This is a genomic window from Roseovarius ramblicola (assembly GCF_042430665.1).
GTDB classification, from domain to species: Bacteria; Pseudomonadota; Alphaproteobacteria; order Rhodobacterales; family Rhodobacteraceae; genus Roseovarius; species Roseovarius ramblicola.
In genome coordinates this window covers 109585-219807 of the sequence record NZ_JBHMEC010000015.1, presented here as the reverse complement: position 1 = coordinate 219807, position 110223 = coordinate 109585, and the positions used below count along the sequence as shown (strand labels likewise).

The 110223-nt window shown below is 67.4% G+C and carries 111 protein-coding genes, 1 other RNA gene, 3 pseudogenes and 1 riboswitch (2 of these 116 cut by a window edge); of the genes and pseudogenes, 64 read left to right on the top strand and 51 right to left on the bottom strand.

The genetic code is table 11. The features are described 5' to 3' along the window. The 4 genes from hflK to ACFFU4_RS09675 form a co-directional block, all read left to right on the top strand. Positions 1 to 694: the 3' portion of an FtsH protease activity modulator HflK gene (gene hflK, locus ACFFU4_RS09690; RefSeq protein ID WP_377069507.1), read on the top strand. The gene continues 470 nt to the left of window position 1, outside the view; 694 of the gene's 1164 nt are visible here — the last part of the coding sequence; its start codon lies off the left edge, out of view; it ends in the stop codon at positions 692 to 694. 4 nt (positions 695 to 698) lie between these two features. Then, a complete protein-coding gene (gene hflC / locus ACFFU4_RS09685; RefSeq protein WP_377069505.1) occupies positions 699 to 1577 on the top strand; it encodes a protease modulator HflC in 879 nt (292 codons plus the stop codon). After that, complete coding sequence (locus ACFFU4_RS09680; RefSeq protein WP_377069503.1) at positions 1574 to 1771, top strand: DUF2065 domain-containing protein; 198 nt, start codon at positions 1574 to 1576, stop codon at positions 1769 to 1771. The genes hflC and ACFFU4_RS09680 overlap by 4 nt, the downstream gene beginning before the upstream one ends. Positions 1772 to 1981: 210 nt before the next feature. Continuing rightward, entirely contained in the window at positions 1982 to 3382 is a 1401-nt protein-coding gene (locus ACFFU4_RS09675; protein ID WP_377069722.1) for a DegQ family serine endoprotease, read from the top strand. A gap of 91 nt (positions 3383 to 3473) precedes the next feature. Here the strand turns inward: ACFFU4_RS09675 and ACFFU4_RS09670 are convergent, their stop codons facing one another. After that, positions 3474 to 3878: a VOC family protein gene (locus tag ACFFU4_RS09670; protein WP_377069501.1), complete on the bottom strand. Its 405-nt coding sequence runs from the start codon at positions 3876 to 3878 to the stop codon at positions 3474 to 3476. Further along, entirely contained in the window at positions 3875 to 4903 is a 1029-nt protein-coding gene (locus ACFFU4_RS09665) for an NAD(P)/FAD-dependent oxidoreductase (RefSeq protein WP_377069499.1), read from the bottom strand. Before ACFFU4_RS09665 ends, ACFFU4_RS09670 begins: the two co-directional genes overlap by 4 nt. 53 nt (positions 4904 to 4956) lie before the next feature. On the opposite strand from ACFFU4_RS09665, the gene mnmC2 reads away from it, so the two are divergent. The 5 genes from mnmC2 to ACFFU4_RS09640 all read left to right on the top strand — a co-directional run bounded on the left by mnmC2 (position 4957) and on the right by ACFFU4_RS09640 (position 10755). Further along, positions 4957 to 5634 carry a tRNA (5-methylaminomethyl-2-thiouridine)(34)-methyltransferase MnmC2 gene (gene mnmC2, locus ACFFU4_RS09660; protein WP_377069497.1) on the top strand — a complete coding sequence of 226 codons (678 nt, stop codon included), beginning with the start codon at positions 4957 to 4959 and terminating at the stop codon, positions 5632 to 5634. Next, the gene (locus tag ACFFU4_RS09655) at positions 5631 to 6497 is read left to right on the top strand and encodes a DMT family transporter (RefSeq protein ID WP_377069495.1); all 867 of its coding nucleotides are present in this window, start codon (positions 5631 to 5633) and stop codon (positions 6495 to 6497) included. The genes mnmC2 and ACFFU4_RS09655 overlap by 4 nt, the downstream gene beginning before the upstream one ends. A 240-nt stretch (positions 6498 to 6737) precedes the next feature. Next, positions 6738 to 8417, top strand: coding sequence for a 30S ribosomal protein S1 (gene rpsA, locus ACFFU4_RS09650; protein ID WP_377069493.1), 1680 nt, complete (start codon positions 6738 to 6740; stop codon positions 8415 to 8417). Positions 8418 to 8587: 170 nt separating this feature from the next. Further along, a complete protein-coding gene (locus tag ACFFU4_RS09645) occupies positions 8588 to 9988 on the top strand; it encodes a selenium-binding protein SBP56-related protein (protein WP_377069491.1) in 1401 nt (466 codons plus the stop codon). A gap of 107 nt (positions 9989 to 10095) precedes the next feature. Then, positions 10096 to 10755: a hypothetical protein gene (locus ACFFU4_RS09640; RefSeq protein ID WP_377069489.1), complete on the top strand. Its 660-nt coding sequence runs from the start codon at positions 10096 to 10098 to the stop codon at positions 10753 to 10755. 6 nt (positions 10756 to 10761) lie between these two features. Here the strand turns inward: ACFFU4_RS09640 and ACFFU4_RS09635 are convergent, their stop codons facing one another. Next, a complete protein-coding gene (locus tag ACFFU4_RS09635) occupies positions 10762 to 11088 on the bottom strand; it encodes an HNH endonuclease family protein (RefSeq protein ID WP_377069487.1) in 327 nt (108 codons plus the stop codon). A gap of 35 nt (positions 11089 to 11123) precedes the next feature. On the opposite strand from ACFFU4_RS09635, the gene ACFFU4_RS09630 reads away from it, so the two are divergent. After that, complete coding sequence (locus ACFFU4_RS09630; protein ID WP_377069485.1) at positions 11124 to 12299, top strand: TIGR03862 family flavoprotein; 1176 nt, start codon at positions 11124 to 11126, stop codon at positions 12297 to 12299. On the opposite strand, the gene ACFFU4_RS09625 is transcribed toward ACFFU4_RS09630, so the two are convergent. The 5 genes from ACFFU4_RS09625 to leuS form a co-directional block, all read right to left on the bottom strand. Beyond that, positions 12275 to 12862 carry a glutathione S-transferase family protein gene (locus ACFFU4_RS09625; RefSeq protein WP_377069483.1) on the bottom strand — a complete coding sequence of 196 codons (588 nt, stop codon included), beginning with the start codon at positions 12860 to 12862 and terminating at the stop codon, positions 12275 to 12277. The two genes, ACFFU4_RS09630 and ACFFU4_RS09625, sit on opposite strands and share 25 nt — an antisense overlap. A gap of 208 nt (positions 12863 to 13070) precedes the next feature. Then, positions 13071 to 13385: a hypothetical protein gene (locus tag ACFFU4_RS09620; protein WP_377069481.1), complete on the bottom strand. Its 315-nt coding sequence runs from the start codon at positions 13383 to 13385 to the stop codon at positions 13071 to 13073. Between the two features lie 203 nt (positions 13386 to 13588). Then, the gene (holA, locus tag ACFFU4_RS09615) at positions 13589 to 14614 is read right to left on the bottom strand and encodes a DNA polymerase III subunit delta (RefSeq protein ID WP_377069479.1); all 1026 of its coding nucleotides are present in this window, start codon (positions 14612 to 14614) and stop codon (positions 13589 to 13591) included. Then, positions 14611 to 15102 (bottom strand): LPS assembly lipoprotein LptE, encoded by a 492-nt coding sequence (gene lptE / locus ACFFU4_RS09610; protein ID WP_377069477.1) that lies wholly within the window; start codon positions 15100 to 15102, stop codon positions 14611 to 14613. The genes holA and lptE overlap by 4 nt, the downstream gene beginning before the upstream one ends. Further along, positions 15089 to 17785, bottom strand: a complete 2697-nt coding sequence (leuS, locus tag ACFFU4_RS09605; RefSeq protein ID WP_377069475.1) for a leucine--tRNA ligase — start codon at positions 17783 to 17785, stop codon at positions 15089 to 15091. The genes lptE and leuS overlap by 14 nt, the downstream gene beginning before the upstream one ends. 151 nt (positions 17786 to 17936) lie before the next feature. Between leuS and ACFFU4_RS09600 the strand changes: the two genes are divergently transcribed. Further along, the gene (locus ACFFU4_RS09600; RefSeq protein WP_377069473.1) at positions 17937 to 19181 is read left to right on the top strand and encodes a glycosyltransferase; all 1245 of its coding nucleotides are present in this window, start codon (positions 17937 to 17939) and stop codon (positions 19179 to 19181) included. A gap of 145 nt (positions 19182 to 19326) precedes the next feature. Beyond that, the gene (locus tag ACFFU4_RS09595; RefSeq protein WP_377069471.1) at positions 19327 to 19956 is read left to right on the top strand and encodes a LysE family translocator; all 630 of its coding nucleotides are present in this window, start codon (positions 19327 to 19329) and stop codon (positions 19954 to 19956) included. Positions 19957 to 20053: 97 nt separating this feature from the next. Here ACFFU4_RS09595 and ACFFU4_RS09590 read toward each other — a convergent pair whose 3' ends face one another. Beyond that, positions 20054 to 20488: a MerR family transcriptional regulator gene (locus ACFFU4_RS09590; protein WP_377069469.1), complete on the bottom strand. Its 435-nt coding sequence runs from the start codon at positions 20486 to 20488 to the stop codon at positions 20054 to 20056. 74 nt (positions 20489 to 20562) lie between these two features. Between ACFFU4_RS09590 and ACFFU4_RS09585 the strand changes: the two genes are divergently transcribed. Then, the gene (locus ACFFU4_RS09585; RefSeq protein WP_377069467.1) at positions 20563 to 21186 is read left to right on the top strand and encodes a cation efflux transmembrane domain-containing protein; all 624 of its coding nucleotides are present in this window, start codon (positions 20563 to 20565) and stop codon (positions 21184 to 21186) included. On the opposite strand, the gene ACFFU4_RS09580 is transcribed toward ACFFU4_RS09585, so the two are convergent. After that, positions 21180 to 21659 carry a DUF3576 domain-containing protein gene (locus ACFFU4_RS09580; protein ID WP_377069465.1) on the bottom strand — a complete coding sequence of 160 codons (480 nt, stop codon included), beginning with the start codon at positions 21657 to 21659 and terminating at the stop codon, positions 21180 to 21182. The genes ACFFU4_RS09585 and ACFFU4_RS09580 overlap by 7 nt on opposite strands. A gap of 119 nt (positions 21660 to 21778) precedes the next feature. Between ACFFU4_RS09580 and ACFFU4_RS09575 the strand changes: the two genes are divergently transcribed. The 5 genes from ACFFU4_RS09575 to ACFFU4_RS09555 all read left to right on the top strand — a co-directional run bounded on the left by ACFFU4_RS09575 (position 21779) and on the right by ACFFU4_RS09555 (position 24536). Then, the gene (locus tag ACFFU4_RS09575; RefSeq protein ID WP_377069463.1) at positions 21779 to 22432 is read left to right on the top strand and encodes a YggS family pyridoxal phosphate-dependent enzyme; all 654 of its coding nucleotides are present in this window, start codon (positions 21779 to 21781) and stop codon (positions 22430 to 22432) included. Positions 22433 to 22778: 346 nt separating this feature from the next. Continuing rightward, entirely contained in the window at positions 22779 to 23321 is a 543-nt protein-coding gene (locus ACFFU4_RS09570) for a Chromate resistance protein ChrB (RefSeq protein ID WP_377069461.1), read from the top strand. Next, positions 23281 to 23517, top strand: a complete 237-nt coding sequence (locus ACFFU4_RS09565) for a DUF1127 domain-containing protein (RefSeq protein WP_377069459.1) — start codon at positions 23281 to 23283, stop codon at positions 23515 to 23517. The genes ACFFU4_RS09570 and ACFFU4_RS09565 overlap by 41 nt, the downstream gene beginning before the upstream one ends. Positions 23518 to 23565: 48 nt before the next feature. After that, on the top strand, positions 23566 to 24315 hold the full coding sequence (locus ACFFU4_RS09560; RefSeq protein WP_377069457.1) for a COG4280 domain-containing protein: 750 nt from the start codon (positions 23566 to 23568) through the stop codon (positions 24313 to 24315). Then, on the top strand, positions 24312 to 24536 hold the full coding sequence (locus ACFFU4_RS09555) for a hypothetical protein (RefSeq protein ID WP_377069455.1): 225 nt from the start codon (positions 24312 to 24314) through the stop codon (positions 24534 to 24536). The genes ACFFU4_RS09560 and ACFFU4_RS09555 overlap by 4 nt, the downstream gene beginning before the upstream one ends. A gap of 198 nt (positions 24537 to 24734) precedes the next feature. On the opposite strand, the gene ACFFU4_RS09550 is transcribed toward ACFFU4_RS09555, so the two are convergent. After that, positions 24735 to 25727, bottom strand: a complete 993-nt coding sequence (locus ACFFU4_RS09550) for an asparaginase (RefSeq protein WP_377069453.1) — start codon at positions 25725 to 25727, stop codon at positions 24735 to 24737. A 200-nt stretch (positions 25728 to 25927) separates the two neighbouring features. Here ACFFU4_RS09550 and ACFFU4_RS09545 point away from each other — a divergent pair, with 200 nt between their 5' ends. Next, positions 25928 to 26455 carry an invasion associated locus B family protein gene (locus ACFFU4_RS09545; RefSeq protein ID WP_377069451.1) on the top strand — a complete coding sequence of 176 codons (528 nt, stop codon included), beginning with the start codon at positions 25928 to 25930 and terminating at the stop codon, positions 26453 to 26455. A gap of 131 nt (positions 26456 to 26586) precedes the next feature. On the opposite strand, the gene ACFFU4_RS09540 is transcribed toward ACFFU4_RS09545, so the two are convergent. Further along, positions 26587 to 28209: a DUF4139 domain-containing protein gene (locus ACFFU4_RS09540; protein ID WP_377069449.1), complete on the bottom strand. Its 1623-nt coding sequence runs from the start codon at positions 28207 to 28209 to the stop codon at positions 26587 to 26589. 90 nt (positions 28210 to 28299) lie between these two features. Next, entirely contained in the window at positions 28300 to 29124 is an 825-nt protein-coding gene (locus ACFFU4_RS09535) for an LOG family protein (protein ID WP_377069447.1), read from the bottom strand. A gap of 80 nt (positions 29125 to 29204) precedes the next feature. On the opposite strand from ACFFU4_RS09535, the gene ACFFU4_RS09530 reads away from it, so the two are divergent. From ACFFU4_RS09530 to ACFFU4_RS09515, 4 genes are all read left to right on the top strand, one after another. Further along, a complete protein-coding gene (locus ACFFU4_RS09530) occupies positions 29205 to 30158 on the top strand; it encodes a serine/threonine dehydratase (protein WP_377069445.1) in 954 nt (317 codons plus the stop codon). 9 nt (positions 30159 to 30167) lie between these two features. Continuing rightward, positions 30168 to 30644 carry an SsrA-binding protein SmpB gene (gene smpB, locus ACFFU4_RS09525; RefSeq protein ID WP_377069443.1) on the top strand — a complete coding sequence of 159 codons (477 nt, stop codon included), beginning with the start codon at positions 30168 to 30170 and terminating at the stop codon, positions 30642 to 30644. A 106-nt stretch (positions 30645 to 30750) separates the two neighbouring features. Further along, positions 30751 to 31605 (top strand): 3-mercaptopyruvate sulfurtransferase, encoded by an 855-nt coding sequence (gene sseA, locus ACFFU4_RS09520; RefSeq protein ID WP_377069441.1) that lies wholly within the window; start codon positions 30751 to 30753, stop codon positions 31603 to 31605. Continuing rightward, complete coding sequence (locus tag ACFFU4_RS09515; protein ID WP_377069439.1) at positions 31606 to 32790, top strand: amino acid aminotransferase; 1185 nt, start codon at positions 31606 to 31608, stop codon at positions 32788 to 32790. Between the two features lie 38 nt (positions 32791 to 32828). On the opposite strand, the gene ACFFU4_RS09510 is transcribed toward ACFFU4_RS09515, so the two are convergent. The 3 genes from ACFFU4_RS09510 to ACFFU4_RS09500 form a co-directional block, all read right to left on the bottom strand. Further along, complete coding sequence (locus ACFFU4_RS09510) at positions 32829 to 33317, bottom strand: fasciclin domain-containing protein (protein WP_377069437.1); 489 nt, start codon at positions 33315 to 33317, stop codon at positions 32829 to 32831. 220 nt (positions 33318 to 33537) lie between these two features. Continuing rightward, positions 33538 to 33942, bottom strand: coding sequence for a Cu(I)-responsive transcriptional regulator (gene cueR, locus ACFFU4_RS09505; protein ID WP_377069435.1), 405 nt, complete (start codon positions 33940 to 33942; stop codon positions 33538 to 33540). A gap of 17 nt (positions 33943 to 33959) precedes the next feature. Continuing rightward, positions 33960 to 36476, bottom strand: a complete 2517-nt coding sequence (locus ACFFU4_RS09500) for a heavy metal translocating P-type ATPase (RefSeq protein ID WP_377069433.1) — start codon at positions 36474 to 36476, stop codon at positions 33960 to 33962. A gap of 125 nt (positions 36477 to 36601) precedes the next feature. Continuing rightward, positions 36602 to 36802, top strand: a riboswitch (cobalamin riboswitch). Positions 36803 to 36894: 92 nt separating this feature from the next. Here ACFFU4_RS09500 and ACFFU4_RS09495 point away from each other — a divergent pair. Next, a complete protein-coding gene (locus tag ACFFU4_RS09495; protein WP_377069431.1) occupies positions 36895 to 37182 on the top strand; it encodes a hypothetical protein in 288 nt (95 codons plus the stop codon). A 220-nt stretch (positions 37183 to 37402) separates the two neighbouring features. On the opposite strand, the gene ACFFU4_RS09490 is transcribed toward ACFFU4_RS09495, so the two are convergent. Next, complete coding sequence (locus tag ACFFU4_RS09490; protein WP_377069429.1) at positions 37403 to 37666, bottom strand: DUF1127 domain-containing protein; 264 nt, start codon at positions 37664 to 37666, stop codon at positions 37403 to 37405. A 256-nt stretch (positions 37667 to 37922) separates the two neighbouring features. Here ACFFU4_RS09490 and ACFFU4_RS09485 point away from each other — a divergent pair, with 256 nt between their 5' ends. Beyond that, entirely contained in the window at positions 37923 to 38417 is a 495-nt protein-coding gene (locus ACFFU4_RS09485; protein ID WP_377069427.1) for a L,D-transpeptidase family protein, read from the top strand. Between the two features lie 412 nt (positions 38418 to 38829). Beyond that, positions 38830 to 39081 (top strand): EF-hand domain-containing protein, encoded by a 252-nt coding sequence (locus tag ACFFU4_RS09480; RefSeq protein ID WP_377069425.1) that lies wholly within the window; start codon positions 38830 to 38832, stop codon positions 39079 to 39081. A gap of 30 nt (positions 39082 to 39111) precedes the next feature. On the opposite strand, the gene serB is transcribed toward ACFFU4_RS09480, so the two are convergent. Next, positions 39112 to 39999, bottom strand: a complete 888-nt coding sequence (gene serB, locus ACFFU4_RS09475) for a phosphoserine phosphatase SerB (protein WP_377069423.1) — start codon at positions 39997 to 39999, stop codon at positions 39112 to 39114. Between the two features lie 187 nt (positions 40000 to 40186). Here serB and ACFFU4_RS09470 point away from each other — a divergent pair. Beyond that, positions 40187 to 40393 (top strand): annotated as a pseudogene (locus tag ACFFU4_RS09470) (hypothetical protein); the annotation flags it as partial. A gap of 110 nt (positions 40394 to 40503) precedes the next feature. Here the strand turns inward: ACFFU4_RS09470 and ACFFU4_RS09465 are convergent. From ACFFU4_RS09465 to ACFFU4_RS09440, 6 genes and pseudogenes are all read right to left on the bottom strand, one after another. Continuing rightward, complete coding sequence (locus ACFFU4_RS09465) at positions 40504 to 42546, bottom strand: ASKHA domain-containing protein (protein ID WP_377069421.1); 2043 nt, start codon at positions 42544 to 42546, stop codon at positions 40504 to 40506. Between the two features lie 104 nt (positions 42547 to 42650). Beyond that, positions 42651 to 43346: a hypothetical protein gene (locus ACFFU4_RS09460; protein ID WP_377069419.1), complete on the bottom strand. Its 696-nt coding sequence runs from the start codon at positions 43344 to 43346 to the stop codon at positions 42651 to 42653. Positions 43347 to 43388: 42 nt separating this feature from the next. Next, positions 43389 to 44549, bottom strand: a complete 1161-nt coding sequence (locus ACFFU4_RS09455; RefSeq protein WP_377069417.1) for a CaiB/BaiF CoA transferase family protein — start codon at positions 44547 to 44549, stop codon at positions 43389 to 43391. A 123-nt stretch (positions 44550 to 44672) separates the two neighbouring features. After that, positions 44673 to 45938 (bottom strand): ABC transporter permease, encoded by a 1266-nt coding sequence (locus ACFFU4_RS09450; RefSeq protein ID WP_377069415.1) that lies wholly within the window; start codon positions 45936 to 45938, stop codon positions 44673 to 44675. Next, positions 45935 to 46744: pseudogene (locus ACFFU4_RS09445) on the bottom strand (taurine ABC transporter ATP-binding protein). Before ACFFU4_RS09445 ends, ACFFU4_RS09450 begins: the two are co-directional and overlap by 4 nt. Before the next feature lie 84 nt (positions 46745 to 46828). Then, positions 46829 to 47824: a taurine ABC transporter substrate-binding protein gene (locus tag ACFFU4_RS09440; protein ID WP_377069413.1), complete on the bottom strand. Its 996-nt coding sequence runs from the start codon at positions 47822 to 47824 to the stop codon at positions 46829 to 46831. Between the two features lie 439 nt (positions 47825 to 48263). Here ACFFU4_RS09440 and ACFFU4_RS09435 point away from each other — a divergent pair, with 439 nt between their 5' ends. Beyond that, positions 48264 to 49661, top strand: a complete 1398-nt coding sequence (locus ACFFU4_RS09435; protein ID WP_377069411.1) for an aminotransferase family protein — start codon at positions 48264 to 48266, stop codon at positions 49659 to 49661. Between the two features lie 103 nt (positions 49662 to 49764). On the opposite strand, the gene ACFFU4_RS09430 is transcribed toward ACFFU4_RS09435, so the two are convergent. After that, positions 49765 to 50937, bottom strand: a complete 1173-nt coding sequence (locus ACFFU4_RS09430) for a type III PLP-dependent enzyme (protein WP_377069409.1) — start codon at positions 50935 to 50937, stop codon at positions 49765 to 49767. Between the two features lie 438 nt (positions 50938 to 51375). Beyond that, positions 51376 to 52140, bottom strand: a complete 765-nt coding sequence (locus ACFFU4_RS09425; RefSeq protein WP_377069407.1) for a DUF1013 domain-containing protein — start codon at positions 52138 to 52140, stop codon at positions 51376 to 51378. A 134-nt stretch (positions 52141 to 52274) separates the two neighbouring features. On the opposite strand from ACFFU4_RS09425, the gene ACFFU4_RS09420 reads away from it, so the two are divergent. Beyond that, on the top strand, positions 52275 to 52904 hold the full coding sequence (locus ACFFU4_RS09420; protein WP_377069405.1) for a ribonuclease T2 family protein: 630 nt from the start codon (positions 52275 to 52277) through the stop codon (positions 52902 to 52904). A gap of 63 nt (positions 52905 to 52967) precedes the next feature. Here the strand turns inward: ACFFU4_RS09420 and ACFFU4_RS09415 are convergent, their stop codons facing one another. Continuing rightward, the gene (locus ACFFU4_RS09415) at positions 52968 to 53951 is read right to left on the bottom strand and encodes an NAD(P)H-quinone oxidoreductase (protein WP_377069403.1); all 984 of its coding nucleotides are present in this window, start codon (positions 53949 to 53951) and stop codon (positions 52968 to 52970) included. 13 nt (positions 53952 to 53964) lie between these two features. After that, positions 53965 to 54654, bottom strand: coding sequence for a COQ9 family protein (locus tag ACFFU4_RS09410; protein WP_377069401.1), 690 nt, complete (start codon positions 54652 to 54654; stop codon positions 53965 to 53967). Between the two features lie 105 nt (positions 54655 to 54759). Here ACFFU4_RS09410 and rpsU point away from each other — a divergent pair, with 105 nt between their 5' ends. The 9 genes from rpsU (at position 54760) to ACFFU4_RS09365 (ending at position 62611) form a co-directional block, all read left to right on the top strand. Then, complete coding sequence (gene rpsU / locus ACFFU4_RS09405) at positions 54760 to 54966, top strand: 30S ribosomal protein S21 (RefSeq protein WP_005614280.1); 207 nt, start codon at positions 54760 to 54762, stop codon at positions 54964 to 54966. Positions 54967 to 55164: 198 nt separating this feature from the next. Then, positions 55165 to 55542: a fluoride efflux transporter CrcB gene (gene crcB / locus ACFFU4_RS09400; protein WP_377069394.1), complete on the top strand. Its 378-nt coding sequence runs from the start codon at positions 55165 to 55167 to the stop codon at positions 55540 to 55542. Next, positions 55539 to 56582 carry an RluA family pseudouridine synthase gene (locus ACFFU4_RS09395; protein ID WP_377069392.1) on the top strand — a complete coding sequence of 348 codons (1044 nt, stop codon included), beginning with the start codon at positions 55539 to 55541 and terminating at the stop codon, positions 56580 to 56582. Before crcB ends, ACFFU4_RS09395 begins: the two co-directional genes overlap by 4 nt. Beyond that, complete coding sequence (locus ACFFU4_RS09390) at positions 56579 to 57262, top strand: HAD-IA family hydrolase (RefSeq protein ID WP_377069390.1); 684 nt, start codon at positions 56579 to 56581, stop codon at positions 57260 to 57262. The genes ACFFU4_RS09395 and ACFFU4_RS09390 overlap by 4 nt, the downstream gene beginning before the upstream one ends. Then, positions 57259 to 57972, top strand: coding sequence for an ATP12 family chaperone protein (locus ACFFU4_RS09385; RefSeq protein ID WP_377069388.1), 714 nt, complete (start codon positions 57259 to 57261; stop codon positions 57970 to 57972). The genes ACFFU4_RS09390 and ACFFU4_RS09385 overlap by 4 nt, the downstream gene beginning before the upstream one ends. Positions 57973 to 58180: 208 nt before the next feature. Next, the gene (locus ACFFU4_RS09380) at positions 58181 to 59200 is read left to right on the top strand and encodes an amino acid ABC transporter substrate-binding protein (RefSeq protein WP_377069386.1); all 1020 of its coding nucleotides are present in this window, start codon (positions 58181 to 58183) and stop codon (positions 59198 to 59200) included. A gap of 121 nt (positions 59201 to 59321) precedes the next feature. Beyond that, the gene (locus ACFFU4_RS09375; RefSeq protein WP_377069384.1) at positions 59322 to 60536 is read left to right on the top strand and encodes an amino acid ABC transporter permease; all 1215 of its coding nucleotides are present in this window, start codon (positions 59322 to 59324) and stop codon (positions 60534 to 60536) included. A 3-nt stretch (positions 60537 to 60539) separates the two neighbouring features. Next, entirely contained in the window at positions 60540 to 61829 is a 1290-nt protein-coding gene (locus tag ACFFU4_RS09370; RefSeq protein ID WP_377069382.1) for an amino acid ABC transporter permease, read from the top strand. Positions 61830 to 61843: 14 nt separating this feature from the next. Continuing rightward, on the top strand, positions 61844 to 62611 hold the full coding sequence (locus ACFFU4_RS09365; RefSeq protein ID WP_377069380.1) for an amino acid ABC transporter ATP-binding protein: 768 nt from the start codon (positions 61844 to 61846) through the stop codon (positions 62609 to 62611). Between the two features lie 164 nt (positions 62612 to 62775). On the opposite strand, the gene ACFFU4_RS09360 is transcribed toward ACFFU4_RS09365, so the two are convergent. Genes ACFFU4_RS09360 through argB form a run of 4 tightly spaced genes read right to left on the bottom strand, consistent with a single transcriptional unit; the run spans position 62776 to position 65935 of the window. After that, positions 62776 to 63891, bottom strand: a complete 1116-nt coding sequence (locus ACFFU4_RS09360; RefSeq protein ID WP_377069378.1) for an acetoin utilization protein AcuC — start codon at positions 63889 to 63891, stop codon at positions 62776 to 62778. Then, positions 63888 to 64385, bottom strand: a complete 498-nt coding sequence (locus tag ACFFU4_RS09355; protein ID WP_377069376.1) for a SixA phosphatase family protein — start codon at positions 64383 to 64385, stop codon at positions 63888 to 63890. Before ACFFU4_RS09355 ends, ACFFU4_RS09360 begins: the two co-directional genes overlap by 4 nt. Continuing rightward, the gene (locus ACFFU4_RS09350; protein WP_377069374.1) at positions 64382 to 65032 is read right to left on the bottom strand and encodes a ferredoxin; all 651 of its coding nucleotides are present in this window, start codon (positions 65030 to 65032) and stop codon (positions 64382 to 64384) included. The genes ACFFU4_RS09355 and ACFFU4_RS09350 overlap by 4 nt, the downstream gene beginning before the upstream one ends. Before the next feature lie 9 nt (positions 65033 to 65041). Beyond that, positions 65042 to 65935 (bottom strand): acetylglutamate kinase, encoded by an 894-nt coding sequence (gene argB / locus ACFFU4_RS09345; RefSeq protein WP_377069372.1) that lies wholly within the window; start codon positions 65933 to 65935, stop codon positions 65042 to 65044. A 113-nt stretch (positions 65936 to 66048) separates the two neighbouring features. Here argB and ACFFU4_RS09340 point away from each other — a divergent pair, with 113 nt between their 5' ends. Continuing rightward, positions 66049 to 66780, top strand: coding sequence for an SDR family NAD(P)-dependent oxidoreductase (locus tag ACFFU4_RS09340; RefSeq protein WP_377069370.1), 732 nt, complete (start codon positions 66049 to 66051; stop codon positions 66778 to 66780). Positions 66781 to 67059: 279 nt separating this feature from the next. On the opposite strand, the gene yihA is transcribed toward ACFFU4_RS09340, so the two are convergent. The 5 genes from yihA to ttcA all read right to left on the bottom strand — a co-directional run bounded on the left by yihA (position 67060) and on the right by ttcA (position 72008). Beyond that, on the bottom strand, positions 67060 to 67722 hold the full coding sequence (gene yihA / locus ACFFU4_RS09335; RefSeq protein WP_377069368.1) for a ribosome biogenesis GTP-binding protein YihA/YsxC: 663 nt from the start codon (positions 67720 to 67722) through the stop codon (positions 67060 to 67062). Then, a complete protein-coding gene (locus ACFFU4_RS09330; RefSeq protein WP_377069366.1) occupies positions 67722 to 68474 on the bottom strand; it encodes an MOSC domain-containing protein in 753 nt (250 codons plus the stop codon). The genes yihA and ACFFU4_RS09330 overlap by 1 nt, the downstream gene beginning before the upstream one ends. Next, positions 68471 to 70306 (bottom strand): membrane protein insertase YidC, encoded by a 1836-nt coding sequence (yidC, locus tag ACFFU4_RS09325; RefSeq protein ID WP_377069721.1) that lies wholly within the window; start codon positions 70304 to 70306, stop codon positions 68471 to 68473. The genes ACFFU4_RS09330 and yidC overlap by 4 nt, the downstream gene beginning before the upstream one ends. Before the next feature lie 147 nt (positions 70307 to 70453). Further along, positions 70454 to 71098: a hypothetical protein gene (locus ACFFU4_RS09320; protein ID WP_377069365.1), complete on the bottom strand. Its 645-nt coding sequence runs from the start codon at positions 71096 to 71098 to the stop codon at positions 70454 to 70456. Between the two features lie 40 nt (positions 71099 to 71138). Beyond that, positions 71139 to 72008, bottom strand: a complete 870-nt coding sequence (gene ttcA, locus ACFFU4_RS09315) for a tRNA 2-thiocytidine(32) synthetase TtcA (RefSeq protein ID WP_377069363.1) — start codon at positions 72006 to 72008, stop codon at positions 71139 to 71141. Positions 72009 to 72250: 242 nt separating this feature from the next. Between ttcA and ACFFU4_RS09310 the strand changes: the two genes are divergently transcribed. From ACFFU4_RS09310 to ACFFU4_RS09290, 5 genes are all read left to right on the top strand, one after another. Beyond that, complete coding sequence (locus ACFFU4_RS09310; protein WP_377069360.1) at positions 72251 to 72751, top strand: type III secretion system chaperone family protein; 501 nt, start codon at positions 72251 to 72253, stop codon at positions 72749 to 72751. Between the two features lie 36 nt (positions 72752 to 72787). Further along, positions 72788 to 73603 carry a pyrroline-5-carboxylate reductase gene (gene proC, locus ACFFU4_RS09305; RefSeq protein WP_377069358.1) on the top strand — a complete coding sequence of 272 codons (816 nt, stop codon included), beginning with the start codon at positions 72788 to 72790 and terminating at the stop codon, positions 73601 to 73603. After that, positions 73596 to 73934: a tRNA-binding protein gene (locus ACFFU4_RS09300; protein WP_377069356.1), complete on the top strand. Its 339-nt coding sequence runs from the start codon at positions 73596 to 73598 to the stop codon at positions 73932 to 73934. The genes proC and ACFFU4_RS09300 overlap by 8 nt, the downstream gene beginning before the upstream one ends. Continuing rightward, a complete protein-coding gene (locus ACFFU4_RS09295) occupies positions 73931 to 74887 on the top strand; it encodes a 2-hydroxyacid dehydrogenase (protein WP_377069354.1) in 957 nt (318 codons plus the stop codon). The genes ACFFU4_RS09300 and ACFFU4_RS09295 overlap by 4 nt, the downstream gene beginning before the upstream one ends. Positions 74888 to 74993: 106 nt before the next feature. Then, a complete protein-coding gene (locus ACFFU4_RS09290; protein ID WP_377069352.1) occupies positions 74994 to 76115 on the top strand; it encodes a beta-ketoacyl-ACP synthase III in 1122 nt (373 codons plus the stop codon). Between the two features lie 12 nt (positions 76116 to 76127). Here ACFFU4_RS09290 and ACFFU4_RS09285 read toward each other — a convergent pair whose 3' ends face one another. The 7 genes and pseudogenes from ACFFU4_RS09285 to ACFFU4_RS09255 form a co-directional block, all read right to left on the bottom strand. Next, positions 76128 to 76457 carry a DUF1294 domain-containing protein gene (locus ACFFU4_RS09285; RefSeq protein ID WP_377069350.1) on the bottom strand — a complete coding sequence of 110 codons (330 nt, stop codon included), beginning with the start codon at positions 76455 to 76457 and terminating at the stop codon, positions 76128 to 76130. A 49-nt stretch (positions 76458 to 76506) separates the two neighbouring features. Continuing rightward, positions 76507 to 77100: a recombination mediator RecR gene (recR, locus tag ACFFU4_RS09280; RefSeq protein WP_377069348.1), complete on the bottom strand. Its 594-nt coding sequence runs from the start codon at positions 77098 to 77100 to the stop codon at positions 76507 to 76509. A gap of 70 nt (positions 77101 to 77170) precedes the next feature. Then, complete coding sequence (locus tag ACFFU4_RS09275) at positions 77171 to 77515, bottom strand: YbaB/EbfC family nucleoid-associated protein (RefSeq protein ID WP_377069347.1); 345 nt, start codon at positions 77513 to 77515, stop codon at positions 77171 to 77173. A 103-nt stretch (positions 77516 to 77618) separates the two neighbouring features. Then, positions 77619 to 79442 carry a DNA polymerase III subunit gamma/tau gene (locus ACFFU4_RS09270; protein ID WP_377069345.1) on the bottom strand — a complete coding sequence of 608 codons (1824 nt, stop codon included), beginning with the start codon at positions 79440 to 79442 and terminating at the stop codon, positions 77619 to 77621. A gap of 138 nt (positions 79443 to 79580) precedes the next feature. Continuing rightward, on the bottom strand, positions 79581 to 80105 hold the full coding sequence (locus ACFFU4_RS09265; protein ID WP_377069343.1) for a BLUF domain-containing protein: 525 nt from the start codon (positions 80103 to 80105) through the stop codon (positions 79581 to 79583). Positions 80106 to 80350: 245 nt separating this feature from the next. After that, positions 80351 to 80447: signal recognition particle sRNA small type (gene ffs, locus ACFFU4_RS09260), an RNA gene on the bottom strand. A gap of 121 nt (positions 80448 to 80568) precedes the next feature. After that, positions 80569 to 82308 (bottom strand): annotated as a pseudogene (locus tag ACFFU4_RS09255) (bifunctional 2',3'-cyclic-nucleotide 2'-phosphodiesterase/3'-nucleotidase); the annotation flags it as partial. A gap of 298 nt (positions 82309 to 82606) precedes the next feature. On the opposite strand from ACFFU4_RS09255, the gene nudC reads away from it, so the two are divergent. Together nudC and ACFFU4_RS09245 are read left to right on the top strand one after the other, a co-directional pair. Further along, positions 82607 to 83578 carry an NAD(+) diphosphatase gene (nudC, locus tag ACFFU4_RS09250; protein WP_377069341.1) on the top strand — a complete coding sequence of 324 codons (972 nt, stop codon included), beginning with the start codon at positions 82607 to 82609 and terminating at the stop codon, positions 83576 to 83578. Between the two features lie 51 nt (positions 83579 to 83629). Next, a complete protein-coding gene (locus ACFFU4_RS09245; RefSeq protein WP_377069339.1) occupies positions 83630 to 84097 on the top strand; it encodes an SRPBCC family protein in 468 nt (155 codons plus the stop codon). 10 nt (positions 84098 to 84107) lie between these two features. On the opposite strand, the gene ACFFU4_RS09240 is transcribed toward ACFFU4_RS09245, so the two are convergent. Further along, the gene (locus tag ACFFU4_RS09240; protein ID WP_377069337.1) at positions 84108 to 84950 is read right to left on the bottom strand and encodes a prephenate dehydratase; all 843 of its coding nucleotides are present in this window, start codon (positions 84948 to 84950) and stop codon (positions 84108 to 84110) included. Between the two features lie 135 nt (positions 84951 to 85085). Here ACFFU4_RS09240 and ACFFU4_RS09235 point away from each other — a divergent pair, with 135 nt between their 5' ends. From ACFFU4_RS09235 to ACFFU4_RS09215, 5 genes are all read left to right on the top strand, one after another. Continuing rightward, positions 85086 to 86240 carry a c-type cytochrome gene (locus ACFFU4_RS09235; protein WP_377069335.1) on the top strand — a complete coding sequence of 385 codons (1155 nt, stop codon included), beginning with the start codon at positions 85086 to 85088 and terminating at the stop codon, positions 86238 to 86240. A gap of 220 nt (positions 86241 to 86460) precedes the next feature. Then, positions 86461 to 88326: an extracellular solute-binding protein gene (locus ACFFU4_RS09230; protein WP_377069720.1), complete on the top strand. Its 1866-nt coding sequence runs from the start codon at positions 86461 to 86463 to the stop codon at positions 88324 to 88326. Positions 88327 to 88344: 18 nt separating this feature from the next. Next, the gene (locus ACFFU4_RS09225) at positions 88345 to 89433 is read left to right on the top strand and encodes a microcin C ABC transporter permease YejB (protein ID WP_377069333.1); all 1089 of its coding nucleotides are present in this window, start codon (positions 88345 to 88347) and stop codon (positions 89431 to 89433) included. A 94-nt stretch (positions 89434 to 89527) separates the two neighbouring features. Further along, a complete protein-coding gene (locus tag ACFFU4_RS09220; RefSeq protein WP_377069719.1) occupies positions 89528 to 90634 on the top strand; it encodes an ABC transporter permease in 1107 nt (368 codons plus the stop codon). Next, complete coding sequence (locus ACFFU4_RS09215; protein WP_377069331.1) at positions 90631 to 92235, top strand: ABC transporter ATP-binding protein; 1605 nt, start codon at positions 90631 to 90633, stop codon at positions 92233 to 92235. The genes ACFFU4_RS09220 and ACFFU4_RS09215 overlap by 4 nt, the downstream gene beginning before the upstream one ends. Before the next feature lie 19 nt (positions 92236 to 92254). Here the strand turns inward: ACFFU4_RS09215 and hemN are convergent, their stop codons facing one another. Next, positions 92255 to 93610 carry an oxygen-independent coproporphyrinogen III oxidase gene (hemN, locus tag ACFFU4_RS09210; protein WP_377069329.1) on the bottom strand — a complete coding sequence of 452 codons (1356 nt, stop codon included), beginning with the start codon at positions 93608 to 93610 and terminating at the stop codon, positions 92255 to 92257. 55 nt (positions 93611 to 93665) lie between these two features. On the opposite strand from hemN, the gene fnrL reads away from it, so the two are divergent. Continuing rightward, entirely contained in the window at positions 93666 to 94427 is a 762-nt protein-coding gene (fnrL, locus tag ACFFU4_RS09205; RefSeq protein WP_377069718.1) for a transcriptional regulator FnrL, read from the top strand. Further along, a complete protein-coding gene (locus ACFFU4_RS09200; RefSeq protein WP_377069327.1) occupies positions 94420 to 95340 on the top strand; it encodes a PhzF family protein in 921 nt (306 codons plus the stop codon). The genes fnrL and ACFFU4_RS09200 overlap by 8 nt, the downstream gene beginning before the upstream one ends. A gap of 13 nt (positions 95341 to 95353) precedes the next feature. On the opposite strand, the gene ACFFU4_RS09195 is transcribed toward ACFFU4_RS09200, so the two are convergent. Continuing rightward, positions 95354 to 96193: a universal stress protein gene (locus ACFFU4_RS09195; RefSeq protein WP_377069325.1), complete on the bottom strand. Its 840-nt coding sequence runs from the start codon at positions 96191 to 96193 to the stop codon at positions 95354 to 95356. 198 nt (positions 96194 to 96391) lie between these two features. Between ACFFU4_RS09195 and ccoN the strand changes: the two genes are divergently transcribed. The 4 genes from ccoN to ccoP are packed head-to-tail and all read left to right on the top strand — an operon-like array spanning position 96392 to position 99816. Next, a complete protein-coding gene (gene ccoN, locus ACFFU4_RS09190) occupies positions 96392 to 97996 on the top strand; it encodes a cytochrome-c oxidase, cbb3-type subunit I (RefSeq protein ID WP_377069323.1) in 1605 nt (534 codons plus the stop codon). A 14-nt stretch (positions 97997 to 98010) separates the two neighbouring features. Continuing rightward, positions 98011 to 98736, top strand: a complete 726-nt coding sequence (ccoO, locus tag ACFFU4_RS09185) for a cytochrome-c oxidase, cbb3-type subunit II (RefSeq protein ID WP_377069321.1) — start codon at positions 98011 to 98013, stop codon at positions 98734 to 98736. Between the two features lie 12 nt (positions 98737 to 98748). After that, entirely contained in the window at positions 98749 to 98943 is a 195-nt protein-coding gene (locus ACFFU4_RS09180) for a cbb3-type cytochrome c oxidase subunit 3 (protein ID WP_377069319.1), read from the top strand. A gap of 3 nt (positions 98944 to 98946) precedes the next feature. Continuing rightward, a complete protein-coding gene (gene ccoP / locus ACFFU4_RS09175) occupies positions 98947 to 99816 on the top strand; it encodes a cytochrome-c oxidase, cbb3-type subunit III (RefSeq protein WP_377069317.1) in 870 nt (289 codons plus the stop codon). Positions 99817 to 99974: 158 nt separating this feature from the next. On the opposite strand, the gene ACFFU4_RS09170 is transcribed toward ccoP, so the two are convergent. Then, on the bottom strand, positions 99975 to 100142 hold the full coding sequence (locus tag ACFFU4_RS09170) for a hypothetical protein (RefSeq protein ID WP_377069315.1): 168 nt from the start codon (positions 100140 to 100142) through the stop codon (positions 99975 to 99977). 102 nt (positions 100143 to 100244) lie between these two features. On the opposite strand from ACFFU4_RS09170, the gene ACFFU4_RS09165 reads away from it, so the two are divergent. From ACFFU4_RS09165 to ccoS, 5 genes are all read left to right on the top strand, one after another. Next, positions 100245 to 101162, top strand: coding sequence for a LysR family transcriptional regulator (locus ACFFU4_RS09165; protein ID WP_377069313.1), 918 nt, complete (start codon positions 100245 to 100247; stop codon positions 101160 to 101162). Positions 101163 to 101257: 95 nt separating this feature from the next. Continuing rightward, complete coding sequence (gene ccoG / locus ACFFU4_RS09160; protein WP_377069311.1) at positions 101258 to 102694, top strand: cytochrome c oxidase accessory protein CcoG; 1437 nt, start codon at positions 101258 to 101260, stop codon at positions 102692 to 102694. Then, positions 102694 to 103155 (top strand): FixH family protein, encoded by a 462-nt coding sequence (locus ACFFU4_RS09155; protein WP_377069309.1) that lies wholly within the window; start codon positions 102694 to 102696, stop codon positions 103153 to 103155. The genes ccoG and ACFFU4_RS09155 overlap by 1 nt, the downstream gene beginning before the upstream one ends. A gap of 3 nt (positions 103156 to 103158) precedes the next feature. Then, positions 103159 to 105342: a heavy metal translocating P-type ATPase gene (locus ACFFU4_RS09150; RefSeq protein WP_377069307.1), complete on the top strand. Its 2184-nt coding sequence runs from the start codon at positions 103159 to 103161 to the stop codon at positions 105340 to 105342. A 3-nt stretch (positions 105343 to 105345) separates the two neighbouring features. Beyond that, positions 105346 to 105504: a cbb3-type cytochrome oxidase assembly protein CcoS gene (ccoS, locus tag ACFFU4_RS09145; protein ID WP_377069305.1), complete on the top strand. Its 159-nt coding sequence runs from the start codon at positions 105346 to 105348 to the stop codon at positions 105502 to 105504. 520 nt (positions 105505 to 106024) lie between these two features. Here the strand turns inward: ccoS and ACFFU4_RS09140 are convergent. Next, on the bottom strand, positions 106025 to 106744 hold the full coding sequence (locus ACFFU4_RS09140; protein ID WP_377069303.1) for an SDR family oxidoreductase: 720 nt from the start codon (positions 106742 to 106744) through the stop codon (positions 106025 to 106027). Next, positions 106741 to 108270: an ATP-dependent DNA helicase gene (locus tag ACFFU4_RS09135; RefSeq protein ID WP_377069301.1), complete on the bottom strand. Its 1530-nt coding sequence runs from the start codon at positions 108268 to 108270 to the stop codon at positions 106741 to 106743. The genes ACFFU4_RS09140 and ACFFU4_RS09135 overlap by 4 nt, the downstream gene beginning before the upstream one ends. 195 nt (positions 108271 to 108465) lie before the next feature. Here ACFFU4_RS09135 and ACFFU4_RS09130 point away from each other — a divergent pair, with 195 nt between their 5' ends. Next, positions 108466 to 109275, top strand: coding sequence for a division plane positioning ATPase MipZ (locus ACFFU4_RS09130; protein ID WP_377069299.1), 810 nt, complete (start codon positions 108466 to 108468; stop codon positions 109273 to 109275). 27 nt (positions 109276 to 109302) lie between these two features. Here ACFFU4_RS09130 and ACFFU4_RS09125 read toward each other — a convergent pair whose 3' ends face one another. After that, a complete protein-coding gene (locus ACFFU4_RS09125) occupies positions 109303 to 109992 on the bottom strand; it encodes a winged helix-turn-helix transcriptional regulator (RefSeq protein WP_377069297.1) in 690 nt (229 codons plus the stop codon). 143 nt (positions 109993 to 110135) lie between these two features. Between ACFFU4_RS09125 and ACFFU4_RS09120 the strand changes: the two genes are divergently transcribed. Continuing rightward, positions 110136 to 110223: the 5' end (the start) of a GFA family protein gene (locus tag ACFFU4_RS09120; RefSeq protein WP_377069295.1), read on the top strand. 341 nt of this gene lie beyond the right edge of the window; the window shows 88 of its 429 coding nt (coding positions 1-88); its start codon is at positions 110136 to 110138; its stop codon lies beyond the right edge, outside the window.

Genomic DNA, 110223 nt, shown 5'->3' with positions numbered 1-110223 from the left:
GACCACCGATGCCAACATCGTGGACATCAATTTCCAGGTGGTCTGGAACATCTCGGACCCGTCGAAGCTGTTGTTCAACATCCGCGACCCGCAACTGACGGTGCAGGCGGTGTCGGAATCGGTGATGCGCGAGATCATCGCCGCGTCCAACCTCGCGCCGATCCTCAACCGCGACCGCGGGATCATCGCCGACACGGCGGTGCGCGACATCCAGGCGACGCTCGACGAGTACGAGAGCGGCATCCGCATCGTGCGGGTCAACCTCGACAAGGCCGACCCCCCGCGCGAGGTGATCGACGCGTTCCGCGAGGTGCAGGCCGCCGAACAGGAGCGCGACCGCCTGCAACGTCAGGCCGACGCCTACGCCAACCGGGTGCTCGCGGAAGCGCGCGGTCAGGCGGCGCAGATCCTCGCCGATTCCGAGGGCTACCGCGCCCGCGTGGTCAACGAGGCGCGCGGTGACGCGAGCCGCTTCACCTCGGTCCTGACCGAGTATTCAAAGGCCCCCGAGGTCACGCGCAAACGTCTCTATCTCGAACGGATGGAGCAGGTGCTGGGCGATATCGACAAGACGATCCTCGACCAGTCGATCGTCGGCACCGGCGATGGCAGCGGGGTGGTGCCCTACCTGCCGCTGAACGAGCTGCGCCGCAGCGGCGGAACCGGTGGCACCACGACAAGCGAAGGGAACTGAGACCATGGGAAAGCTGAAATTCCTCATCCCCATCCTCGTGGTGGCCGCGTTCCTCGGGCTGTCGTCGATCTTCGTGGTGGACGAGCGCGAGAAGGCGCTGGTGCTGCAATTCGGTCAGATCAAGGCGATCAAGCAGGAGCCGGGGCTGTCGTTCAAGATCCCGTTCATCCAGGAGGTCGTGCGTTATGACGACCGCATCCTGTCGCTCGATACCGACACGATCGAGGTGACGCCGTCCGATGATCGCCGACTGGTGGTCGATGCCTTCGCCCGCTACCGCATCCGCGACGTGGTGCAGTTCCGGCAGGCGGTGGGTATCGGCGGGCTGCCCGTGGCCGAGGACCGGCTCTCGTCGGTTCTCAACGCACAGATACGCGAGGTGCTGGGGGCCGACCAGGTGACGTCCGACACCATCCTGTCGGAGGATCGCCGCAGCCTGATGGGCCGCATCCAGCAGAACGCGCAGGCCAGCGCCGCGGGCCTCGGGCTCGACGTGGTGGACGTGCGGCTCAAGCAGACCAACCTGCCGGATCAGAACCTCGACGCCACCTTCGCGCGGATGCGCGCCGAGCGGGAACGCGAGGCCGCCGACGAGATCGCGCGCGGTAACGAGGCGGCGCAGCGGGTGCGTGCACAGGCCGACCGGACCGTGACCGAGACGCTGTCGGACGCCGAGCGCGAGGCGCAGGTGATCCGCGGCGAGGCCGACGCGGAGCGCAACGCGGTCTACGCCGAGGCATTCGGCGCGGACCCCGAGTTCTTTGCCTTCTACCGCTCGCTCGAAGCCTATGAAAAGGCGCTCAAGGGCAAGAATTCCTCGATGGTGATGACGCCGGACAGCGAGTTCTTCGACTACCTGCGCTCGGGCCGCATCTCGGAATGATCGAGACCGCGCTTCTGGCCCTCGGGCTGGTGCTGATCGTGGAGGGGCTGGTCTATGCGCTGGCCCCTTCGCTCATTGACCGGATGCTGGTGGCGCTGGCGGCATTCCCGCCCGAGGCGCGGCGGCTGATGGGGATGCTGGCGCTGGTCTGCGGGCTGTTGCTCGTGTGGGCGGCGAAGACGCTGGGGGCTTGATTTCGCGCGCGGCGCGGGGTCACATCGGAGTGATTGGATGTGACACTCTTTGCGAATGGCGTGACCGCACCTACATCTGACCCATCATACCATGAGCCGCGCCCGACGCGCGGGGATATGAAGACAGCAACCATAGGAGATTTTGGTTTGACCGCTTCAAACAAAACCGCAACGCAAACCGTGCCGGGGGCCGTGCGGGCCGTCTGGCTCATGGCGCTCACGGTGGCCTTGCTGCTGGCGCAGGCACTCGCGGCGCGCGCGCTGCCGCAGAGCTTTGCCGACCTTGCCGACGAGATCAGCCCCGCCGTGGTCAACATCACCACCTCGACCGTGGTCGAGCAGGACACCGGGCCGATGCCGATGGTGCCCGAGGGCTCGCCCTTCGAGGATTTCTTCGAGCGCTTCCGCGAGCAGATGCCCGAGACCGACCGGCCGCGCCGGTCCTCGGCGCTGGGCTCGGGTTTCGTGATTTCCGAGGATGGTTACGTGGTCACCAACAACCACGTCATCGACAAGGCCGACGAGATCGACATCGAGTTCTTCTCGGGCGAGAAGCTGTCGGCCACGGTGGTGGGCACCGACCCCAAGACCGATATCGCACTGCTGAAGGTAAACCCCGAAAAACCGCTGCCGTTCGTCAGCTTCGGCGACAGCGACACCGCCCGCGTGGGCGATTGGGTGCTGGCGATGGGCAACCCGCTGGGCCAGGGATTTTCGCTGTCGGCGGGGATCGTTTCGGCCCGCAACCGGGCGCTCTCGGGCACCTATGACGACTACATCCAGACCGACGCGGCGATCAACCGGGGCAACTCGGGCGGGCCGCTGTTCAACATGGAAGGCGACGTCGTGGGCGTGAACACCGCGATCCTCAGCCCCACTGGCGGCTCCATCGGGATCGGCTTCTCGATGGCATCGAACGTGGTCAAGCGCGTCGTCGATCAGCTCAAGGAATACGGCGAGACGCGCCGCGGCTGGCTGGGCGTGCGCATCCAGGACGTGACCGGGGACGTGGCCGAGGCGATGGGCCTTGACAGCGTGGCCGGCGCGCTGGTGACGGATGTGCCGGACGGCCCCGCCGCCGATGCCGGGATGCAGGCGGGCGACGTGATCGTGAGCTTTGACGGCAAGGAGGTCGAGGATACCCGCGGTCTCGTGCGGCAGGTGGGCAACACCGCCGTGGGCAAGACCGTGCGCGTCGTGGTCTACCGCGACGGCCAGACCCGGACGCTGAAGGTGACGCTGGGCCGCCGCGAGGTGGCCGAGGGTTCGATCCCCGTGGCACAGCCGGGCGGCGCGCCCGAGGCACCGCAGGAAAAGTCCATGATGGGCCTCACGCTCAAGCCGCTCGATGACGAGCTGCGCGCGCAGCTCGAACTGGACGAGGATGCGAACGGGCTGGTGATCACCGAGGTGGACGAGCTGTCGGAGGCCTACGAGAAGGGCCTGCGCGCGGGCGACGTCATCACCGAGGCGGGCCAGCAGAAGGTGACGAGCATCCCCGAGCTCGACGCGCGCATCGCCGGCGCACGCGAGGCGGGGCGCAAGTCGCTGCTGCTTCTGGTGCGCCGCGCGGGCGAGCCGCGCTTCACGGCCCTGAACATCGAGGAATAGGCGGGACTGGTCCCGCGCCGCAGAAGGGCCCCGCCTCGCGGGGCCCTTTGTCGTTTCGGGGATGTCGTTTCGGGGATCCCTCCGGCGCGGCTCACCCGGCGCGGTTGGAGATTTCCAGCAGATTGCCGTCCGGGTCGCGCAGGTAAAGCGAGACGATCGGCCCTCCGGCCCCGCTGCGCGGCACCGGGCCATCCTCCACCCGAACGCCCCGCGCGGCGAGATGCGCCTGCCACTGTTCGAGCGGCGTATCGCTGAGAAAGCACAGATCGGCGGAGCCGGGCACCGGCCTTGCCGCGTGCGGCGCGAACTCGGCCCCGGCCTGATGCAGGTTGATCTTCTGCGCGCCAAAGCGCAGCGCGTGGCGCGCGCTGCCATCCGCGGCGCGAAACACCTGCGGCTCCATTCCCAGCACATCGCCATAGAACGCCACCGTCGCCGCGACATCGGCAACGGTCAGCACGAGGTGGTCGAGGCCGGTGACGCGCGGGCCGGTCATCGCTCTGCCTCCGGGCGGAACCCTGCGGGGATGCGGTCGACCCCGTCGAGCACCAAATCGGCCATCACCTCGGCCACCTTGGGCGCCATGCCGAACCCGATCTTGAACCCGCCATTGGCGATGAACGCACCCGCGTGCAGCGGGTGCGGCCCCAGCACCGGCGCGCGGCTTCGGGCGCGGGGCCGGATCCCGGCCCAGCGCAGGCTCACCGGCGCGCCCGCCAGCGCGGGCAGGGCGGCGCGCGCCCGCGCGATCACGTCGTCGAGCTGCGCGTCGGTGGCGGCGGGGTCGTCATAGGCGCGCTCCGAGGTCGATCCGATGGCGGTGGTGCCGTCGGCATGGGGCACGACATGCACGCCGCCGGCGAATATCTGCGGCGCGTCGCGCGCGTCGAAATCCAGCAGCGCGGCCTGTCCCTTGACGCCGTTGCCCGCTGCGTGGCCCGTGGCCGCGCTCCACTCCTCCAGCCCGGCCACCCCCGTGGCCCAGACCACGCGGCCCCCGGCGCGGCCCTCGCGCAGCACCTCGGCGCCATTGCTACGCAGCGCCGCCACCAGCGCCGCGCAGGCGCGGCGCGGATGCAGCCGCGCGCTCAGCGTGTCGCGGATGACGTGACCGGTGGGGCTCTCGGGGCACCACGCGCCGCCTGCCGACTCCACCCGCCACGCGGCCTTGCCCTGCCACAGCGCCGCCGCGCTCTCTTCCCGCGCGCGGGCCAGCGCCAGCCCGGCCGCGTCCATCACCGGCTGTATCCGGCCCAGCCGCGCATAGCCCGGCGCGCCGCCGCCCGCCTGCGCCACCCCGTCCCAGAACCCCTCGGCCATGATCAGGCTTTCGAACTGAAACGCCTTCTTGTCGTTCCAGGTCTCCGGCACATGCGGGGCCAGCGCGCCGACGATCCCGCCCGACGCCCCCGCGCCGGGACCGTTCGGGTCGATCACCCGCACCCACGCCCCGCGCCGGGCGCAGACCCACGCCACCGACAGCCCGAATATCCCCGCCCCCATCACCGTCACATCGGTCATTGCACATCTCCCCGCGCCCCGGCATCCTGCCCGGCGTTCTAGAGGATGGATCCATGCAGGACCAGCAGGCCGGGATCGACTGGCGCGACGGTGATGTGCCGGTCTCGGCGCGGTTCAACGATCCGTATTTCAGCCTGGAAGACGGGCTGGCGGAGACGCGGCACGTCTTTCTCGCGGGTAACGACCTGCCGGGGCGGTTCCGCGACGGGGTCCATATCGCCGAGCTTGGCTTCGGCACCGGGCTCAACCTGCTGGCCGCGCTCGATGCCTGGCGGACGGCGGGCATCGCGGGGCGGCTCGTCTACACCTCGTTCGAGGCGTACCCGATGGCCCCGCATGATATGCGCCGCGCGCAATCCCGGTTTGCCGATCTCGCACCACTCGCCGCCGAACTGGGCCCGCACTGGACGGGGGGCGCGCAGCGGATCGCGCTGCCCGATCTCGACTTCACGCTTGTCACGGGCGATGCGCGCGAGACGCTAAAGGCTTGGCCGAACAAGGCAAATGCCTGGTTTCTCGACGGGTTTTCACCCGCCAGGAACCCCGAGATGTGGCAACCCGATCTCATGAACGAGGTGGCGCGCCACACCGCGCCGCGCGGCACGGCGGCCACCTACACCGCCGCCGGGTTCGTGCGGCGGGGCTTGGAGGCGGCGGGATTTTCTGTCAGCCGTATGCCGGGATACGGGCGCAAGCGCCACATGACCCGCGCAATACTGGACACGTCATGACCGATCAGAACACCCGCCTCGGCATCTGGATGATGGTGCTCACCACCTTCATCTTCGCGGTGCAGGACGGCATTTCGCGGCATCTCGCGGGGGAATACAACGTGTTCATGGTCGTGATGATCCGCTACTGGTTCTTCGCCGCCTTCGTGATGACCGTGGCGGCGCGCAAGGCCGGCGGGCTGCTGGCCGCCGCCGGCACCGCGCAGCCGCTGATGCAGGGCTTTCGCGCGCTGCTGCTGGTGGCCGAAATCTGCGTGATGATCTACGGCTTCACGCTGCTGGGACTGGTCGAGAGCCACGCGGTCTTTGCCGCCTACCCGCTGCTCATCGCCGCGCTGTCGGGCCCGGTGCTGGGCGAGCGCGTGGGCTGGCGGCGCTGGGTGGCCATCGCCGTGGGCTTTGTCGGGGTGGTCATCATCCTGGAGCCGGGATTCGGTGTGTTCCAGCCCGCCGCGATCATTCCCTTCATCGCGGCGCTGATGTTCGCGCTCTACGGGCTGCTCACGCGGTTCGTGGCAAGGCTCGACAATGCGGCCACCTCGTTCTTCTGGACCGGCACCGTGGGGGCGGTCGCGATGACGGCGGTCGGCGCGTGGTTCTGGGAGCCGATGACCGGCCCCGACTGGGCATGGATGGGGGCGCTCTGCATCACCGGGGCGGCGGGGCATTACACGCTCATCAAGTGCTACGAGGTCGCCGAGGCGAGCGCGGTGCAGCCCTTCGCCTACCTGCAACTGGTGTTCGCCAGCACCATCGGCATCGCGGTCTTCTCCGAGACCATCCGCCTCAACGTGGCGCTGGGCGCGGCGCTGATCGTGGGCGCGGGGCTTTTCACCCTGTGGCGGCAGCGGCGGGCGGGCTGACGCGCACGGGCGATCTTGCCGCTTGATTTACGCCCCCGCGCCCGCTATGACGCCCGTTGTCAACAAGGCGGAATCGCCGCAGGACCAAAGAGAGCGAGCAGGGTCGGCTTCCCCGGCCCTCTTTGTTTTGCGGCCCGCCTGACCAACGAACCCCGTTCCACCGCAGGTGGACATCACCCAAAGACCGGCGGAGACAACCGCGCGGCCGGAAAATGCAGTTGTAAAGGACACACACGCCACATGGCTCAGAACGCATCGATGGAGGAATTCGAGGCCCTCCTTAACGAAAACCTCGAAATGGACACCCCCGACGAGGGCTCTGTCGTCAAGGGCAAGGTCATCGCCATCGAGGCGGGACAGGCCATCATCGACGTCGGCTACAAGATGGAAGGCCGCGTCGATCTCAAGGAATTCGCGAATCCCGGCGAGCAGCCCGACATCAGTGTCGGCGACGAGGTCGAAGTCTACCTCCGCGCCGCCGAGAACGCCCGCGGCGAAGCCGTGATCAGCCACGAGATGGCCCGCCGCGAAGCGGCCTGGGACCGTCTCGAAAAGGCCTATGCCGACGAAGAGCGCGTCGAGGGCGCGATCTTTGGCCGCGTCAAGGGTGGCTTTACCGTCGATCTGGGCGGTGCCGTGGCGTTCCTGCCCGGCTCTCAGGTCGATGTGCGCCCGGTGCGCGACGCCGGCCCGCTGATGGGCCTCAAGCAGCCGTTCCAGATCCTCAAGATGGATCGCCGCCGCGGCAATATCGTCGTGTCGCGCCGCGCCATCCTGGAAGAGAGCCGCGCCGAACAGCGCGCCGAGGTCATCGCCAACCTCACCGAGGGGCAGGCGGTTGACGGCGTGGTCAAGAACATCACCGAATACGGCGCCTTCGTCGATCTCGGCGGTGTCGATGGCCTCTTGCACGTCACCGACATGGCCTGGCGCCGGGTCAACCACCCGTCGGAGATCCTGTCGATCGGCGAGACCGTCAAGGTCCAGGTCATCAAGATCAACAAGGAGACCCACCGCATCAGCCTCGGCATGAAGCAGTTGCAGGAGGATCCGTGGGATCTGGTGTCGGCCAAGTATCCGCTCGGCTCGACCCACACCGGCCGCGTCACCAACATCACCGATTACGGCGCCTTCGTGGAGCTGGAGCCGGGGGTCGAGGGGCTGGTCCACGTCTCGGAAATGTCCTGGACCAAGAAGAACGTGCACCCCGGCAAGATCGTCTCCACAAGCCAGGAGGTCGAGGTCATGGTGCTGGAAATCGACCCGGCCAAGCGCCGCGTCAGCCTCGGGCTCAAGCAGACCATGCGCAACCCGTGGGAAGTGTTCGCCGAGCAATACCCGCCGGGCACCGAGGTCGAGGGCGAGGTCAAGAACATCACCGAATTCGGCCTCTTCGTCGGCATGGAAGGCGATATCGACGGCATGGTTCACCTCAGCGACCTGAGCTGGGACGAGCGTGGCGAGGATGCGATCCAGAGCTACAAGAAGGGCGATGTCGTGCAGGCGGTCGTCTCTGACGTGGATGTCGAGAAAGAGCGTATCTCGCTGTCGATCAAGGCGCTGGGCGGCGACAAGTTCTCCGAGGCCGTGGGCGGCGTCAAGCGCGGCTCGATCGTCACCGTCACCGTGACGGCGATCGAGGATGGCGGTATCGAGGTGGAATACGAGGGCATGAAGAGCTTCATCCGCCGCTCGGACCTCAGCCGCGACCGCTCCGAGCAGCGCCCCGAGCGGTTCTCGGTCGGCGACAAGGTCGATGCCCGCGTCACCAATATCGACAGCAAGACCCGCCGTCTGGGCCTGTCGATCAAGGCGCGCGAGATCGCCGAGGAGAAAGAGGCCGTCCAGCAGTTCGGCTCGTCCGACTCGGGCGCGTCGCTGGGCGACATCCTGGGCGCGGCGCTCAAGGGCGACAAGTAAGCCACGACGCCGCACTTGCACACGGACGGCCCCGCCTTGCGCGGGGCCGTTTGCGTTTGGCGGACTCCGTCAAAGGATTTGTCGCACGCGGAGATTCGTGAGAGGCTGAAAGATGCGCGGATTAATCCACGTATTGCACAAGAAACGCGCTTTCAGGGAGGATACCGCACATGAACCTCAGACCCGATCCCACGTTCCACGCCACCCCGAAACTGGCGATGGAGGCCCCCGCCGAGACGCTGGCCTTCACCCTGATGCTCAGCCCCGACGGCAGCCAGCCCGACGGCCTCGCCGTGGTGGATGTGGACCCCAAGTCCAAATCCTATGGCCAGATCGTCCATCAGGTGATCATGCCCAACATTGGCGACGAGTTTCACCATTTCGGCTGGAACGCCTGTTCCTCGTCGCTGTCGCCGCTCTCCGGCCACGCCTTCCTCGAACGGCGCTACCTGATCATCCCCGGCATCCGCTCCAGCCGCATCTACATCATCGACGTCAAGGACCCGCTGAAGGCGAAGATTCACAAGATCATCGAACCCGAGGAGGTGTTTGCCAAGACCGGCTATTCGCGGCCCCACACCATCCATTGCGGCCCCGAGGGCATCTATGTCAGCACCCTCGGCGGCGGTGGGCCGGACGGCACCGACGGCCCGCCGGGCATCTTCATCATGGATTGCGAGACCTTCGATATCCTCGGCCGCTACGAGATGGATCGCGGCGCGCAGGACAAGCATTACGATTTCTGGTGGAACCTGCCGCGCGATTACATGGTCAGTTCCGAATGGGGCCTGCCGCCGCAATTCGAGAACGGCATCGTGGCCGAGGACCTGCTCTCCAACAAGTACGGCCACGCGATCCATTTCTGGAAACTGCGCGAGCGCCGCAACGTGCAGACCATCGACCTCGGCGAGAATCACCAGATGGCGCTGGAGATCCGGCCCGCGCACGACCCGTCCAGGGATTACGGTTTTTGCGGCGTGGTGGTGGACACCACCAATCTCGAAGGCTCGATCTGGACATGGTGGCGCAAGGAAGACGGCACGTTTGACGCCAGGAAAACCGTCACCATCCCGCCGCGCCCCGCCGCCGCCGATGACCTGCCCGAATTGCTCAAGGGGTTCGAGGCAGTGCCGCCGCTGGTTACCGATATCGACCTCAGCCTGGACGACAAATACCTCTATGTCGCCTGCTGGGGCACCGGCGAGATGCATCAATACGATGTCTCCGACCCGATGAACCCCACGCTTGCCGGCAAGGTCGAGCTGGGCGGCATCGCCCGCGGCACCGCGCATCCCAATGGCAGCGATTTCGCCTACGGCCCGCAGATGGTGGAGATCAGCCGCGACGGCAAGCGCGTCTACTGGACCAACTCGCTCTATTCCACATGGGACGATCAGTTCTACCCCGATGACGAGGGCGGCCAGATGGTGATGGCCCATGTCGGCGAAAATGGCGGGCTGACCCTCGACCCGGATTTCTGCGTCGATTTCCCCAAGGGCTACCGCGCCCACCAGATCCGGCTGGAGGGGGGCGACTGTTCCACCGACAGTTTCTGCTATCCCTCCGTCTGAAGCATGTTGCACAAAAGTGGGAACCGGTTTTGTGCCCCTCGAACATGCGGCATCAAGGAAAAAGAGAGGGGCGCGCGATTGCGAATGAACGCGGCCCGCTCTGACGCATGGCGGATCTGAACACGACGGCGGCCCTGTGGTGGGCCGTCGTCGCCTCGGGGCTCTACCACGGCATCAATCCCGGCATGGGCTGGCCGCTCGCCGTCTCGGCGGCGCTGATGGAGCGCGCGCGCGGCAGCCTGTGGAAGGCATTGCTGGCGCTCGCCGGCGGGCACCTTCTGGCGATGACCGCGATCCTGTTTCCGTTCTCGGCGCTGGCCTCGCTGGTGACGTGGCAGCGCGAAATCCGGATCGGCGCGGCCTGCCTCGTCATCGGCCTCGGGCTTTACCTGCTGGTCAACCGGCGCCACCCCCGGTTCCTGGCGCGGGTGCCGCCGTCGCGGCTGGTGCTGTGGTCGTTTCTCGCGGCCACGGCGCACGGCGCGGGGCTGATGCTGGTGCCGATCTATCTCGGCATCTGCGATCTGGCGCAGGAGGGCGCGGGCCACGCCGCCGCCGCCACACTGATGCGCGGCACGCTCGCCACCGCCACGATCGTCGCACTGGTCCACACCCTCGCCATGACGGCGGCGGGCGGGGCGCTGGCATTCGGCGTATACCGCTGGCTGGGGCTGAAATTCCTGTCGCGAAGCTGGTTCAACCTCGACCTGCTCTGGGCCCTGAGCCTCGTCCTCGTCGGCACCCTGGCGCTGTGGCACGCGCTCTGAGCCACGTCACCGCTTGCGCCGCGCCCCCGGCGTCTTGGAGTGAAACCCCGGCGGGCGCTTGCGCACCCATGCGATGAACCTCGCCAGACGCGGATGCGCCCGTAACGCCTCGACGGTATTGAACGCCCGCGCCAATTCCGCTTCCGTCAGCGTGGCGTGGATCTCGTTATGGCAGATCTGGTGCAGCCGCACCACCGGCCCGCCCTTGCCGCCCCTGAGCTTCGGCACGAGGTGGTGAAGGCTCTGCCGCGCCTCCGGCGGGATCGGTCGGCGGCACAGCGGGCAGATCGGGTCGGTTGGTTTCTCTTGATCCATCGCGGCGCTCCGGGTCATAGCATGGCGCAACGTGGTGCGAGGGCAAGGGGCAAGTGATGGAAGCGCTGGTCATCGGGGCCGGACCCGCAGGGCTGATGGCGGCGCGCGAGATGGCCCGCGCCGGGCTGCGCGTGACGCTGGCGGAGGGCAGGCCCTCGGCGGGGCGCAAGCTCCTGATGGCCGGGAAATCGGGGCTGAACCTGACAAAGGACGAGCCGTTCGAGGATTTCCTCGCGGCCTATGGCCCCCGCGCCGACCACCTGCGCCCGATGCTCGAAGCGTTCGGGCCGGACGCGGTGCAGGGTTGGGCGCAAGAGCACGGGCAGACGCTTTTCACCGGCTCCACCGGCCGCGTCTTTCCCCGCGCGATGAAGGCATCGCCGCTCCTGCGCAGCGTGCTGGCCGAGTTGCGCGGCCTGCGTGTCGATCTCCGCACCCGCTGGCGCTGGACCGGGTGGGCGGGCGACGCCGTATGCTTTGACACCCCCGACGGGCCGCAACGCCTGCGCCCCGCCGTCACCGTGCTCGCCTGCGGCGGCGCAAGCTGGGCGCGGCTCGGCTCGGACGGGGCCTGGAGCGGCGCCTTCGATCCCGCCGACCTCGCCCCGTTCCGCCCCGCCAACATGGGCTTTCTGGTGGACTGGTCGCCGCACATGGCCCCGCATTTCGGCCGCCCGGTCAAGGGCATCGAATTGCAGGCCGGTGCGGCACGCTCGCGCGGCGAATGCGTGATCTCCGCCACCGGGCTGGAGGGCGGCGGCGTCTACGAGGTGAGCAGTGCCCTGCGCGACGGCGCGCCCCTCACGCTCGACCTCGCGCCGGACCTGTCGCCCGGGGATGTTGCCACCCGGCTGGCCCGCGCGCGCCCCCGCGACAGCCTGAAAAACCGGCTGCGCAAGGCGCTGCGCCTCGACCCCGCGAAACTCACGCTCGCGATGGAATTTGCCCGCGACGCCCCCGACCTGCCCGCGGCACTCAAGGCGCTTCCCGTGCCGCTCCTCGGCCCCCGCCCGATGGACGAGGCGATCTCCACCGCCGGCGGCCTGCGCCTCGACGCGCTCGACGCGGGCCTCATGCTGCGCGCCCGCCCCGGCACCTTCGCCGCCGGCGAGATGCTCGACTGGGAGGCCCCCACCGGCGGCTACCTGCTGACCGCCTGCCTCGCCACCGGGCTCTGGGCCGGCCGCCACGCCGCGCGATATGCTCAGGGCAGGGCGGCTGCGCGCTGAAAGGCCGGGCGTGCCGTGACCGCCTCAAGATAGGCCGCCAGCCGCGCGGGCGGTGCGGGAAACCCGGCCTTGCCCGCCCAGATCAGGCAATGCCCCAGCAGGATATCGGCGATTGTCATGGTCTCGCCCTGCACGAACGGTCCGGCGAGCGCCTCTTCCAGCCGCCTGATGTTGCGCTCGTATTCCCACTTGAGCGAGTCCTTGACCGCCGCCACCCGATGCGCCTCGGGCAGCACGAAGGAATGCCGCGCCGCCGTCCACAAGAGCGCGTCCACCTCGTCGAGGATGCGATGCGTGAGCGCGTCCTGCGCGGCGCGCTCGTGGCTGCCGGGGGCATGGGTCAACTGCCCGTGCCGGTCAGCGAGAAAGGTCATGATCGCGGTGGAATCGGTCAGCACCGTCTCGCCGTCGCGCAGCGCCGGGATCTTGCCCGTGGGGTTCACCTCCAGCGCCTCCTTCGAGCGCGGCGCGACCGGCAGGTGATTGTACTCGATCCCCATCTCTTCCAGCAGCCACAGCACCCGGAAGGCCCGGCTCGCCCGCGATCCGATGACGTCATACATGGTGGTGCCCCGCTCGATCCCTCGTCGCGGCACCATCGCGCAATGGAGGGGCGGTGGCAACGCCATACCGGGGAAATGAGGGTCCAGTCAGGAAGGGCGGGTTTGGCCTGTACCTGCCGTTCGGATGCTGGCACCGGCGCGGCTCACCCAACGTCCTCTCGTGGTCAAAAGGCTCCGCTGCAGGGTGGGGGCCAACCCACCACGCCCGTCACCCGCCAAGGCCATAGGCAAGCAAGTCCTTGGCGAACTGCATCAGGCGGCCATTGTTCGCCACATGGTCGAGCACAGCGGTGCCAACGGCGCCACCGCCGACCTTGGCCGCCGACATCACCACCGCATCCCCGACCTTGCCGCAATAGGCGACAACCGCGTTCAGCGCCGCCAGCATCCGCTCCGCTATGCCGCGCAACACGCCCTTGTCCGGCGCGTCCCGCTCCAACTCTTCGCGCGCCTCGTCGAGACCGTCCCAGATGATGGTGATCTGCCAAGCCTTCAGGCTGTCCCGGTCCCTGATATCCGACACATCCACCGTCACCCCGAACCCTGCCCCGCCCGTCGCCCCAAGTCCAGCGCGCGCCCCGTTAACCCCGCCCCGGCCCACATCCGCACCGACGCAATACCGACAGGATACCGACGCGATACCGCCCCGATATTTCTCGCCATTCCAACGCGTTAACCCTGATTCGCGCGCCCCGTAGGGTGGGGTTCACCCCACCGCCCGCCCGCTCACCGCGCCGCCAGCATCGCCAGCCGGATGAGCGCCCGCTCCACCAGCGCCATGTCGGGTGCCCGCTGCCCCGCCGAGCGCAGCGTCAGGTCGGTCTCGGTGAGGATCGACAGCGCCTGTTCCAGCCTTGCCGCGCCCCAGTTCTGCGCCTGCCGCTGCATCCGGTCGCGGCGGGGCCCGAAGACCGGCGGGCGCAGGCGGGCGATGCCCTTCGCGGCCCCGCCGGGATCGGCGGCGGCGGTGTAGAGCGCGCGGAAATGCCGTGCCGCCCCGATGCACAGCCCCACCGGCTGCACCCCCTGCGCCTTCAATCGCCGCAGCACCGGGCCGATATCCCCGGCGTGGCCCTCGGCCACCACGTCGAGGATGTCGTCGAGATCGGCCTCGGTCGAGGCGGGGGCGCAGGCCGCTATATCCTGTGCCGAAAGCGGGCTGTCGTCGCCGATCTTGTAGAGCGCCAGCTTCTCCATCGTCTGCCGGAAATCGCCGGGGTCGAGCGCGCCGGCGAGTGCTGCGAGATCGGCCATCACCGGGCCGGGAATGTCGCGCAGCCCGGCGCGGGTGAGTTCGGCCTCGATCTCCTCGCGCGAGGGCGGATCGTCATAAATGCCGACGGCATAGGCGTTTTTATGCGCCTCGAACGCCTTGCGCAGCCTCGACGTGGCCTTGAGCTGCCCGGCGGTAACGACGATCTGCGCATCGCCCTCGGCCCAGTCGGCGAGCGCGGCGAGCACCGGCTCGGCCACGCTGTCATTCGCGTCCTCCACCAGCACCGCGCGCGGCCCCGGAAAGAAGCCCTGCGCTTTGACCGCATCGCCGAGCGCGGCGCGGTCCTTGCGCAGATCGGCGGCGGCGAGGCGGCTCAGGCGCATCTCCTCCTCGGCTCCGGGCCCCAGAAGCGCGGCGATCATCTCCTGCCGTTTGAGCGCCACCCGCATGGCATCGGGGCCGTAAATCAGCAGCCCCGTGCGCTGCGGCTCGGGCCGGGCGAAATAGCGGGCGGCCTCGCGCGTGCCGAGCTTCATCCTGACAGGTCAGACGCCGCGGCGGCAAGGCGGGTGAGCATCTGATCGGCGAGCATCTGCATCAGCCGCACCTCGGCGTCGCGCTCGGCGGCCTGTGTGGCGACCGGCGTACCGAAGGTGGAATATCCAGTGAAATTCGTGACTTCGCCCCTGTCCACCACCTCGTCCGTGTGCAGGTCGGTGAGCGTGTAGCGCACCCGCCCGATAAGGTTGGCCCGCGCCGCGACATCGCGGCGGTCGATGGCGATGTCATCCTCCCGCAGGTCGATCGCCGGGCGCAGCTCGTAGCGGGGTGATGCGGGCCGCCCCAGCCGCGTCTCGATCTCGCGGGTCAGCAGAAAGCCCGCCCGGTTGTCGGGCGCGGTAACGCGGACCTGCCCCATCAGCGCATCGCCGCCGCCGCCCGGCCCGTAAACCGGCGCAAAGCCGCAGCCCGCCAGCACGGCGAAGCCCGAGAGCAGGAACAGGCGGCGGTCAGATGACGACATTCACGATCCGTCCGGGGACGACGATGATCTTTCTGGGCGCGGCCCCCTCCAGCGCCCTTTGCACAGCATCATGCGCCAGCGCCGCCTTTTCAACCTCGGATTTCGCCATGTCGCGCGGCACCGCGATCTCGGCGCGCCGCTTGCCGTTGATCTGGATCGGCAGCGTCACGGTGTCGTCGATCAGCATGGCCGGGTCGGCCTCGGGCCAGGCGGCGGTGGCGACAAGCCCCTCACCGCCCAGCATCGCCCAGACATCCTCGGCCAGATGCGGCGTCATTGGCGCCATGAGCTGCGCCAGCGTGCGCGCGGCCTGCCGCTTCGCCGCCTGTCCCGCCGCCGATTTCGCCAGCGTCGCGGTGAAGGCATAAAGCCGCGCGATGGCGGCGTTGAAGCCAAAGGATTCGAGGCCCTTGGTGACCTCGTCGATGGTCTTGTGCATCTCCCGCAGGAGCGCGGTATCGGCTTCGGGGGCGGGCTCCTTGGGCGTTTCCGCGATCTCGGCGGCCAGCCGCCAGACGCGGGCGAGGTGGCGATGCGCGGCCTCGGCACCCGAGGCGGTCCATTCCACGTCGCGCTCGGGCGGGCTGTCGCTGAGCACGAACCAGCGCGCGGTATCGGCCCCGTATTGCGCGATGATGGTCGAGGGATCGACCACGTTCTTCTTGGATTTCGACATCTTGGCGGAGGGGATGATTTGGACGCGCCTCCCGGCCTCGTCCTCCATCAGCCAGAGGCTTTCCAATTGCCTCACATCTGCTGACTCTCCACAGTTGGCGACAACAACCGAACGCTTGATGGCTTTCTTCTCCCCAAAAGAATCCGTGAACTCAATTACATCTTCTGGGAAAAGGAATTCCGTTCTCAACGGCTGAGCAGTCAGCGGCTCGTCTCCTTGAGCACCCGGACTGCTATTGTCCAAATCTTGATAAATCTCGTGCGTCACCATGCCCTGCGTGAACAGCGCATCGAACGGCTCGATCGCCTTCTCGGGGAGGTGCCCGCAAATCTTCATCGCCCGGGCGAAGAAGCGGGAATAGAGCAGATGCAGGATCGCGTGCTCGATGCCGCCGATATACTGATCCACGTTCATCCAGTATTCCGCCTCGGCCATGTCGGTGGGCGTCGTCGCACGGGGTGCGGTGAAACGGGCGTAATACCAGCTCGAATCAACAAACGTATCCATCGTGTCGGTCTCGCGCCGCGCGGGTGCGCCGCAGGCGGGGCAGGCGCATTTCGCCCATGTCGGGTGCCGGTCGAGCGGGTTGCCGGGGATGGAAAAGTCAATCGGCGTGCCGCCCTCGTCATAGGGCAGTTGCACGGGCAGGTTCTCTTTCCTTTCCGGCACCACGCCGCAGGCGTCGCAATGCACCACCGGGATCGGGCAGCCCCAGTAGCGTTGACGGCTGAGGCCCCAGTCGCGCAGGCGGTACTTGACCTGCGCGGTGCCCAGACCCTGCGCCTCGAACCAGTCGATGGTGGCGTCGATCCCCTCCTGGCTGGTCGCCTCGCCCACGCCCGCGAAATGGTCGATATAGACCACCTTCTCGGACTTGGCGGGCACCAGCGCCTCGGTTTCGACCTCGCGCTCGTCGCCCGGCATGTAGAATGCGTTGCGCACGTCCAGTCCATATTTGCGCGCGAAATCCAGATCGCGCTGGTCATGCGCCGGACAGCCGAACACCGCGCCCGTGCCGTAATCCATCATGACGAAATTGCCGACCCAGACCGGCAATTCACGATCGGACCAGACCGGGTGGCGCACCGTGATGCCGGTGTCGATCCCCTTCTTCTCGGCCTTTTCCATCGCCGCTTCGGTGGTGTCCATCTTGCGCGTCTCGGCAATGAACGCGGCCAGTTCCGGGTTGCTCCCGGCCAGCGCGCGCGAAACCGGATGCTCGGGCGAGATGGCGATGAAGCTCGCGCCGCGCATGGTGTCCGGGCGGGTCGAGTAGCACAGGATCGGATCGCCGCCACCGGTGCGCTGGAACGGGATCTCGATGCCCCGCGACCGCCCGATCCAGTTTTCCTGCATCGTGCGCACCTTGGCGGGCCAGTCGTCGAGCCGGTCGAGCGCCTCCAGCAATTCGCCCGCGAAATCCGAGATGCGGAAGAACCATTGCGTCAGTTCGCGCCGCTCCACCTCGGCCCCCGAGCGCCAGCCGCGCCCGTTCTCCACCTGCTCGTTGGCGAGCACGGTCATGTCCACAGGGTCCCAGTTCACCACCGCGTTCTTGCGATAGACGAGGCCCTTTTCCAGGAAATCCAGGAACAGCGCCTGCTGCTGGCCGTAATATTCGGGGTCGCAGGTGGCAAACACGCGGCTCCAGTCGATGCTGAGGCCCAGCGGCTTCATCTGCTCGCGCATGGTGGCGATGTTGCCGTAGGTCCAGTCCCTGGGGTGGCCGCCGCTGGCCATCGCGGCATTCTCGGCGGGCATCCCGAAGGCGTCCCAGCCCATCGGGTGCAGCACGTTGTGCCCGCCCGCGATCTTGTAGCGGGCCACCACGTCGCCCATCGTGTAATTGCGCACATGGCCCATGTGGATGCGCCCCGAGGGATAGGGGAACATCTCCAGCACATAGTATTTCGGGCGGCTTTCGTCGCGGCGGGCGCGGAAAATCCCGGCCTCCTCCCACGCCTCTCGCCAACGTTTCTCGATCTCGGCGGGTGAATAGCGCGACATGCCTGGCGCCCCTCTCGTTGCGGTCCCGTTCGGGCTGCGGTGATAGGCGCTTGTCGGCCATTGGTCCAGTGTCGGAGCGCAAAAATGCGGGGCTTGGCCCGCCGCCCGTTGCTCGGATATAAGCGCGGGCACGCAGCAGGGCAGGCGGGCCGTGAACATCCTATTCATCCACCAGAATTTTCCGGGTCAATACAAGCACCTCGCGCCCCGGCTGGCGCGGATGGGGCATCACTGCGTGGCGCTGACGCTGCGGGTCACGCAGGCGCGGACATGGCAGGGGGTGCGGATCCTTCCCTACAGCCTGCCGAAACGGGCGGGGCAGGCCGTGCACCCCTGGCTGGTGGATTTCGACACCAAGGTAACGCGCGGCGAGGCGTGCTGGCGCGCGGCGGTGCGATTGCGCGATCGCGGCTATGCGCCCGACCTGATCCTCGCCCATCCCGGCTGGGGCGAATCGCTCTTTCTGCGCGATGTCTGGCCCGACGCGCGGCTGGCGCTCTATTGCGAGCTTTTCCACCTCGCGGGCTGGCCGCATCTCGGCTTCGATCCCGAATTCGCGAGCCGCACGCCCGAGGCCGATTCGCTGCGCATCCGCATGAAAAACCTCAACAACATGCTGCATTTCGACGCGGCTCACGCCGGTATCAGCCCGACGCGCTTTCAGGCCGATACGTTTCCCGCGCGGTTCCGCGAGCGCATCACGGTGAGCCATGACGGCATCGACACCGTTGCCGCCTGCCCGGTGCCCGACGTGCGGCTCGAGGTGGAGGGGGCGGACAGGCTGAGCCGCGACGACGAGGTCATCACCTTCGTCAACCGCAACCTCGAGCCGTATCGCGGCTATCACATCTTCATGCGTGCGCTGCCACGCCTGCTGCGCGAGCGGCCCCGCGCCCGCGTCCTGATCGTCGGCGGCGACGAGGTGAGTTATGGCGAGCGTCCGCCCAAGGGGCAGACGTGGAAGCAGATCTTCATCGACGAGGTGCGCGGGCAGATTTCCGACGACGACTGGGCGCGCGTGCATTTCCTCGGGCGCATCCCCTATGGCCGCTTCCTGCGGCTGTTGCAGGTGAGCCGCGTGCATGTCTACCTCACATACCCCTTCGTCCTGAGCTGGTCGCTTCTGGAGGCGATGAGCTGCGGCGCGGCGGTGGTCGCGGGCGATACCGCGCCGGTGCGCGAGGTCATCAGCCATGACGAGACCGGGCGGCTGGTGGATTTCTTCGACGGCGCGGCGCTGGTGGACGCGGTCTGCGCCCTGCTCGACGACGAGGCCGCGCGGCAACGGCTGGGTCAGGCGGCGCGCGACCTGATCCGCGCGCGCTACGACCTCCGGACGATCTGCCTGCCGCGTCAGGTGGCGTGGGTCGACGAGGTGGCGGCAGGGGGCGCGTGAGGCGTCCGACACCCGCCAGAGCGGCCATTGGTGCCGCGATACGGGAATGGCGGCTGTTTGGGATTTTGCTGCCGGTTGGATATCTGTTTCTGGTTGATATTTCGGAAACTGCGCGTAGCCTTGCTGGCGAAATGGAGACCTGCTGATGACACTTGAAATTTGGTCAATTTACGCTGCCACCGTGCTTGCGTTGATGAGCACACCTGGGCCGAGCCAGCTTCTCATGTTGTCTAACAGCGGCGCTCATGGATTCAGGCGATCGCTCCTTACAGCGGCAGGTGATCTTTCGGCAAACGCATTGCAGATGCTTGCCGCAGGTTTGGGCTTGGCAGTGATAATCGCGGCTTCGGGCACGGCGCTCACCCTTATCAAATGGGCCGGGGTGGCCTATCTGATCTGGCTTGGTATCCGTATGATTGGAAAGGCAAAGCCCGGCGATCCTGATTTGGATGACGTGAAAGGAAACGTATCGCTTGGAAGCCTTTGGATGCAAGGCTTCCTGACATCGGCAGCGAACCCCAAGGCAGTCGTTTTCTTCGCGGCCCTTTTCCCACAGTTCATTTCGGCTGACGGCCCCTTCTGGCCGCAGTTTTTGATCTTGTCCGTGACCTACATCGTCATGGATGGAGCATTTCTCTCGGCTTACGGGGTTGGTGCGAGCTGGGTTGCCGCGCGCTTCAAAGGTACTGCAAAGGTCTGGATCGAGCGCGTCGGCGGCAGTTTCATGGTCGTGGCGGCGATCCTGCTAGGCTTCAAGTCGATTTCGAAACAATAGGCCGTTTGGCCTCGGACCGGGCTTACTCTGCGCGCTCCACGAATGTCCTGTTCTCCCCCAATGGGAAACCCAAGTTCATGCATGCAAAAGCCGTGCCTCACCCATCCTCTGTCGCGTGATCGTACTCGCACAGCGCATGATCGCCCAGCGAGGCCAGCACGTAGCAATCCCGTGACGGCCCGTCGCCGGTGCAGCGCTCGGTGATGCGGCTCAGTTCCGCCTCGAGCGCGCGCAGCCGACGGATCTTGCGGCGCGTGGCGTCAAGCTGGTCCTGCGCGATCCGCGTCGCCGCCTCGCAGGTGCGGTCGGGATGCTCCTGCAACTCGATCAGGGCGGAAATCGCCCCGAGCGAAAACCCCAGATCGCGGGCGTGGCGGATGAAGCGCAGCCGCTCCAGCTCCGCCTGCCCGTAACGCCGCTGATTTCCGGCGCTGCGCCGGGGCGCGTCGAGCAGCCCGCGCTCCTCGTAATAGCGGATGGTGGGCACCTTGACGCCGGTTTGCCGGGCCAGGTCGCCGATCGGGAAAAACATCGCAAACCCCCTTGAAGCTCTAGTGGCTAGAGAAATTACATTAAGGGCAGTCAAGATGCAAAGGAGGTCCCGGAATGGCGGGATGCTGTGACCACGACGTGCAGTTCGACGGCGTGTCGGACGCCTACAAACGGCGGCTGTGGCTGGTGATCGCGATCAACGCGGCGATGTTCGCGGTCGAGATGGGGGCCGGCCAGGCGGCGCAATCGCAGGCGCTCAAGGCCGATGCGCTCGATTTCCTGGGCGATGCGCTCACCTACGGGCTGTCGCTGGCGGTGATCGGCATGGCCGTGCGGGTGCGCGCGACGGCGGCGCTGGCGAAGGGGCTGAGCCTGCTCGCGATGGGGGCCTGGGTTCTGGGCACCACGCTCTACCAAATCGTCTATCTCGGCGTGCCGCAGGCCGGGATCATGGGCGGCATCGGCTTTCTCGCGCTGGCGGCCAACGTGACGAGCGTGCTCCTGCTGGTGGCCTGGAAGGACGGCGATTCCAACGTGCGCTCGGTCTGGCTGTGCTCGCGCAACGACGCCATCGGCAACGTGGCGGTGATGCTGGCGGCGCTGGGCGTCTGGGGCAGCGGCACCGGCTGGCCCGACGTGATCGTGGCCGCGGCGATGGCCGCGCTGTTCGTCAACTCGGCGGTGCAGATCATCCGGCAGGCGCAGGGCGAACGGCGCGCCGCCGCCGCGGCTCAGTAACGGCCCGCCTCGATGCGAAGCTGCCGGGCGCGGTTGAGGATCGCATCCTCGACCGCGCGCTGCGTGGCGGCATCGACCGCGCCCCGCCGCGTCTGGAGCGAGACCTTGAGCGCGCGGGCATCGAGCGCCGGGTCGCTGATAAGCACGGTGGCGCGATAGGCGGTGCCGCCCCCCGGCGGGGTGCCATAGCCGGTGGAGATCACGCCGGTGAACGGGTCGGCCGCCTCGACCGGCAGGAAATCGAGCACGTCGAGCGAGGCGGTCCACAGGAACCGGTTGACCTTGACGGTATCGCGGCTGCCGCGGAAGGCATCGAGCAGCGAGCCGTCCTTCGGGTCGGGCCGCGCCTCGCGCCCGCCCTTGACGCGCGTCGCCTCGGGGTCGAGCCGGGCGTTCTGGAACGCGCCGCACCCGGCAAGGAGCACAAGGCTCGCCGCGGCGAGGCCGACAAATCTGATACGCGACTGGGTCATGGCACCGTCCGGGTCTGTTTCCCCCCATGTATCCAAGCCGCCGCGCCGGGGCAAGCCCGTTGCACCCGTCGCGCGCCCGTGGCACTGAGACGGCACGGGTGAACAGCGGGAGAATGCCGGTGAGCCTCAGCGAGATCAGAGAACGGATCGCCCGCGCCGAGGCCGGGGCGGGGCGCGCGCCGGGCAGCGTGGCGCTCGTCGCGGTGTCCAAGGTGCAGCCGCCGGACCGGGTCGCGGCGGTGCTCGATCAGGGCCACCGCCTGTTCGGCGAGAACCGGGTGCAGGAGGCGGCAGAGCGCTGGCCGCCGTTCCAGGAGCGCTACGCAGGCATCGCGCTGCACCTCGTCGGGCCCTTGCAGACCAACAAGGCGCGGCAGGCGATGGAGATGTTCGACGCGATCCATTCGCTCGACCGGCCGAAACTCGCGCGCACGCTGGCACGGCTGGCGCAGGAGACCGGTCGCTGCCCCGATCTCTTCGTGCAGGTCAATACCGGCGAGGAGCCGCAGAAGGCGGGCGTGCTGCCCGCCGATGCCGACGCCTTCGTGGCCGAGTGCCGGTCGCTCGACCTCGCCGTCGGGGGGCTCATGTGCATACCGCCGGCGGAGGAAGAGCCAAGCCTGCATTTCGCGCTGCTGGCAAAGATCGCGGCGCGCAACGGGCTGGACGGGCTCTCGATGGGGATGAGCGGCGATTTCGAGCGCGCCATCGCGCTCGGGGCCACCCATGTGCGCGTGGGCTCGGCCATTTTCGGCGAGCGCGATTACGGGTAGAGCATGTCGCTCAAGAGTGGCAACCGGTTTTGCGCCCGTCAAACATGCGAAACCGGGCAGTTGACGCGTGGCGAATGACCGCGATGCGCTCCGGCGTTCCGAACCTGGCAAAAGACACCCGCCGGAAGCGGGCGATCGCATCCCGGCCCTGCATCCTTGGGTGAAACGGTCAGATGACGGGAGCGGACCCTGAGCGGACCCTGAGCGGACCCACCGCCCCCGGCTCGACTCCGGGACGAAGCGGCCTGTCGCTGCAACGCAGAGAATGACTGCCTGTGAATGACGTCAAGCGCAAGCGATAGGCGTTTCCATTGACATGTAACGACTGTTACGTTATAAGCGTGCCATGAAAAACATTTCCTGGTTACTGCTCACCTACAAGGTGCCCCCTGAACCCGCCGCAAAACGCGTGGCCCTTTGGCGCAAGCTGAAGGGCATGGGGGCCATCTATCTTCAGAACGGGGTCTGTCTGCTGCCCAAAACAGACGATCACGTGCGCCGTCTCAAGATGTTGGAAAATGATATTGAGGAGGCGCAAGGCGAGTCCGTCATCCTCGAAACCGTCGCTCTCGATCCCGGTCAGGAAGCCAAGGTTCTGGCGCGCTTTAAGGCGGAGCGCGACGACGCCTATGAAGAGTTCATCGACAAGTGCGACGATTTCGAGGCTGAGGTCGCCAAGGAAGTGGCCGCCAACCACTTCACCTACGCCGAACTTGAAGAGAACGACGTCGATCTCAAGAAGCTTCAGGGTTGGCTGACAAAAATCCAGAAACTCGACTTCTACGGGGCCGACCGCGCCGCCGAGGCACAGGAGCGGCTGAAAGGCTGCGTCACCGTGCTGGACGACTATGCGCGCAAGGTTTTCGACGCCCACGATGAAAACAAGTGAGGCCAAGGCAATGAATTTTCTGACAGTTCAAGGGCCACCCCCTTGGAGCCGATTCGCTCCTAACCTGTCGCGGTCAACCGGACCAACGGCTCTCGCCCGCTGGCTCGACCGGCAGCGCCAGCGCGCCCACCTGTCCCGGCTTGACGCGCATCTGCTCGACGACATCGCCGTGAGCCGCGTCGATGCAGCCAGGTAGGCAAGGCGATGGGACTGAACCGCGCAAGAGCCAGAAAGGAGAGCAACAATGCTTGAATGGTCCACCGCAGGCCCCGCCGTCGGGGCAGCCTTTCTGGCCTCGATTGTCGAAGTTGTCGAGGCGTTCACCATCGTGCTGGTGGTCGCCACCCTGCGCGGCTGGAAACCCGCTGTGCTTGGCACGGGGGCCGCGCTGTTCGTTTTGGCTGCGACTGTCGTGATCCTGGGGCCGCTGCTGGATCAGGTGCCGCTCCACCTGCTGCAACTGGTGATCGGGGTGCTTTTGCTGCTCTTCGGCATCGGCTGGCTGCGCAAGGCCGCGCTTCGAGCGGGCGGCGTCATTCCGCTGCACGACGAGGATGCGATCTTTGCAAGGGAAACGGCGGGGCTGACCGCCGAGGTTGAACGCCAACGGACATCGCAGGACTGGATCGCTGGGATCGCCGCGTTCAAGGCGGTGCTGCTCGAAGGGTTGGAGGTCATCTTCATTGTCATTGCGGTTGGAGCAGGGCGCGGGATGCTTTGGCCTGCCAGTTTGGGCGCCCTTGCGGCCTGCCTGCTGGTGCTTCTGGTCGGGGCCATTGCCCATCGCCCGCTGGCACGGGTGCCGGAAAACACCCTCAAGTTCGGCGTTGGCGTCATGCTGTCGGCCTTTGGCGTGTTCTGGACCGGCGAAGGTCTGGGCGTGGACTGGCCGGGGCATGACCTTGCCCTGTTTGTCTTCGCGGCGCTGTTTCTTGTTGCAGGGCTCATGGCGGCCCGCATGGTCCGACAACCGATCAAGGAGGTGACCCCATGAACATCCTGAAAGACGTGTTCTCAGAGCTGTTCAGCATGTTCGTAGCCGACGCCCGGCTTACTGCGGCCATTCTGGCGACGGTCGCGCTCGCTGCGATACTGATCAACGCGACCAGTCTGCCACCCCTCGCAGGCGGCTTGCTCCTGCTGCTGGGCTGCATCGCTGTCCTGTTCCTCAGCGTCAGACGGGAAGCCAGGCGACGAGCAGCAGAATATCGGTAGTCTGGCTTCTCACCCGGCCTTCGCTCCAATCTCCACGAAAGGGGCGCAACAGCGCAAGACCGGGAGCCTCGTGTCAGGCGGGGCGCACGCGCTGTCGCGCTCCGTCGGCTGTCGGGCCGTCCCGCGCCGGTCGCGACCTGCCCCCGCGCGGCGAATCGCCGGACCGCGAACGCCCGCTCGGGGCCGGCCCCGCCTGCCTCAGGCCAGCGCCGCCGCGGGGCGGATCGCCCCGGTCTCGATGCCGCGCCAGTTGATGATCGGTGCGTTGCACAGCCGGCGCGCGGCGCGGTGGCCGGGGTCGAGCACACCCAGCCGCACGAGGATCGCGGCGATGGCGCATTCCGCCCCGCGCGTACCGCCATCGGCGATCTTGAGCGCCACACCGAGCCCCCTCTGCGGCAGGATCGCGATGAAGAACGCCTCCGCCCCGGTCTTGAGCGCCACCGGCTCGGAACAGGCGCGCATCAGCTCGGTGCAGGCGCGCCCCTCGCCCGCCACCAGATCGGGATGGGCGACCATCGCCTGCCACAGGCGGCGCGCGGCGCGTTCCTCTGCCGTGTCCTCGCCTGCGCCCGCATACCACGCCATCGCCCGCGCCATGGCGCGCAGCGTGGTGGCCGGGTTGGGGGCCGAGCAGCCGTCGATTCCGTGATACGGCGAGGGCGCATCGGTGACGGTCTCGAACGCCTCCATCACCGCGCGCTGCACCGGGTGATCGAGGTCGATATAATCGGGTCCGCCGCCGAGGTGCCGGCCGAGCGTCAGGAACCCGGCATGCTTGCCCGAACAGTTGTTGTGGACCTGGCAGGGCGCGGTGCCCGAACACAGCAGCGCGTCATGCGCCGGCTTGTCCCACGGCATGTGCGCGCCACAGCGGAAATCATCGTCGCCAAGGCCCATCCCGGCGATCCAGCGGCCCACCCTGTCGGTGTGGATGGCCGCCCCGTTATGCGACGCGCAGGCCAGCGCAAGCTGCTCGGGCCCCAGCCCCGCCGAATCCGCCGCCCCCGAGGCCACCAGCGGCAAAGCCTGGATCATCTTGGCCGAGGAGCGCGGCAGCACCACCTCGTCGGGGTTGCCCCAGGCCTCGACGATGCCGCCGCCGGCATCGCAGATCACGGCGTGGCCCAGATGCACGCTCTCGGGGCGCGGGCCGCGCCAGATTTCGGCCAGGGAAACGGGATGGGTCATGCGTGGTCTCCGGTGTTGCCGCGCGGGCGGAGCGGGGCCGGGCTGTCCGCGGAAACCCGCCGAATTCCGACTTTCACTTTCCGCGCGTTTCGCGCTAGTCTCTCGTCATCGAAAGCGGATCGGTCGCACACCACAACAGGCCTGTAAAGGGCGGCGACCGGTCGGATGGATTGAGGCTGGGACGGCTTGGAGGCTGGAACATGATGACAGGACTGGCACGCGCCCTCGCCCTTGCACTGGCATGCGGGGCGGCGACGGCGGCAACGGCGCAGGACACAAGCACCAACCAGGTGGCCACCAACACGGCATGGAGCGTGTTCGAGGATACCGACCCCCGCGAATGCTGGGCGGTCTCGGCCCCCACCGAGACGGTCAACACCCGCGACGACCGCGTGGTGGCGGTGCGGCGCGGCGATATCCTGCTGATGACCTTCTTTCGCCCCGCCGCCGAGGTGCAGGGGCAGATCACCTTCACCGGCGGCTATCCCTTCGCCAAGGGCTCGACCGTCAACATGAAGGTCGGCGACGATGAATTCGAGCTGTTCACCGAGGGCGAATGGGCCTGGCCCGCCACCACCGACGACGACGCCAAAATCCTCGCGGCTATGAAGCGCGGGATCGACGCGGTGCTCACCGCCCGCTCCACCCGCGGCACCCAGACCAAGGACACGTTCTCGCTGCTGGGCTATACCGCCGCGGTCGAGGAGGCCGAAAAGCGCTGCCAGTGAGAGGACGCTCCGGCCTGCGGCGAGCGCGCGTTTCAGCGCGCCCCGGACACCACGACACCACGGCGCAGCGCGGGTAACCCCAACGAAACCCCGCATCGCCAGGCTCGCACCCCGGTCCCGCGCGCGCCGCCTCAGCGCAGCACCTTGCCCTCGGGCCAGCTCATCCGCGTCTCCAGGGTGATCGCCCGCGTCGCCCCGGCGTCCAGATCGAACCGCCAGGCAAGGACGCCGCGCCGGTCCTCAAAGCCGATCTCGTCGGGGTCGGGCCGCGCGTCCCATGTGATGTCGAGCGCGTCCTGCTCCGACACCGGCACCCGGTCGAGGACGGTCAGCGGCCAGCTCTCGCCGGTGAGGTTCTCGACGATGATCTCCACCGTTTCGCGGCGCTCGCTCGCGCGGGTGATGAGGCCGCGATCGCCCTCGGCGCGGGTCCGGACCACGCGCCGGAGCGTGATTCCCTCGATCGGCCCGAACGACAGCGTCATCTCCGCCCCCGCCGCGGCAAACGACAGCCAGTGCTGCCCGACATAGCGCCCGTCGAGATAGAACCGCGCCTCCGGCGTCGGCAGGATCACCTCGTCCCCCGGCAGCCGCACCCGCGCCATCAGATAGGCGGTGTCGTCCATCAGCGGCACGGCGCGCGCGCCGATATCGGCCTCTGCCTCGACAGACGGCAGCATGAGCCGCACCCGGTCCGCCCCGGTGGCGACGCTGACCGGCGCGGGATAGGCATAGCGCACCGACAGCCCGTCAAACTCCGGGCGCGCCATGTCGGCTTCGGCCTCGGCGGCGGGCGCGGCCATTTCCATCAGCGCCCCCTCGGCCCGCACCTTCGGCATGGGCCGGATCTCGTCAGGATCGCCAAGCCGGGGAATCCACGGATGAATCTCGCCCGGCTCGCCCTGCTGCGCGGGGCGCCGGGTCGAGAGCGTGAGCGCGATGTCGCGCCAGTTCTCGCCGGTCTGCTGCCGCAGATAAGCGCCGCGCTCGATCCGCACCCGCTCCCCGGCGCGCGACAGGTGCAGATCGTAGAGCGGCTGCCACCCGGCCTGCGGCACCGTGTAGGTGATGGTGAGACGCCCGCGCAGCGGCCCTTCGGCCTGCATGGCGACGGCGAGCAGGGCGCGCGCGTCGGTCTCGGGCACCAGCGCCTCCAGCGCCTGCCGCGCGCGCGACAGCTCCTCCATCAGGTCCTTGAGCGCGCGTTCGGCGGCTTCGGCGCGGCGCTCGGCCCCGGCCTCGGCGCGGCGCGCCTCCAGCGTCTCGCGCCCGATCATCGCCACCATCTCGCCCAGCGCGGCGGGCTCCTGCGCCGCCAGCCCCTCGGCGGTGCCGATCCCGTCGAGAAAGCGCAGCCGCGCCCGCGCGGCATCGGCCTCCAGCCGGATATCGGCCACCTCGGCGCGGCGCGTCCGCAGCGCCTCTTCCAGCCGTTCGACCTCGGCCCGCGCCGATAGCACCTCGGCGCTCTCGCCGGTGTCGCGCGGCGGCACGTAATCCTCGCGCGTGCGCACGCCGCCCAGCCGCGCACCCTCCAGCGTCACGCGCACCGATTCCAGCGGCGTGTCGCGCGGCAGGTCCGTCAGGATCAGCTCGTGCTGCCCGGCGGGGGCCGAGAATTCGGCCTCGCGGGTCACGGTCGCGCCCTCGGGATAGACGGTCGCGGCGCTGACCCGGCTCGTCACGGGCAGGTCCCCGGCCGATGCGGTGGCGGCAACAAGGATGAGCGACAGGGCAAGTGAGACGGCGCGCATGGGAAACCTCCTGATGACCTGTCCGAACTTTCCGCGTTTCCGGCGCGCGGTGCAAGCCGTCAGGACGGCGTCGGCACCGGGCCGCCCCCGTCAGGCCCCGGCATCGCCGTCCCAGCCCTCGATCAGCGCCATCGCCTCGTCCGCCGTCTCGACAAAGCGAAAGAGGTCGAGATCCGCGTCGCTGATGGTGCCCGCCTCGGCCAGCGCATCCCAGTTGATGATCCGCCGCCAGAAATCCTCGCCGAACAGCAGGAACGGCACCCGCTGCATCCGGTCGGTCTGAATGAGCGTCAGCGCCTCGAAGGTCTCGTCGAGCGTGCCGAACCCGCCGGGAAACACACAGATGGCCCGCGCCCGCATCAGGAAGTGCATCTTGCGGATGGCGAAATAGTGAAAGTTGAAGCACATCCCCGGCGTCACGTACTCGTTGGGCGCCTGCTCGTGCGGCAGCACGATGTTGAAGCCGATGGATGCGCCTCCCGCATCCGTCGCGCCGCGGTTTCCGGCCTCCATCACGCCGGGACCGCCGCCGGTGGCGATGACGTATTCGCGCCCGTAGGTGGCCATGGATTTCTCGGTCATCAGCCGGGCGAACCTGCGCGCCTCGTCGTAATAGCGCGACAGGTTGGCCAGTTCGGGCGTGCGCGCGGTCTCCTCCTGCGACGGCTCGGGGATGCGCGAGCCGCCGAACAGGACGACGGTGCTCTTGATGCCGCGCTCGTTGAGGATCATCTCGGGCTTGAGCAATTCCAGTTGCAGCCGCACGGGGCGCAGCTCATCCCGGCACAGGAAATCGTCATCGGCAAATGCCAGCCGGTAGGCGGGGGCGCGCGTCTGCGGCGTGTCGGGCACCTGCGCGGCGGTGGAGCGGTCCGCATGCGCATCGCGGAACAGGCTGTGGCGGTCGTCGTTCATCGCGGGCGATCCTCGCTTGGGTCCGGGCTCTCATGGGTATAGCCTTTGGCCGGTCAAGGAAAGTCAAAGAGGGACGAGCGATGGACTGGCAGGCGGCGATTTCAGAGGCTGGCGCGCGGATCGCGGATCATGTGCGGCGCACGCCGGTGGCCACCGTACGGTGGGGGGCGCCAACCTCGCGGTTCGGTGCGCGAACCGTGCGGTTCAAGTTCGAGCAGATGCAGCATACCGGCAGCTTCAAGGCGCGCGGCGCGTTCAATACGCTGCTGCAGGCGCAGGTGCCCGAGGCCGGGATCGTCGCCGCCTCGGGCGGCAATCACGGCGCGGCGGTGGCCCGTGCGGCGGCCGCCCTCGGGCACCGCGCGCGCATCTACGTGCCGCAGATCGCCGGGCCCGCCAAGATCGCGTTGATCCGTGCGCAGGGTGCGGATTTGCAAGTGGTTCCAGGTGCTTACGCCGAGGCAGCCGCGCGCGCCGCCGAGTGGCAGGTCGCGACCGGTGCGATGCAGGTGCACCCCTACGACGCCCCCGCGACGGTCGCCGGTCAGGGCACGGTCATGGCCGAATGGGAGGATCAGGGCCTCGACGCCGACACCGTGCTCATCGCCGTGGGCGGCGGCGGCCTCGTCGCCGGGGCGCTCGGCTGGCTTCAGGGCCGCCGCAAGGTGGTCGCCGTCGAACCCGAAACCGCCTGCGCCCTGCACGCCGCGCTGGCCGCCGGCGCGCCGGCGGACGTGAATGTTTCCGGTATTGCTGTCAATGCCTTAGGCGCAAAACGGATCGGCGATATCTGCTTCGGGCTGGCACAGAAACAGGGCGTCGAGAGCGTGCTTGTCAGCGACACCGCCATCGCCGGGGCGCAGGCCGCGCTCTGGCGCGAGATGCGCCAACTGGTCGAACCGGCAGGGGCCGCGGCGCTGGCGGCACTGATGTCGGGGGCCTATGTCCCGGCAGAGGGCGAGCGGGTGGCGGTGCTCGTGTGCGGCGGCAACGTGGCCCCCGACCCGCTGGACAGCATGGACAGCCCCGGATAGGACGCGCGCATGGCCAAGCCCAAGGACAACCCCAATTACAAGGTCGTCGCCGAAAACCGGCGCGCGCGGTTCGACTATGCCATCGAGGACGATCTCGAATGCGGCATCATCCTCGAAGGCTCGGAGGTCAAGTCGCTGCGGCAGGGCAACGCCAACATCGCCGAGAGCTATGCCACTGTGGATAATGGAGAATTGTGGCTGGTCAATTCCTATGTCGCACCCTACGAGCAGGCTAGGACATTCGGCCACGAGGAGCGGCGGCGCCGCAAGCTCCTGGTCTCGCGCAAGGAACTGGCGCGGCTTTGGAACGAGACACAGCGCAAGGGAATGACGCTGGTGCCCCTGGTGCTGTATTTCAACCATCGCGGCATCGCCAAGATCAAGATCGGCATCGCCAAGGGCAAGAAGACCCACGACAAGCGCGAGACCGCCGCCAAGCGTGACTGGAACCGGCAGAAACAGCGGCTGTTGAAGGAGCACGGGTAAAGGCGCGGGAAGCGGCCCCTTTTCAGGGCCCTGCGCCCGCACGCGGCCTTGCCCTTTGGCCCCCCGGAATGTAGTCAGATCACGTTCCACAGCCCGGGGGGCGCAGATGTCCGACGATCCCAAGACCCTTGTCTCGACCGACTGGCTGGCGGCGCATCTGAAGGACCCGGACCTGCGGGTTCTCGACGCCACCGCCTTCCTGCCCGGCACCGGGCGCAACGCGCGTGCCGAATACGAGGCCGCGCATATTCCCGGCGCGCGGTTCTTCGATATCGACGAGATCAGCGATGCGCGCTCCGACCTGCCGCACATGGTGCCCCCGGCAGAGAAATTCATGTCCCGGATGCGCGCCATGGGCGTGGGCGACGGGCATCAGGTGGTGGTGTATGACACGCATGGCCTGTTCTCGGCGGCGCGGGTGTGGTGGCTGTTTCGGCTGATGGGGCATGACGACGTCGCGGTGCTCGACGGTGGATTCCCCAAATGGCAGGCCGAGGGCCGCGAGATCGAGGACATGGCCCCGGTGATCCGCGACCGGCACATGACGGTGCGGCGGCAGAATCACATGGTGCGCGACGTCACGCAGGTCTCGGCCGCGACCAAGCTGGGCGATCACGAGATCCTCGACGCAAGGCCCGAGGGCCGATTTCGCGGCGAGGAGCCGGAGCCCCGCCCCGGCCTGCGCGGCGGGCATATTCCGGGATCGAAGAGCGTGCCGGTCTCGGCGCTGCTCAACCCCGACAAGACGATGAAATCGCCCGAGGATCTGCGTGCCGTGCTCGACGCTGCGGGCGTTGACTTCGGCAAGCCCGCGATCACCACCTGCGGCTCGGGGCTGACGGCGGCGATCATCAACCTGGCGCTGGAACGGATCGGCAAGGCCGACCACGCGCTTTACGACGGATCATGGGCGGAATGGGGCGCGTATCCGACGCTGCCCGTCGCCACGGGAGACAACTGAATGTTCGAACATCTCAAGGAAAAGCCGGCCGACAAGATCATCGCTCTGGGGCAGGCGTTTCGCGAGGACCCGCGCGAGACCAAGATCGACCTCGGCGTCGGCGTCTACAAGAACCCGGAGGGCGTGACCCCGGTCATGCGCGCGGTCAAGGCGGCCGAGAAGCGGCTCTGGGAGGAGGAGACGACCAAGAGCTATACCGCGCTGGCGGGCGATCCGGCCTTTACCGGGGCGATGGCCGACCTCGTGCTGGGCGATGCCGTCCCGCGTGAGAATGTGGCCACGCTGGCCACGCCGGGCGGCACCGGCGCGGTACGTCAGGCGTTCGACCTCGTGCGCATGGCCAACCCGGGCGCGCGTGTGTTCGTGTCCGACCCGACATGGCCTAACCACCTGAGTATCCTCGCCTATCTCGGGGTGGAGGTGGTGAATTACCGCTATTTCGACAGCGCCACCTGCGCGGTGGATTTCGACGGGATGATGGCCGATCTGGAGGGCGTGCGCGCGGGCGACGTGGTGCTCCTGCACGGCTGCTGCCACAACCCCACAGGGGCGAACCTCACCATGCCCGAATGGCGCGCGGTGGTCGAGCGGCTGAACGCGGCGGGTGCGCTGCCGATGATCGACATCGCCTATCAGGGGTTCGGCGACGGGCTGGAGGCGGACGCGGCGGCGGTGCGCTATGTGGCCGCCAACTGTCCCGAGGTGCTGATCGCGGCGAGCTGTTCCAAGAATTTCGGCATCTACCGCGAGCGCACCGGCATCCTGATGGCGGTGATGCAGGAGGCGGGGCTGCGCACGCTGACACAGGCCAACCTCGCCTATCTCAACCGGCAGACCTATTCCTTTCCGCCCGATCACGGCGCGCGGCTGGTGAGCATGGTGCTGACCGACGATACCCTGCGCGCCGACTGGCAGGCGGAGCTCGAGGATGTGCGTCAGGGGATGCTGAAACTGCGCGAGCAATTGGCGGCGGAATTACAGCGGCTGTCAGGCTCTGATCGGTTCGGCTTCATCGCGCAGCATCGGGGCATGTTCTCGCGCCTCGGGGCCACGCCGGAACAGGTCGAGCGCCTGCGGGCCGACCACGGCATCTACATGATCGGCGATAGCCGCATCAACATCGCCGGGCTGAACGACAAAACCGTGCCGATTCTTGCCAAGGCGCTGATCGACGCGGGCGTGTAGGCGAGAGGGCGGCCCGCGGGCCGCCCCCTGCGTCGTGGTTACTTCGGCATGATCACGCCGTCGATGACGTGGATGACGCCGTTGCTGGCCTCGATATCGGCCTGCACGACGTTGGCCCCGTCCACCGTGACGCCGCCCTCGGTGCCGATAGTCACCTCGCCGCCCTGTACGGTTGCGGCCATCATGCCGTCGCTGAGGTCGCCCGACATCACCTTGCCCGGCACCACGTGGTAGGTGAGCACGGCGGTGAGCTGGTCCTTGTTCGCGGGCTTGAGCAGGTCCTCGACCGTGCCCTCGGGCAGCGCGGCGAATGCCGCGTTGGTGGGCGCGAAGACGGTGAAGGGGCCGTCGCCCTTGAGCGTTTCGACAAGATCCGCCGCCTTCACCGCGGCGACGAGGGTGGAAAAGCTCTCGTTGCCCGCGGCGATATCGACGATGTCCATCTCGTTCCCATGCCCGTCAGCGAGCGCGGGGCCTGCCATCACGGCTGCGGCGGTGGCAAGGGCGAGATAGGTTCTGCGAAGCATAACGTTTCCTCCGTTTCCGGTTTGCGTTGACGACACCCGATTGCGGCATCGTTGCGAGGGTTACGGAGCGGCGGTCGTGCCGGTTCAGCGGGGATTTCCGCGCATGGGGTTTGACGGAAAGGGGAAGCTCGCTAAGCCAGAACCTGTTGAAATATCCAATCACAATTTTGTGAATTTCAGTCCGCGCGCGGCCATCATCCGGCACGGACGTGGGGCGCGGTCAGGTCCCGGTGCCGTCCTCTTCGACCGCCAGGTCGGCGAGGATCGGGCAGTCGGGGCGGTGATCGCCTGCGCAGGCCTCGACCAGGTGCGCGAGCGTCGCGCGCATGGCACCAAGCTCGGCCAGCTTGGCGTCGATCTTTTCCAGATGCGCCTTGGCGATGCGCCGGACATCGGCGCTTGCGCGGTCCTCGTCCTCGTAGAGCGCGAGCAGCCCGCGACAATCCTCGATCGAGAACCCCAGAGAGCGCGCGCGGCCCAGAAAGCCCAGCTTGTGCACGTCGCCCTCACGGAACCGCCGATAGCCGTTCGCGCCGCGTAGCGGGCGGACGAGGCCGATCTCCTCGTAGTAACGTATGGTCTTGGCCGGAAGGCCGGTGCGCTCCGCGACATCGCCGATATTCATGCTTGCCCTCCTTATCGTTACCCGGCGGTGGCCGGGCGTCCGGCCACCGGGGCGGCGTTCCGTGCGTGCTCTCCCGCCTCGTCACCCATGGCCGGGCGCAGCCGCCGCAGGCGCAGGGCGTTGGACACGACAAAGACCGAACTGAGCGCCATCGCCCCCGCCGCCAGCACCGGCGAGAGCAACGTCCCGAAGGCGGGGTAGAGCACCCCCGCCGCCACCGGGATCAGCGCCACGTTGTAGCCGAACGCCCAGACGAGGTTCTGCCGGATGTTGCGCATGGTCGCGCGCGACACCGCGACCGCCCCCGTCACCCCGCGCAGATCGCCCGACATGAGCACCACGTCGGCGGCCTCGATGGCGATATCGGTGCCGGTGCCGATGGCGATGCCCACATCCGCCTGCGCCAGCGCGGGCGCATCGTTGATCCCGTCGCCGACAAAGGCCACGGATCCGCGCGCCTGCATGTCCTTGATCGCCGTGACCTTGTCCTCGGGCAAGAGCCCGGCGACGACCTCGTCGATGCCGGTCTCGCGGGCGATGGCCTCTGCCGTTTCGCGCTTGTCGCCGGTCAGCATCGCCACGCGCAGCCCCATGCCACGCAGGCTTGCGATGGCGGCGGCGCTTGACGGCTTTACCGGGTCGGCGACGGCGATGACGGCGGCCAGACGCCCGTCGATCGCGGCAAAGAGCGCGGTGCGCCCGCGTGCCGCGAGATCGGCCTCGGTCTGTGCGAGCGGTGCGGTGTCGATGTCCTCGCGCGTCATCAGCCGGTCGGCCCCCACCAGTACGTCACGCCCCGCGACGCGCGCCCGCACGCCATGGCCGGTGATGGTCTCGAATTGCGTCACCTCGGCCATCTCCGCGCCCTCGGCGCGGGCGGCGCGGGTGATGGCATCGGCGACGGGGTGCTCCGAGCGTGCCTCGACCGCGGCGACCAGCCGCAGCACCTCGGCCCGGTCCATCCCCTCGGCCAGCACCAGGTCGGTCATCTCGGGGTGGCCCTCTGTCACGGTGCCGGTCTTGTCGAGCGCCACGGTGCGGATGCCCGCGAGCGCCTGCAACGCGTCGCCCTTGCGAAACAGCACGCCCATGTCCGCCGCGCGCCCCGTGCCCACCATGATCGAGGTGGGGGTCGCCAACCCCATCGCGCAGGGGCAGGCGATGATCAGCACCGACACGCCCGCCACCAGCGCCAGCGTCAGCGCCGGATCGGGGCCGACGGCGAGCCACACCGCCACCGTCAGCGCCGCCACCGCCATCACCGCGGGGACGAACCACAGCGTGATCCGGTCCACCATGCCCTGAATCGGCAGCTTGGCACCCTGTGCCTCCTCGACCATGCGGATGATCTGCGACAGCGTGGTGTCGGCCCCCACCCGCGTCGCGCGCAGATCGAGGCTGCCCGCGCCGTTGACGGTGCCGCCGGTCACGGCGTCGCCCGCGGACTTGGCCACCGGGACCGGCTCGCCGGTGATCATGCTCTCGTCGACATGGGCGCTGCCCTCGGTCACCTCGCCATCCACGGGGATACGCTCTCCGGGGCGCACGAGCACGATATCGCCGGGCACGATGGCGTCGATCTCCACCTCTTCGGCCGTGCCGTCGCGCATCACCCGCGCAGTGCGTGCCTGCAGCCCCATCAACCGCTCGATCGCCGCGCCGGTGCGGCCCTTGGCCCGCGCCTCCAGCCAGCGGCCCAGCAGGATCAGCACCACGATCACCGCCGCCGCCTCGAAATAGACGGCGCGCACCGCCTCGGGCAGCAATCCGGGCAGGAAGGTCGCCACCACCGAATAGCCGTAGGCGGCCCCGGTGCCCAGTGCCACGAGGCTGTTCATGTCCGGCGCGCCGCGCAGGAGCGCCGGGATACCCGTGCGGTAGAAGCCGCGGCCCGGCCCGGCCAGCACCAGCGTGGTGAGCAGGAATTGCAGCACCCAGCTTGCCTGCATCCCCACCGTGTCGGCGATGAGCTGATGCAGCGCAGGGATGGCGTGGCCGCCCATTTCCAGTACGAAGACGGGCAGCGCCAGCACCGCCGCCAGACCCGTGCGCCGGGCCATGTCGCGCGCCTCACCCTGCTTGCGCGTGGTCGCGTCGCGCGATTCTCCGCCCTGCGTCACCGTCGCCGGATAGCCCGCGTCGCCCGCCGCTGCCGCGAGGTCGTCCGCCGTGACCACACCCTCGGCATGGATCACCCGCGCGCTTTCGGTGGCGAGGTTCACCCGCACGTCGAGCACGCCCGGTACGGCGGCCAGCGCCGCCTCGACCCGCCCCACGCAGGACGCGCAGGACATCTTGTCCACCGAGAGCCCCGTCTCGGCGCGGCGCAGCGGATAGCCCGCAGCGTCGAGCGCCGCTGCGATTTCGGGCATCGCGACCGTGTCCGTCGCGTCGATCCGGGCGGAGGCATCCGCGAGGCTGACCTCGGCGCGGGTCACCCCGTCGAGCGCGGTGAGCGCCGCCTCGGCGCGGCGCACGCAGCTCGCGCAGGTCAGCCCGTCGAGGTAAATCCTGATCTGGCGGCTCTCGGCCATGTCGATGCTCCGTTCCCTGGGTGTTTGAACGATAGATAGGGATTCCCGTAACTGGAAGGTCAAGCCCAGTGCCGCTTTTCGTCTCGCGATCTTCGCCTTTGCGCTTGCGGGAGCGAGGCCCGGTGTTAGCCTGTGCACGTCATGGTGCCACCCCATGGGGTGGAGAATTGGGAAGCCGGTGAGAGACCGGCGCTGCCCCCGCAACGGTAAGGGTGGGCGACGAGGCGTTATGCCACTGGGCCGGGAGCGGCCCGGGAAGGTGCCTCGCGCATGGGCCCGCGGCCCGCCACCCAAGCCCGGAAACCAGCCATGGTCCACGTCGAATCGCGGTGGGCGATGCGGGCGTTTGTGCGTGCCCCGCGCCATCGCCCCGCCCTCTGCCCCATCCGGCCCGGGGTGTGGCCGGGGAGACCAGATCATGACGGATGTCACACGTATCATCGGCGCGCTCGAGAACAGCCCGACCGAGGGCGCGCAGGCGCTGGCCGCTGCGCGGCATGGCTTTCTCGAATGGGTGCTTGCCGCGCCGGGCCCGGTGACCGCGCGCATGGCCCGCGACGCACTTGAAACGCCGGCTGCCCGCGACGCCCAAAGCGCGGCGGCGCGCGCCTTCGTCGGCTGTCTGCACGAGGCCAGCAGGTCGTTGACAGGCGGCGCCGTCCGCCGCCGGGCCGCCCGCGTGCGGCGCGCGGAGCTGCTCAACTGAAATCATGCGGGGGAAAAGAAAAACGGCGACACCAGGGAGGAGGAGGGTGCCGCCGTTCTCTTTCGCTTCCGGCCTCAGGGAGGAGGAGGAGACCGTCCGCTATCTTGCAGGACCGTGTTCGCGACCCTGTCGTCTGGCCCCGGGTCCCAGGGAGGAGGAGAGGGGACCCGTGACCGTCACGAATGCGCCAGGGAGGAGGAGAGGCGCACCCGCATTCCGTTCAGCGCCTTGCGCCGTAGACCGAATCGCGCGCGACCCGGCGAATTTCGCTGCGATGCAGGCCCAAGTCGGCCAGATCGCGGTTGCTCAGACCGGAAAGCTCGCGCACCGTCCGGCGATAGGCCATCCAGGCCGACGCATGCTGCGTTGCGGCATGAGCGGTGGCGCGGAGTTCGCTCCACACCGTGCCTGCGCTGCCATGTTGCGTGACGATCGACCGTGCCATTTTCTTTCCCTTGCGATCTTTTTCGCTTTCGCCCTTCAAGGCCGCTCTGTCCGGCCTCGCTTGAACCAAAGATAGCCGGTTTCTGCACTTGCACAATACCTCGATGAACATTTCTGCCATGCAGAAAACGCATGGCGGAAAGTGACTTAACGTCAGGCAATCGCGGAGTTTTTCATCACATCCTGATGCCCTGTTGCGCAGCTTTGAAAAATCCCGTCTCGCTGCATTGCGGCGTAAACGTCATGTTCGCCGCGAAAATCTCTGGACCGGGCAGCGGCACATGGTAGCAAGGGGCATGACACCGCGCGATCTCGTTCTCACGCCCACCGGGCTGCGCTTTGGCGGGCGGCGCTACCCCTGCACCATCGGGCGCGGCGGTATTGCGTGCGACAAGCGCGAGGGCGATGGTGCCACGCCCACCGGCATCCACCGGATCGTCGGGATGCTCTACCGCCCCGACCGCATGGCGCGACCCGCGGACTGGGCGGTACCGATCCGGCCCGGCGACCTGTGGTCCGACGATCCGGGCCACGAGGATTACAACCTCATGGTGCGCGCGCCCTATCCCCATAGTCACGAAGTCCTGTGCCGCGCCGATCCGCTTTATGACCTGGTGATCGTGACCGACTGGAACTGGCCGCGCGCCGCGCGCGGGCGCGGCTCGTGCATCTTCGTGCACCGCTGGCGCAGGCCGGTTTATCCCACGGCGGGCTGCATCGCGCTCGATCCCCGTCACCTGCGCAGAATCGCGGCGGCGATCCGCCACGGGACGCGGCTGATCGTGCGCTAACGGATCGGCGCACCGAATATCCGCACAACGGGACCGGCGGTCGTCCACCCCGACCGCCCGCTGCAAGGCGAGGCGCATCAGATCGGCAGAGCTCACCTGCATGGCGCGATCAGGTTTGCTTCTGCGTCGGCCTGAGTCGCGCGAATCGACCCTCGGCGATGTTCCACCTACCGGCGCAGGTCGGCGTTTCGCGCGGCGATCCGCCTGAAACGGTCAGCCGCGCGCGCGGCTTTCCGCGCGATCCGGCAGGGGAGCGAAGGCCCGCCGATGCGGCGCGCGGGTTCTGGCTGATTTCCGCATGTTTTTCAGGATCTTCTCAGTGCATGGCGACAATTTCGGGGGTGCGTTCCATGATCCGCTCACGGCGGCGCAACGGCGCTGTCCGGGAACCTGAAACGAAAGGATTATCGAGATGACCAAGACAACGCTTGCCGCAGGTTTCGCCCTGACGCTTGCCCTGCCTGCCACCGCGCAGGCGGCCGAATTCACGAGCGCGGATGCCGACGGGGATGGCTACGTCACCATGTCCGAATTCCAGGACGCCATGCCCGACGCACCGGTAGAGGCCTTCATGGAGGCAGACGCCGACGCCGACGGCGTGCTCAGTGAGGAAGAGTTTGCCGCCGCGCAGGACGCAGGCGTCCTGTCGTCGAGCGAAGGCTGATCTTTCCGGTTACTCCCCCGCCGGGGCGGGCTATTGCCCGTCCCGGTCAGGTGCGACGAAATCCCCCCGCGCGTAACCCTGAAGGTAGAGCAGCGCCGTGAGGTCTCCGTGATGGATGCGGATGTCGCATTGCGCGGCGACCGAGGGCTTGGCATGGAGCGCCACCCCGGTGCCCGCGCGGCCCAGCATGCCGAGGTCGTTGGCCCCGTCTCCGACCGCGATCACATCCCGTTCCGATATCCCGAGCCGGGCGGTGATCCCGGCCAGCGCCGCGACCTTGGCCTCGCGCCCGAGGATGGGCCGGGCGACATCGCCGGTGAGAAGCCCGCCTTCGGTCAGCAGGGTGTTGGCGCGGTGCTCGTCAAAGCCGAGCCGCGCCGCGATGGCCGCGGTAAAGGCCGTGAACCCGCCCGAGACCAGCGCGGCGTACCCGCCCTGCGCGCGCATCGTCGCCACCAGCGCAGCGCCGCCGGGCATGAGCGTGATGCGGCTCGCCAGTACGTTGGCGATCACCGTTTCCGGCAGACCCTTCAGGAGCGCGACCCGTTCGAGCAGCGCGCCCTCGAAATCCAGCTCGCCGTTCATCGCGCGGGCGGTGATGTCGCGGACATGCGCGCCCACGCCCGCCACCTCGGCCAGTTCGTCGATACATTCCTGGCGGATCATGGTGCTGTCCATGTCGGCCAGCAGCATGGTCTTGCGCCGCCCCTCGGCCGGCTGAACCGCAAGGTCCACGCCCTGAACCTGCAGGTTCCGCCAGACCTCCTCGCGGTTGCCGGGCACCTGGGGCAGCGTGAATTCCGCCGCCTCGTCGGGCGACAGCCAGACCGCGTCGCCGCCGCCCCATGCGCCTTGCAGCGCCGCGACCAGCGCGGGATCGAGGGTGCCGGGCGGCGCGATCAGCGTGGCAATGTGCATCGGGTCCCTCCGGTTGGGCAGGTGTCGGCGGTCTAGCGCCGTTTCCGCGACGGGGAAAGACCCCCGATGCGCTCATCCCGCCTTGTCGATCCCGCCCGTGTCAGGCTGAGCCGCCGAACGCGGGTGCGGCGGGAACGGTTGCTCGCCGGGATCGACGCGGTGGTGCAAAGTGCAGGAAACCGGCACGGCAAAGGTCGAGCATCCCTTTCGGGTGGGGGCGCGTCAGTCTGGCTGCCTGAAAAGCCGATGCCGCGGGTTGGCGCGGAACCGGGCGCACATGGTCAGTCGCCCCCCGCAAGGCGATCAATCCGCCACCCCCGGCACCGCCGAACCCCTTGATCGGATGGGGCCAAAATTCCGGAGCATGTTGCTCAAGGGTAGGAACCGCTCCTGAACCCTTGAGCGTGCGAAACCAAGCCGTTGGAGCGTCGCGCGCCAGCGGTTGTCACCGGTGATATCCGAAAACCGCTGCGATCACGGCGTTTGCGGTGACATGCCGGGGCCTCAGCCCCGCCTGCGCTTGCGCCGCCCGCCGTCGCTGCCATCGCCATGGGTGTTGAAGGACGGGCTGGGCAACGGCACGATCCTGGCCAGTTCCGGGAACGGGTCGGTCTTGTGCGGGATGGCGTTCGCCGCAACGAAATGCTCCTGGAATTTCGGCTCGATCGCGGTCTCGACCTTGGTGATCTCGCCCACCACGCGCTCGATCTCGCGCCGCGCGGCGACGTTGCAAAGCGCGATGCGCGCGCCTGTTCCGGCGGCATTACCCGCAGATGTCACCTTGTCCAGCGGCACATCGGGGATCATGCCCAGCACCATCGCGTGCAGGGGCGAGATATGCGCGCCAAAGGCCCCGGCCAGCACCACGCGATCCACCTTGTCCACGCCGCGTTCGTCCATCAGCAGGCGTGCGCCCGCATAGAGCGCGGATTTGGCAAGCTGGATGGCGCGGATATCGCCCTGGGTCACGGTCACACGCGGCCCGCCATGCTCTGTGCTGTCATGGATGAGATAGGAATGCGTGCGCCCCTCGGGGATCATGCGCGGCGTGCCGGTGGCCTCGGCCGATCCGAGCAGCCCGCTCTCGTCCAGCAGCCCCGCCATGCGCAGTTCCGCCACCGCCTCGATGATGCCCGATCCGCAGATGCCTGTGATGCCGCCTTCGCCGACCTCGTCGTCGAAGCCGTCCTCGTCCGACCACTTGTCACAGCCGATGACGCGAAAGCGCGGCTCCTTGGTCGTGGGGTCGATGCGGATCGCCTCGATCGCCCCCGGGGCCGCGCGCTGACCGCTGGAAATCTGCGCACCCTCGAACGCCGGACCGGTGGGCGAGGAACAGGCCAGAACGCGGGTCTTGTCGCCCAGCAGGATCTCGGCATTGGTGCCCACGTCGACGATGAGCGCCAGATCCTCGGACTTGCCCGGCTCTTCGCTGAGCGCCACGGCGGCGCAATCGGCCCCCACATGGCCCGCGATGCAGGGCAGGATATAGACCTGCGCGCGCGGGTTGATGGCGGCAAGGTCAAGCTCCTTGGCACCCAAGGTCATGCTGCTTGAGGTCGCGAGCGCAAACGGTGCCTGCCCCAGTTCCACCGGGTCGATGCCCAGCAGAAGGTGGTGCATCACCGGGTTGCAGACAAAGACCGTCTCGACGATCAGGTTCGCATCAATCTCCGCCTCCTTGGCGATCTCCTCGGCCAGCGTGTTGATCGCGTCGCGCACGGCGGCGGTCATTTCCTTGTCGCCGCCGGGGTTCATCATCGAATAGCTGACCCGGCTCATCAGATCCTCGCCAAAGCGGATCTGCGGGTTCATGATGCCCGAGGACGCCTTGACCTCGCCGGTCACCAGATCCGTGAGATGCGCGGCGACGGTGGTGGAGCCAAGGTCGATGGCCAGCCCGTAAAGCCCGTCCTCATGCAGCCCCGGCCAGATTTCGAGCACCTGTGCGGCGTCCCCGGCATGGCCGCGATGCAGCGCCACGGTCACCTGATACTTGCCCTTGCGCAGCACCGGTTGCAGCTTTGAGAGGAGCGTCAGATCGGCGCGGATGGCGTCGATGCCCCACTCCGCTTTCAGCGCCCGCGCCAGCCGCTCCAGATCGCCGGTGGGCTCGTGCATGTCGGCCTCCTCGACCTCCACGAAATAGAGCTTGGTCGCCGGATCCATCTCGATCACCCGGGCCGAGGCGGCCTTGCGCACCACCTGCTTGTGGACCTGGGATTCGGCCGGCACGTCGATCACCACGTCGCCCATCACCTGCGCCTGACAGCCGAGACGACGCCCCGGCTTCAGCCCGCGCTTCTGGTCATAGCGTTCCTCGACCTTGTTCCACTCCGACAGCGCATCCTGATGCACCGTCACGCCATGCTTGGAAAATTCGCCATAGCCCGGCGTGATCTGGCATTTCGAGCAAATCCCCCGCCCCCCACAGACCGAATCGAGATCGACACCCAATTGCCGCGCGGCGGTCAGAACCGGGGTGCCCCGGGGAAATCGTCCGCGCTTGCCCGAGGGGGTAAAGACGACGAGGGGATCGTTTGGCATGGCGCTGGTCCTGCTCATTTGTGCCTGCTGCGGACCATAAGCCATAGGCTTGCGCCCGACTGCCCGCAAGCGTCAGGAATCGGCACGCGCGCGGCATGTCGGCCTCAGGCCCAGGGCAGTTTCATGCCAAAGAGCCAGATGGCGAGCGGCACCGGGGCGGTGGCCAGCGCGATTGTCAGGATCGCCAGCGGCGCGCGGAACGTGCCCGACAGCCCCGACACGAAAGCGATCCCGCCGCCCCCGCCGATCAGCGAATTGCCGGGAATGTTGATGAGCAAGGCGAGATTGACGTAGCGATACCTGATGATCCAGCCGCAGTATTTCGAGGGCAGGAGCGATTGGGCGAACGCGACCCGGCCCTTGTGCGGCAGCGCCTCGAACCGGGCAACGAGATGCGCGGCGCGGATCATGTGCAGATCGGTCAGCACGCGGCGCAGCCACGCGATGGGAACGGTGCAGCCCACAACGAACGCGAGCGACAGCCCGGTTGCCGTGGCCAGCCACACCAGCGGCGCGATCCCCGCGCCGCCAGCGGCGAGCACCGAGAGCCCGATCTCGACGCCCGGGACGAAGGGTATCGCGATGAGTACGGCGTAGATCATCAGCACCGCCAGCAAGAGCCCCGGCATCGCCCAGCCGTATTCGTTGCGTGTGATCCAGCCTTCGGCCCAGACGAAGACGAAATGCAGCGCCAGCGCAAGAACAGCGATCAGGCCGAGCCGCGCGAGCGTGCGCGCCACACCCAGTTTGAGGGGCGGGGGATCGGGCAGGGCGGGGGTGGCCGGACGGCTGTTTTCCATACTCGGAGTCTAGGCCGCGATCCGAGGCGCGGACAATCCGTATCACACCGTGTTCACGCCCTTTTGCAGCCAATCGAGAATCGCCGCCCGATCCCCGTCGAGCGCGGGGGCGGGGGCGCGTGACATGGGATCAGCGATGCCGCTCATCTTGATCGGGTTGCCGGCGGCCACGAAGGCGGGCTGACCCTGCGCGTCGAGCACATCCACCACCATGTTGCGCGCAAGAATCTGGTGATCGTGGAGCACCTCGGCCACGTTCTGGATGGGCCCGGTCGGCACGCCGGCGGCCTCCAGCCTCTCGATCCAGTGGGATTTCGGACGGTCGAGCGTGATCGCCTCGATCAGCCGCTTGAGCGTGCGGGCGTTGTCGCAGCGCGCCGGGTTGGTGGCAAAGCGAGGATCCCGCGCGAGCGGCAGGCCAAGCACGTCGCATAGCCGGGCAAAGAGCGCGTCGTTGCCCGCCGCGATGACAAAGAGGCCATCGGCGGCATGAAAGGTCTCGAACGGCGTGATCGAGGGATGGCGCGCGCCGGACGGCTCCGGCGGGGTGCCGGTGGCGGTGGTGATCGCCACGGCGTGTTCGAGCGTCGCCAGCAGGCTGTCGAGCATGGCCACGTCCACCTTGCGCCCATTGCCGGTTCTGGCACGGTCGATGACGGCGGCGAGCACGCCCTGCACGAGATACATCCCGGCCAGAATATCGCCGATCGAGGCCCCGACGCGGACCGGCTCGCGACCCGCCTCGCCGGTGATCGACATCACCCCGCCGCGCGCCTGCACCACCATGTCATAGGCGGGGCGGTGCGCGTCCGGGCCGGTATGGCCAAAGCCGCTGACCGCGCCGTAGATCAGGGCCGGGTGGCGCGCGTGCAGCGTCTCCCAGCCATAGCCCAGCTTTTCCATGACGCCGGGGCGGAAATTTTCCAGCAGGATATCGGCACGCCCGAGCAGATTGTCGAAGATGGCGCGGTCCGCCTCGGCCTTGAGGTCGAGCGCGATCGACTGCTTGCCGTGGTTGATCGCGGCGAAATAGGCGCTCGCGCCGTCCTTGAAGGGGGGGAAGGCGCGGGTGTCGTCGCCCGTGCCGGGGCGCTCGACCTTGATGACCCTTGCCCCGAGATCACCGAGGGTGAGCGAAGCGAAGGGCCCGGCGAGGACATGGGTGAGATCGAGCACGAGGAGGTCTTGCAGGGGACGGGTCATGGCGCGGCTCTCGCATCGGTTGGTTCGGCCCGGTTCTAGCGGTCCTGCGTGACCTGTCTCTGACACGGATCAAGGGGGCCGCGATGCAGCCCCCTTGTTTCGGCGTTGATTACGGTTGCGCCGTCAGATGCGGCCCTTCCACGGCACCAGCCAGTTCTCGGCCTTGCGCATGGCGATGTCGATGCCGTAGCCGATGATGCCGATGAGGATAATCCCCATGATGACGATATCGGTGAGCTGAAAGCGCGAGGCGACCATGATCATCATGCCCGCGCCCTTTTCCGCCGCCACCAGTTCGGCGGCCACGACGGTCCCCCAGCACACCCCCATGGCGACGCGCGCGCCGGTGAATATCTCGGGCAGGGAGTTGGGCACGATGACGTGGCGCATGAGCTGCCACTTGGACGCGCCCAGCGAATAGGCGGCGTGCACTTTGGAGATCGCCACGCCGGATACGCCCGCGCGCGCCGAGATGGTCATGATCCAGAGCGCGGCAAGGAACAGCAGGATGATCTTGCCGCTTTCACCGATCCCCGCCCAGATGATCACCAGCGGGATCAGCGCCAGTGGCGGCACCGGGCGCATGAATTCCACGATCGGGTCGAACCAGCCGCGGAACCAGTCGCTGAGGCCCATGGCATAGCCAAGAGGAATGCCCACGGCGGCGCCAAGAGCAAAGCCCACGATCACGCGGAACAGCGACCAGTAGAGATGCTCCCACAGGGTGAAGTTTTGGTAGCCCTCGCTGGCGATCTCGCCCACGCGATCGACAACCGATTCGGGCGGCGGCAGCCAGATCGGCTCCATCTGCCATCCGGGGTGCGGCGAAAAGTTGAGCGAGCCCTTCGAGGTGACGGCCACCTTGCCATCCGCGACCGGGACGGTCTCGCCCGCGCTGACGGGCTGGCCGTCGATAGCCACCACCTTCGCGCCGTCGTCGCGCGTTATCTCGTCGTTCTTGTCCATCAGGATCAGATCAGAGCGCCACGCGCCCACCGACGAGACGTCGTTCCTGGCAAAACCGTCGCCGGGCTCGATCTCCGGGGTCTCGATCTCTTCGCCGACCTTGAACACGCGCACGAGAACGGTGGCATCGTCGCGCGACCCGTCGGGCGCCTCGAGCGTGTAGGTGAACTCGGCATCGCCCACGAACGGGCCAGGCGCGTGGATCGGAACCCAGCTCGATCCGGTGAACGCGCCCCAGAGCAGAAAGACGGTCACGACCGAGATCACGCTTGCCCAGCGGTCGGGGCGCACCGCGCTCTCGTCGCCGAAGGTCACGGTCTTGAGCGAGGTGAAATCGCGCATCTGCCGGAACTTGCGCACGCCGAATCTGACCACGAAGAAGGCGGCGGTGAAGATCGCGATATAGATGATGAGGATGATCATGCGTCGACCTCCTCTGTGCGGCCCATGATCTCTTCTTCCATATCCCAGATCATCGACAGGATCTCCTCGCGTTTTTCCGCGAACTCGGGGTTCTTCTTGACCTCGCGCAGGTCGCGGCCCACGCCGTCATCGGCAAAGGGCAGGCGGTATTCCTTGTGGATGCGGCCCGGGCGCGGGGCCATGACCAGAAGGCGTTCGCCCAGAAGCAGCGCCTCCTCGACCGAATGGGTGATGAGGATGATGGTCTTGCCGGTCTCCTTCCAGAGCTTGAGCACCAGCCCCTGCATCTTTTCGCGCGTCAGCGCGTCGAGCGCGCCGAGCGGCTCGTCCATCAGAATGACATCCGGGTCATTGGCCAGGCAGCGGGCCAGCGCCACGCGCTGCTGCATCCCGCCCGACAGCTCGTAGACCGCCTTTTCCTTGAAATCCTGCAGGCCCACCACGTCGAGCAGGTGATCGACCGTGCCGCGCCATTCCTTCTAGCGCTTGCCGGCCATGCGGGGGCCAAAGCTCACATTGTCACGCACGCTCATCCATTCGAAGAGCGCGCCTTGCTGGAACACCATGCCGCGCTCGGCATCGGGGCCGGTGACGGGGTGATCGTTGAGGGTGATGCGCCCCTCGGTGGGTGCGAGAAAACCGGCAAGGATGTTGAGGAGGGTGGTCTTGCCGCAGCCCGAGGGCCCCAGCACACTCATCAACTCGCCGGTGTTGAGTTCGAGCGTGACATCCTGAAGTGCTTGAACGTGACCGCCATTCGGCAGGTCGAACCGCATCGAGATGTTTTCGATGGAGAGTGTCGACATCCTCCGCCCCTTTTCGACTGTTCGAGACATTCGGGTGCGCGGGCCGGGGCGCAAAGGCTCCGGCCCGCGCGGGGAGAAAGCGGATCAGGACCCGCCGGCCGCCTGCTGCAGCGGCCCGATATTGACATTGTCCTCGTAGGTGTCGAGCGCGCCGTCGATGCTGCCCGCCTCGACGAACACGTCGGCCACGCCCTTCATGAACTCCTGCGCGCCGCCGCCGAGCCATTTCGCGGTGAGTTGCTCGTCCACCGGCGGGAAGACGAAGGTGTCGATGGTGGCCGCGGTGGATTCGATATCCATGCCGCTGTCCTTGGCGATCACCGGCAGCATCTCGTCACGGTTCGCCGGATCGGCCCACATGGCGTTGGCCTCGGCGGTGACGGCGAGGAACTGTGCCACGACATCCGAATTTTCGGCAATGTAATCGGCGGGGCCCGAGGTGACGTCAAATACGAGGATGCCCAGGTCCTCCTTCTCCTGGCCGGTCAGCAGCACATTGCCGTGCTCCTTGGCGCGGCGCAGCGAGCCACCCCAGCCGCAGAACATGTCGACCGCACCCTGCGCGATGGCGGCCGCACCTTCGGGCGGAGCCATGTTGACCACGTCCATGGTCGAGATATCGACGCCGAAATGGTTCATCTGCTTGAGGAAACCGTAATGCGCGGCGGTACCGAGCGGCACCGCGGCCTTCTTGCCTTCCAGCTCCTTTGCGCTGTCCTTGTCGATTTCCAACGCCTCGGCGACGACACAGTTGTCGTTGTCTGAATAGCTCACCGCCACGTCCACGATCTGGAGATCCTGCCCGGCGCTCGCCGCGACCACGAAGGGCGGAACCCCCTGGCTCACCGACAGGTGAATGTCACCCGAGGCCATCGCCGCGCTCATTGCAGTGCCGGTGTCGAAGGCGCGCCAGTTGATTTCCATGCCGAGCGCGTCTTCGTACATGCCGGTTTCCTTGGCATACTGGAACGGCATCGGCCATTCGAGGAAATACGCCACGTTGAGTTCCTGCGCTCCGGCGGTGCCGCCAAGCAGCGCCGCGCCGGTCACGGCGGAGAGGAATTTCGCCCTGATTGTCATGTTTGTCTATCTCCCGTTGGTCATGTTGCGCGGGGCGTGTCCCCGCTTGTCTGCCAGATGATTTTCGCGGTCTGCGCCGCTTATGGTCCAGGCGTCAGTCGCGGTTGGCGATGTCGCCGCAGCGCAAAGTCAACCCGATCGCTGCTCGCCGATCAACGCCTTATTCTCGAGCCTAAGGAGATTTCAGTTAGTTGGAAAAGAGATTTTCGATTAGGTGGATGGAGGGGTGTGCGGCGCCGTGTGGCGGAAATTCTGGCGTTTTTTCAGCCATGTGGCGTCGATTTCGATTTCGCCCTGCATATTTTGGACATATAGAATGACAAATTTTGGCCCTATCTGAATGCCCGCGATTGAGGCGAGATCGGGCCTGAGAGAGACCGCCGATGCGCGGCCCGGCATCCTGCGCGCGGTCGCTGACGCTTGCTGAAGGAGTAACGACATGGACGGAAAGCTTCGCGACAACGATATCAGTCACGTGGTCGAGGCCGACCGCGCCCATGTCTGGCATCACCTGATCCAGCACGCCCCCTGGACCGGAACCGACCCCAAGGCCGATCCGCGCATCATCGTCGAGGGGCGCGGCATGCGCGTCTGGGACCAGAAGGGCCGCGAGCATATCGACGCGGTCTCGGGCGGGGTCTGGACGGTGAATGTCGGCTATGGGCGCGAGCGGATCGCAAACGCGGTGCGCGACCAGCTCATTCAACTGCCGTATTTCGCGGGCTCCGCCGGGTCGATCCCCGGCGCGATGTTCTCGGAAAAGCTGATCGGGAAGATGCCGGGGATGAGCCGGGTCTATTACACCAACTCCGGTTCCGAGGCGAATGAGAAGGCGTTCAAGATGGTTCGCCAGATCGCGCACAAGCGCCATGGCGGCAAGAAGCACAAGATCCTCTACCGCGACCGTGATTATCACGGCACCACCATCGCGTGCCTTTCGGCGGGCGGCCAGGACGAGCGTAACGCCCAATACGGCCCCTACACGCCGGGTTTCGTGCGCGTGCCTCATTGCCTCGAATACCGCGCGCAATGGGATCTGGAGGGCGAAGAGTACGGCATCGCCGCCGCCAACGCGATCGAAGAGGTCATCCTCGCCGAAGGCCCCGACACCGTCGGCGCGCTCTGCCTGGAACCGGTGACGGCGGGCGGCGGTGTCATCGTGCCACCCGAGGGCTACTGGCCTCGCGTGCAGGAAATCTGCCGCAAATACGACATCCTGCTGCATATCGACGAGGTCGTGTGCGGCGTAGGCCGCACCGGCACCTGGTTCGGCTATCAGCATTACGGGGTCGAGCCGGATTTCGTGACCATGGCCAAGGGCGTGGCCTCGGGCTATGCCGCCATCGCCTGCTGTGTCACCAACGAGCGGGTCTTTGACCTCTTCAAGGACGACGCCACCGACCCGATGAACTATTTCCGCGATATCTCGACCTTCGGCGGCTGCACCGCGGGGCCTGCGGCGGCGCTGGAAAACATGGCGATCATCGAAGAGGAAAACCTGCTCGAGAACACCAATGCCATGGGCGACTACATGCTCGACCAGTTGCGCAGCTTGCAGGACAAGCACGCGGTGATCGGTGATGTGCGCGGCAAGGGGCTGTTCCTCGGGGCGGAACTGGTCGCGGATCGCGCGACCAAGGAACCGGCGGCGGAGAAGATGGTGCAGGCCGTGGTTGGCGATTGCATGGCCAATGGCGTGGTGATCGGGGCCACCAACCGCTCGCTGCCGGGCTTCAACAACACGCTGTGCTACTCACCGGCACTCATCGCCACCAAGGATGACATCGACCAGATCGTGTCAGCCACCGATGCCGCGCTGACCCGCGTGTTCGGGTAAAAACCAAATCGCCCCGAAACAGCGGTTTCGGGGCGAGGCGGAGCCGGAATTTTCAAAAAATTCCGGACCGGAAACTTTTAAAGTTTCCGACGCATGGCGGTCCTCAGATCACCACCACATCCAGCGGCGGAAACCCGTTGAACCCGACCGAGGAATAGCTCGACGTGTAGGCCCCGCAGGCGCGGATGATGATCCGGTCCCCGGCCCGCAGCCCAACCGGCAGCGCCACGGGGCGTTTCTCATAGAGCACATCGGCGCTGTCGCAGGATGGCCCGGCAAGAATGCAGGGCCCCGTCGCCTCGTGATCCCGGTCGGTCAGGAACGGGTAGCGGATCGCTTCGCCCTCGGTCTCGGCCAGCCCGGAAAAGCGCCCGATATCGAGATAGACCCAGCGGCAAAGGTCGGTGTCGGACTTGCGGCTGACCAGCAACACCTCGGCGGCGATCATGCCCGCCTCGGCCACCATGCCGCGCCCCGGCTCTGCCATCACGCGGGTCGCGCCGGGAAAGCGCGGCTCGACCATCGCCATGACCTGGGCGGCGTAGCTTGCGGGAGCCGCGATCTCGTCGCCGTAGCAGGCCGGAAAGCCGCCACCGATATTGATCAGCGTAAGCGCATGCCCGGCGGCGCGCGCCTCGGCCCAGACGCCGCCAACCTGATCGAGCGTGTCGCGCCACATCTCCGAACGCCGCGTCTGGGAGCCTACGTGAAACGACAGGCCCACAGGCCGCAAGCCAAGCGATGCGGCCAGATCCATCAGCCCCACAGCCCGCTCCGGCGCACAGCCGAACTTGCGGCTGAGCGGCCAGTCGGCCCCGGTGGCCCCCACCAGCAGGCGGATATAGACCTGCGCGCCCGGCGCATGCTCGGCGATCTTCTCAAGCTCCATCTCGGAATCCGCCGCAAAGAGCGCGATCCCGGCGGCATGGGCAAAGGCGATGTCGCCGGCGCGCTTCACGGTGTTGCCGAACGAGATATGCGCAGGCTGCGCACCAAGGCTCAGGCACAGCTCGATCTCGCCGCGCGAGGCGGCATCGAACCGGCTTCCTTGCGCAATCAGCGTCTCGATCACCTCGCGGGCGGGGTTCGCCTTGACCGCGTAATGGATATCGGCGCGGCCAAGACCCGCCTTCAGCGCGCGGTAATTCTGCGCCACGACGTCACGCGACAGCACCAGCGTCGGGCGGTCGAACGTGTTGGCACGGATGAAATCGACAACGGGCGAGGCTGCAAAAACGGCATCGCCGCCCGCGACGGGGGTTACGTAGGCGTTCATGGTCATCTCCGATCAAGACCCGGGTTTTCACCCGACCAGTTCCAAAAGGAGACGTTACCGTCGCTACGTAAACACGGGCGGCAGGACCACCGGCCAGAGGCGCGTGCGTTGGCGTCTGTCAGGCGCTGTTAGGGCCGCGCGAAAGATCGCGCAAGACATTTCTCGGGCCGGGCGGACGAATTCCGGCCTTCGTGTTCAATCCGCCGTTGGTGCGGCAGTCAGGGTACACCCGGGCACCGCGGTCCCGGCCTGCCCCCGTCCAGAGATACCAGCGGCCATCGGGATGGCGGATCGGCGGCGGGGCGGATTGTACCGGAACGGTGAGGACGGCCTCGTTTCCGGCGCGCGAGATTCCGTGGCGCCGCCGAACCGACGGGTCGCCTTCCGAATCACGGTGATGCGCTTGATCCATCCTCGCCGCCGGGTAATGTCCCGCGCTCAGTGCCGGTCGTCCTCGTCCTCGTCCTCGTCGTCCTCGTCCCCGGAGGGCAGGTTGAACAGGCTGTCGGCATCATACTTGTCGCGCGGCGTGTCGTCCTCGTCTTCGTCGCCCGAGAGAGTAAAGGTCTCGAGCCCCTCGATCGCCGTGGGGATGCGCGGCTCGGTATCGCCGCCGAGGCTCTGTTCGGTGCTCAGCAGCTTGCGGCGTTCGTCATCGCTCATCGCCGCGCCCTCGGCGACCTTCTTCTCGGCGGCCTTTTGCACGGCGGCGTCAAGTTCGGTCTGCTTGCACAGGCCGAGCGCCACCGGATCGACCGGCTGCATGTTGGCGATGTTCCAGTGGGTGCGCTCGCGGATCGAGGTGATCGTCGGCTTGGTGGTCCCGACCAGCTTCGCGATCTGGCTGTCGGCAAGCTCCGGGTGGAACTTGACCAGCCAGAGGATCGCGTTGGGCCGGTCCTGCCGCTTGCTGAGCGGGGTGTAGCGCGGCCCCCGCCGCTTTTCCTCGCCCTGCGCCGCGGCGTTGAACTTCAGCCGCAGCTTGTGTGCGGGGTCGTTCTCGGCCCGGGTGATCTCTTCGGCGGTAAGCTGGTTGTTGGCGACCGGGTCGAATCCCTTGACGCCGGCGGCCACGTCGCCATCGGCGATGCCCTGCACCTCCAGTTCGTGCAGCCCGCAGAAATCCGCGATCTGCCTGAAGCTGATCGTCGTGTTGTCCACCAGCCAGACGGCGGTGGCCTTGGTCATGATCGGCTTGGACATGATGCCACGTCTCCTTCACTCACGTCTTTTCCATCGCCCGGCGTGGGCGGTCCCGGCGCGGCCGGAACGAGTTTCCATTGTCGGGGAAATCGAGTGCCGTATACTCAATCCGGGCCGGAAAGGAAAGACCAAGAATGCGTTCTCTGCTGCGACTGACGGCGGTCCTGTTGCTGGCCGTGTCTCCGGTGCGGGCGGATCGCGCGGGTGATTTCGACTACTATGTCCTGGCGATGAGCTGGCAGCCCACATGGTGCGCGCTAGAGGGGCGCGCGCGTGGAGCCGCACAATGCGACCTGGCGCATGGCTGGGTGCTGCACGGGCTATGGCCGCAATACCACCGCGGCTGGCCCGCCCATTGTCAGAGCCCGCACGGCCCGCCCTCGCGCACCATGACCCGGGGCATGGCCGACATCATGGGCTCACCCGGCCTCGCCAGGCACCAGTGGAAGAAGCACGGTACCTGTTCGGGCCTGCCGGCGGCGGAGTACTTCGCGCTCTCGCGGCGGGCCTGGGAGGCGGTCAGCCGCCCTGCGGTGCTGCGCAAGCCCGACCGTCCGGTCAGGCTGCCCGCGCGCGTGGTGGAGGAGGCGTTTCTGGCGGCGAACCCGGCATGGGCGCGCGACATGCTTACCATTACCTGCCGGGCGGGCCGCATCCACGAGGCGCGGTTGTGCCTGTCGAAGGCGCTGGAGCCGGTGCCCTGCGGGCGCGATGTGGTCCGCGACTGCAAGGTCAGGGATGCCCTGCTCGATCCCGTGCGATGATCCTTCATCTTGCTGAATACGACCGGAATTCCAACCCGCTTCACCGGGCGCCGGTCAGACCACTCAGGCCACCCGAAGGACGATCTTGCCGACATGGGCGCTCGACTCCATCCGTTGATGGGCCGCCGCCGCCTGCTCCAGCGGGAACTCGGAATCCATCACCGGCGCGACGCGGCCCGCCTCGATCAGCGGCCAGACATGGGTGCGCAACCCCTCGGCGATGTGCGCCTTGACGAGGTCGCTTTGGGGACGCAGGGTGCTGCCGGTGATGGTCAGGCGGCGCATCATCACCTGCGCGAAATTGAGTTCCACCTTGGGGCCCTGCAGGAACGCGATCTGCACCAGCCGTCCGTCATCGGCCAGCGCCTTGACGTTGCGCGGCAGGTAATCGCCGCCGACCATGTCGAGGATCAGGTCGGCCCCGCCCTCGGCCTTGAGCACCTCGACGAAATCCTCCTCGCGGTAATTGATGGCCCGCTCCGCGCCCAACCGTTCGCAGACCGCGCATTTCTCGGCCGATCCGGCGGTGGCAAAGACCCGCGCGCCGAAGGCATGGGCAAGCTGGATCGCGGTGGTGCCGATGCCCGAGGAGCCGCCGTGCACGAGGAACCTCTCGCCGCCCCTGAGCGCGCCGCGTCCGAACACGTTGGACCAGACGGTAAAGAATGTCTCGGGCAGGCAGGCGGCCTCGCGCAGGTCCATTCCGGCGGGCACGGGCAGGCAATGCGCGGCGGGGGTGGTGACGTATTGCGCATAGCCGCCACCGGGCAGCAATGCGCAGACGTGGTCGCCGACGGACCAGTCGCTCACCCCCGCGCCCACGGCCACGATCTCGCCCGCGCCCTCCAGACCCGGCAGGTCCGACGCGCCGGGGGGCGGGGCATACATGCCCGCCCGTTGCAGCGCGTCGGGCCGGTTCACCCCGGCCCATGCCAGACGTATCAGGACCTCGCCCGCTCCGGGCTCCGGCACCGGGCGGGTCGTCGCGCGCAGCACATCGGGGCCGCCCGGCGCAGTGATTTCCACCGCCGTCATTGTCTCTGTCATGGTCTGCCTTTCCTCAATTCGGTGCGCGCCACCGGCCCGGCATCCCCGCCTGTTGCCGATCCTGCGGTGCCCTGACGCGGCTCAGAAAACCGAGCGGCCCGGACATCAGCCCCGAAACGAGCCGGTTCTCGCGCGCCTTTGCCTTGAATTTCTCGATCTGCATCACGTCCTCGATGCGGCGGTCGAGAAACTCCCATGTCCGCGCCTGTCCCTCGCTCTCGTCGCCCAGCCAGTAGAGCACGGTCGAGCCGTAGACGCCCGACAGCGTGGCGCGCTTGGTGTACCAGTTGATATCCTGCGAGGTATCGCCCAGCGCCGTCCAGATACGGTCGGCGGTGCGCCACATGGCGCGGGTGCCGTCACCGGCGTATTGCGGCAGGGCGAAGAGGGTCATGCCGCGGCGCACCAGTTCGCGATCCTCGACCAGGTCCAGCCGCGTGCGAACGGCAAAGGCCACCCGGTCACGGAAGCGCATCGCGCCGAGGTCGGCGGCCTCAAGGGCGGCGACCATCGCGGCGTCGCCCGCCTCGTGCCAGGCGAGCGCGAGATCCACCGCGCCGCGCGGGCAGACGGCATCGACCATGGCGCGGTCGATCCCGGCATCGGCAGCGGCAAGGCGCAGGGTCGTCTCGCTCCAGCCGTCGAAGGGCACGTGCGGCATGGCGGCCTCGAGAAGACGGGTTTTCGGGTCGGTCTCGGGCATCGGATTTCCCCTTTTCGTGCACCCTAGACAAGGCCGGGGCGCTTTGCTATACGGCCATTTCCTGCATTTAATTGCAACTTCAACTTGGAAAGGTGGTGACACCACATGCAGGTTAGTGTTCGCGACAACAATGTCGATCAGGCGCTCCGTGCCCTGAAGAAGAAATTGCAGCGCGAAGGCGTTTTCCGCGAGATGAAGCTCAAGCAGCATTTCGAGAAACCGTCCGAGAAAAAGGCGCGCGAGAAGGCCGAGGCGATTCGCCGTGCCCGGAAACTGGCACGCAAGAAAGCGCAGCGCGAAGGTCTGCTCTGAGCGCGTCCGCCGCGTTTCACCGCGACACGAAAATTGACGACCCCCGGGCGGATGCTTTCGGGGGTCTGTCGTTTTCGGGACACCCGTTTTCCGGTGTCTGTATTCTGTCGGTATCCTGTTGGTATTGCATCGGTGCCGTGGCGCGGGCGGCGCGCGCCGCGCTTGACAACCCCCCGGCCCCGCGCGAGACACCGCGCCATGATGATGACCATTTTCCAGGTGGCTGCGGGCGGCGCGCTGGGCGCGGTGATGCGCCTCGGCGTGACCCTGGGCATGGGGCGGGTCGCGCCCCCCGGCTTTCCTCTGGGGGTGCTGACGGTCAACGTGCTGGGCTCTTTCCTCATCGGTGCGCTGGTCGTGCTCTCGTTCCATCGCGGGTTCGACCATCTCAACCCGTTCCTCGTCACCGGCATCCTGGGCGGGTTCACCACGTTCTCGACCTTTTCGCTGGAGGCGCTGACGCTCTATGAGCGGGGTGCGGCGGGCGCGGCGCTGGCCTATGTCGGGCTGTCGGTGGGGCTGTCGCTGGCAGCGGTGGCGCTGGGCGCCTGGGCGATGCGGGCGGTGGTGGCATGAGCGGGGTGCAGACGCGCAGCGTGGCCCCCGGTGAGGGCGATCAGCGGCTCGACCGCTGGCTGCGGCGGCAGTTTCCGCACCTGACCCAAGGCCAGATCGAGAAGATGTGCCGCAAGGGCGAAGTGCGGGTCGAGGGCGGGCGCGTGAAATCCGCCACGCGGCTGGAGGAGGGGCAGAGTGTGCGCATCCCCCCGATCCCCGATCCGGGCACCAAGCCGAAACACGACACCATTCGCATCAGCGACGCCGATGCCGCGATGATCCGGTCCTGCGTCATCTACCGCGATGACCATGTCATCGCGCTCAACAAGCCGCCGGGCCTGCCGGTGCAGGGCGGCAGCGGGCAGGCGCGGCATGTGGATGGGCTGGCCGAGGCGCTGCGCTTTGGGGCCGAGGACAAGCCGCGCCTCGTCCACCGGCTGGACAAGGACACCTCGGGTGTGCTGCTGCTGGCGCGCACGCGGGAGGCGGCCAAGGGGCTGACGGCGGCGTTCCGGCACCGCGCCACGCGCAAGATCTACTGGGCCGCCGTTGCGGGCGCGCCAAACCCGCGCGCGGGCACGATCCGCTATGGTCTTGTCAAGGCACCGGGGCACGGCGCGGGCGGCGAGGGCGAGAAGATGCATTGCATCCATCCGCGCGACGTGGCGGGCACCGACGGGGCCAAGGCGGCGACCACCGATTACGCGATGATCGAGAATGCGGGCGGACGGGTGGCGTGGATGGCGCTCACCCCTGTCACCGGTCGTACCCATCAGTTGCGCGCGCACATGGCCGAGATCGGGCACCCCATCATCGGCGACGGCAAGTATGGCGGATCGGGGCAGGAGAACATGGGCGACGGATGGGGCGCGCAGCTTGGCGGCGAGGTGAGCCGCAAGCTGCACCTGCACGCCCGGTCGCTGACCATCGAGCACCCGGTGACGCGGGCGATCCTGCACCTGACGGCACCGCTGCCGCCGCACATGGCGCGGACATGGGACCTGTTCCAGTGGCAGCCGTCCGAGGCCCCCGAGGACCCGTTCGGGGATCTCGCATGAGCGGGCGTCTGCGGCTCGTGATCTTTGACGTGGATGGTACGCTGGTGGACAGCCAGCATGACATCCTCGCGGCGATGCGCGCCGGTTTTGACGTTGTGGGAGAGGAGGCACCCGCGCGCGAGGCAATCCTCGGGATCGTTGGCCTGTCGCTCGATGTGGCGGTGGCGCGGCTTGCGCCCGGCCTGTCCGAGGCGGCGCGGCGCCGGATCGTCGAGGGCTACAAGGACGCCTACACGGCGTTGCGGGCCGGGCAGGGGGTTGCACTCTCGTCGCCGCTCTACCCGCAGGCGCGCGAGACGCTCGACGCGCTGCGCGGCGTGCCGGAGCTGCTGTTGGGCGTGGCCACCGGCAAATCGGCGCGCGGGCTGGCGAAGCTGGTGGAGGGGCATCTGCTGGACGGGTATTTCGTGACCCGGCAGGTGGCCGATCATCACCCGTCCAAGCCGCATCCCGCGATGCTGCACGCGGCGCTGGCCGAGACGGGCGTCGATCCGCGCGACGCGGTGATGGTGGGCGATACGAGCTATGACATGGATATGGCGCGCGCTGCCGGGATCGCCGGGATCGGCGTGACATGGGGCTATCACCGCGCCGAGGCCCTGACGGGGGCCGCGCGGCTGGTGGGCGATTTCGACGCGTTGGCGACGGCGCTGACGCAAGACTGGGGGGCGTGGCGATGAGCGAATGGGCGGCCAAACGGTTCTGGACTGCGGCGGAGGCGGTGGAGGCCGGGGACGGATACGGCGTGCGGCTCGACGGGCGGCCGGTGCGCACGCCGGCCAAGGCCGAGCTGGTGGTGCCGACGCTGCCGCTGGCACGGAAGATCGCCGCCGAATGGGACGCGCAGGAGGGCGAGATCCGGCCCGCGACCATGCCCATGACCCGCGCCGCCAATGCCGCCATAGACCGCGTCGCCCGCGAGCAGGAGGCGGTGGCGGCGATGCTGGCGGAGTATGGCGGTAGCGACGTGTTGTGTTACCGGGCAGACAGTCCCGCCGGTCTGGTGGCGCGGCAGGCGGAGGCGTGGGATCCGCTGCTCGATTGGGCCGAATCGGCCTTTTCGGTGCGGCTGCGCACGACCACCGGTGTCATGCATGTGGCGCAGGATCGCGAGGCGCTGGACCGGCTGCACGCGGAGGTTCGGCTGCTCGATATATGGGCACTGACCGCGTTTCACGACCTTGTTTGCCTGAGCGGCTCGCTGGTCATCGGGCTTGCCGCCCTGCGCGATCAGGCCCCGGTGGAGGCGCTCTGGCGCGTCTCGCGCATCGACGAATCCTGGCAGCAAGAGCAATGGGGTAGCGATGAGGAGGCCGAATCGGTGGCCCGGAAGAAAGAAAATGACTTTCTTAACGCCAAACGCTTTCACGATCTTTCGCGTCCCCTCTGACGGCGGTGATTTCACCTGCATGCCGCCGGGTCAGCGCGGTGGCCGCCCGGAGATTCGCGGAACAAAGTCTTGACGGGGCGCGGTGAATCCACACAAACTCGCGGTCACTGACGGGGTCTGACCCCTTTCCAGTGTCATACGGGTCCTGCGGCTTCGCGGGGCCTAAAGAACCGCTCTTGAAAGAGCGGGCAATCAGGAAGAGGTAAACATGAAAAAAACCGTATTTCTGGGCGCTCTGACCGCTGCCGGCCTTGTCGGCGGTGCGGCGGCTGCGGCCACGCTCGACGACGTGAAGGCGCGCGGCACGCTCAACTGCGGCGTGACCACCGGTCTCGTCGGATTTGCCGCGCCCGATGCCAACGGGGTCTGGGAAGGCTTTGACGTGGCCGTGTGCCGCGCCGTTGCCGCTGCCATTCTGGGCGATCCGACCGCTGTCGAATTCGTGCCGACCACCGGCAAGACGCGCTTTACCGCGCTCGCCTCGGGCGAGGTCGACATGCTGGCGCGCAACACCACGCACACGTTCACGCGCGACGTCGATCTCAAGTTCGACTTCGTCGGCATCAACTACTATGACGGCCAGGGCTTCATGGTGCCCAAGGCGCTGGGCGTAAGCTCGGCCAAGGAGCTGGACGGCGCGACCGTCTGCATCCAGACCGGCACCACCACCGAGCTCAACCTCGCGGATTTCTTCCGCAAGAACAACATCAGCTATGAGCCTGTGCCGGTCGAGACCAACGCCGAAGGCCAGCAGCAATACCTGGCCGGCGCGTGCGACACCTACACCACCGACCGCTCCGGTCTGGCGGCGACGCGTGCTGCGTTCGAGAACCCGGGCGATCACGTGATCCTGCCGGAAACCGTCTCGAAAGAGCCGCTCGGCCCGCTGGTGCGCCATGGCGACCATGAGTGGGAAGATGTGGTGCGCTGGACGCTGAACGCGCTAATTGCCGCCGAAGAGCTGGGCGTGACCAGCGCCAATGTCGAAGAGCTGGCTTCCGGCCCGACCAACAGCCCGGAAATCAACCGTCTGCTTGGCACCGAGGGCAATCTCGGCGAGATGATGGGGCTCGACTCCGATTGGGCCGTGCGGGCCATCGCCGCCGGGGGCAACTACGGCGAGGTGTTCGCCAAGCACATCGGCGAGTCGACGCCGGTCGGTCTTGACCGCGGCCTGAACGCGCAGTGGACCGATGGTGGCCTCCTGTACTCGCCGCCGTTCCGGTAAGACAAGAAATGACGAAGGGCGCGGGACATCCCGCGCCCTTCGCGCCTGACGGATCTCAAAAAATCGGCCCACGGCGTGCGCGCCGACAAAAAATCCGGGTCGAAGAACAGGGAAATCCCAGATGACAACGATGACCGACCCTCCACAGGCGTCGTTCCGGCTGTCGCAGTTGATCTACGACACGCGGTATCGCTCCTATACGTTCCAGTTCATCGCGCTGATGCTTCTGATCGCGCTGATGGCCTATCTCGGTGCCAACCTGGTGACGAACCTGGCCGAACAGGGCCAGAACATCGCCTTTGGCTTCCTGGCGGAGCCGTCCGGCTACGACATCAACCAGCGCCCGATCGAGTATGACAGCCAGTCGAGCCATTTGCGGGCCTCGTTCGTCGGCGTGCTCAACACCCTGATCGTGGCGTTCCTGGGGTGTCTGACCGCGACCATCCTGGGCGTGATCGCGGGCGTGCTGCGGCTGTCGCCCAACTGGCTGGTGCGCAAGCTGATGGCCGGGTATGTCGAGGCGTTCCGCAACGTGCCGGTGCTGATCTGGATCCTCGTCATCTTTACCATCATGACGGCGGTCATGCCGGCACCGAGCGCGTTCCGGGGCGACACCCCCGATGCGACGATGCTGTTCGGAGCGTTCGCCTTCACCAACCGCGGCATCTACGCTCCGATGCCGATCTGGGAACCGGGGTCGCTCGTCGTGGTGCTGACCTTTCTCGCGTCGATCGCGGGGGCGATCTATTACCGTCGCTATGCCACCAAGCTGCTTTACGACACCGGCAAGCTGCTCCCGATGGGGTGGCCGTCGCTGGTGATTCTCCTTGTTCCCACGATCCTCGTATTTTTCGTGATGGGACAGCCGATCTCGCTGGATTACCCCAAGCTTGAAACGTTCAATTTCCAGGGCGGCATGCAAATTCGCGGATCGCTCATCGCGCTGTGGTTCGCGCTGGCGATCTACACCGGTGCCTTCATCGCCGAGAACGTCCGCGCGGGCATCCTCGCGGTGAACCGCGGCCAGACCGAGGCGGCGGCGTCGCTGGGCCTGCGTCCGGGGCGGATCATGAACCTCGTGATCCTGCCGCAGGCGCTGCGGGTGATCATCCCGCCGGTGATCTCGCAATATCTCAACCTCACCAAGAACTCGTCGCTGGCCATCGCCGTGGGCTACATGGACGTGACCGGCACGCTGGGGGGCATCACCCTCAACCAGACCGGGCGCGCCATCGAATGCGTCCTGATGCTGATGCTGTTCTACCTGACGATCAGCCTCGTCATCTCGGGTGTGATGAACCTCTACAACAACTCCATTGCGCTGAAGGAGCGGTGAGCCATGTCGAAGGATGATATCGCCTTTCACCGCACGCACATGCTGCCGGAGGCACCGCCGCCGGCGACCGAGACCGGGGTGATCAAGTGGCTGCGCGAGAACCTGTTCTCGTCGGTGCCCAACGGCCTGCTGACGGTGGTGACCGCCTATGTCGTCATCAGCCTGTTGATGGCGGCGGCACCGTGGTTCCTCAACGGCATCTGGGACAGCCCCAGCCTCACCGCCTGCCGCGAGATGCTCGACGGGCGCACGGGGGCCTGCTTTGCGGTGCTGACCGAGCGCTGGAACCAGCTCCTGTTCGGGTTCAAGTATCCCGACGAGCTCTACTGGCGGCCGACGCTGGCCTTTGTCCTGCTGTTCGTGGCCATCGCGCCGGTGCTGTTCATCAAGTTTCTGCCGCGGCAATTGCTGATCTTTACCGGGCTCTATCCGTTCATCGCCTACTGGCTGATCTGGGGCGGCTCGATCGTGGTGCCGATCATGGCGCTTCTGGGTGTGGTGGCGGGCGTGCTCGTCTATCGCCGCACCCTGACCGTCAGCGCCGGCGTTGCGGTACTCGCCGGGATCGCCGGGGCGCTGGTATTCTGGTGGCTGGCCGGGTTCGTGACCGCGAACATGGCGGGTGTCATGGCGCTCGAGCCGGTGCCGTCGCGCGATATGGGCGGCTTCATGATCAACCTGATGCTGGGCGTGGTCTGCGTGTCGCTGTCGCTGCCGTTCGGCATCATGCTGGCGCTGGGGCGGCAATCCTCGATGCCGATCATCAAGTGGATCTGCGTGGTCTTCATCGAGTTCATCCGCGGCGTGCCGCTGATCACGCTGCTGTTCGTGGCGAACGTGGTGCTGGCCTATTTCCTGCCGCCGGGCACGACATTCGACCTGATCCTGCGGGTGATCATCATGATCACGATGTTCGCCTCGGCCTATATCGCCGAGGTGATCCGGGGCGGGCTCGCCGCCCTGCCGCGCGGTCAGTACGAGGCGGCCGACAGCCTCGGGCTGGATTACGCGCAGTCGATGCAGTTCATCATCCTGCCGCAGGCTCTCAAGATCTCGATCCCGGGCATCGTGAACGTCGCCGTGGGCCTGTTCAAGGATACCACGCTGGTCTCGGTCATCTCGATGTTCGACATCGTCGGCATGATCCGCGGTCCGATCCTCGCCTCGTCGGAATGGAACGGCGTCTACTGGGAGCTGTTCGGCTTTGCCGCGCTGCTGTTCTTCATCACCTGCTACGGCATCTCGCAATATTCGCAATGGCTGGAGCGTCAGCTTCAGACCGATCACCGGTAAGGAGGGTCAGGGACATGGCCGCTGAAACACAACTGAAGGTCTCGGACCAGGTCGCCGTCGAGATCAGCAACATGAACAAGTGGTACGGCGCGTTCCACGTGCTGCGCGATATCGACCTGACCGTCTACCAGGGCGAGCGGATCGTGATCGCGGGGCCCTCTGGTTCGGGGAAATCGACGCTGATCCGCTGTATCAACGCGCTGGAAGAGCATCAGAAGGGCTCGATCTCTGTCGATGGCACGGTGCTGTCGAACGACATCAAGAACATCGACCGGATCCGCTCGGAGGTCGGGATGGTGTTCCAGCATTTCAACCTGTTCCCGCACCTGACGATCCTGGAGAACTGCACGCTGGCACCGATCTGGGTGCGCAAGACGCCCAAGCGCGAGGCGGAGGAAACCGCGATGCATTTCCTCACCAAGGTCAAGATCCCCGAGCAGGCCGACAAGTATCCCGGTCAGCTCTCGGGCGGGCAGCAGCAGCGGGTTGCGATCGCGCGCAGCCTGTGCATGAAGCCGCGGATCATGCTCTTTGACGAGCCGACATCGGCGCTAGACCCGGAGATGATCTCGGAGGTGCTCGACACCATGATCGAACTCGCGGAGGAGGGCATGACCATGCTTTGCGTGACCCACGAGATGGGCTTTGCCCGCAAGGTGGCGAACCGGGTGATCTTCATGGACCAGGGCCAGATCGTGGAGCAGAACGAGCCCGAGGAGTTCTTCAACAACCCCAAGAGCGAGCGGACCAAGCTGTTCCTGAGCCAGATCCTGGGGCACTGAAGCATGTTGCTCAAAAGTGGGAACCGGTTTTGAGCTCCTCGAACATGCGGCATTAACATGGTTGAGCGGGCAGGGGGCGCTGCCCCCGTCGCGCGGGGCGCGCGACTCCCCCGGGATATTTGGGGCAAGATGAAGGGGCGGTCCGGCGGGCCGCCCTTTTGCTGTCAGACCCAGACCGCCTGCCGGGTGCGCAGGCTGTGGATGGCGGTGCGGAGGTCGTCCGTGATGGGGCCCTCGCGCGGGGCGTCGCGCAGCGTGTCGATGAGGGCATCGGGCGGCATCAGGGGCCGGCGCGTCCATGTCAGCGCGGCGAGGAGGCTGCGGGCGCGTTCGGGCAGGCGGTCGGGGATGTCGATATCGTTGAGCGTGGCCCAGACGCCGGACCACAGGCGGGCGACGCTCCAGGGGTTGTAGCCACCGCCGCCGAGGACCAGCAGGCGGGGTGCGAGGGGGCGCAGGGCCGCGACGGTGGCCCAGTGGGCGTTGTTGGAGAGCGCGAGGCGCGAGAGCGGGTCCTCGGCCACCGCGTCGGCCCCGCATTGCAGCACGATGGCCTGCGGGCGCATCGCCTGAAGGGCGGGCAGGATCACCTCGTGCAGTGCCATGGTATAGCCGCTGTCATTGGTGCCGCGCGGCAGCGGCAGGTTGATGGCGTGACTGCCTGCGCGGTCGTCGAGCGCGCCTGTGAAGGGCCAGCGCCGCGCCTCGTGGGTGGAGATCATCAGCACGCGCGGCTCGCCGTGAAACGCGGCTGCCACCCCGTCGCAGTGATGCGCGTCGATGTCGACATAGGCGACGCGGGTGAGGCCCTGCGCCAGCAGCGCCTTGAGCGCGAGCACCGGGTCGTTGAGGTAGCAGAAACCCGCCGCCCGGTCGGCCATGCCGTGATGGGTGCCGCCGCCGGGGTTGTAGGCCACGCCGCCCCCGGCGATCAGGTCGGTGGCCAGCAGCGACCCGCCCGCCGCAGTGGCCGGGCGGCGGAACATCTCGGGAAAGACCGGGTTGGAGAGCGTGCCGAGGTGGTGGCGGGCGCGGGTCATGGGGGTGACGCGCCCCTCGGCCTCGGCGCGCTCAAGGGCGGCGATATAGGCGGGGGTGTGCCATGCGGTGAGCGCCTGCGGCCGCGCGCGGGGGCTGTTGATATATTGCGACGCGGGCAGCCAGCCCATGGCGCGACAGAGGTCGATCACCGTCGGCACCCGCGGGATCGAGAGCGGGTGGCCTGCGCCATAAGACGAGCCGCGGTAGATGTCCGAGCCGATGAAGCGCGGGGCGGTCATGGGGTGTCGGTCAGCTCGCGCGGGATGACGAAATGCTGGACGCGACCGGTGCCGGGCCGGAGGTCGCGCCAGGTGCCGTTGCCGAACGCCGCCACGAGGGTCGCGCCGGTGGGGTAGTCTTCGAACCGGTCGTGATCGGGCGGGGTGGCGGTGAGGGAGGCCGCGAATTCGGCGATGCCGGGGTTGTGGCCGATCATCAGCACCGTGTCGCCGCTTGCGGCGCGCAGCAGATCCAGCATCTCGGGGGGCTCGGCGAGGTAGAGCGCGGCGTGAAGCTCTGGTGCGCGGGGCAGGGCGAGGCGTGCGCAGGTCTCCTGCGTGCGGGTGGCCGTGGAGCAGAGGATTTCATCCGGGGCGAGATCATGGGCGCGCAGCCATGCCCCGAGTGCCGTGGCCGCGCGGCGGCCGCGCTTGTTGAGCGGGCGGTCGTGGTCGGGCAGGGCCGGGTTGTTCCAGTCCGATTTGGCGTGGCGCATCAGGATCAGGCGTTTCATCGGAAATATCCCATGTGAAAGGCGGATTGCGCCTCGGTGCGGTGCGCGCCACTGCTGATCGGGCAGGCGCGGCGCACGGCGCAGCCGCGCGCCATGCAGTCGTTGCCGGGCCGGTCGAGATCGGATTTGCAGGCGGCGACGTCGTAGTCATCCGGTGCCAGTGCGCCGACCGGGCAGGCGGTGCGGCAGGGCTGGCCCGCGCAGGTGTCGCAGGGGCGCGGCGAGGCCGGGGGCAGGTCGAGCCGGTACGGCAGGGCGAGCGCGCCGCGATAGGAGAGCATCAACCCCTCCGTGTCGTGCACCAGCAGCCCCACCGGCGAGGGCCAGGCCCGCCCGCTGCGGCGCGCCCAGCCGGTGAAGGGCGGCCATGGCGGACCGCCGAACGGAAACACCGCGCGCGCGTCGAGGTCGCGGGCCAGCGCCCCGATCACCCGGCGCGACCAGCGGTCGAGCGGGTCGGGCGCGCCGTCGGCGAATTCGGGCGCGGCGGTGACATGCGGCCAGAAACCCGGCCCGCCGGGGCCGAGCAGCACGAGGCTCGTGCAGCCCGGCACCTCGTCCGGCGCGAGGTGCAGCGCGCCGAGCACGCCGAGGTGGTGGGCCTGCGCCGTGGCGGCGATGTCGGCGATGTCGGGCTGCGGGGCCATCACCCTGAGCTAGGCCGGGGCCGGATTCGTCAAGGCAGACGGATCTGCGCGGATGAGCGAGCCGGCGCCGTGCTCGGTGAACAATTCCAGCAGCGTGGCGTTGGGGGCGCGCCCGTCGAGGATGACCACCGCGCGCACCCCGCCGGCGATGGCGGCAAGCGCGGTCTCGGTCTTGGGGATCATGCCGCCGGCGATCACGCCCTCGCGGGTGAGCGCGCGGATCTGCTCGGGTGTGAGCTCGGTCACGACGTGGCCCTCGGCATCGAGTACGCCGTCGGTATCGGTCAGGAGCAGCAGCCGGTCGGCGCGCAGCGCCGCGGCGATGGCGCCGGCGGCGGTGTCGCCGTTTATGTTGTAGGTCTCGCCATCCGGCCCGCCGCCCAGCGGTGCGATGACCGGGATCACGCCCGCGTCGAACAGCGTGTGCAGGATTGCGGTGTCGATCGCCGACGGCTCGCCCACGAGGCCGAGATCGGTGCTGGCGGGGGTGCAGGTGATGAACCCGGCATCCTTGCCCGAGAGCCCGGCCGCGCGCCCGCCCTGGCCGCCGATGGCCTGCACGATGCGCTTGTTGACGGTGCCCGAGAGCACCATTTCCACCACCTCCATGGTGGCGGCGTCGGTGACCCGCTTGCCGCCCTTGAAATTCGAGCGGATATCGAGCCGGGCGAGCATCTCGTTGATCATCGGCCCGCCGCCATGGACGATCACCGGGTTGACGCCCACCTGCCGCATCAGCACCACGTCGCGGGCGAACTCGGCCATCGCCTGCGCGCTGCCCATGGCGTGACCGCCCAGCTTGATGACCACGATGGCCCCGGTATAGCGTTGCAGGTAGGGCAGCGCCTCGGAGAGGGTGCGGGCGGTGGCGATCCAGTCGCGGTTCATGTCTCGGGCCTTCATTCCTGTCTCCGGGGTCACGCGCCCGCACTTGTTAGCCGCTGCGCCGGGGCGTGCCAAGGGCCGTTGATCCGGGGCGGTGACGGGCTATCTGATCACGATCTGGGGGAACGGGAATGACCGCGACGCGCACCTTGCTTCTGACCGGCGCGAGCCGGGGGATCGGCCACGCCACCGTGCGCCGCTTCAACGCGGAGGGGTGGCGCGTGATCACCTGTTCGCGCCACCCGTTTCCCGACGAATGCCCCTGGGGTGGCGGCGCGGCGAACCATATCCAGATCGACCTCGCCAGCCCCAATGACGTGATCGAGAAGGTCGAGGTGATCCGCGGAATGCTGGGTGGCCGTCTCGACGCGCTGGTGAACAATGCCGGAATTTCGCCGAAAGGGCCGGAGGGCGGGCGGCTCAACACGTTTGACACCGATTTGCGGACATGGGGCCATGTGTTTCACGTCAATTTCTTCGCCTCGGTGGTGCTGGCGCGCAGCCTGAAGGACGAGTTGGCGGCGGCAAAGGGCGCGGTGGTCAACGTCACCTCGATCGCGGGGGCGCGGGTGCATCCCTTTGCCGGGGCGGCCTATGCCACGTCCAAGGCGGCGCTGGCGGCGCTGACGCGCGAGATGGCGCATGATTTCGGGCCGCTGGGCGTGCGCGTGAACGCCATCGCGCCGGGCGAGATCCGCACCGACATCCTGTCGGCGGGCACCGAGGAACTGGCCGACACGATCCCGATGCGCCGCCTGGGCGAGCCGGGGGAGGTGGCCGACACGGTGTATTTCCTGTGCACGTCGCCCTCGGCCTATATCTCGGGCACGGAGATCGAGATCAACGGGGCGCAGCATGTGTGAGGGGGAGTTTTGGCCTGGAGGGGACGTTCACCCATCCGGTGATGAGCCGCGCGAGCGCCAGCCCGCGGGGTGGCGATGCAACGCCTAGGCTATCGCGATTTATTCCTGAGTTCCCGACAGAGATCAAAGCTTTGCGCCAACGTCACCCAATCGCCAGCCCGGGGGGCGGGTCATGCCGGAGGCATGCCTTCGGCATGACCGCTCGCGCGGCGGCGCGCAAGCGCGCCTTGATTCCGCGCGGGGTGGGTGGCGAATGGCAGGTATAGGCCAACAGCCCCCTCACCCCTCCGCGCCCAGCGCCGCGATGGTGGCGCGCAGGGTGGCTAATCCCTCGCCCTTTTCCGAGGACGTGAGGATCAGCTCGGGGTAGGCCGCCGGGTGCGGCGCGAGGCGGTCGCGGACCTGCGCGAGCACGGTGTCGCGGGAGCCTGCGCCGATCTTGTCGGTCTTGGTCAGCACGCATTGGAAGGGCACGGCGGCGCGGTCGAGCAGGGCCATGATCTCCTCGTCCACCGGCTTGATCCCGTGGCGCGCATCGACCAGCACGAAGGCGCGGCGCAGGCTGGCGCGGCCCGAGAGATAGGTCTTGAGCAGCGCCTGCCATTTGCGCACCACGGCAAGCGGCGCGTTGGCATAGCCGTAGCCGGGCAGGTCCACGAGATAGTGGCTTTTGCCGAGGGTGAAGTAGTTGATCTCCTGCGTGCGCCCCGGCGTATTGGAGGCGCGCGCCAGTGCCTTGCGCCCGGTGAGCGCGTTGATGAGCGTGGACTTGCCCACGTTGGAGCGGCCCGCGAAGCAGACCTCGGCGCGGTCGTCCGGCGGCAGGCCGGACATGGCCACAACGCCCTTGAGGAAATCCACCTCCCCGGCGAAGAGCCTGCGCCCGGCCTCGGCGTGCTCGGTGTCGGGCGGTTCGGCCTCGGGGAAGGGCAGGCGTTGCATCACAGCACCTCGATCCGGTCACCGACGGCAAGCGCGCCGCCGCGGGTCACCTCGGCATAGATGCCGAAATCCTGCGCGCCGCGGGTGCTGTTGAGCGCCCCGAGCGTGTCGAGGTCGCGGACCCCGGTGCCGGGGTTGGCCGTGGTTGCCATGCAGCGGCGGATCGGCTCGCGCACCCGCAGCTCCGCCGCGCCGATGCGCAGGGTGTGGCCGACGAGGCCGGATTCGGCCCAAGGCTCCAGACCGTCGAGATGGATGTTGCAGCGCCAGCGGAGCGGCGACAGGTCCGCCCCCATGCGAGTGGCCAGATCGGCGTTGGAGGCGAGGTTGAGCAGGCTCACGGACGGGTAATCGGTATCGGTAAACCCGCGCCCGTCGAGCCGGACCAGCCGCGCCGGGCGGGCGCGGTCCGGCGGCAGCAGGGGGGCCACCCAGTCGAGGAACGCGCGCGCGTCGCCGTCGCGGTCGGGGTCAAAGGTCAGGTCGGGGCGGTCCGGGTGGCTGAGGATCACGCGGCCGGCGGCCTCGTCCACCCGCGCGTGGATCGCCATCAATGCGGGTGCCTTGGCCCCGATGGAGAAATTCGCGCACGGGGCCCATGCGCCCTCGGTCAGGCGGGCCAGCTCGTGGGCGACGGCCCAGCGGCGGTCCCACGGCATGGCCTGCCCCTCGGTCAACGTCACGGCGGCGAGCGCCTCGCGCCCATGGCCCTTGACCGGGTGGCGCCAGAGGGCACTGACCCGCGCCGTCACTTCTTCTTGCCCGGGTCGGGGGTGGGCTTGTCGCGCTTGAAGCTAGACTTGATGTTGCCGAACACGTCGGGCTTGTGCCCGTGGCTGCGCATGATCGCGTATTGCTGGGTGAAGGTGATCATGTTGTTGGCGATCCAGTAGATCACCAGCCCCGAGGCGAAGCTGCCCAGCATGAACATGAACACCCACGGCATCCAGGCAAAGATCATCTTCTGCGTGGGATCGGTCGGGGTCGGGTTGAGCTTCTGTTGCAGCCACATCGAGATGCCGAGGCAGAGCGGCAGGATGCCGATGAAGATCAGCGCCAGCACCGAGCCGGGCTCGGGCGCGGCCCAGGGCAGCAGGCCCCAGAGATTGTAAAGCGACGAGGGATCGGGGGCCGACAGATCGCGGATCCAGCCGATCCACGGCGCGTGGCGCAATTCCAGCGTGACGAAGATCACCTTGTAGAGCGAGAAGAAGATCGGGATTTGCAGCAGGATCGGCAGACAGCCCGCCGCCGGGTTGACCTTTTCCTTCTTGTAGAGCGCCATCATCTCCTGCTGGAGCTTCTGGCGGTCGTCGCCGGCGGCCTCCTTGATCTTCTCCATCTCTGGCTGAAGTTCCTTCATCTTGGCCATCGAGACGTAGGATTTGTAGGCCAGCGGCAGCACCAGCGCCTTGATCGCGAGGGTGAGCGCGATAATCGACCAGCCCATGTTGCCGATCATCTGGTGAAGCCAGTGCAGCGCCGCGAAGATCGGCTTGGTCAGGAAGAAGAACCAGCCCCAGTCGATCGAGTCGAGGAACCGGTCCACCCCAGCCTCGTTCTGGTAGGCGCGGATGGTGGCCCATTCCTTCGCCCCGGCGAACAGGCGGCTGTCTGCGGCGACGGTTTCGCCGGGGGCGACCTTGCGGGTCTGCTGCACGGTCTCGGTCTGGAAGATGCCGCGTTGCGGATCGTGTTTGGTGACCGCCTTGAAGGGCGTGCCCGGCGCGGGGATGAGCGTGGTCATCCAGTAGTGATCGGTGAAGCCGAGCCAGCCGCTCTCGGTGACCTGCGTGACCTCGGCGGGCGCGCCCTCGCTCGGGTTGAGGGTGTAGTCCTCGACATCGTCGTAGTTGATCTCGGCCAGGGTTCCGTCGGCCATGCCGATGATGCCCTCGTGCAGGATGAAGAAATTCTTCATGTCGGCGGGCCGGCCGTGGCGGGCGATGATACCATAGGGGGCGAGGCTGACCTCGGTGTCACCGCGGTTCTCGACCGACTGGCGCACCGAGAACATGTAATCCTCGTCGATGGATATCTCGCGGCGGAAGGTAAGACCGGCAGCGTTTTCCCAGACCAGCGTGATCGGGGCGCCGGGGCCGAGTGTGCCGCCGCTCTCGACCTGCCAGAGCGTGTTCGGCCCCGGCACCTGATCGGGGGAGAGCCCGGCGCCGGGGGCCCAGCCGTGGAGCGTGTAATAGGGCGTGACGCTGCCCAGCGGCGTGAACAGGCGCACGATCGGAGAGTCAGGCGCGATCGTCTCGCGGTAGTCCTTGAGCGAAAGCTGGTCTATGCGACCGCCCTTGAGCGAGATCGAGCCGGTGAGGCTTGGTGTGTCGATGTCGATACGGGGCACGTCGGCGGCGGCCTCCGAGGCGGTGCCGGTGCCGGTGGCCGCCGTTTCGCCGGCGGCGGGACCGGCGCTCGGGGCGGGGGCGAGCGGGCCGTCGGCCTGCGCCTCTGCCGCCGGGGCGTTGGGATCGGCGGGCTCGGGTTCGGGCGGCGGGAACATCACGAACCAGACGAGGATCACGAGAAAGCTGAGCGCCGTCGCGAGAATGAGATTCTTGTTCTGATCGTCCATACGCCGGGACCCGTCCGTCATGTATCTGCCTTGGGGCGTTCAACAGAGTGAGACCCCAAAGGTCAAGCGGATTCCGGGATCGGGGGTGCGCGGACGGTGAGGGACGGCATCGCGCGGCGACCGGGCGCGGCACCGGTGACGGAGCGCTCAGCCGCCTGCGGGGGCAGGCGGTGGCCCGGTGGCGGCGAGGCTGTCGGCGATCACCGCCCGCGCGCCGCGCGCGCCCGGCTGTGTCTCGAGGCAGAAACCGGAGGCGACGGACAGATTTTCGGCCCCGCGGATGCCGGACAGGCCCGCCGCGGCATGGGATTCGAGCCGCGTTGCGAGGCGTCGCGCCGCCGCCGCGTCGATCCCGCGCGCGCCATCGGGGACCACGCCGAAGCGCCCGCCGCCGAGGCCGAACAGCGCATCCTCCTGCCGCAGGCCGTGCGACAGGCGGTCGAGGCAGGTGGTCACAAGCCGATCGCCCAGCGCGGGCGAGAGCCCGTCGAAGCCCGGAATCGCGAGGGTGATGCACAGCACCGGGTGGCGCGCGCGGCGCGCGGCGCGCAGGCGATGTTCGAGCGTGGCGGCCATGTCCGCCATCTGGCCCGGCGCGGCGCTGTGCCGCCGCTTGCGGCCGCCGGTGGCGATCCTGCGCGGGATCAGCATCAGCGCGAAGGGCAGCCCGAGCGCCAGCGCGGCGGGGCCGAACCACGCGAACGCGAGCCCCAGCGCCAGCGCGAGGACCAGGAGCTGCGGCCCGCGCAGGGCCGCGAGCGCGCTTCGCAGGGCATGCTGTGGCTGGTGCATGGTAACCTCCGTCATCCGGGCGCATCCTGCGCGCGCGGGGTTAACGAAGCGTTGGCATCTCTGGCTCTTTTGCCGCGGATTTTAGCGAATCGCGGGCAAGTCCGGCGAAATCGAACAGCGCGGGATCGAGCAGGTGCGAGGGCCGCGCGTTCATCAGCGCGCGGAACATCTTTTGCCGCCGCCCCGGGTGGTTGGCCTCCCACTGGTCGAGCAGGCGCTTGACCTGCTGGCGCTGGAGCCCGTCCTGCGAGCCGCACAGGTCGCAGGGGATGATCGGATAGTCCATCGCGCGCGAGAAGCGCTCGCAATCGGCCTCGGCGACATGGGCGAGGGGGCGGTAGACGAACAGGTCGCCTTCTTCGTTGACGAGCTTGGGCGGCATGGTGGCGAGCCGCCCGCCATGGAAGAGGTTCATGAAGAAGGTTTCGAGGATGTCGTCGCGGTGATGGCCGAGCACGACCGCCGAGCAGCCCTCTTCGCGGGCGATGCGATAGAGATGGCCGCGCCGCAGCCGCGAGCAGAGCGCGCAGTAGGTGCGGCCCTGCGGCACCTTGTCCATGACCACGGAATAGGTATCGCGGTACTCGATCCGGTGCGGCACGCCCATGCGTTCGAGAAAGGCGGGCAGGACGGTGGCGGGAAAGCCTGGCTGACCCTGGTCGAGATTGCAGGCGAGCAGATCGACCGGCAGCAGGCCGCGCCATTGCAATTCGTGCAGCACCGCGAGCAGGGTGTAGCTGTCCTTGCCGCCCGAGAGGCAGACGAGCCATCGCGCCCCCTTCTCGACCATGCCGTATTGCTCTACCGCCTCGCGCGTCTGGCGCACGATGCGTTTGCGCAGCTTGCGGAATTCGGTGCTGGCGGGCGCGCCGTGAAACAGCGGATGGATATCGTCGGTGGCATCGGTCATGTCCCGCGCTTTAGGGCCTATCGGGGCGTCGGGCAAGGGTGGCGGTGGCACCCCGCATGTTGAGGCGGAAATCGCGCGAGCCGCAATTTATTGGTGATACCCACAACAAATTGCTTTACACCCCGACCGCGTGACCGCACCATATATTGTATGGGCGGATGGATGCACCTCCGCCCATGGAGCAGGCACCTAGCGTTTGGGGTGCGAAGGCACCCCCGCGCTACAGCATATGAGGCGGCGCCATGGCACTTTCCGAGCACGACCTGAGCGGAGACCTTCACCCCATCGACCTTGTCGAGCACATCGCGGAGCACCACGACTGGGAATTCGACCGTATCGGGGACGATCAGATCGCCATGGCGATCGAGGGCCAATGGCGCACCTACTCCATCACGCTGGCCTGGTCGAGCCATGACGAGACGCTGCGCATGGTCTGTACCTTCGAGATGGAGCCCCCCGAAGAACGCCTGCCGGTGCTCTACGAGATGCTCAACCTGGTCAACGATCAGTGCTGGTCGGGCGCGTTCACCTGGTGGGGAGAGCAGAAGCTGATGGTGTGGCGCTATGGCCTGGTGATGGCGGGCGCGCCGGGGGCGAGCCCCGAGCAGATCGACACGCTGCTGGGCGCGGCGGTGACGAGCGCCGAGCGCTATTACCCGGCGTTTCAGCTTGCCATCTGGGGCGACAGCAGCCCGCGCGACGCCATGCAGGTCGCCATTGCGGAAGCCTACGGTCGCGCGTAAACCTCGGCCCGCAATGAGACCGCGCGGGAGGTGAGGATGACCATGCAAGAGATCGGCGAGCGGGGCCTGGTGCTGCTCGGCTGTGGCAAGATGGGCGGCGCGATGCTGCGCGGATGGCTTGATGGCGGGCTCAGTGCGGCATCGGTGCATGTGGTCGATCCGCACCCGGCGGAGTGGATCGCGGCGGCGGGTGTCAACGTCAACGCCGCGTTGCCGCCCGATCCGGCGATCGTGCTGGTCGCCGTCAAGCCGCAGATGATGGCCGCGGCGCTGCCCACGCTCAATGGCTACGGCAATGGCGGCACGCTCTTCGTCTCAGTGGCGGCCGGCACGACGATCGCCACCTGCGAGGATATGCTCGGCGACAGGACCCCGGTCGTGCGCGCCATGCCCAACACCCCCGCCGCCGTCGGGCGCGGCATCACCGCGATCGTCGGCAACGCCCATGCCACGCAAGCGCATTTCGATGCCGCCGCGGCGCTCCTGAAGGCGGTGGGGCAGGTGGTGCGGCTTGACAGCGAGGATCAGATGGATGCGGTCACCGGGCTGTCGGGCTCGGGCCCGGCCTATGTGTTCCACATGATCGAGTGCATGGCGCGGGCGGGTGAGGCGCAGGGGCTGGCCCCCGGGCTGGCGATGCAACTGGCGCAGGCCACCGTCGCGGGCGCCGGTGCACTGGCCGAGGCCGCCGACGAGACGCCCGCGCAACTGCGCAGGAACGTGACAAGCCCCAATGGCACCACGCAGGCGGGGCTGGAGGTGCTGATGGACGAGGCCACCGGCCTGCCGCCGCTGATGGCGCGCACGGTGGCCGCCGCCGCCGACCGCTCGCGGGAGCTGCGCAATGGCTGAGATCACGTTTGACGATTTCCTCGCGGTGGATATCCGGGTGGGCCGCGTCACCCGCGCCGAGCCCTACCCCGAGGCGCGCAAGCCCGCGATCAAGCTGTGGGTCGATTTCGGCGCGGATCTGGGCGAGAAGAAATCGAGCGCGCAGATCACCGCCCATTACACGCCCGAGGGGCTGGTCGGGCGGCAGGTGCTGGCGGTGGTCAACTTTCCGCCCCGGCAGATCGGCAAGTTCGTCTCCGAGGTGCTGGTGCTGGGGCTGAGCGATACCGAAGGCGAGGTGGTGCTGATCGGGCCGGACATGGATGTACCCGAGGGCGGGAGGCTGCATTGACACGGATTCTCATCACACGGCCCATGCCGGCGCGTGTGCTCGCCGAGGCGGAGTCGCAATTCGAGGTGGAAGTGCGCGACGACAACGCGCCGCTCAAGCCCGGGCAGATGCGCGGGGCGCTCGCGCTCTATGACGGCATCCTGCCGACGCTCGGCGACATGTTCTCGGCGGAGGTGTTCGCGGACGCCGAGGGCAGCCGCTGCCGGATCCTCGCCAATTTCGGGGTGGGCTACAACCATATCGACGTGGCCGCCGCGCGCGCCGCCGGAATCGCCGTCACCAACACGCCCGGTGCCGTCACCGACGCCACCGCCGATATCGCGCTGACGCTGATCCTGATGAGCGCGCGCCGCGCGGGCGAGGGCGAGCGGATGCTGCGCGCCGGGCGCTGGACCGGATGGAATCCGACGCAGATGCTGGGCAGCCATGTGACGGGCAAGACGGTGGGGATCGTCGGCATGGGGCGCATCGGGCAGGCCATCGCCCGGCGCTGCCATTTCGGGTTCGGGATGGAGGTGCTGTATTACAACCGCTCGGAAAAGGCGATTGATATCCCGGCCCGGCAGGTCGCGAGCCTCACTGCGCTGGCGGGGCAGGTGGATTTTCTCGTCGCCGCCGTGCCCGGGGGGCCCGAGACGCAGGGCATCGTCGGGCCCGAGGTGCTGGCGGCGATGAAGCCCGCCGCGCATCTGGTCAACATCGCGCGCGGCGACGTGGTGGACGAGGCGGCGCTGATCGACGCGCTGCGCGAGGGCCGCATCGCGGGCGCGGGGCTCGATGTCTATGCGCGCGAGCCCGAGGTGCCCGAGGTGCTGCGCAAGATGGAGGCCGTCACGCTGCTGCCGCACCTGGGCACCGCCGCGCTGGAGGTGCGCGAGGCGATGGGCCTGATGGCGGTGGAGAACCTGCGCGCCTTCTTTGCCGGGGACGAGTTGCCCAACCCGGTGAATTGAGTATTTTTCCAAGAAGAAACCCGGTGTGAAGCATGATCACCACGTCGTGCTTGACCTTGGTGCACGGCTGCGGTGATCTGGCGGGAAATCCTGGGGGGAGAGGATCATGGTGCAGCCCGCGATCACCGGATCGGGCGTGTTCACGCCGCCGGAGGTGATCACCAACGAGGAGTTGGTGGTGGCCTACAATGCCCATGCCGAGGCGTTCAACGCGGCCCATGCCGGGGCGATCGCGGCGGGCGAGATGGAGGCCAGGGCACCATCGTCGCCGGAATTCATCCTGGGCGCCTCGGGGATCGAGCGGCGGCATGTCATGGACAAGGCCGGCGTGCTCGACCCGCAGGTGATGCACCCGATCCTGCGCGCGCGCGGCGATGACGAGCCGGGGATCATGACCGAGATCGCGCTCGACGCCTGCGGGACCGCGCTGGCGCAGGCGGGGCGCGAGGCGGGCGAGATCGACCTGGTGATCTGCGCCGCCTCGAACCACGAGCGGCCCTATCCCGCCATCGCCATCGAGATACAGCAGGCGCTGGGCGCGGGCGGCTTTGCCTTTGACATGAACGTAGCGTGTTCCTCGGCCACGTTCGGGATACAGGCGGCGGCGGACATGATCCGGTCGGGCAGCGCGCGGCGCGCGCTGGTGGTCAGCCCCGAGATCTGCTCGGGCCACCTGGAGTGGCGCGACCGGGATTGTCATTTCATCTTTGGCGACGTGTGCACGGCGCTGGTGATCGAGGCGGCGGAGGAAGCGAAGGGTGCGCATTTCCGCATCCTCTCGACCCGCTGCGCCACGAAGTTTTCCAACAACATCCGCAACAACAACGGCTTTCTGCGGCGCACGCGGCCCGGCCACATGGCGGACCGGCGCGACATGCTCTTCGTGCAGGAGGGGCGCCGCGTTTTCAAGGAGGTGCTGCCGCTGGTGTCGGCGCATATCCTCGGCCACATGGCGGAGGAAGCGGTGGGCGCGGCGGACCTGCGGCGGCTGTGGCTGCACCAGGCCAACAAGACGATGAACGATTTCATCGGCCGCAAGGTGATGGGCCGGGTGCCCGAGGCGCATGAGCAGCCCAACATCCTGCAGGACTATGCCAACACGTCCTCGGCCGGGTCGATCATCGCGTTTTCGCAGTATTCGGACGACCTCGACCCCGGCGACCGGGGGCTGATCTGTTCGTTCGGGGCGGGGTATTCGGTGGGGTCGGTGCTGGTCGAGCGGGGCTGAGGGCGGCGGCGCTCAGCCGAAGAGCGCGGTCGAGGCGTCGCGCAGCATCGCCACCACCGAGGCGCGGAAGCCCGGCAGCACCAGCGCCGACAGCAGGCCGATATGCAGCACGATGACGGCGTTGAGCGAGGTGCGGAACGGCTCCTTGCGGGTCTTGTGGCGAAACACGCCCTGCCCGGTCTTGGCCCCGAACGCGCCGCCGACGAGGCACAGCGTCAGCAGCGTGCTCTCGGGCACACGCCAGCGCCGGCGGATGGCGCATTGCTTGTCCCACCAGAACAGCCCGAAGGTGGCGAGGTTGAGGGACAGAAGGTAACTGATGGCGAGAGCCAGCGGGGTCATGGCGGCCTGTCGGGTGGCGGGCGGCGCGGGGCCGCGATCAGGGCGGTTGTCAGAGCGATTTGCGCGCCGCGAGCGCCGCGCCGATCGTTCCGTCGTCGAGATAATCCAACTCGCCGCCGATTGGAACACCTTGTGCGAGCGTGGTGAGGGTAACCTGACCGTCGAGTTGATCGGCGATGTAATGCGCGGTGGTCTGTCCGTCAACCGTGGCCCCGAGGGCGAGGATCACCTCGGTCACCTCCTCCTCGGTCACGCGCGCCACGAGTTGCGGGATGCGCAAGGCGTCCGGGCCCACCTGGTCGAGCGCCGAGAGCGTCCCGCCGAGGACGTGATAGCGGCCGCGAAAGGCCTGCCCGCGTTCCATCGCCCAGAGGTCGGCCACGTCCTCGACCACGCAGACCTGGCCGTTGGCGCGTTTGCCGGAGGCGCAGATGTCGCAGATCTCGGTACTGCCGATATTGCCGCAGCGCGCGCATTCGCGGGCGGTGGCGGCGACGGTCTGCATCAGGTCGGCCAGCGGCGTGAGCAGCAGCGCGCGCTTGCGGATCATGTGCAGCACCGCACGCCGCGCCGAGCGCGGCCCGAGGCCGGGCAGGCGCGCCATCATGTCGATGAGGGCGTCAATGTCGCGGGTGCTGTTCAATCGTCGGTCCGTTTCGCGGGCAGATGCCTTCGGCGAGGATATTTCGGGCAAGATGAAGCCCGGCGGGTTCTCAGAACGGCAGCTTCATGTCCTTGGGCAGGCCCATGCCCTCGGTGATCCGGCCCATCTCTTCCTGCGCGCGATCGCTGGCCTTCGATTGCGCGTCCTTGATGGCGGCGAGGATCAGGTCCTCGACCACCTCCTTGTCGTCGGAATTGAAGATCGACGGGTCGATGTCGAGCGATTTCAGCTCGCCCTTGGCGGTGCAGGTGGCCTTGACCAGCCCGGCGCCGCTTTCGCCCTCGACCATGATATTGTGCATCTCTTCCTGCAGCGCGGCCATCTTCTGCTGCATTTCCTGCGCGGCCTGCATCATCTTGGCCATGTCGCCCATCTGGCCCAAACCCTTGAACATGGTGTGATCTCCTCTGGATCGGGGCCCGCGCGCGCGGGCCGGGAAAACTGGTCGCCGTCTTGAAGCATATCGGCGCGCAAAAGGCCACTGGCAAGGGGCCGGATCAGCCCTCTTCGAACGGGTCCCATTCGTCCTCGACTTCGGGCAGCGCCTCTTCGCCGGCCTCGGTGGTGATGTCCTCGGCGGTGCGGATGCCGGTGATGCTGGCCCCGGGGAAGGCCGAGAACACCGCCCTCACCAGCGGATGCTCGCGCGCCTGCGCCGTGCGCGCGTCCTGCTCGGCCTCGCGCGCCTCGCGCAGTGTGGGGGCGGTGGCAGAGTTGACCAGGGTCACCGCCCAGCGTGCGCCGGTCCAGCGTTGCAGCGCGCTGCCGAGCCGCTGCGCGAGATCTGCGGGCGCATCGGGGGTGGGGGTGAACTCGATCCGCCCGGGGCGGTAGGAGGCGAGGCGCAGGCAGCCCTCGACCTCGATCAGCAGGCGGGCGTCGCGCTGGGCGCGGATGAGGTCGAGTACGTGCTCGAAGCCGGGATATTGCGCGAGCGCATCCTGCGTTTCCGGGGCGCGCGCTGTCATCTGTCCGTTGCCGTTGCCGCTGCCGCTGCCGTTGCCGTTGCCGCTGGCGCTCGGCCCGGTGGGTGCGGCATGGGTGGGGCGGCGGGGCATGGGGGTGCCCTGTGCGGTGCCGTGCGGGGTGCCTTGTGCGGTCGCGCCCTGGCCGTGCGCCTGCGGGCGCGCGCCGCCGCCCTCCGGAGACGCGGGCGGGCCGTCCGAGAGGCGGCGCACGAGATCCTCGGGTGTGGGCAGGTCGGCCACATGGGTCAGGCGGATCACCGCCATCTCGGCGGCCATCATCGCGTTGGGGGCCTCGGCCACCTCGTCGAGCGCCTTGAGCAGCATCTGCCACATGCGGGTGAGCACGCGCATCGGCAGGTTTTCTGCCATCTGCTGCCCGCGGGCGCGCTCGTCCGGGCCGATGGTGGGGTCCTCGGCGGCGTCGGGCGTGATCTTGACCACCGACACCCAATGGGTGATCTCGGACAGGTCGCGCAGCACCGCGAGCGGATCGGCCCCTTCGGCATATTGCGCGCCCAGTTCCGACAGCGCGCCGCCCGCGTCGCCGCGCAGGATCATGTCGAACAGGTCGAGCACGCGGCCCCGGTCGGCGAGGCCGAGCATGGCGCGGACCTGATCGGCCCCGGTCTCTCCCGCGCCGTGGCTGATCGCCTGATCGAGCAGCGAGGTGGCATCGCGCGCCGAGCCCTCGGCGGCGCGGGTGATGAGGGCGAGCGCCTCGTCGGTGATCTGCGCGCCCTCGGCATCCGCGATGCGGCGCAAGAGGCCGATCATCGCCTCCGGCTCGATGCGACGCAGGTCGAATCGCTGGCAGCGCGACAGCACCGTGACCGGCACCTTGCGGATCTCGGTGGTGGCGAAGATGAACTTCACATGCGCCGGCGGCTCCTCCAGCGTCTTGAGGAGTGCGTTGAAGGCCGAGGTGCTGAGCATGTGCACCTCGTCGATGATGTAGATCTTGTAGCGCGCGGAGGCGGCACGGTAATGCACGCTCTCGATGATGTCGCGGATGTCGCCGACGCCGGTGCGGGAGGCGGCGTCCATTTCGAGCACGTCGACATGGCGGCCCTCCATGATCGCGGTGCAGTGCTCGCACTCGCCGCAGGGATCGGTCGTCGGGGCTCCGGTGCCGTCCTGGCCGATGCAGTTCATCCCCTTGGCGATGATCCGTGCGGTGGTGGTCTTGCCGGTGCCGCGGATGCCGGTCATGATGAATGCCTGCGCGATGCGGTCGGCCTGGAACGCGTTTTTCAGCGTGCGCACCATCGCGTCCTGGCCGACGAGGTCGGCGAACGTCTCGGGGCGATATTTGCGCGCCAGGACCTGGTAGCCGGTATCGGGGGGCTGGGACATGCGGGGCCTTTCGGATTCGGCGGACGGGATCAGGGTAAGGCCGGGCCGGGGAGGCGTCCACCTTGCTTTTCGGTCCCCTCTGCTGCGCCGTGATCCGTGCCCCGCTGTGGACACTGGCGGGGGCCAGGACAGGCGGTTTTATGAAAGTCGATCCAGGTGCCGGTCGAGGCGCGCGACAGGATCCGTCGACACCCGGTGCGGCGAGACACTTTCCGTCACCGGTTCGGATTTCGGGGCAGGACGCCGCGTCAGGTAATCGCTGAGCGCGTTCATGAAGTCGGACACATCCGCGTCGGACCAGGCGAAAGGATTGAAACGCACGAGGGAGAGGTGCGGGACGAGCTTCAGCCCGCGCAGGGTCTGATCCTGGGTCACCGCGGCGGTCATGCTCCAGTCCGGGAACAGGCGATCCTGCAGCTTGCGCACCGACAGGAGCCTGATCCCGGTGTGTCTGGAGTCGCGCGAAATGCGGTTGAAAACGGCACGAATCTCCTCCGGCGTGCCTTCCAGCGCTTGCAGGAAGGCCGTGTTGTCGTAGATCAGGGCGCCGGTGATCCCCGCCCGGGCATTGTTCGCGCGCGACACCGCGAGTATGTCGTCGGTTTGCTCGAAGGAGAAGGAAACCGGTCTGGAGCAGTATGCGATGCCGACGATGGTGCTCATCGAATCATCCTTTCGGAGACGCGTCGAATGCGGAAGAACGCATACGCGATTACCCGATGCCACAATTATCGTCGGGCCGGGCCGATGTATACCTATAGTCACCCTGTCCCGGCAGTCGCCGTGGCCCGGGCACCCGACGCGGTGACCGGAAATGCCCGCGGCAATGGGCCTGCAGGATATGGATCGCATCGGCCCCACCCGGCGCCGTCAGGCTGGTTCTGCGCCGGGGCCGCTACGGGGTGTCAGGTGAGAGGCTGGACAACGACCCAAGCGAGGCTCGTTACGGCTGCTTCCTTCCGGATCTGACCGGGTTGGCGAGGTGCTTGCCCGCGCCAACCTCTCGACCGGACACATAGCCCTGCGCGCGCGGATTCGCAAGGGCTTGCGCGCCATCGAGCGGCAGGCGCAGGCGCAGGAAACCGGCGTCATCCTCTCCGGCGTCCCCGGCACCGAGCGCGGCGATATCCCCGGGATAGGCGCGCAGACCCGGCCCGGTGGCGAGCAGGGCCGAGGTGCCCGGCGGCATCGGGGCGAAGCGCCAGGTATTTCCCGGGGCGGGCGCGACGGTACCGGTCGTGGCGACATGCCCGGCGAGGATGTCGCGGACGGGGCGCCCGGAGCCGTGGATGAGCGCCCGCCCCGCGAGCGCCTCGAACGGGCCGCCGCCCCATGCGCGGTAGGAATTGGTGGCGATGACGAAGCGATCCGCGTCGCGCACCGGGCGGCCCGCGTGCGTCAGGTCGCGGATGCGATGCGCGTCGGGGGCGACGAGCGCGCCGGAGAGATCGTAGCGCGCAGGCTGCGAGACGTCGATGCTGTAGCCCAGCCCGTCGATCACGTCGAACACATGGCCCGGAACGTTGGCGTTCAGAAGCGGCTGATCCGCCACCCCCGGTACGATCCGGTTGAAGCAGATCGCCGCGCGTTCGAGCCAGTCGCGCACGCCAGCACCGGTGATCGCGAGGCCGCACAGCGTGTTGGGGAAACCGTAGAGATCGGCGAGATGGCGCAGCCGCAGCGGGCCGGCGGGAATGTCGGTAAAATGGCCGGGTCCGCCGCGCCCGCCGGTGCGGAACGGGGCCGAGGCCGACAGGACCGGAAAACCGGCGTAGCCGGTGTTCTTGAGCGCCGCGGCGAGCGCCGCGCGCTGCGCGGCGTTGACCAGCGCGATGCCGGGGTCTTCGCGCGCCAGCGCGAGATAGCTGTGCAGCGGCACGAGGCTTTCTCCGATGGGGGCGCGGGTCAGGCGCAGCGTATGGTCATGGGCGCGCACCAGGCTGCGGGCGAGGCGGGGGCAGGACGCGGCCCCGCGCGCCGGGTGCAGCGCGGTGCTGTGCCCGGTGACGCGCCAGCCGTCGCCGGTGTGGGCGAGGTGCAGGTCGATCCGTCCCAGGTGCGAGGCGGCAAAGCCGGGTTTGACGCAGGGCGTGCCGTGCAGGGTGCCGTTCGGGATGTCGGCCCCCGGGGGGCCGGCTTGCCCGGGATCGGGAAAGCGGCGGTGGCTGTGTCCGGCGATGAGCGCGTCGAGCCCGGGCAGGCGCGCCAGCGCGCGCGCCGCGTTCTCCATCATCGGACGGTCCGGCCCCGCGTCGATCCCGGTATGGGCGAGCGCGATCACCACGTCCGCCCCGGCGCCCCGGACCGCGGGCAGCCAGGCGCGCGCCGTCTCGACCATGTCGCGCAGCACCAGCCGCCCCGCAAGGTGGCAGTGATCCCAGGTGGCGGCCTGCGGCGGGGTGAGGCCGATCACGCCGATGCGCAGATCGCGGGCGATGCCCTGCCGGTCGCGCAGGCGGCGGTGCAGGATGGTGAAGGGGGGCAGAAACGCGCTGTCCTCGCGCGGGGAGGCCCCGAGGCGGCGCACGGCATTGGCGCAGACCAGCGGAAACCGCGCCTGCGCCAGCGTCGATTCCAGCCAGGGAAGGCCGAAATTGAACTCGTGATTGCCGAGTGCGGCGGCGTCGTAGCGCATGTGGTTCATCGCGCGGATCACCGGGTGCCTGCCGCGCCAGCCATTGCCGGGCCGGGCGGTGAGGTCGGTGAGCGCGGTGCCCTGCAGGAAATCGCCGTTGTCGAGCAGCAGGCAATTTTCCACGCCCGCCGCGTCGCGGGCCTGCCGCACAATCGTGGCCAGCCGTGACAGGCCATGCCCGACCACCTCGTTACAGGTGAAATAGTTGTATGGCAGGAGATGGCCGTGCACGTCCGAGGTGGCCAGGATCCGCAGCGTTGCGTCCTGGCGGCCGTTGGTTTGCGTGTCAGGGACTGTGATCGGCTGGAACAAGCGGGGGGACTTTCGGTGAACGAAAAGACTGTTGCGGGCCCTGGCGCAGACGGGGCACAATTGAAACAGATGCGATCTTAAGATGTGGAAATAATTGTTCAATACCGCTAAGGTTGATTGCAGTGCTTTTCCCGAAATCGTGTGATGGCCGTGATCTCCCGGCTTGCCCCCCGGCCCGGGACGGTGACAGTAAGGGACAGCGACGAGGGAGGCCGGGATGCGCGATGCGGAACAGGTGACATTCGGCGGATCGGGGCTCGACCGGGCGGATGACCTGCGCGGGCAGGGCACGACGCTGGCCGAGGCGCTGGATACGGGCCGGGCGCGGGCGGCGGTGCTGTGGCGCGGCAAGCCGCTCGTGGCGGGCGAGGGGCGCGACGCGCTCGTGCTGCTGCCCTGCGATCATCCGGTTCTGGCGCGCTACAAGGTGCCGCCCGTCCTGATCGGGCGCGACGATGACGGCACGCCGCTCTTCGCCTTCGACATCTCGGCCTGGGTGCCGCCGGGGCTCGACCCCGAGCAGCTCGACAGCTTTCTCGACGCCACCGAGCAGGCGCATCCCGACCTGCCCGATGGCGCGGTCTTTGCCGAGTTGCGCCGGGTGATGACGTGGCTCTCGCCGCGCGACGCCGAGATCGCGGCCACCGCCAAGGCGATCTTTGGTTGGCACGAGAGCCACCGCCACTGCGCGCGCTGCGGCGCGAAGAGCCGGATGATCCGGGCGGGCTGGCAGCGGGCCTGCGATGATTGCGGCGCACAGCATTTTCCGCGCACCGACCCGGTGGTCATCATGCTCGTCACCCACGGCAACAGCGTGCTGATGGGGCGCTCGCCCGGCTGGCCGGAGGGGATGTATTCGCTGCTCGCGGGGTTCATCGAGCCGGGCGAGACGGTCGAGGCCGCCGTGCGCCGCGAGGTCTGGGAGGAGGCGGGTGTGCGCGTCGGCCGGGTGGGCTATCTCGTCAGCCAGCCATGGCCGTTTCCGGCCTCGCTGATGCTGGGCTGCCACGGCGTGGCACTGAGCCGCGAAATCACCATCGACCCCTACGAGATCGAGGACGCCCGCTGGATGAGCCGCGAGGAGATCCTCGCCGCCTTTGCCGGCGAACACCCGCAGGTGCTGCCCGCGCGCGAGGGGGCGGTGGCGCATTTCCTGCTCAGGAATTGGCTTGCCGACCGGTTCGATTGAAGCGAGACTGACCGGCGCGTTTACGGTCAGGCGTGTCAGGGCAGGGCGAGCATGCAGTTCACGGGCAAGGAAGACATCGAGGCACCGATCGACGCCGTCTTTGCCGAGATCACCGATTTCACGCGGTTCGAGCGCAGCGCCATGCGTCGCGGTGCCGAGGTGCAGCGCACCGACTCGATGAGCGGGCCGGGCGTCGGTATGACCTGGCACGCGCGGTTCAGGCTGCGCGGGCGCATGCGCGAAATCGACCTGCGGCTGACCGGGTTCGAGCCCCCCGACGGGATCGTGATCGCGGCCGAGGCGGCGACGATCGAAGCGGTGATGCGGGTGGACCTCATGTCGCTCTCGCGCACGCGCACGCGGCTCTCCGTCGATCTGGCCGTGTCGCCGCGCAACCTCGCGGGGCGGCTGATGATCCAGTCCATGAAGCTGGCGAGGGGCAAATTCACCAAGCGATTCCGCTTGCGGCTCGCGGATTACGCGATGGATGTCGAGGACCGTCACAAGCGCAGCGTGTGAGCCGGGAGGGTCAGCCCTCGCCGTAGCGCCGCGGATCGGCGGGGTAGACGCCGAGGATGGTGATCTCGGAGGTAAAGTAGTCCAGCTCGTCGAGCGCGCGGGCCACCGCCGGATCGTCCGGGTGCCCCTCGATGTCGGCGTAGAACTGCACCACGTTGAAATTGCCGCCGATCATGTAGCTTTCCAGCTTGGTCATGTTGACGCCGTTGGTGGCGAACCCGCCCAGTGCCTTGTAGAGACCGGCAGGAAGCGAGCGTAGGCGAAAGACCAGCGTCGTCATCATCCCGTTCTGCCCCCGCGGTGCGAAATCGGGCTCGGCGGCCATCACCAGGAACCGCGTTGTGTTGGTGCTGTGGTCCTCGATGTGCCGCGCGAGCATCTCGAGACCGTAGATCTTGCCTGCCAGTTCGCTGGCGAGCGCCGCCATCGACGGGTCGCCCGCCTCGGCGACGTGGCGCGCCGAACCGGCGGTGTCGGCGCCGGTCACGCGGTGGATGCCGTGGCGTTCGAGAAACGCGCGGCACTGGCCCAGAAGCATGGTGTGGCTCATCGCGCTCTCGATCTGGTCAAGCCGCGTGCCGGGCAGCGCGAGCAGGTTGATGTGCACCCGCACGAAGGCCTCGTCGACGATGTGCAGCCCGGATTCGGGCAACAGGTGATGGATATCGGCCACGCGCCCGAAGGTGGAATTCTCGACCGGGACCATGGCGAGGCGCGCGGTGCCCTCGCGCACCGCCGCGATCGTGTCCTCGAAGGTGCGGCAGGGCAGCACCTCCATGTCGGGATAGGTCTCGTGGCAGGCCTGATGCGAATAGGCACCAGGCTCCCCCTGAAAGGCGATGCGGTCGGTCATCGTGGAACCCTGTCCCTCTTGTGGCCCCTGTCGGGCGTTTGGTCGCGGAAACTATACCTTGCGAAGCGGTAGGGGAAGCGGATAGATACCCGCGCAAGCGACAGATCTAACGGAAGCGAGCCAATGTTCGACACGATGACACTGACAAAGGCCACGGGTGCGATTTGCGGCTCCCTTCTGGTCTTCTTGCTGGGAGGCTGGGCAGCCGAGAGCATTTATTCGATGGGGGGCGGCCACGGCGAGGATCATGCGCAGGGCTATGTCATCGACACCGGTGACGATGGTGCCAGCGAAGAGCCGGTGGACGAGGGCCCTGACCTGGCAGCGCTGTTCGCAGAGGCCGATGCCGGCAAGGGCGAGCGCGTTTTCAACAAGTGCAAGGCTTGCCACCAGGTCGAGGATGGCGCCAACGGTGTTGGCCCGCATCTCTATGATGTGGTCGGCCGCAAGGTCGATTCTGTTGAAGGGTACACCTATTCCGGCGCTCTGGAAGAGGTCGCCGATGTCTGGACCGCGGAGAACCTGTTCGCGTTTCTCGAGAATCCGGCGGGCTATGCGCCGGGCACCGCCATGGGCTTTGCCGGGCTGGGCAAGCCCGAGGATCGCGCAAACGTGATCGCGTATCTCGACCAGATCGATGGCAGCGACGATATCGTGATCGAAGCCGCGGCCGAGGCGCCCGCCGAGGAAGCACCTGCTGAGGAGGCTGCCACCGAGGAAGCACCTGCTGACGACGCCGCCGCCGAGGAAGCCCCGGCAGAAGACGCCGCCGTTGAGGAGGCCGCTTCCGAAGAGGCACCTGCGGCGGACGCGCCTGCCGAGGAGGCCGCTGCCGAAGAGGCACCTGCGGCGGACGCGCCTGCCGAGGAGGCCGCTGCCGAAGAGGCACCTGCGGAAGAAGCACCTGCCGAGGAGGCCGCCGCCGAAGAGGCACCTGCGGAGGAGACCGGCGGCGAGAGCGCCTTTGCCGGGATGGTTGCGTCCGCCGACCCCGCTGATGGCAAGAAGGTATTCCGCCGCTGTGCCGCCTGCCACGCGGTCGAGGATGGCAAGAACAAGGTCGGTCCGCATCTCTACGCGGTGGTGAACCGGGACATCGCGTCGGTCGAGGGGTTCAGCTATTCCGATACGCTCAAGGGACTCGACGGCGACTGGACCGTGGACAAGCTGAGCGCGTGGCTGGAAAACCCGCGTGAATTCGCGCCGGGCAACCGGATGGGCTATCCGGGTCTCAAGGACGAGGCGGACCGGGCCGCCGTCATCGCCTATCTCAATAGCGTCTCCAACTGAGGCACGCCGCAGAACAAGGGGGCCGCTGCCTGAGAGGGCGGCGGCCCTTTGCATGTGCGGGTCCCTTCCGCGCTTGAACAAGGCGCGGTCGCCCCCTAGCTTGCCCATGAAACGCGCGGGAAACGGCGCGGCCCGACAGGAGGATACGATGAGCTTCATTCCGCCGCGCGCAGGCGCGCCGATCAGCCGCCGCTTCGCTCTCAAGGGAATCGGGGCGCTGATGTCGGCGAGTGCGCTGCACCTGACCGGACCGGGCAAGGCGCGCGCCACCGGGGAGGAGATCATCCGGTCGCATGGCTATTCCTTCTTTGGCAATCTGAAATATCCGGCGGATTACCCGCATTTCGACTACGTCAATCCCGATGCGCCCAAGGGCGGCGAAATATCGCTCTACGCCCCCGGCACCTTCGATTCGATGAATCCCTATTCGCGCAAGGGCCGCGCCGGGCGGCTGTCTTGGATGGTCTATGAAAGCTTGCTGGGCGGGTCCGAGGCCACCGGCGAGCCGTTGCCGGGCGACCGTTACAACGAGGGCTATGGCCTCTTGGCCGAAAGCCTTGAGTATGACCGTGGCAAGACCTGGGTGATCTTTCACATGCGTCCCGAGGCGCGGTTTGCCGATGGCACGCCGGTTACGGCGCATGATGTCGTGTTCTCGCACAACCTGTTTCTGGATCAGGGCCTGCGCTCCTATGCCGAGGCGGTGCGGCGACGGGTGATCGGGGCCGAGGCGCTCGACGACCACACCGTGCGGTTCGAGTTCGCGGAAGGCATCTCGCGCCGCTCTCTGATCGACCAGGTGGGGGGCACGCCTGTGTTCCCGCGCGCATGGTACGAGGACACCGGCGCGCGCCTCGACGAGCCGCGGCTGGAGGCGGCACCGGGCTCTGGCCCCTACCAGGTCGAAAGCTCTGAGGTGAACCGCAGCATCGTTTACGCGCGCAACCCCGATTACTGGGGCTGGCACCTGCCGATCAACAAGGGCCGGCACAATTTCGACCGTATCCGGATCGAGTATTTCGCCGATGACAACGCCGCCTTCGAGGCGTTCAAGGCGGGCATTTACACGTTCCGTCCCGAAGGCAATTCCAAGACATGGGCGACCGGCTACGACTTTCCGGCGGCCAACAAGGGCCATGTGGTCAAGGCCGAATTGCCCGACGGGCTGCCGCCGACGCCGTCGGGCTTTGTCTTCAACCTCGGGCGCAAGGTGCTCAGGGACAAGCGGGTGCGGCGGGCGATCGCGCTGGGCTACAATTTCGAATGGACCAACCAGTCGCTGCAATACGGCCTGTTCAAGCAGCGCCATTCCTTCGTGCAGGACACCCATCTGCAGGCCGAGGGCGTGCCCGAGGGGGCCGAGCGGCAATTGCTGCAATCGATGGGCGATCTGGTGCCCGACGAGATGCTGACGGAACCGGCGGTGCGGGCCCATTCCTCGGATCCCGACCGGCTCAACGACCGGCGCAACCTGCGCCGCGCGATGAAGCTGTTGGACGAGGCGGGCTGGCCGGTGGGCGACGACGGCAAGCGGCGCAACGCCGATGGCGAGTTGCTGACCATCGAGATCCCGATCTCGGCCTCGGGCTCTGCCACCATGTCGGCGGTGGTCGAGAGCTTCGTGTCGAACCTGCACCTGATGGGTATCGACGCGCGGTTCGACAAGATCGACGCCGCGCAATACACCGCCCGCGAGCGCGACCGCGATTACGACTTAGTTTATGACAGTTATATCCCGTTCCTCGAGGCGGGCACCGGCCTGCACCAGCGCTATGGCTCGCGCGAGGCGGAATTCAGCCTGTTCAACCCGGCCGGGCTGGCAAGCCCGCTGGTGGATGCGCTGATCGACAAGGCGCTGGAATCCACCACGAAGCAGGAACAGGACGTGGCGCTGATGGCGCTCGACCGGGCGCTGCGCCATGAATTCTTCATGATCCCGACCTGGTATCTCGACAAGACCTGGGTCGCCTACTGGAACCAATACGCCCATCCCGACCCGCTGCCGCGCTACGCCACCGGTGTGCTCGATTTCTGGTGGTACGACGCGGAGAAAGCGCAGGCGCTGAAAGATGCGGGCGCGCTGTGATCCGGGGGGCCGTCTGAGATGGGCGCCTATATCCTGCGGCGGCTGTTGCTGATCGTGCCGACGCTGTTCGGTATCATGGTGATCAATTTCGCGCTGGTGCAATTCGTGCCCGGTGGCCCGGTCGAGCAGATGATCGCGCAGATGCAGGGGCAGGGCGACGTGTTCGAAAGCTTTGCCGGGTCGGGCTCGGATACCGGGCAGGACCTGTCGGGTGGCGGCAACGAGCAATATGTCGGTGCGCGCGGCCTGCCGCCGGAACTGATCGCCGAGCTGGAAGAGCAGTTCGGACTCGACAAGCCGCCGCTGGAGCGGTTCGTCAACATGATGTGGAACTACATGCGCTTCGATTTCGGCGAGAGCTATTTTCGCAAGATCGACGTGCTGGATCTGGTGCTGGAGAAGATGCCGGTCTCGATCACGCTCGGGTTGTGGTCGACCGTGATCGCCTATCTGGTGTCGATCCCGCTGGGTGTGGCCAAGGCGGTGCACGACGGCACGCGGTTCGACACCTGGACGAGCGGGCTCATCATCGTGGCCTACGCGATCCCGGCGTTCCTCTTTGCGATCATGCTGCTGGTGCTGTTGGCCGGGGGCAGCTACTGGCAGCTTTTCCCGCTGCGCGGGCTCACCTCGGACAATTTCGAGCAACTGACCGTCTGGGGCAAGATCGTCGATTACCTGTGGCACATCGCGCTGCCGGTGCTCGCCTCGACCATCTCGGCCTTTGCCACGCTGACGCTTCTGACCAAGAACAGCTTTCTCGACGAGATCAAGAAGCACTACGTGATGACCGCGCGGGCCAAGGGGCTGACAGAGCGGCGGGTGCTCTATGGCCATGTTTTCCGCAACGCCATGCTGATCGTGATCGCGGGCTTTCCGGCGGTGTTTATCGGCGTGTTCTTCGGCGGTTCGGTGCTGATCGAGACGATCTTTTCGCTCGACGGGCTGGGGCGGCTCGGGTTCGAGGCGGCGGTGGGGCGCGACTACCCGGTGATGTTCGGCACACTGTTCCTGTTTGGTCTCATCGGTCTGCTGGTGGGGCTGCTGAGCGACCTGATGTACGTGCTGGTCGATCCGCGGATCGACTTCGAGAGGCGGGAGGGCTGAGGATGGTGTACGCGTCATGGGGGCGCTGCCCCCGTCGCGCCCGCGGCGCGACTCCCCCGGAGTATTTCGGCCAAGGTGAAGGAGCGGCACGGTGATCCGGCTGTCTCCTCTGAACCGGCGTCGCTGGCGCAATTTCCGGCGCAACGGGCGCGCCTTCTGGTCGCTGATCATCTTTTCGGTGATTTTCACCATCACGCTGTTTGCCGAATTCGTCGCCAATGACAAGCCGATCCTCGTGCAGTATCGCGGCGAGATCTACGCGCCGATTTTCCGGTTCTACCCCGAGACGGCCTTTGGTGGCGATTTCCAGACCGAGGCGATCTATCGCGATCCGGAGGTGCAGTGCCTGATCGCGAGCGGCGGGTTGGATGCCTGTTTCGACGATCCCGGGGCCGTGATCGCAGATGCCGGCGACGGCGTGGTGGATGGCGGGGTGATCGAGGCGGGCTGGGCGCTCTGGCCGCCGATCCCCTACAGCTACGACACCATCGTGGATCGCGACGGGGCCGCGCCGCTGCCGCCCAACGAGCAGAACTGGCTGGGTACCGACGATACCAAGCGCGACGTGCTGGCGCGGGTGATCTACGGGTTCCGGCTGTCGGTGATGTTCACGCTGATCGTGACCTTCCTGTCCTCGGTGATCGGGATATTCGCGGGTGCCGTGCAGGGCTATTTCGGCGGGCGCACCGACCTCATCTTTCAGCGGATCATCGAGATATGGTCATCCACCCCGCAGCTTTACGTGATCATCATCCTGTTCGCGATCCTGCCGCGAAGTTTCTGGCTGCTGGTGGTGATCACCGTGCTGTTTGGCTGGATGGCCCTTGTCGGCGTGGTGCGTGCCGAGTTCCTGCGCGCACGCAACCTCGAATACGTGCGCGCGGCCAAGGCGCTGGGGGTGGGCAATGTCACCATCATGTTCCGCCACATGCTGCCCAACGCGATGGTCGCGACGCTGACCATGCTGCCCTTCGTCATCACCGGGACCATCTCGCTGCTGGCCGGCCTGGATTTTCTCGGCTTCGGGTTGCCCTCCTCCTCGCCCTCGCTTGGGGAACTGACGCTGCAGGCCAAGCAGAACCTGCAGGCGCCGTGGCTCGCCTTCACCGCGTTTTTCGCCTTCGCCATCATGCTGTCGCTCTTGGTGTTCATCTTCGAGGGCGTGCGGGATGCCTTTGACCCCAGAAAGACCTTTCAATGAGTTTGCTGGAGGTTCGCGACCTGAGCGTGGGGTTCCGGCAGGACGGGCAGGTGGTGCCCGCCGTGCGCGGCGTGTCGTTCTCGGTGGACCGGGGCGAGACGGTGGCGATCGTCGGCGAGAGCGGCTCGGGCAAGTCGGTCACGGCGCTGTCGACGGTGTCGCTGCTCGGGGCTTCGGCGCAGGTGACGGGCAGCGTCACCTACAACGGCCGCGAGATGATCGGTGCCGATGACACGCGTCTGCGGCAGGTGCGGGGCAACGATATAAGCTTCATCTTCCAGGAGCCGATGACCAGCCTCAACCCGCTGCACACGCTGGAAAAGCAGTTGCGCGAGAGCCTTGAGCTGCATCAGGCGCTGACCGGCGACGCGGCGCGCGCGCGGATCGTGGAATTGCTGGAGCGGGTGGGCATCCGCGAGGCGGCGAGCCGTCTCGGGGCCTATCCGCATCAGTTGTCGGGCGGGCAGCGGCAGCGGGTGATGATCGCCATGGCGCTGGCCAACAAGCCAGACATCCTGATCGCCGACGAGCCGACAACGGCGCTCGACGTGACGATACAGGCGCAGATCCTCGAACTGCTGGCCAATCTCAAGCGCGACGAGGGGATGGGCTTGCTGTTCATCACCCATGACCTCGGCATCGTGCGGCGCATCGCCGATCGGGTCTGCGTGATGAAGGATGGCGAGATCGTCGAGGCGGGGACGCTTGAGCAGGTCTTTGACACGCCGCAGCACCCCTATACCCGCAAGCTGCTGGCGGCGCAGGCGGCGGGGGTGCCCGCGCCGGTGCCCGAGGGGGCGCAGGTAGTGGCCGAGACCGATGCGTTGCGCGTCTGGTTCCCGATCCAGAAGGGGTTTCTCAAGCGGACGGTGGGCCATGTGAAGGCCGTCAACGAGGCCAGCTTGCGCGTGCGCGCGGGCGAGACGCTGGGGATCGTGGGCGAATCGGGCTCGGGCAAGACCACGCTGGCGCTTGCCATAATGCGGCTGATCGCATCGCAGGGTGGCATCCGCTTTGCCGGCGAGGACGTGCATGGCTGGTCGACCAGACAGTTGCGCCGCAGGCGCGCGGAGATGCAGATCGTGTTTCAGGACCCGTTTGGCAGCCTTTCCCCGCGGATGAGCTGTGTGCAGATCATCGCCGAGGGGCTGGGGGTGCACGGCAACCCTGGCGGACGGCCCGAGCGCGAACTCGTGGCCGAGGTGATGGCGGAGGTGGGGCTCGACCCTGCGGCGATGGATCGCTACCCGCATGAATTCTCGGGCGGGCAGCGGCAGCGCATCGCAATCGCGCGGGCGATGATCCTGCGGCCGAAACTCGTGGTGCTCGACGAGCCGACCTCGGCGCTCGACATGACGGTGCAGGTGCAGATCGTGGACCTGCTGCGCGATCTTCAGGTGAAATACGGGCTGGCCTACCTGTTCATCAGCCACGATCTCGCGGTGGTGCGCGCGATGAGCCACCGGGTGCTGGTGATGAAGGAGGGCGACGTGGTCGAGGCGGGCGAGGCCGGGGCGCTCTTTTCCGCGCCGCAGACCGCGTATGCGCGGACGCTGCTCAAGGCGTCGCTGGAAGGGCGCGGCGCGGGCGCGCAAGGCTGACGGGCCGCAGCCGCGCCCGTCAGATCGCCGAACTGTGGCCCTGTTCGTCCATCTCGTAGGCGTCGATCTGGCGCGCGATCATGCGGGTGAGCGGGCGTGCCTCGGGCGGGATGGACAGGCCGTTGTCGTCGAGATTCAGGTGCCCGTCGAAGGCCCGCGCCACCCCGGCGAGGAGGCTCTGGAGCGCCCGGTCCTCGATCCCGAAATCGCGCGCGATCTCGCCTGCGTCGATATGGAAGTCGCACATCAGCATCTCGATCATGCGGCCGCGCATCCGGTCCTCGGCGGTGAAGACATGGCCGCGGGTGGTGGAGAACCGCCCGTCGCGGATTGCGCCGGTATGCGCGCCGGTGGCGGGCGCGTTCTGCGCGTATCCCTGGGGAAACCGCGAGATCGACGAGGCCCCGAGACCGATCAGCACGTCCGACGTGTCGTCGGTATAGCCCTGGAAATTGCGGCGCAGGCGACCGGCCTTCTGCGCGATGCTCAGGCCGTCATCCTTCGTGGCGAAATGGTCGATGCCGATCTCGTCATAGCCGTCCCAAAGAAACAGCCGCCGGGCGGTGTCAAACAGCGCCAGCCGTTCCTGCGGGGTGGGCAGGGCGTCCGACGGGATCATCTGCTGACGCTTGGCCATCCAGGGCACATGGGCATAACCGTAGAGCGCCACGCGGTCGGGGTTGAGCGACAGGAGCTTCTGCACGCTCTCGGTCATGCGCGCGCGGGTCTGGTGCGGCAGACCGTAGAGGATGTCGGCATTGAGGCTGGCCACACCGCGGGCGCGGATCTCCTCCGCCGCGTCGCGGGTGATGTCGTAGCTCTGGATACGGCCGATCGTCTTCTGAATCTCGTCGTCGAAATCCTGCACGCCGATGGAGGCGCGGTTCATCCCCGCCGCGGCGAGCGCGTCGAGGCGCGGGCCGTCGATCTCGTTGGGATCTATCTCGACCGAGAACTCGGTCGCTTCGGTGAAGGGGGCGATGTCGCGAATCGCCCCGGCAAGCTCGGTCATCATCGAGGGTTGCAGCAGCGTTGGCGTGCCGCCGCCCCAGTGCAGCCGCGAGAGCCGCACGCCTGCGGGCAGAAGGCGGCCCAGCATCGCGATCTCGGCTTTCAGCGTTTCGAGATAGGCGACCACCGGCGCGTCGGTCTGCGTGCCCTGCGTGCGGCAGGCGCAGAACCAGCACAGCCTGCGGCAGAAGGGCACGTGGACGTAAAGCGACACCTCGGACCCCTCCGGGATGGCGGCGACCCAGTCGGTGAAATCTCCGGGTCCCACGGAGCGACCGAAATGCGGTGCGGTGGGGTAGCTAGTGTAGCGGGGCACCTTGGCGTCAAAAAGACCCAAGCGGGCGAGTTCGGTTTGCGTATCCATACGCTCAGGTTTACTGTCGACGCAGGCGAACTCCTTGACCCAGATCAATCCGTGGATGGCGAAAGTGGCGATAAGCGAGAAAATTGCGCATTGCGCGCCGGTGGATTGCGGCGACTGTCCGATCCGGCACCGTGCCGTCTGTGCGCGCTGCGAGAGCGACGAGCTCGAACTGCTCGAGCAGATCAAGTATTATCGCAATTTCGAGGCGGGCCAGACGGTGATCTGGTCCGGCGATCAGATGGATTTCGTGGCCTCGGTCGTGGCGGGAATCGCGACGCTCACCCAGACCATGGAGGACGGGCGCACGCAGATGGTGGGCCTGTTGCTGCCCAGCGATTTCGTGGGTCGCCCGGGGCGCGAGCGGGCCAGCTATGACGTGGTGGCGACCACGGACATGGTGATGTGCTGTTTCCGCCGAAAACCGTTTGAACAGATGATGGTGCGCACGCCGCATATCGCGCAGCGCCTGCTTGAAATGACGCTCGACGAACTGGATGCCGCGCGCGAATGGATGCTGGTGCTGGGCCGCAAGACCGCGCGGGAAAAGATCGCCTCGCTGATCGCGATCATCGCACGGCGCGACGCCGCGCTGTCGATGCAGGGGGGACGCGGTCCGCTGGTGCTTGACCTTCCGCTGACGCGCGAGGCGATGGCCGACTATCTTGGCCTGACGCTGGAGACGGTGAGCCGCCAGGTCTCGGCGCTGAAGAAGGACGGGGTGATCTCGCTCGAGGGCAAGCGCCGCGTGACCATCCCGGACATGGGCCGCCTGCTGGAAGAGGCGGGCGACGACAGCGACGGCGGGCTTCTTGTCTGACACGCTGTCCTTTGTCACCTGCGACGTTTTTACAGAGCAGCGTTTCTCCGGCAATCCGCTGGCCATCGTCGCAGAGGCAGACGGTTTGAGCACGGCGCAGATGCAGGTCATCGCGCGCGAATTCAATCTGTCGGAGACGATTTTTGTCCAGCGACCGGCGGTTCCGACGCATGACGCGAAAGTGCGCATCTTCTTTCCCACGGCGGAAATACCATTTGCTGGTCATCCGACTATCGGCTGCGCGATACATCTCGCACTAAAGTCAGCGCCGGAGGGTGATTTCGAGACGCGAATCACACTGGAGGAAGAAGCAGGCATCGTGCCAGTCCGTATCTGGCGCCGTGATGGCAGAGTGCACGCAGAGTTTCGTGCCCCGATCCTGCCGCACCCGTCCGAGCATGGGGGCATGCCGGATTCGGGGTTGTTGGCCGAGGCGGTGGGGCTTGATCCGCAAGTGATTGGCGCCCAAGCGCATACTCCCGGTCTGTGGCAAGGTGGTCCACGCTTCCTGTATGTGCCCGTGCGTGACCTTGAGACGTTGGCCACGGCGCGACCGATCGAGCCCGCATGGAGCCAGGTAATGAACATTGCCGCAGTCGACAGTGCCTATCTCTATACGCCGCTGGTGGGAGGCGATGGCGCCAATTTTCGCGCCCGCATGTTTTCCCCGACGGCTGGAATCCCCGAGGATCCGGCCACCGGTTCCGCAGCCGCAATAATGGCCGCCCAACTGCATGCTGCAGGTGTCCTGAGCGAGGGCGAAACGCGTCTTGCATTGCACCAAGGGGTGGAGATGGGGCGCGCCTCGGCAATTGGCCTTCGAATCGTGACGCGGGATGGAGCATTGGCCGAAGTCCATGTCTCTGGAAGTGCCGTGCCGGTCAGCCGTGGGCGGATTCACCGCCCCGGCTGACCCTCGCACGCCTCTAGTGCGCCATGAACACCGGCACCGTCGCCTGTTCCAGCATGTAGCGCGTCGCCCCGCCAAAGATCGCCTCGCGGAAGCGCGAATGACCGTAGGCCCCCATCACCACCATGTCGGCATCCATGTCCGTCACATGGCGCAACAGCACGTCCGAGACCCGCGGCATCGAGCGCGACAGCACGTCGATCTCGGTCTTGACGCCGTGGCGCGAGAGATACTGCGCGATGAGCCCGCCGGGATCGGAGCGGTTGGGCCCGTGCGTCGGCGGATCGATCACCACGACATGCACCACATCGGCCATGCTCAGCAGCGGCATCGCCGCGCGCGCGGCGGCGAGCGATTCGCTGCTTTCGTTCCAGCCCAGCAGGATGCGCTTCGGCTTTGGCGACGGGGCGCCGCCACCGGGCGCGACGAGAACCGGCGTGCGCCCCTCGAAGAGCGCCGATTCGGTCACCGCCTCGAGTTCGGCACCGCGCCCCTCGCCATAGGGCTGCGGCAAAGTGACCAGATCGGAGAACCGCGCCCGCGTCGCGACATGGCGACCGATATCGGCAAGCTGCGCCACGCCCTTCTCGGCGGCCCAGCGGATCGTCGAATTGTTTAGCCGCGCGCGCACCAGGCTGTCGATCTCCGTGGCCTCGTCCTGCGCACGGCTGATCGTCTCCTGAAGCACTGCCGCGCTTGCGCCGGCGTAGTAATAACCGGTCTGGCTTCGGTCCACGCCGAGGCAGAGCGCATCGAGATGCGCATCGTTGGCCTCGGCCACGGCGATGGCATGGGCGAGGGTCTCGTCCACAAGCGCCGCGTCGGTCAAGACCGTGAATAGGCTGTTATAGGTCATCGTGCATTTCCCTGTATCCGCTTCGATGTGCCACATTAGGGGCATTTCGGGGCGGGGCGCATTGACGCGGATCAAGCGCCGACGCGCGCCGTTTTGACACAGATCAAGGTTTGTTGACTCGAGCCCTCGCATTAAGTGCACAGTCAAAGCGCGTGTCGGTCATAACGACTCGCGCTGTCGAGGACGAAGGGACGCAACATGACGAATTACATCAAGCTGATCGTGCTTGGCGTGATCACGCTTTTCGCGCTGGTCGCCGCCAATTACGCGCGCGATCTGGCCTACCTGGTGAACGCGCTGACCGTGGCGCTGGTCTCGGGCGGGCTTTTCCTGTGGGTGCTGCGGCACACCGACGAGCCGGAGGTGCGAGTCGACCTGTCCGGCGAATACATGGATGGCGTGGTGCGCGCCGGGGTGATCGCCACCTGCCTCTGGGGGGTCGTCGGATTTCTCGCGGGCACGTTCATTGCCTTTCAGCTTGCCTTTCCGCAGCTCAATTTCGACTGGGCGCAGGGATTTGCCAATTTCGGGCGGTTACGTCCGCTGCACACGAGCGCGGTGATCTTCGCCTTTGGCGGCAACGCGCTCATTGCCACCTCGTTCTACGTGGTCCAGCGCACGAGTGCCGCCCGGCTTTGGGGCGGCAACCTCGCGTGGTTCGTGTTCTGGGGCTATCAGCTCGTGATCGTGCTGGCGGCCACCGGCTACTTGCTGGGCGCGACGCAGTCCAAGGAATATGCCGAGCCCGAGTGGTATGTCGACCTGTGGCTGACGGTGGTCTGGCTGGCCTATCTGGCCGTGTTCCTGGGCACCATCGTCAAGCGCCGCGAGCCGCATATCTACGTCGCCAACTGGTTCTACCTGTCGTTCATCATCACCGTGGCGATGCTGCATGTGGTCAACAACCTGAGCATTCCGGTCTCGATCTGGGGCTCCAAGTCGGTGCAGGTGTTCTCGGGGGTGCAGGACGCGATGGTGCAGTGGTGGTACGGGCATAACGCCGTGGGCTTCTTCCTCACCGCCGGGTTTCTGGGCATGATGTATTACTTTGTCCCGAAACAGGCCGAACGCCCGGTGTTCAGCTACAAGCTCTCGATCATCCACTTCTGGGCGCTGATCTTCATCTATATCTGGGCCGGTCCGCACCACCTGCACTACACCGCGCTGCCCGACTGGGCCTCGACGCTGGGCATGGTGTTCTCGATCGTGCTGTGGATGCCGTCCTGGGGCGGGATGATCAACGGTCTGATGACGCTCTCGGGCGCGTGGGACAAGCTGCGCACCGATCCGATCATCCGCATGATGGTGATCTCCATCGGCTTTTACGGCATGTCCACCTTCGAGGGGCCGATGATGTCGATCCGCGCGGTCAACTCGCTGTCGCACTACACCGACTGGACCATCGGGCACGTGCATTCCGGCGCGCTTGGTTGGAACGGCATGATCACCTTCGGGGCGCTCTACTTCCTGGTGCCGAAGCTGTGGAACCGCGAGCGGCTCTATAGCCTGAGCCTGGTGTCCTGGCATTTCTGGCTCGCGACCATCGGCATCATTCTCTACGCCGCCGCCATGTGGGTGACGGGGATCATGGAGGGCCTGATGTGGCGCGAAGTGGATGCCAACGGCTTCCTCGTGAACTCCTTTGCCGACACCGTGGCCGCGAAACTGCCGATGTATATCGTGCGCGGTCTGGGCGGGGTCATGTATGTCACCGGCGCACTGATCATGTGCTACAACCTCTGGATGACTGTGAAGCGTTCGCCGGCCGTCGCGGCCACGAACAGCACAGTTCCGGCTGAATAAGGAGGGCCGGAGAGATGGCAATTCTGGACAAACACGCAATCCTGGAAAAGAACGTCACGCTTCTGGCGATCTTTGCCTTCCTCGTGGTCACCATCGGCGGGATCGTGCAGATCGCGCCGCTGTTCTGGCTCGAGAACACCATCGAGGACGTGGAGGGCATGCGCCCCTATTCGCCGCTCGAACTTGCCGGGCGCGATATCTACGTCCGCGAGGGGTGCTATGTCTGCCACAGCCAGATGGTGCGTCCGATGCGCGACGAGGTGGAGCGGTACGGCCATTACAGCCTCGCGGCGGAGTCGAAATACGATCACCCGTTCCAGTGGGGATCGAAGCGCACGGGGCCGGATCTGGCCCGCGTCGGCGGCCGCTACTCGGATGCGTGGCATGTCGATCACCTGCGCAACCCGCAGGCGGTGGTGCCCGAATCGGTGATGCCGAAATACGGCTTCCTCGAAGAGCGGATGATCGACGGCGAGCATATCGGGGACCTGCTGCGCACGCACAGCCTCGTGGGCGTGCCCTATACCGACGAGATGATCGAGAACGCGCGCGCCGATTTCAACGCGCAGATCGACCCGGACGGCGATACCGAGGGGCTTCTGTCGCGCTATCCCAAGGCGCAGGTGCGCAATTTCGACAGCCGTCCGGGGATTTCCGAGACCGACGCGCTGATCGCCTACCTGCAAATGCTGGGCACGCTGGTCGATTTCTCGACCTTCACCCCGGTCGCAAGCCGCTGAGGAGGACAGGAGATGGAAACCTATTCCCTGCTGCGCCAGTTCGCCGATAGCTGGGTGTTGCTGGTGCTGTTCGCGTTCTTCATCGGGGTGGTGATCTGGGTGTTCCGCCCCGGTGCCAGCAAGACCTACGAGAACCCGGCGACCATCCCGTTCCGGCACGAAGACAAACCGGCACGCGACGACGATGCCGACGCCAAGGAGGCGTAAGACATGGCCAAGAAACCGACCAACAAGCAGGAACCGGAGACCACCGGCCACGAGTGGGACGGCATCCGGGAATACAACAACCCGTTGCCGCGCTGGTGGCTGTGGGTGTTCTACGCCACCATCGTCTGGGGCATCTGGTACGTGATCGCCTATCCTGCCTGGCCGCTGATCAATCAGGCGACGGCGGGTTACAAGGGCTGGTCCACCCGCGCCAACGTCGCCGCCGAGATCGAGGCGGCGCGCGAGGCCAATTCCGAGATCAACGCCCGGCTGGCCTCGGTGGACCTTGAGGAAATCCCGACGGACGAGGAACTCAACACCTATGCCGTCTCTGCCGGGGCCGCAGTCTATCGCACCTGGTGCGCGCAGTGCCACGGCTCGGGCGCGGCGGGCGTCAAGGCGGGCGGCTATCCCAACCTGCTGGACAATGACTGGCTCTGGGGCGGCACGCTGGAGGATATCCACTACACCGTCGCCCACGGCATCCGCAACGAAGAGGACCCGGACGCCCGCTGGTCGCAGATGCCCGCCTTTGGCGACATCCTCGACAGCGAGGGCATCGACCAGGTGGTGAATTACGTGATGTCGCTCTCGGGCGAGCCGCGGGATGCCGCCGCGGCGGCGAAGGGCGAGGCGATTTTCCTCGACAATTGCGCCGCCTGCCACGGCGAGGCGGGCGGGGGCGACATCTACCAGGGTGCCCCGAACCTTGCCGACGCGATCTGGCTCTATGGCGGCGATTACGACACGATCCGCGAGACCGTGACCTATTCGCGCTTCGGCATCATGCCGCCGATGGGCGGGGCCGATCTGAGCGAGGCCGAGACGCGCGCCGTCGCCGTCTATGTCCACCAGTTGGGCGGCGGCGAGTAGGCGCCAGGAGGCACCCCGGGCCCGTCGCCGGGCCCGGGGTGAGGTGCCGGTCCTTCCGTCCTGTTCGCGCGTTTCCAGGGAGGGCCGGTGCCGATAACACCCGCGGGCCGTAGCCCGCGTCCGAGGGCCCCGTTTCCGGGGCCCTTGTCGTGTCCGGCTCAGTCGCGGCGGCGCGCGATGAGATGCGCCTCCAGTTCGGCGCTGCTGCGCAGGTTCGACAGATCCGCCAGCGGCCGGGCGGGCCGGGTCTGATGGTGGCGACGGGTCTCGTTCGCGGCGTCGGTGCGGGTGGCGGTCCTGAAAGTATTTGCCAGAATTCCAAGCATGTCGTGTCCTTTCCTTTGCTGCTGTTCTGTTTGGGAATATGGGGCAGACGCGGCTCTCACGCGACTCTGGAAAATTTTCTACTCGTAAGTTAGGCTTACATCATGGATTGGCAGACCCTCCCGCCCCTGACGGCGCTGCGCGCCTTTGCGGCGCTGGCCGAGACCGGCAGCACCGCCGCCGCCGGGGCGCGGCTCAATGTCAGTCACGCCGCCATCAGTCAGCAGGTCCGGCAGCTTGAGGCGCATATCGGCGTGGCGCTCGTCGATCGGTCCGGGCGGCAGTCGCGGCTGACGGCGGAGGGGCGCGATCTGGCGGATGCCCTGTCGCTGGGATTCGGGGCCATCGCCCGTGCGGTCGAGGCGCTGTCGGGCGCGAATGCCGCGCGCCCGCTGCAGATTTCGACGACGCCGAGCTTTGCCGCGCACTGGCTGATGCCCTGTCTCAGCGAGTTCCGGCAGGCGCATCCGCAGATCGATCTGATGATCGACCCCACCCCGCGGATCGTCGAGATGGAGCCGGGCGGCATAGATATCGCCATCCGCTATGGCACCGGGCACTGGCCGGGGCTGGAGGCGGAGTTGCTGTTCCGCTCTCCGATCGTGGCTGTGGCCGCGCCGCACCTCGTGGAGGGTACGCGGATAGAGTGCCCCGCCGACCTTGCCGATCTGCCGTGGCTGCAGGAATTCGGCACCAACGAGGCGAGCGACTGGCTGCGCCGCCGCGGCGTGACCAAGGAGCGGGCGGCGGGCCTCGTGCAGGTGCCGGGCAACCTGCTGCTCGACGGGTTGCGGGCCGGGCAGGGCGTGGCGGTGACGGTGCGCGAATGGGTGCGTCAGGATATCACAGCCGGTCGGCTGCGGCTTTTGTTCGAGGATGAGGAGGAGGCGGGCTATCATGTAGTCACGCGGCCCGGCGTGCTGCGCCCGCCTGCAAGGGCGTTTGTCACCTGGCTGCGGCGTCAGGCGCGCCGGACGGTGCCGTCCAAGGAACTGCCTGCGCAAGAGCGGCAGGCGAAATAGATCGATTCAGGAGTCAGGATTGATGCAGGTCAAAGTTGCCGACCCGACATCCTGCCAAAAGACGATCACCAGATGCAAGATATCGGAGTGTCTCCGTGGCCGATTCCCAGCCCAATGCCCCCCAATCGCTCTATGCCGCGCAAGAGCCGGTTTTCCCCCGCAAGGTCTATGGCAAGTTCCGTAACCTGAAATGGGTGATCATGGCCGTCACCCTCGGCATCTATTACCTCACGCCCTGGATTCGCTGGGACCGGGGGCCGACCCTGCCGGATCAGGCGGTGCTGGTGGACCTTGCCAACCGGCGGTTCTTCTTCTTCTGGATCGAGATATGGCCGCATGAATTCTACTTCATTGCCGGGCTGCTGGTGATGGCGGGGCTGGGCCTGTTCCTGTTCACCTCCGCATTGGGCCGGGTGTGGTGCGGCTATGCCTGTCCGCAGACCGTGTGGACCGATCTCTTCATCCTGGTGGAGCGCTGGATCGAGGGCGACCGCAACGCGCGGCTGCGCCTGCACCGGCAGAAGGCATGGGATCTGCGCAAGGCGCGGCTGCGGCTGACCAAGTGGATCACATGGCTGCTGATCGCCGTGGCGACGGGGGGCGCGTGGGTGTTCTACTTCACCGATGCGCCGACGCTGCTGGTCGATCTGTTCACGCTCGACGCGCACCCGATCGCCTACACCACCATCGCCATCCTCACCGGCACCACGTTTTTCTTCGGCGGTTTCGCGCGCGAGCAGATTTGCATCTATGCCTGCCCCTGGCCGCGGATCCAGGCGGCGATGATGGATGAGGACACGCTGACGGTGGGTTATCGCGCCTGGCGGGGCGAGCCGCGCAAGCATTCCGAGGCGGTCAAGGCGGGCGAGCCGATGGGCGACTGCATCGACTGCATGGCCTGTGTCAACGTCTGCCCGGTGGGCATCGACATCCGCGACGGCCAGCAACTCGAATGCATCACCTGCGCGCTGTGCATCGACGCCTGCGACGACGTGATGGAAAAGATCGGCAAGCCGCGCGGGCTGATCGACTACATGGCGCTGACGGACGAACAGAACGAACGTGCGGGCAAGCCGCCCAAACCGATCTGGAAGCACGTCTTCCGCCCGCGCACCATCCTCTACACGGCGCTGTGGTCGCTGGTGGGCGTGGGGCTGGTGGTGGCGCTGTTCATCCGCTCGGAAATCGACCTGACGGTGGCGCCGGTGCGCAACCCGACCTATGTCACCCTGTCGAATGGCGAGATCCGCAACATCTACGAGGTGCGGCTGCGCAACATGAAGAACGAGCCGACGCGCTTCAAGTTCAGCGTCAAGGGCGATCCAACGCTGTTCATCACGCTGGAGGGCACGCCCTATACCTCGGTCGAGGTGGCCCCCGACGAGATGAAGCTGCAACGCGTCTACGTCACCGCGCCGCAGGACTCGGAGCCGGCGCAGGCGGAGAGCACGGATATCCGCATCTGGGTGGAGGATACCGGCAGCGGCACGCGCGACTACAAGAACACGGTGTTCAACGGACGGGGGCAATGATGGCGGAACGGCAGATCACCGGGCGGCATGTGCTGATCGGCTTCGTGGCGGCCTTTGCCGTCATCATCGGGGTCAACCTGGTGCTGGCCTACTCGGCGGTGAGGACATTTCCGGGGCTGGAGGTCAGGAACGGCTATATCGCCAGCCAGACCTTCAACGAGCGCAAGGCCGCGCAGGAGGCGCTGGGCTGGACGCTGACCGCCGAGGCGCGTGACGGGCGCTTGTCGCTGCGGTTCACCGGTGCCGACGGGCAAGCCGTCAGGCCCGCGCGGGTCGAGGCCACGATCGGGCGGGCAACCGAGGACCACGAGGATATCTCGACGCGACTCAGCTATACCGGGCAGGGCTTCGAGGCCCCGGTTGATCTGGGGGCGGGCAAGTGGATCCTGCGCCTCAGGGCCTATTCGGCCGACGGTATCCTGTTTCAGCAACGTCGCGAAATACTGACGGATCAGAGCTAGGCCATGACCGCCACCCTGCGCCCCACGCCCTCGGCCTGTCCGGCCTGTTCCGCCGCCCCGGCGGCAGAGGCGCTGGCGGCGCGCGACCTGCCCGATGCAAGGATCGCCCTGTCGCTGCCGACGATCCACTGCGCGGCCTGCATCTCGAAGATCGAGAGCGCGTTGGATGCGCACCCGCAGGTCCGTTCGGCGCGCGTCAACCTCACCCTCAAGCGCGCGAGCATCGACGCCGCGCCGGAGGTGACGGCAGAGGAGATGCGCGCCGTCGTCGAGGGGCTGGGCTACGAGGCGCACGAGCTTGACGCCGGCACGCTCAGCGCCAAGGCCACCGACCGCGCGGGCCGCGAACTCTTGATGCGGCTGGCGGTGGCGGGGTTCGCGGCGATGAACGTCATGCTGCTGTCGATCTCGGTCTGGTCCGGGGCCGAGGCGGCGACGCGCGACCTGTTTCACTGGATTTCCGCCGCCATCGCGCTTCCGGCCATCGCGTTTTCGGGCGTGCCGTTCTTTCGCAACGCCTGGGCGGCGCTGCGGCAGGGGCGGCTCAACATGGATGTGCCGATCACGCTGGCGATCGGGCTGGCGGTCATCACCTCGCTGTGGGAAACCGCGCTCTCGGGAGAGCACGCCTATTTCGACGCGGCCATTGCGCTCACCTTCTTCTTGCTGGCCGGGCGCTATCTCGATCACCGGACGCGCGCCATCGCCCGCTCCGCCGCCGAGGAGCTGACCGCGCTGGAGGTGCCGCGCGCCACGCGGCTGAAGGGCGGCGCCGAGGAGATGGTGAGCGTGTCGGAGCTTGCCGTGGGCGACCTGATCCTCGTGCGCCCCGGTGGGCGGATGCCGGTGGATGGCGAGATCGCGCAGGGCACGTCCGAGATCGACCGCTCGCTGCTCACGGGCGAGACGCGGCCCGTCTTCGCCGGAGAGGGGCAGGCGGTGAGCGCGGGCGAGGTGAACCTCACCGGGCCGCTGACCGTCCGCGCCACGGCGGTGGGGGCCGAGACCTCGCTGCACCGGATGGCCGATCTGGTGGCGATCGCGGAATCGGGGCGCTCGCGCTATACCTCGCTCGCCGACCGGGCCGCCAAACTCTATGCGCCGGGGGTGCATATCCTGTCGGCGCTGGCGTTCGCGGGCTGGTATCTCGCCACCTGGGATTTGCGCACTGCGCTCAATATCGCCGCTGCCGTGCTGATCATCACCTGCCCCTGTGCGCTCGGCCTTGCGGTGCCCGCGGTCACGACGGCGGCGTCGGGGCGGCTGTTCCGGCGGGGGATGCTGATCAAGCACGAGACCGCGCTGGAGCGGCTGGCGCAGGTGGACACGGTGGTGTTCGACAAGACCGGCACGCTGACCGCGGGCACGCCGCGGCTCGACGCGCCCGGGGCGCTGCCGCGCGAGGCGATGGCGGTGGCACGGGCGCTGGCCGAAGGGTCGTCGCACCCGCTGGCGCGGGCCATCGCCGGGGCGGCGCGCGAGGCGGGGATCGACGCGGCGGCGGTGTCGGACGTGACCGAGGTGCCGGGATACGGCACCAAAGGGTGCCACGAGGGCCGCGAGGTGCGGCTGGGGCGGGCAAGCTGGACCGGGGCGGAGCCGCGCGCGCAGACCGCAAGTTTCCTGAGCATGGGCGAGGGCGCGCCGGTGGCGTTTGCGTTCACCGACGCGCTGCGCCCCGGTGCCGCGGAGGCGGTCGAGGCGCTGGTGGCAGACGGCAAGCGGGTGATCCTGATGTCGGGCGACACCGAACCGGCGGTGGCGGCGCTGGCCGCGCGGTTGGGAATCGCGGAATGGACCGCCGAGGCGCTGCCCGCCGACAAGGCGGCGCGGGTCGAGGCGCTGGGCGCGGCGGGCGCGCATGTGCTGATGGTTGGCGACGGGCTCAACGATACCGCCGCGCTGACGGCGGCGCATGTGTCGGTCTCGCCCGCCTCGGCGCTCGATGCCGCGCGGGTGGCGTCGGATATCGTGCTTCTGGGCAATGACCTCTCGCCCATCGGCGCGGCCTGTGCGACGGCGCGCTCGGCCACCCGGCGCATCCGCGAAAATTTCAGGATCGCAACGGTTTACAACCTCGTGGCGGTGCCGCTGGCGGTGGCGGGATTGTGCTCGCCGCTGATCGCGGCCTTGGCCATGTCGGCGAGTTCGATTACCGTGTCGCTCAACGCGCTGCGGCTGAGGTAAGACATGAACGTGCTGGCCTATCTCATCCCGATCTCGCTGATCCTCGGCGGTCTGGGGCTGGTGTTCTTCATCTACACGGTGCGATCGGACCAGTATGACGATCCCGAGGGCGACGCCCGGCGCATCCTGTCGGATGACTGGGACGATCACCCCAAGCCGTGACCGGCGCGCGCCGCGTCCTTCGCATTCACGCGCCACGCTCCAATTCCCTGTTTTCGCATGTTCGAGGAGCTCAGAACCGGGTCCCGCTCTTGAGCCGGAAATGCGGGCTGGGGCAGTGGACCGATTTGGCCTATACCTGCCGTTCACCTCTCCGGTCCCGGCGCGGAATCAAGGGCGAAGCCCGCCGCGCCATCGCATGTCCGCCCCGTCGCACCGGAGGTGCGCCGATATAGGCGGCACGCCTCTGGCGTGACGGACAGGCGATGTGGCTCAGCCAGCGCGCCGATTGCATGTCTTGCGGGTATGGATGGATAAAGCGCACTGAAAAGACCGTCGGGTCGCCTGCCCGCGGACATGCGATGGCGCGGCTCACCCAATGTCCCCTCCAGGCCAACCGTCCCCTTTCACGACGACTCCGGCCACGGACGGCACCGTCCCGCACGCCCGCCGCCGGACCGACATCCGCGCAACCGGCGGTGCCCCGGAGGCAGACCGGGTGCCTTTCGTCAGGCGGCGAACACTACCCGCGCCCGATATAGGGCATCTGTGTCGCCATCAGCGTCATGAACTGCACGTTGGCCTCGGGCGGCAACGTGGCCATGTGCAGCACCGCGCGCCCGACATCGGCCACGTCCATGGTGGGCGGCGGCGCGTCGGGCTTGGCGGCGATGATGCTTTCCAGCAATTCGGTGCGCGCATTGCCGATGTCGATCTGCCCGCAGGCGATGTCAAATGCGCGGCCATCGAGGCTGAGCGACCGGGTCAACCCGGTGATCGCGTGCTTGGTGGTGGTATAGGCGACCGAGCCCTCACGCGGGGCATGGGCCGAGAGCGAGCCGTTGTTGATGATCCGCCCGCCCCGCGGCACCTGCCGCCGCATCTGTCCGAACGCCGCCTGCGCGCAGAGGAACATGCCGTGCAGGTTCACATCCACCACCTGCCGCCATTCGTCATACCCCAGCTCGTCGATCATCGCCGCGCGGCCAAAGCGTCCGGCGTTGTTGAACAGCACGTCGAGCCGGCCCGCCGTGGCGGCGAACAGGTCAAAGCAGCGCGCCACATCGTCAGGCGAGGTCACGTCGCCGGGCAGGATCACCGCGTTTTCATGCCCCCCGGCCACCGCCTCCAGCGCGCCCTCGCGGCGCGCCATCAGCCCCACACGCCAGCCCGCGTCGAGAAACGCGCGTGCGCAGGCGGCCCCGATCCCGGCGCTCGCCCCGGTGATGAGAACGGATGTCATGGCGCGTCCTCGCGTTCCAGTTCCAGGGCCACCGGCCGCGTGCGCAGATCGTCCACCCGCAGCGGCGCGGTCGGCTTCGACAGCCGGTTGCGCACCACCCAGTGCAGCCGCTCCTCGGCGCGGGTGATCGCGACATAGGCCAGCCGTTTCCACAGCGGCTGCCCCGCCTCCGATCGCCCCATGCGGGCGGCGGCATAGATATCGGGGGCAAAGACCTGAACGTCGCGCCATTGGCTGCCCTGCGCCTTGTGGATCGTCACCGCCGCGCCGTGCAGGAACACCGCGCCCATGTTCGCGGCATAGGGGATGAACGGCTCTTCCTCGCCCGGCTTCTCGATCTTGACGATCGACGCCGCCGACAGGCGCGGGTCCTCGGCTCCGATGACATGCAGCCGCGAGAAGCCCGGTCGCTTGCCCGGGCCGAGATAGATCACCTGCGCCCCCTTGATCAGGCCGCGAGCCTCCAGGTCCAGCCGCCTCTTGCGGTGTTTGAGCGGCAGCTCGATACCGTCGCAAATCAGCGGCTCGCCCTCCAGTAGCGCGGTCTCGGGCGCGTCATGGACGGCGCGAAAGGCGTTGATCAGGCGGATGCGCGTGGCGTTGCGCCAGACGAGGACAGGCGAGCGCGCCATAAGATCGACCTCGACCCGTTCGGCCCGTCTCACCCGGTCGTCGCGCTTGGCGGCGTCCTCGATCATCCGCTCGAAATGGTGAAACTCCAGCGCCGGATCGGCCAGCGCATGGGCAAGGTCGAGGATCGGGTTGTCGGCGTCCTGCCGGTGGATGCGGCTGAGTTCCAGCCGCGCGGGGGCGGGGAGGCTCTCGAACACCATGCCGTCATTGGATTTCACGGGCGGCAATTGCGCCGGGTCGCCGAACAGCAGCAGCGTCGGGAATATCTCCTGCAAATCCTCGAATTGCTTGGTATCGAGCATGCTCGCCTCATCGACGAGTCCGATATCGAGCGGCTCCTCGCGGCGCGTCCAGCCGGTGATGAAATCCGAGCCGCGCAGGCCAGCGGCCGCCATCGCACCCGGGATCGACTTGTGGTTCTGGTAGAACGCCAGCGCCCGGTCGAGCGCCAGGTCGGTTAGCCCCTCGATGCCGGGCCGCTCGCCATTTCCGGCCAGCCACTCGGCGATCTTCTCGTAGTCCGGGTCATAGACCGGGGTATAGAGAATGCGGTGAATGGTCGTTGCGGGCACGCCGCGCATCCGCAGCACGCTTGCCGCCTTGTTGGTGGGGGCGAGGATGGCGAGCGTGCGCCGGTCGCGGCGGCGGCGCCCCTCCCAGTCGCCCGAGACGACGTCGACCCCCGCCTCCTCCAGCGCGCGACAGAGCGCTGCCAGCAGCAGCGTCTTGCCCGACCCGGCCTTGCCGACCACGGCCATCACCCCGCGCTTGCCCTCGCGCGGCGGGGTGAGCGTGCCGTCGTCGAGATCGACGCCGACCCCGCGCAGCGCCTCGGCGATGCGGTCATGGGCCTCGGCCTGATCGGGGGAATAGGTGAGCGCGGTGCCGGTCATGGCGCGACCCTAGAGCATGTTGCTCGAAAGTGGGAACCGGTTTTGAGCTTTGCGAAGATGCGCAATCAGGAAAGCCGGGGCAAACGACGTGCCGGCGAAAGCCGCGATCCGGCTTGACCCTGCGCCGCGCTTCCCCGATTGAGAGGCAGGGGCTAGGATCGGCGGAAACACGCCGCCGGGGAAGGCAAGCAAGGCATGGCGCATATCATCGTGGTCGGCAACGAGAAGGGCGGCGCGGGCAAGTCCACCGTCTCGATGCATGTGGCGACCGCGCTGGCGCGCATGGGCCACCCGACCTGCGCGCTCGATCTCGACCTGCGGCAACGCAGCTTCGGTCGCTATGCCGAGAACCGGGCCCGCTTCGTGGAGCGCGAGGGGCTCGACCTGCTCGGCCCCCGCCTCGTGGAATTGCCGGAGGTGGCCGAGGCCGACCTCAGGCCCGGCGAGAATGTCTATGACCGCCGGCTCGCCGCCGCGATGGCCGGTGCCGAGCCCGACAACGACTTTATCGTGATCGACTGCCCGGGCTCGCACACGCGGCTGAGCCAGGTCGCGCACAGCCTCGCCGACACGCTGATCACGCCGCTCAACGACAGCTTCATCGATTTCGACCTGCTCGCGCGGACCGATGCGGACGGGCAGAAAGTGCTCGGCCCCTCGGTTTATTCAGAGATGGTGTGGAACGCGCGGCAATTGCGCGCGCAGGCTGGACTGCGGCCGATCGACTGGGTGGTGCTGCGCAACCGGGTGGGGGCGCAGCAGATGGTCAACAAGGAAAAGATGGGCCGCGCGCTCGACGCGCTGGCCAAACGGATCGGCTTTCGCGTGGCACCGGGCTTCAACGAGCGGGTGATTTTCCGCGAGTTGTTCCCGCGCGGCCTGACGCTGCTCGATCTGCGCGATATCGGCGTCAAGGGGCTCAACATCTCCAACATCGCGGCGCGCCAGGAATTGCGCGACCTCGTCAAGGCGCTGAACCTGCCGGGGGTGGCGGTCAGTTTCTAGAGAATCCGTCTTGATCAAGCGGATACTCTAACCGACCATCCTTGGTTGTTGCGCGAACGGACTGAGGCCCAGCCATTCCTGCATTCTGGCGGCGATTTCGCGGGGGCCGATCAGTTCCAGTCTTCCATGGCGGATCGCGTTTTCGACGGTGTCCAGCCCCATCCAGATCGCCGTCATGGTGCGCAGGCTCGATTCGGAATACAGATCGACCGCGTGGCCCGGATCCAGATAGCAGGCCTCGACACCGGATTGCGGATCGACCAGCAGCCAGTAGTTCTGCCGCGCGGCGGGAAGATCGCCGAACACGAACTGGAGGCACACCCGGCGCGCCGGCAGCGGGTCGATATTCAGGCCGCGATGCATGTCCCATATCAACAATTCAGGGTCGAGATTGTTGAGGGAAATCCCGCTCTCGACCCATCGCTGCCCCCATGCTCCGATCCCCATGACAAGCGGGCGCAGCTCTTCGCCAGCCTGCGTCAGGCGATACTCCTTGACGCCTTTGGGCCCCTTGACCGCGTGGATCACCCCGGCCGCCTCCAGCTCGCCCAGGCGCTTCGACAGAAGCGATGGCGACATCCGCGGCACGCCCCGCCGCAAATCGTTGAACCGCGTGCTGCCGCACAGAAGCTCTCGCAGCAAGAGCGGCGTCCAGCGCGCGCAGAGGACCTCCGAGGCCATCGCGATCGGACAGAACTGACCGTAGCCGCCACGCATGTCGCACCTCCAGTGCCCGGCAATCCCGGATCACAAGAGCCTAGGGGCCACGCCCCCATCGGTCCAGTACAGTTTCAGGACTATCGCGACCGGAGCATTGCGGCGACTCTGGAGGCGTATTTCTGATATCGGGGAGAGAAACCATGACGACGACACATAAAGGAACCTGCTTTTGCGGCAGCGTTGAAATCGAGGTGTCCGGAACACCGGAGGGCATGGGCTATTGCCACT

Coding starts and splice junctions, on each gene's coding strand:
- ACFFU4_RS09590 (WP_377069469.1), bottom strand. CDS start 20,488: ATGTTTTTCCCGATCGGCGACCTGGCCCGGCAAACCGGCGTCAAGGTG.
- ACFFU4_RS09515 (WP_377069439.1), top strand. CDS start 31,606: ATGTTCGAACATCTCAAGGAAAAGCCGGCCGACAAGATCATCGCTCTG.
- ACFFU4_RS09510 (WP_377069437.1), bottom strand. CDS start 33,317: ATGCTTCGCAGAACCTATCTCGCCCTTGCCACCGCCGCAGCCGTGATG.
- ACFFU4_RS09425 (WP_377069407.1), bottom strand. CDS start 52,140: ATGTCCAAGCCGATCATGACCAAGGCCACCGCCGTCTGGCTGGTGGAC.
- holA (WP_377069479.1), bottom strand. CDS start 14,614: ATGAAGCTCGGCACGCGCGAGGCCGCCCGCTATTTCGCCCGGCCCGAG.
- ACFFU4_RS09360 (WP_377069378.1), bottom strand. CDS start 63,891: ATGACCGCCCCGCGCTTCATCGGCTCGGACATCTACCGCGGCTCGTCT.
- ACFFU4_RS09645 (WP_377069491.1), top strand. CDS start 8,588: ATGAACCTCAGACCCGATCCCACGTTCCACGCCACCCCGAAACTGGCG.
- ACFFU4_RS09420 (WP_377069405.1), top strand. CDS start 52,275: ATGCGTTCTCTGCTGCGACTGACGGCGGTCCTGTTGCTGGCCGTGTCT.
- ACFFU4_RS09460 (WP_377069419.1), bottom strand. CDS start 43,346: ATGGAAAACAGCCGTCCGGCCACCCCCGCCCTGCCCGATCCCCCGCCC.
- nudC (WP_377069341.1), top strand. CDS start 82,607: ATGCGCGATGCGGAACAGGTGACATTCGGCGGATCGGGGCTCGACCGG.
- ACFFU4_RS09435 (WP_377069411.1), top strand. CDS start 48,264: ATGGACGGAAAGCTTCGCGACAACGATATCAGTCACGTGGTCGAGGCC.
- ACFFU4_RS09130 (WP_377069299.1), top strand. CDS start 108,466: ATGGCGCATATCATCGTGGTCGGCAACGAGAAGGGCGGCGCGGGCAAG.
- ACFFU4_RS09560 (WP_377069457.1), top strand. CDS start 23,566: ATGCTTGAATGGTCCACCGCAGGCCCCGCCGTCGGGGCAGCCTTTCTG.
- leuS (WP_377069475.1), bottom strand. CDS start 17,785: ATGTCGCGCTATTCACCCGCCGAGATCGAGAAACGTTGGCGAGAGGCG.
- ACFFU4_RS09395 (WP_377069392.1), top strand. CDS start 55,539: ATGAGCGGGGTGCAGACGCGCAGCGTGGCCCCCGGTGAGGGCGATCAG.
- ACFFU4_RS09530 (WP_377069445.1), top strand. CDS start 29,205: ATGGACTGGCAGGCGGCGATTTCAGAGGCTGGCGCGCGGATCGCGGAT.
- ACFFU4_RS09390 (WP_377069390.1), top strand. CDS start 56,579: ATGAGCGGGCGTCTGCGGCTCGTGATCTTTGACGTGGATGGTACGCTG.
- ttcA (WP_377069363.1), bottom strand. CDS start 72,008: ATGACCGATGCCACCGACGATATCCATCCGCTGTTTCACGGCGCGCCC.
- ACFFU4_RS09320 (WP_377069365.1), bottom strand. CDS start 71,098: ATGCACCAGCCACAGCATGCCCTGCGAAGCGCGCTCGCGGCCCTGCGC.
- ccoS (WP_377069305.1), top strand. CDS start 105,346: ATGAACGTGCTGGCCTATCTCATCCCGATCTCGCTGATCCTCGGCGGT.
- ACFFU4_RS09550 (WP_377069453.1), bottom strand. CDS start 25,727: ATGACCCATCCCGTTTCCCTGGCCGAAATCTGGCGCGGCCCGCGCCCC.
- ACFFU4_RS09415 (WP_377069403.1), bottom strand. CDS start 53,951: ATGACAGAGACAATGACGGCGGTGGAAATCACTGCGCCGGGCGGCCCC.
- ACFFU4_RS09230 (WP_377069720.1), top strand. CDS start 86,461: ATGTCGGCGAGTGCGCTGCACCTGACCGGACCGGGCAAGGCGCGCGCC.
- ACFFU4_RS09635 (WP_377069487.1), bottom strand. CDS start 11,088: ATGACCCGGAGCGCCGCGATGGATCAAGAGAAACCAACCGACCCGATC.
- yidC (WP_377069721.1), bottom strand. CDS start 70,306: ATGGACGATCAGAACAAGAATCTCATTCTCGCGACGGCGCTCAGCTTT.
- ACFFU4_RS09580 (WP_377069465.1), bottom strand. CDS start 21,659: ATGACCCAGTCGCGTATCAGATTTGTCGGCCTCGCCGCGGCGAGCCTT.
- ACFFU4_RS09165 (WP_377069313.1), top strand. CDS start 100,245: ATGGATTGGCAGACCCTCCCGCCCCTGACGGCGCTGCGCGCCTTTGCG.
- ACFFU4_RS09570 (WP_377069461.1), top strand. CDS start 22,779: ATGAAAAACATTTCCTGGTTACTGCTCACCTACAAGGTGCCCCCTGAA.
- ACFFU4_RS09675 (WP_377069722.1), top strand. CDS start 1,982: ATGGCGCTCACGGTGGCCTTGCTGCTGGCGCAGGCACTCGCGGCGCGC.
- ACFFU4_RS09125 (WP_377069297.1), bottom strand. CDS start 109,992: ATGCGTGGCGGCTACGGTCAGTTCTGTCCGATCGCGATGGCCTCGGAG.
- ACFFU4_RS09240 (WP_377069337.1), bottom strand. CDS start 84,950: ATGACCGACCGCATCGCCTTTCAGGGGGAGCCTGGTGCCTATTCGCAT.
- lptE (WP_377069477.1), bottom strand. CDS start 15,102: ATGTCGTCATCTGACCGCCGCCTGTTCCTGCTCTCGGGCTTCGCCGTG.
- ACFFU4_RS09310 (WP_377069360.1), top strand. CDS start 72,251: ATGGCACTTTCCGAGCACGACCTGAGCGGAGACCTTCACCCCATCGAC.
- ACFFU4_RS09410 (WP_377069401.1), bottom strand. CDS start 54,654: ATGCCCGAGACCGACCCGAAAACCCGTCTTCTCGAGGCCGCCATGCCG.
- ACFFU4_RS09655 (WP_377069495.1), top strand. CDS start 5,631: ATGACCGATCAGAACACCCGCCTCGGCATCTGGATGATGGTGCTCACC.
- ccoP (WP_377069317.1), top strand. CDS start 98,947: ATGGCCAAGAAACCGACCAACAAGCAGGAACCGGAGACCACCGGCCAC.
- ACFFU4_RS09455 (WP_377069417.1), bottom strand. CDS start 44,549: ATGACCCGTCCCCTGCAAGACCTCCTCGTGCTCGATCTCACCCATGTC.
- ACFFU4_RS09595 (WP_377069471.1), top strand. CDS start 19,327: ATGACACTTGAAATTTGGTCAATTTACGCTGCCACCGTGCTTGCGTTG.
- ACFFU4_RS09140 (WP_377069303.1), bottom strand. CDS start 106,744: ATGACATCCGTTCTCATCACCGGGGCGAGCGCCGGGATCGGGGCCGCC.
- ACFFU4_RS09350 (WP_377069374.1), bottom strand. CDS start 65,032: ATGGCCCCGCAGCCCGACATCGCCGACATCGCCGCCACGGCGCAGGCC.
- ACFFU4_RS09535 (WP_377069447.1), bottom strand. CDS start 29,124: ATGAACGACGACCGCCACAGCCTGTTCCGCGATGCGCATGCGGACCGC.
- ACFFU4_RS09545 (WP_377069451.1), top strand. CDS start 25,928: ATGATGACAGGACTGGCACGCGCCCTCGCCCTTGCACTGGCATGCGGG.
- ACFFU4_RS09480 (WP_377069425.1), top strand. CDS start 38,830: ATGACCAAGACAACGCTTGCCGCAGGTTTCGCCCTGACGCTTGCCCTG.
- ACFFU4_RS09375 (WP_377069384.1), top strand. CDS start 59,322: ATGACAACGATGACCGACCCTCCACAGGCGTCGTTCCGGCTGTCGCAG.
- ACFFU4_RS09265 (WP_377069343.1), bottom strand. CDS start 80,105: ATGAGCACCATCGTCGGCATCGCATACTGCTCCAGACCGGTTTCCTTC.
- sseA (WP_377069441.1), top strand. CDS start 30,751: ATGTCCGACGATCCCAAGACCCTTGTCTCGACCGACTGGCTGGCGGCG.
- ACFFU4_RS09485 (WP_377069427.1), top strand. CDS start 37,923: ATGACACCGCGCGATCTCGTTCTCACGCCCACCGGGCTGCGCTTTGGC.
- crcB (WP_377069394.1), top strand. CDS start 55,165: ATGATGATGACCATTTTCCAGGTGGCTGCGGGCGGCGCGCTGGGCGCG.
- ACFFU4_RS09430 (WP_377069409.1), bottom strand. CDS start 50,937: ATGAACGCCTACGTAACCCCCGTCGCGGGCGGCGATGCCGTTTTTGCA.
- ACFFU4_RS09270 (WP_377069345.1), bottom strand. CDS start 79,442: ATGTCCCAGCCCCCCGATACCGGCTACCAGGTCCTGGCGCGCAAATAT.
- ACFFU4_RS09450 (WP_377069415.1), bottom strand. CDS start 45,938: ATGATCATCCTCATCATCTATATCGCGATCTTCACCGCCGCCTTCTTC.
- ACFFU4_RS09465 (WP_377069421.1), bottom strand. CDS start 42,546: ATGCCAAACGATCCCCTCGTCGTCTTTACCCCCTCGGGCAAGCGCGGA.
- ACFFU4_RS09385 (WP_377069388.1), top strand. CDS start 57,259: ATGAGCGAATGGGCGGCCAAACGGTTCTGGACTGCGGCGGAGGCGGTG.
- ACFFU4_RS09290 (WP_377069352.1), top strand. CDS start 74,994: ATGGTGCAGCCCGCGATCACCGGATCGGGCGTGTTCACGCCGCCGGAG.
- smpB (WP_377069443.1), top strand. CDS start 30,168: ATGGCCAAGCCCAAGGACAACCCCAATTACAAGGTCGTCGCCGAAAAC.
- hflC (WP_377069505.1), top strand. CDS start 699: ATGGGAAAGCTGAAATTCCTCATCCCCATCCTCGTGGTGGCCGCGTTC.
- rpsA (WP_377069493.1), top strand. CDS start 6,738: ATGGCTCAGAACGCATCGATGGAGGAATTCGAGGCCCTCCTTAACGAA.
- mnmC2 (WP_377069497.1), top strand. CDS start 4,957: ATGCAGGACCAGCAGGCCGGGATCGACTGGCGCGACGGTGATGTGCCG.
- fnrL (WP_377069718.1), top strand. CDS start 93,666: ATGGCGAAAGTGGCGATAAGCGAGAAAATTGCGCATTGCGCGCCGGTG.
- ACFFU4_RS09640 (WP_377069489.1), top strand. CDS start 10,096: ATGGCGGATCTGAACACGACGGCGGCCCTGTGGTGGGCCGTCGTCGCC.
- ACFFU4_RS09150 (WP_377069307.1), top strand. CDS start 103,159: ATGACCGCCACCCTGCGCCCCACGCCCTCGGCCTGTCCGGCCTGTTCC.
- ACFFU4_RS09555 (WP_377069455.1), top strand. CDS start 24,312: ATGAACATCCTGAAAGACGTGTTCTCAGAGCTGTTCAGCATGTTCGTA.
- proC (WP_377069358.1), top strand. CDS start 72,788: ATGACCATGCAAGAGATCGGCGAGCGGGGCCTGGTGCTGCTCGGCTGT.
- cueR (WP_377069435.1), bottom strand. CDS start 33,942: ATGAATATCGGCGATGTCGCGGAGCGCACCGGCCTTCCGGCCAAGACC.
- hemN (WP_377069329.1), bottom strand. CDS start 93,610: ATGGATACGCAAACCGAACTCGCCCGCTTGGGTCTTTTTGACGCCAAG.
- ACFFU4_RS09495 (WP_377069431.1), top strand. CDS start 36,895: ATGACGGATGTCACACGTATCATCGGCGCGCTCGAGAACAGCCCGACC.
- ACFFU4_RS09135 (WP_377069301.1), bottom strand. CDS start 108,270: ATGACCGGCACCGCGCTCACCTATTCCCCCGATCAGGCCGAGGCCCAT.
- ccoN (WP_377069323.1), top strand. CDS start 96,392: ATGACGAATTACATCAAGCTGATCGTGCTTGGCGTGATCACGCTTTTC.
- ACFFU4_RS09215 (WP_377069331.1), top strand. CDS start 90,631: ATGAGTTTGCTGGAGGTTCGCGACCTGAGCGTGGGGTTCCGGCAGGAC.
- ACFFU4_RS09565 (WP_377069459.1), top strand. CDS start 23,281: ATGCGCGCAAGGTTTTCGACGCCCACGATGAAAACAAGTGAGGCCAAG.
- ACFFU4_RS09625 (WP_377069483.1), bottom strand. CDS start 12,862: ATGTATGACGTCATCGGATCGCGGGCGAGCCGGGCCTTCCGGGTGCTG.
- ACFFU4_RS09440 (WP_377069413.1), bottom strand. CDS start 47,824: ATGACAATCAGGGCGAAATTCCTCTCCGCCGTGACCGGCGCGGCGCTG.
- ACFFU4_RS09300 (WP_377069356.1), top strand. CDS start 73,596: ATGGCTGAGATCACGTTTGACGATTTCCTCGCGGTGGATATCCGGGTG.
- ACFFU4_RS09670 (WP_377069501.1), bottom strand. CDS start 3,878: ATGACCGGCCCGCGCGTCACCGGCCTCGACCACCTCGTGCTGACCGTT.
- ACFFU4_RS09355 (WP_377069376.1), bottom strand. CDS start 64,385: ATGAAACGCCTGATCCTGATGCGCCACGCCAAATCGGACTGGAACAAC.
- ACFFU4_RS09155 (WP_377069309.1), top strand. CDS start 102,694: ATGGCGGAACGGCAGATCACCGGGCGGCATGTGCTGATCGGCTTCGTG.
- ACFFU4_RS09225 (WP_377069333.1), top strand. CDS start 88,345: ATGGGCGCCTATATCCTGCGGCGGCTGTTGCTGATCGTGCCGACGCTG.
- ACFFU4_RS09680 (WP_377069503.1), top strand. CDS start 1,574: ATGATCGAGACCGCGCTTCTGGCCCTCGGGCTGGTGCTGATCGTGGAG.
- ACFFU4_RS09365 (WP_377069380.1), top strand. CDS start 61,844: ATGGCCGCTGAAACACAACTGAAGGTCTCGGACCAGGTCGCCGTCGAG.
- yihA (WP_377069368.1), bottom strand. CDS start 67,722: ATGCAACGCCTGCCCTTCCCCGAGGCCGAACCGCCCGACACCGAGCAC.
- ACFFU4_RS09170 (WP_377069315.1), bottom strand. CDS start 100,142: ATGCTTGGAATTCTGGCAAATACTTTCAGGACCGCCACCCGCACCGAC.
- ccoO (WP_377069321.1), top strand. CDS start 98,011: ATGGCAATTCTGGACAAACACGCAATCCTGGAAAAGAACGTCACGCTT.
- ACFFU4_RS09665 (WP_377069499.1), bottom strand. CDS start 4,903: ATGACCGATGTGACGGTGATGGGGGCGGGGATATTCGGGCTGTCGGTG.
- ACFFU4_RS09370 (WP_377069382.1), top strand. CDS start 60,540: ATGTCGAAGGATGATATCGCCTTTCACCGCACGCACATGCTGCCGGAG.
- ACFFU4_RS09540 (WP_377069449.1), bottom strand. CDS start 28,209: ATGCGCGCCGTCTCACTTGCCCTGTCGCTCATCCTTGTTGCCGCCACC.
- ACFFU4_RS09500 (WP_377069433.1), bottom strand. CDS start 36,476: ATGGCCGAGAGCCGCCAGATCAGGATTTACCTCGACGGGCTGACCTGC.
- ACFFU4_RS09195 (WP_377069325.1), bottom strand. CDS start 96,193: ATGACCTATAACAGCCTATTCACGGTCTTGACCGACGCGGCGCTTGTG.
- ACFFU4_RS09245 (WP_377069339.1), top strand. CDS start 83,630: ATGCAGTTCACGGGCAAGGAAGACATCGAGGCACCGATCGACGCCGTC.
- serB (WP_377069423.1), bottom strand. CDS start 39,999: ATGCACATTGCCACGCTGATCGCGCCGCCCGGCACCCTCGATCCCGCG.
- ACFFU4_RS09275 (WP_377069347.1), bottom strand. CDS start 77,515: ATGTTCAAGGGTTTGGGCCAGATGGGCGACATGGCCAAGATGATGCAG.
- argB (WP_377069372.1), bottom strand. CDS start 65,935: ATGAAGGCCCGAGACATGAACCGCGACTGGATCGCCACCGCCCGCACC.
- ACFFU4_RS09180 (WP_377069319.1), top strand. CDS start 98,749: ATGGAAACCTATTCCCTGCTGCGCCAGTTCGCCGATAGCTGGGTGTTG.
- ACFFU4_RS09380 (WP_377069386.1), top strand. CDS start 58,181: ATGAAAAAAACCGTATTTCTGGGCGCTCTGACCGCTGCCGGCCTTGTC.
- ACFFU4_RS09585 (WP_377069467.1), top strand. CDS start 20,563: ATGGCGGGATGCTGTGACCACGACGTGCAGTTCGACGGCGTGTCGGAC.
- rpsU (WP_005614280.1), top strand. CDS start 54,760: ATGCAGGTTAGTGTTCGCGACAACAATGTCGATCAGGCGCTCCGTGCC.
- ACFFU4_RS09235 (WP_377069335.1), top strand. CDS start 85,086: ATGACACTGACAAAGGCCACGGGTGCGATTTGCGGCTCCCTTCTGGTC.
- ACFFU4_RS09340 (WP_377069370.1), top strand. CDS start 66,049: ATGACCGCGACGCGCACCTTGCTTCTGACCGGCGCGAGCCGGGGGATC.
- ACFFU4_RS09285 (WP_377069350.1), bottom strand. CDS start 76,457: ATGACCCCGCTGGCTCTCGCCATCAGTTACCTTCTGTCCCTCAACCTC.